The following is a 113,482-nucleotide window of genomic DNA, read 5'->3' as shown; positions in this document are numbered from 1 at the left end:
TCGGTGACGCCCAGTTCCCCCATGGCCGCGGCGAGCTCGCCGATGCGATGGGGGCCCAGGGTGTCGTCGCGGTCGGCCGCGAGATGGGCGAGGTCGGGCGGGATGACCTCGCCCTCCTCGCCCAGCGTGCAGGTCACCAACGCGACGTGGGCGCCCTCGGCCGCGTACTTGGCCATGGTGACGCCGTTGTTGATGGACTCGTCGTCCGGGTGCGCGTGCACGAGGAGCAGACGACGAGCGGGAAGACCGTTCATGGGGTCAGCCTACGAGCTGAGTCCTAGAACTTGAGGCCACTGATCATGCTGGCCACGTTGGACGTCAGCTGGCTGAGCGTCGGCGCGATGGTCGAACTCGCCAGATAGAAGCCGAGCAGCACACACACGACGGCGTGTCCCGCCTTCAGTCCCGACCTCCGAACCAGCAGGAAGACGACGATCGCCAGCAGCACCACGGCCGAGATCGAGAGTGCCACGGCGTTTCACCTCCACGTCGAGCGGACATCGGTACGCGCATTCGTGCTCGGCGGACTCATACCCACCGTGCGCTACGGATCATAACTATCCGTACCAGCGCATCGATCGAATTCCGGCAGCACAAGGGGCGCACGCCGTGCATGCGCAGGGTCACGGGGGAGGCCGGCCGGGGAGGTCGTACGCCTGCCCGGCCGGCTGTCGGCACCCGCACGGCCGCACCCTACCCAGGCTGCACGGTTCACATCTCGGGCCAGAAACGGTCAAGTTGCCACCAGGTAAACCGTGTTGACGTCACCCTGGGCCAGGCTCTCCGCATATTCGGGGGTGGCTGGAAATGATCGCCGGGTGTGAGCCCCCGTGCTGCCACCCGACCCGGTGGCTACTCCTTGGACGGCGGGTCCCCGCGCGGCGGACCGGCCGGCGGCGGCTCCGGGGGGCCGGCGGCCGGCGGGCCGGCAGGTGGCGGATCCGGCGGCGGCGGGAGCTCGCCCGGACCCGGGACCACCCGCTTCTCGGCCGCGAAGTGGCAGGCCGACGGGTGCGCCGCCGGGCCCGAGGGGAAGACCTGCGGGATCGCGAGCAGCGGCACCTCCGCCGCGCACCGCGCCTCGGCCTTCCAGCAGCGGGTGCGGAAGCGGCAGCCCGACGGCGGATCGGCCGGGGAGGGGACGTCCCCGGAGAGGATGATCCGGTCCCGGTGGGCGCGGGCGTCGGGGTCGGGAACGGGCACGGCCGAGAGGAGCGCCTGGGTGTAGGGGTGGGTGGGGTGGTCGTAGATCTGGGTGTCGCTGCCGATCTCGACGATCCGGCCCAGGTACATCACGCCCACCCGGTCGGAGATGTGCCGGACGATCGAGAGGTCGTGCGCGATGAACACGTAGGACAGCTCGAACTCGTCCTGGAGCCGGGCCAGCAGGTTGATCACCTGCGCCTGGACGGAGACGTCGAGCGCGGAGACCGGTTCGTCGGCGACGATGACCTCGGGACGCAGGGCCAGGCCGCGGGCGATGCCGATGCGTTGGCGCTGACCGCCGGAGAACTGGTGCGGGTAGCGGTTGATGTACTCGGGGTTGAGGCCGACGACGTCCAGCAGGTCCTGGACCTTGCGGCGCCGGTCCCCCTTGGGGGCCACCTCGGGGTGGATCTCGTACGGCTCCCCGATGATGTCGCCGACCGTCATGCGCGGGTTCAGCGAGGTGTACGGGTCCTGGAACACCATCTGGATGTTGCGCCGTACGGCCTTCAGGGCCCGTCCGGACAGCTTGGTGATGTCCTCGCCCTTGTACGAGATGGCCCCGGAGGTCGGGCGTTCCAGGTTGACCAGCATCTTCGCGACGGTGGACTTGCCGCAGCCGGACTCGCCGACGATGCCGAGCGTCTCGCCGGGGGCTAGGCCGAAGGAGACGCCGTCGACGGCCTTGACGGCGCCGATCCTCTTCTTGAAGAGGACGCCCCGGGTCAACGGGTAGTGCTTGACCAGGTCCCGCACTTCCAGGAGGGGTTCAGGCACCGATGCACTCCTTCCAGAAGAAGCACGCGCTGGTGCGGTCCGGGGCGACGGCGGCGAGCGGCGGGACCTCGGCCCGGCAGGCCGGCCGGGCCATCGGACAACGGGGGTTGAAGGCGCACCCGGGCGGGATGGCCAGCAGGTTGGGCGGCAGGCCCTTGATCGCGTAGAGCTCCTGGCCCTTCTGGTCCAGGCGCGGGATCGAGTCCAGCAGGCCTCGGGTGTACGGGTGCGCCGGGCGCTTGTAGATCTCGTGCACGGGGGCCGCCTCGACGATCCGGCCCGCGTACATGACGGCGATCTTGTCGGCGACGTCGGCGACCACGCCGAGGTCGTGGGTGATCAGGATGAGGCCCATGTTCAGCTCGCGCCGGAGTTCCGCGAGCAGGTCCATGACCTGGGCCTGGACGGTGACGTCGAGGGCGGTGGTGGGCTCGTCGGCGATGATCAGGGAGGGTTCGAGGGCCAGCGCCATGGCGATCATGATGCGCTGGCGCATGCCGCCGGAGAACTGGTGCGGGTAGTCCCCCACCCGCTGCCTGGCGGCGGGGATCCGCACCCGGTCCATCAGCTCGATCGCCCTGGCCTTGGCGTCCTTGCGGGACATCCCGCGGTGGACCTCGTACATCTCGCCGAGCTGCGCGCCCACGCTGAGGACGGGGTTCAGGGAGGACAGGGCGTCCTGGAAGATCATGGCCATCTCGGCGCCGCGGATCCTCCGGCGTTCCTCCTCCTTGGTCTTCAGGAGGTCCTTGCCCTTGAACAGGATCTCGCCGTGCGGGATCCTGCCCGGCGGCATGTCCAGGATGCCCATGACGGCCTGGGCGGTGACGGACTTGCCGGAGCCGGACTCGCCGAGCACGGCGAGGGTCTCGCCCTCGTCCACCGAGTAGTTGACTCCGTTGACGGCCTTGGCGACTCCGTCCCGCGTGTGGAACTCCACGTGGAGGTCGCGGACTTCGAGCAGCATGGTGCCCACTCCTCAGCGCAGCTTGGGGTCGAGGGCGTCGCGCACCGCGTCGCCGAGCATGATGAAGGCGAGCACGGTGATGCTCAGCGCGCCGGCCGGATAGAGCAGCATGTGCGGGGCGTTGCGGATCTGGGAGGCGGCGTTGGAGATGTCGATCCCCCAGGAGACCGTCGGCGGTCGCAGGCCCACGCCGAGGAACGACAGGGTGGCCTCCAGGGCGATGTAGGTGCCCAGGGCGATGGTGGCGACGACGATGACGGGCGCGACGGCGTTGGGCGCCACGTGTCGCAACATCATCCGGCCGTTGCCGGCGCCGAGGGCGCGGGCGGCCTGTACGTAGTCGTTCTGTTTGGCGGTGATCACCGAGCCGCGGGCGATGCGGGCGATCTGCGGCCAGCCGAGCAGCACGATGAAGCCGACCACGGGCCAGACGGTGGTGCTGGTGACCACGGACAGGAAGACCAGGCCGCCGAGGACGACCGGGATGCCGAAGAAGATGTCCGCGACCCGGGAGAGCAGCGAGTCGCCCCACCCGCCGAAGAATCCGGCGAGCCCGCCGAGCAGGGAGCCGAGCAGGGCGGCACCGAAGGTGGCGCAGATGCCGACCGTGATGGAGGCGCGGGCGCCGTAGACGGTGCGGGTGTAGACGTCGCAGCCCTGGGTGTCGTAGCCGAAGGGGTGGCCGGGCGAGGCTCCCTGTTGGGACTTCGACAGCTCGCAGTGCAGCGGGTCGCCGCTCGCGATGAGTTGCGGCCAGATGGAGATGATCACGAGGAACAGGATCAGCAGCGAGGAGACGATGAAGACGGGGTTGCGACGCAGCTGGTACCAGGCGTCGGACCACAGGGAGCGGGCCTTCTCCCCCGGGCCGGAGGGTGCGTCGCCGAGTGGCTTCTCCAGGCTCTCGGCCTCCTCCAGCGCGAGATCCATGGGTCCGCCCTGTCCGGTCGGGGCGATGGCCTCCCCCTCTCCGGGTTGCAGCGGGTCGTAGGCGGGATGCTCCGGCTCAGGCATAACGGATCCTCGGGTCCAGGACCGCGTAGAGCAGGTCGACGAGCAGGTTCGCCAGGAGGAAGACGATGACGAGGATGGTCACGAAGCCGACCACCGTCGGGGAGTTGTTGCGCAGGATGCCCTGGTAGAGCTGGTAGCCGACGCCGTGGATGTTGAAGATCCGCTCGGTGACGATGGCGCCGCCCATGAGGGCGCCGATGTCGGTGCCGATGAAGGTGACCACCGGGATCAGCGAGTTGCGCAGCAGGTGCCGGGTGATGACCCGGCGGCGCGGCAGTCCCTTGGCGACGGCGGTGCGGACGTAGTCGGCCTTGACGTTCTCCGCGATGGAGGTGCGCGAGAGCCGGGTGACGTACGCGAGGGAGACCAGCGCGAGCACGATGCCGGGCAGGATCAGCTCCCCGAAGGCGACCTCACCGGAGACGGTGGGTCGGACCCAGCCCCATTTGACCCCGAAGAGGAACTGGAGCAGGTACCCCGTCACGAAGGTGGGCACCGAGATCACGACCAGGGTGAGCACCAGCACGGTGGTGTCGATGGTCCTGCCCCGACGCAGGCCGCTGATCACGCCGAGGGTGATCCCGACGATGACCTCGATGACGATGGCGACCAGGGTCAGGCGCAGGGTCACGGGGAAGGCGGACGCCATCAGCTCGGTGACCGGTTGGCCGTTGAAGGCGGTGCCGAAGTCGCCCTGGAAGATCTGACCCATGTAGTGCAGGTACTGCTTCCACAGGGGCTGGTCGAGGTAGAGGTCCTTGCGGATGCGCGCGGCGGTGGCGGGGTCGGGCGCCTTGTCGCCGAAGAGGGCGGCGACCGGGTCGCCCAGCGCGTACACCATGAAGAAGATCAGGAACGTGCTGCCGATGAACACGGGGATCATCTGGAGCAGCCGCCGGATCACGTAGCGTCCCAAGGAGTGCTCCGGGGTGTCGGTGGGCCCTCCGGCAGCGCGTGGGTGCCGGAGGGCGCGGGATCCGTGTGGGGGTCAGCTGACCTTGATCGCGTTGTAGACCGGGACGCTGAACTGGTTGAGGGCCACGTCGGAGATCCGCTCGGAGTGGCCGGCGCTGCCGTTCTGGTACCAGAGCGGGATGGACGGCATCTGCTCGGCGAGGATCTTCTCGGCGTCCTGGAAGGTGGCCGTGGCCTTCGCCCTGTCGCTCTCCTGGTTCGCCTGGTCGACGAGCTTGTCGAACTCCGGGTTGGAGAACTTCCCGTAGTTGGAGGAGGCGCCGGTGTAGTACAGCGGCTGCAGGAAGTTCTGGATGAGCGGGTAGTCGGCCTGCCAGCCCGAGCGGAAGGGGCCGGTGAGCTTGAAGGCGCTCTGCTGGTTGCGGAAGTCCGCGAAGGTGCCGACCGGGTTGACGGTGCAGACCGGGCCCTCGCCCAAGGCGTTGTTGACGCTGTTGCAGACGGCGTCCATCCAGTCGCGGTGCGAGCCGGTGTCCACGTTGGAGGTGAGCGTCATCTTGCCGCCGGGCAGGCCGCCGGCCTCCTGGATGAGCTTCTTGGCCTCGGTGGGGTTGAAGACGCAGGCGTCGCCGCAGAGGGTGGCATTGAAGCCGCCGTCCTTGCCGAGGGCCGGGGAGGTCCAGTCCTTGGCGGGGGTGCGGGTGTCGCGGAAGATCTGCTTGGTGATCTCGTCGCGGTTGATCGCCATCGAGATGCCGCGGCGGACCTTCTCCATGCCCTCCTTGCCCCACTGCGGGTCGTACAGCGGGAAGGTGAGGGTCTGGATGATCAGGGCGGGCTGGTTGATGTACCGGTCGCCGAGGTCGTTGGCGACGTTCTTCAGCTGCTGCGCCGGGATGTCGTCGACCAGGTCGAGGTTTCCGGAGATCAGGTCCGTGTAGGCGGTGTTGTTGTCGGTGTAGACCTTGAGGTCCACGCCGCCGTTCTGCGCCTTGTCCTCACCGGTGTACCCGTCCCACTTGCGCAGGTTCATCGCGGTGCCCTTGGTGTACGAGTCCACCGTGTAGGGGCCGTTGCCGATCGGCTTGGAGAGCCAGCCGGCGTGGTCGGTGAAGAAGGCCTTGGGCAGCGGGGAGAACGCCTGGTAGCCCAGGGTCTCGGGCCAGGTGGAGAACTTCGACTTCAGGGCGACCGTGAAGGTCTTGGGGTCCTTGACGACGAGTCCGGACATCGTCTTGGCCTTGGGCTCGCCGGAGGCCGGGTGCAGGTTCTCGTAGCCGACGATGTCGGAGAAGAACGGCGAGTTGTTCTGCTTGTTGCGCACGTCCGCCCCGTAGTTCCAGGCGTCGACGAAGGACTGCGCGGTGACCGGCTCGTCGTTGCTGAACTTCCAGCCGTCCTTCAGTGTGACGGTGAAGTTCTGACTGTCCGTCGTGTCGATCTTCTCCGCGACCATGTCGACGGCCGCGCCGGTCTTCGGGTCGTACCGCTTGAGGCCCCGGAAGATCATGTCGAGGACCTTGCCGCCCTGCACCTCGTTGGTGTTGGCGGGTTCCAGCGGATTCTGCGGGTCACCCCACGAGGAGCTGACGATCCCCGACTCGCCTCCGCCACCGTCGCTTCCGCCGCCGCCGCAGGCCGTCGCCGCGAGGGCGACGGCCATCGCACATGCGGCCCACTTGGCGTGGGTGGCTCCGCGCATGGAGTGCCTCCTAGGGATCCCAAGTCTCACTTAGGGGCCAATGTCACCCTATGAGGGGTCCCATACACCTCCGGTTGGACCGATTGCACCCTCGCGTCACCCGCCTGTCACCCCTGCGAGTGCAAAGGCAGCTCCCATGTGTCCACGGCGTAGTGCAGGCCCATTCCGTGCGCCTCGTACAGCGCCAGTGCGCCGCTCTCGTTGTGGGTGTCCACGCCCAGTCCCACGGTGTCCCGGCCGCGTTCCGCGTAGGCGGCGAAGGCGTGGCGCAGCAGGAATCCGCCGATGCCCCGGCCGCGGACGTCCCCGCGCACGCCGATGTGACTGATCCAGCCCATGCTGATGCGGTCGTCCCGGGTGAGCAGGACGGCCACGTCGCCGCGCTCCGGCAGGGCGGCGATCCAGACCAGGGACCAGTCGAGTCGGCGGGCGTCGAGGTGGTCGAGCCAGGGTTCGTACGCGCGCTCCACGTGCCCGTAGTGCGCCGCGAAGGTCTCCTCGACCAGGGCGTGGGCCCGGCGGGGGTCGGCCGCGTCGGTGGCGCAGTGACGCAGGGTCAGCCCGTCGGGGGGTTGCGGCGACCGGGCGCGGGCGGTGTCGAGCCGGCGGGTCATCACCTGGTACCGGCGCACGGAGCGGTAGCCGCGGCGGGTCAGCAGGCCCGTGTCGAGGGTGGGGTTCACGTTGAGCTGGAGCCGCAGTGAGGCGGCGCGGGTCGCGCCGGCCATCCTGCGGGCCCGGACCTCCATCAGCTCCAGGAGCCGTACGGCGGCCTCGGGGTCGCCGGGCAGCACGTAGTGGTCGCCGTCGACCCGCCCGGGCCCGGCGTCGGCCCAGACCAGCGCGTAGGCGACGAGCCGGCCGGCCCGGAAGGCGAGCCAGGAGTCCCTGGCCAGGTCGACGCCGGGGTGGTGCAGGTCGGCCTTGACCGTGCCGAGGTCCGTTTCCGGTCTGCCGATCTCGATGACGTCGACGGCGTTGAGCAGAGCGCAGATGTCGGACGCGTCCCCGGGCCCGGCGGGTCGGACGGTCAGCATGTCGGTCATCGGCCCACTGTCGGTGGCGGCGGGCCCCGAAGGCAACCGGCCTCCGTGCCCGCCCACGCGTCAGGGCGCCCGGTACCGGAAGGATCCGGTACCGGGCGCCCTGAAAAGACGTGCGTCCCGCGGGAGATCAGACGGCCAGGACGGCCTTCTCCTCCGCGAAGTGGCACGCCGACTCGTGCGCGGCCAGGGTGTCCAGTCCCTTGAAGCGCTCCGGGATCGCCAGCAGCGGCTCCTCGACGGAGCACTTCTCCTGGGCCTTCCAGCAGCGGGTGCGGAAGCGGCAGCCCGACGGCGGGTTGGCCGGGGACGGGACGTCACCGGTGAGGATGATCCGCTCGCGACCCTCGCGGGCGTCCGGGTCGGGGACCGGGACGGCCGACAGCAGCGCCTGGGTGTAGGGGTGCGTCGGGTGCTCGTAGATCTGGCCGTCGCTGCCGATCTCGGCCATCTTGCCGAGGTACATGACGCCCACGCGGTCCGAGATGTGCCGGACGATCGACAGGTCGTGCGCGATGAAGAGGTAGGACAGGTTGAACTCGTCCTGGAGTCGCTCCATCAGGTTGATGACCTGCGCCTGCACCGACACGTCGAGCGCGGAGACCGGCTCGTCGCAGATGATGATCTCCGGGTTGAGCGCGAGGCCGCGGGCGATGCCGATGCGCTGGCGCTGACCGCCGGAGAACTGGTGCGGGTAGCGGTTGATGTACTCCGGGTTGAGGCCCACGACGTCCAGGAGTTCCTGGACCTTGCGGCGCCGGTCGCCCTTCGGGGCCACCTCGGGGTGGATGTCGAAGGGTTCCCCGATGATGTCGCCGACCGTCATGCGCGGGTTCAGCGAGGTGTACGGGTCCTGGAACACCATCTGGATGTTGCGTCGGACGGCCTTCAGGGCGCGCCCGGACAGCTTGCTGATGTCCTGGCCCTTGTAGAAGACCTCGCCCGCGGTGGCCTTCTCCAGGTTCATCAGGAGCTTGGCGACGGTGGACTTGCCACAGCCGGACTCGCCGACGATGCCGAGGGTCTCGCCGCGGTAGAGGTCGAAGGAGACCCCGTCCACGGCCTTGACCGCTCCGACCTGCTTCTTGAACAGGATTCCCTGGGTCAGCGGGAAGTGCTTGACCAGGTTGCGCACCTGGAGGATCGGCTCGCGCTCGGGGGCGTTCTTGGTGAGCTCAGCCATGGATCTGCTCCTTCCAGAAGTGGCACGCGCTGCCGCGGCCGGGCAGTGCGGCGCCGTCCTGCTCGGTCACCTGCTGGAGCACCGGTACTTCGGTGCGGCAGATGTCCTGCGCCTTGGGGCAGCGCGGGTTGAAGGCGCAGCCCGAGGGGATGTTCAGCAGGTTGGGCGGGAGGCCCTTGATCGCGTAGAGCTCCTGGCCCTTCTGGTCCAGGCGCGGGATCGAGTCCAGCAGGCCTCGGGTGTACGGGTGCGCCGGGCGCTTGTAGATCTCGTGGACCGGGGCGTTCTCGACGATCCGACCGCCGTACATGACGGCGATCTTGTCCGCGACGTCGGCGACCACGCCGAGGTCGTGGGTGATCAGGATGAGGCCCATGTTCATCTCGCGCTGGAGTTCCGCGAGCAGGTCCATGACCTGGGCCTGGACCGTCACGTCGAGAGCCGTGGTGGGCTCGTCGGCGATGATCAGGTCGGGCTCCAGGGCCATCGCCATGGCGATCATGATGCGCTGGCGCATGCCGCCGGAGAACTGGTGCGGGTAGTCCCCCACGCGCGCCTTGGCGGCGGGGATCTTGACCCGGTCCATGAGCTCGACGGCCTTGGCCGTGGCGTCCTTCTTGGACATCCCGCGGTGGACGCGGAACATCTCGCCGAGCTGGGCGCCGACGGTGTGCACCGGGTTCAGCGAGGACAGCGCGTCCTGGAAGATCATGGCGATCTTCTGGCCGCGGACCTTGCGGAACTCCTCGGCGGGCAGCTTCAGCAGGTCGGTGCCCTGGAACAGGATCTCGCCGTGCGGGATCTTGCCCGGGGGCATGTCCAGGATGCCCATGATGGCCTGCGCCGTCACGGACTTGCCGGAGCCGGACTCGCCGAGGACGGCGAGGGTCTCGCCCGCGTTCACGGAGTACGAGACACCGTTCACGGCCTTGGCGACACCGTCGCGGGTGTGGAACTCGACGTGCAGGTCGCGCACTTCGAGAAGGGGGGTGCCCTCCGGCGCCGATCGGGGCGCGGGGACGTTCGAGGTCTTGTCGATGATGGTCAACGTACGCCCTTCCTCAGCGCAGCTTCGGGTCGAGGGCGTCGCGCACCGCGTCGCCGACCATGATGAACGCGAGCACGGTGATGCTCAGCGCCACGGCCGGGAAGAGGAGCACGTGAGGTGCCTGCAGCCAGCGCACGGAAGCGTCACTGACCATCAGGCCCCAGGAAATGCCGGGCGGCTGGACGCCGATGCCGAGGTAGGACAGCGCGGACTCGGCACCGATGTACACACCGAGGCTGATCGCGCCGACCACGATGACGGGGGCGACGGCGTTCGGCAGGATGTGCCGCATCGTGATGCGCATCGTGCCGGCGCCCAGCGCGCGGGCGGCGACGACGTAGTCGTTGTTCTTGTTCTGGAGCACCGACGAACGCATGATGCGGAAGATCTGCGGCCAACCGAGGGTGGCCAGCACGATGGAGACCGTCCAGGCGTTGCCCTTGCCGAGACCCGACATGATCAGCATGCCGCCGAGGAGCAGCGGGATGGCGAAGAAGATCTCGGTGAACCGGGACAGGACGCTGTCCAGGAGACCGCCGACCCAGCCGGCGATCAGACCGAGCGCGCCGCCGACGACGAGCACCAGGGTGGTGGTGACCACACCGACGATGATCGAGTTGCGGGCGGCCCAGATGGTACGGGTGTAGACGTCACAGCCCTGGACGTCGAAGCCGAACCAGTTGGCGCTGCTGGGCTTCTTCAGCGAGTCCGAGAGGTTGCACGCGGCGGCGTCGAAGGGGCTGCCGGACGTGAACCACTGGGGCACGGCGGCGAGCACGAGCAGGACGAGGACCAGCGCGCCACCGACCAGGAAGATCGGGTTGCGGCGCAGGTCCGAGACGGCGTCCGACCAGAGGCTGGCCTCGCGCTCCTTCTTCGTCTTCCTGCGGTCGTTCTTGGTGACCGGGCCGCTCGCTGAGGGGGCTTCGGCGGTCTGGGTGTCGGTCAACTCATCACCCACCGTAGTTGTGTCACGCATAGCGGATCCTCGGGTCGAGCACTGCGTAGAGCAGGTCCACGATCAGGTTGGCGACGAGGTACACGATGATCAGGAGCGAGACGACGCCCACGATCACGGTGCCCTCCTTGCGGTACACCGATTCGGCCAGCAGGCCGCCGATCCCGTGGATGTTGAAGATCTTCTCGGTGATGACCGCTCCGCCCATCAGGGCTCCGAGGTCGGCGCCGAGGAAGGTGACGATCGGGATGAGCGCGTTGCGCAGCGCGTGGTTGCCGACGACGCGGCGGCGCGGCAGGCCCTTCGCGGTCGCGGTGCGCACGTAGTCGGCGCGCATCGTCTCCATCATCGACGTACGGGTCAGTCGGGCCACGTACGCGAGCGAGGTCGAGGCGAGTACCAGCGCCGGGAGGAGGTAGGCGCGGATGCCGTCGTTCTCGTTGAAGGAGACGGAGAAGAAGTCGATGCCCCAGCTCTTCTTGAGCTGGACGCCCAGAGTCAGCTGGAGGATGAACCCGCTCACGAAGACCGGGATCGAGATCACGAGCAGCGTCGAGAGCAGCACGAGCTGGTCGAGGAACTTGCCCCGGCGCAGCGCGGCCATGATGCCGGCGAGCACGCCGACGACGGCCTCGATGAGGAACGCGATGATCGCGAGGTTCATCGTGTAGGGGAAGGCTTCGGTGATCTTGTCCCAGACGGAGCGCCCGGTGAGCGTCTCGCCGAAGTTGCCCTGGAACAGGTTGGTTATGTAGTTCCAGTACTGGGACAGGAACGAGTCGTTGAGGTGGTACTTCTCGCGAAGCATCGCCGCGACGATCGGGTCGGCCTTCTTCTCTCCGGCCAGTGCCTGGATCGGGTCACCGGGGAGCTTGAAAGCCAGCCAATAGATGAGGAACGTGGCACCGAGCAGTACAGGGATCGCCTGTACGAGTCGGCGGATGAGGTAGCGGCCCATCAGACCTCCAACGGAAGAGCAGGGGGAAAGGGCGGGCGGGCGGAAACCTGATTCCGCCTGCCCGCCCCCGCGATCCCCTTGGTGAAGAGGGGTGTCAGTTGAGTTCGACGTTCGCCAGGTCCATGCGGCCCTGGGCGTCGACCTCGACGTTCTTCACGGACTTGGAGTAGGCCGAAGAAGACATGTAGGTGAAGACGGGGATGTACGGAAGGTCGCGGATGATCATGTCATCGGCCTTCTGGTACAGCTTCAGACCCTCCGCGGGGTCCTTCGCCTCGTCCGCCTGCTTCATGACGGCCTCGAACTCTTCGTTCTTGTAGTGGCCGTAGTTGGAGCCGTTCTCGATCGCGACCTTCGAGAAGATCGGACGGAGGTAGTTCTCGGCCGCCGGGTAGTCCATGGACCACGCCATGCGGAACGCGCCCTTGTACTTCGAGGCGCCCAGGTCGTCCAGCATGTCGCCGAACTTGGCGTACGGCTTGGCGGTGACCTCGATGCCGAGGTTCTGCTTCAGCTGGTTCGCGACGGCCTCGATCCACTCCTTGTGGCCGCCGTCGGCGTTGTAGCCGAGCTCCATCTTGTTGCCCGGGATGCCGCCGGCCTTCTCGAAGATCTCCTTCGCCTTGGCCGGGTTGTACGTGCCGAACTCGCCGAGCGCGCCCTTGCGGTAGCCGGGGACGATCGGGCTGATGAAGTCGTCGGCCGGCTTGCGGGTGCCGTTGAAGATGCTCTTGCCGATGGCGTCCCGGTCGATGGCCATCGAGATCGCCTGGCGGATCTCGAGCTTGCCGAAGGTCTCGGGGTTCTGCTCGAGCGGCAGGCCGAGGTAGCCGACGCCGGACTCGGGCTTGTAGATGTAGCGCTCGCCGAACTCCTGGGAGACGGTGGCCATCGCCGAGATGGGGAGCTTGTCCAGGATCTGGATGTTGTCGGCGCGCAGGTCGTTGTACGCCGTGTCCAGGTTGTCGTAGATCTTGAAGGTGACGCCGGACAGCTTGGCGCGACCCTCGGCCGGGTACTTGTCGTACCGCTTGACCTTGATCTGCTTGTTGTGGTCCCAGACGCCGTCCATCTGGAAGGCACCGTTGCCGATGGGGGCCTCGCCGAACTTCTTCGGGTCGGCCTCGAAGGCCTTCGGCAGCGGGTAGAAGGCGTTGTAGCCCAGCATCGTCTTGAACTGGGAGAAGGACTCCTTCAGCGTGACGGTGAAGGTGTTCTCGCTGACGACCTTGAGGCCCTTGAGCTCCTTGGCCGTGGGCTTCTTGTCCTTGCCCGGGGCCAGCTCGTCGGAACCGTCGATCTTCGCGAAGAACGGCAGGCCCTCGGCGGCGTTGTCCTGGTTGGCACCCCAGTTCCAGGCGCGGACGAACGACTGGGCGTCGACCTTCTCGCCGTTGTGGAAGGTGTAGCCGTCCTTGATCTTGATCGTCCAGGTCTTCGAGTCCGTGGTCTCGATGGACTCGGCGACCGCGAGCTTCGGCTCGTTGGTCTTGTTGTCGTAGTTGACCAGACCGGTGAAGAGCGCGTGGAGGACCTCGGCACCTTCGGACTCGGCGGTGTTCTGACCGACCAGGCCGTGCTGCGGCTCACCAAGCTGAACGGTGATGTTGCCGCCACCCTCGCCTGCGTTGTCCTTGCTGGTGCTGCAAGCCGTGGCAGCCATCGCCACGATGACGGCACCCGCGACCCACTTGGCGCTCGTTGCTCCGCGCATGGGTAATTGCCTCCTCAGGAGTCACTGTCGATTCGTGAAGGACCCGGCTCGCTGACACCCCTGACAGCGAAATCCGGTCCCATCGTGTGTGCTCGTGAGTCGACGCTCCCCACAGCGTGTGACCCATTGACCCGAGCTCAATGGAGCCATCCTCGGGGACTGCCAGACCGTAAACCACACTTAAGTGGTCTCGTTTTCACAACATCAGCGCATGGCGAAAACCCGAAATCCGGACAAACGGATAGGAGACAGACACGTGCGAAACGGACGGTTAGCTCATCATCCGGAGTGTCACGGTCGGTATCCGGACACCAGAACGAAACAATCCGGTTGACAAACGCGAACGGCCCCGCCCCTCACGATGATCCGTGAGGGGCGGGGCCGTGCCACAGGACGGGTTTCGGCCGGCCGCGGAGCGGCGGCCGACAAGCCCTGTGTCTACGTGCCTACTTGCCGGACTTGGCGCGCGAAGCGGTGCGCGAGCGGTCCTTCTGGTCGAGGACGACCTTGCGGATGCGGACGGCCTCCGGGGTCACCTCGACGCACTCGTCGTCGCGGCAGAACTCCAGGGACTGCTCCAGGGAGAGCCTGCGGGGCGGCACCACGTTCTCGGTGTTGTCCGCGGAAGCCGCACGCATGTTGGTGAGCTTCTTCTCCTTGGTGATGTTCACGTCCATGTCGTCGGAACGCGAGTTCTCACCGACGATCATGCCCTCGTACACCTCGGTGCCGGGCTCGGTGAACAGGACACCGCGCTCCTGGAGGTTGATCATCGCGAACGGCGTCACGGAGCCGGCGCGGTCGGCGACCAGGGAACCGTTGTTACGGGTCACCAGCTGGCCGAACCACGGCTCGTGGCCCTCGTGGATCGAGTGGGCGATGCCGGTGCCGCGCGTGCCGGTCAGGAACTCCGTACGGAAGCCGATGAGGCCGCGCGACGGAACGACGAACTCCATGCGGACCCAACCGGAGCCGTGGTTCGACATGTTGTCCATGCGGCCCTTGCGGACGCCCATGAGCTGCGTGACCGCGCCCATGTGCTCCTCGGGGACGTCGACCGTCATGCGCTCGACCGGCTCGTGCACCTTGCCGTCGATCTCCTGCGTGACCACCTGCGGCTTGCCGATGGTCAGCTCGAAGCCCTCGCGGCGCATCTGCTCGACCAGGATGGCCAGCGCCAGCTCACCGCGGCCCTGGACCTCCCAGGCGTCGGGGCGCTCGGTGTCGAGGACGCGGAGCGAGACGTTGCCGATGAGCTCGCGGTCGAGGCGGTCCTTGACCTGGCGGGCGGTGACCTTGCGGTCCTTGACCGCGGACTTGGCGTCCGCGCCCTTGCCGCTGCCGCCGCGGCCGACCATCGGGGAGGTGTTCGTACCGATGGTCATGGAGATCGCCGGCTCGTCGACCGAGATCAGCGGGAGCGCGATCGGGTTCTCCGGGTCGGCGAGGGTCTCGCCGATCATGATGTCGGGGAAACCGGCGACGGCGCAGATGTCACCGGGGCCCGCCACCTCGGCCGGCTTGCGGGTGAGCGCCTCGGTCATCATCAGCTCGGTGATGCGGACGTTGGAGATCGTGCCGTCGCGCTTGATCCAGGCGACGGTCTGACCCTTGCGCAGCTCGCCCTGCTCGACGCGCACCAGGGCGATGCGGCCGAGGAAGTTGTCGGCGTCCAGGTTGGTGACGTGGGCCTGGAGGGGGGCCTCCTCGTCGAACACCGGGGCGGGGACGTGCTCCAGGATGGTGGAGAAGAACGGCTCCAGGCTGTCGCTGTCCGCGGGGACGGTGCCGTCCTCCGGCTTGGTCAGCGACGCGACGCCGTCACGGCCACAGGCGTAGACGATCGGGAACTCGATCTGCTCCTCGTCGGCGTCCAGGTCGAGGAAGAGGTCGTACGTCTCGTTGACGACCTCGTCGATCCGGGAGTCCGGACGGTCCGTCTTGTTGATGCAGAGGATGACCGGCAGCTTCTGCTGCAGGGCCTTGCGCAGCACGAAGCGGGTCTGGGGCAGCGGGCCCTCCGACGCGTCCACCAGCAGGACGACCGCGTCCACCATCGACAGACCGCGCTCGACCTCACCACCGAAGTCGGCGTGGCCGGGGGTGTCGATGATGTTGATCGTGATGGGCGCCCCGCCGTCCTTGGGGTGGTACTTCACCGCCGTGTTCTTGGCGAGGATCGTGATGCCCTTCTCACGCTCCAGGTCGTTCGAGTCCATCATGCGGTCGTCGAGGTGCTGGTGGGCGGCGAAGGCACCGGCCTGCTTGAGCATGGCATCGACGATGGTCGTCTTGCCATGGTCGACGTGGGCGACGATGGCGACGTTACGGATGTCGTGGCGCGTGGGCACTTCGGCGCTTCTCCCGGGATCGTGGATGGCGGCGCGTACGGTCCGGCACGCGAGCCTCGACCGGGCGGAAAACCTGCCACGGCCTTACCCCATCGTACGTCGGATGGCGGGAACCGGCTGCCGGGGGGTCTGTCAAGAGGCCGGACGACTGAGCGGGACCGAGGATGAGGTGGGGTGTCTCGGTCGCGCCCGACGCCTGTGTCCACTGGGAATTCACGCAGGTCCACAAGGTGTTCTACAGGGTGTTCACGCGGGTCAACGGGTATCGACGACCTTGCCCGCCGGGTGTCCGGCGGGCAAGGGACTTGAGTCACTTCTGAGCTTGTGACCCGTGGGTCAACCTGCCGAACCCCCCTTTGTCACCACTTCTTCTCCCCGCGTCCTACTTCTTCTTCTCGTCGCCCTTGGCCGGGGCGGCCTTCTTCCAGCCGATGTCCTGGAAGCGGGGGGCGCCGAGGCCGAAGGCGCCCGCGTTCACCAGGTTCGGTTTGACGGCGACCAGCTCGGGGCGCTGGTAGAGCGGGACGGACCCGGCCGCGGCCCAGATCCGGGCGTCGGCCTTGCGCATCAGCTCGCGGGACTGGTCCTCGTCCAGTTCGCCGACCGCCTGGTCGAAGAGCTGGTCGATGTGGTCCGTGCCGACCCGGGTGTAGTTCTGTTCGACGAGGAGGGATCCGTCGGCGGCGGGTTCCGGCTTCGCGAAGATGGGCCGGGCGTCGGTGGCCGGGTAGGCCGTCGCCGGCCAGGAGTACAGGGCCAGGTCGTACTGGCCCGAGGCGATGTGGTCCTTGAAGAAGCTCTCGTCCGCCACCTTGGTCAGCTCGGTGTTCACGCCGAGCTTGCGCAGCATCTGCGAGATCCGCTCGCCGACCGCCCGCAGGGCCTCCGAGCCGGGGCCGGAGGGGAGGACGAAGCGCAGGGTGAGCGGCTTGCCGTCCTTGGCGAGCACGCTGCCCGAGGTGTGGGCCTGCTTGGCCGGGGCCGGGCTGGCCTTGCCGGGCTCCTTGTCGTCCTCGCTCTCCTCTCCGTCGAGGGTCGGGCCGCGCTTCCCGTCGTCCTGCGCCTGGTCCTCGGTACCGGCCTCCTCCTGGGCCCGTGCCTGGGCCTGCGCCTGATCGAGCAGGGTCTCCTCCTGCGCCGCCGCGAACGGGGCCGGGGCCAGCACCGGGGAGAGCCGGCCCGTACGGGCGTCGGGTGCGTCCGCGTCGACGACCCCGCCGTGCGGCAACCGGCCCTCGGGCAGGCCCTCCTCGTGTTCGCCGTCGGCGTCCTCGTGGTCGCCGGGCGCGCGCGCCGGCGCCTTGGCGTCGCCGGCCTTCCCGTCGTCCTGGCCGACGATGTAGAGGCCGTCGTTGCCGGTGCCCGGGCCCGAGGGGGTCTTGCCGTCGTCCTGCCCGGGGGTCGTCTTGTCGCTCTCGGGGCCGGCCTTGGTGCCCAGGGGCGCGGTGAGCTTGCCGTCCTGGCGCCATCCGGCGTCGGCGAGCAGGGCCTGGGCGGCCCGGGTGTCCTGGCCGCCGAGCGCGTCGCTGTTGTCGGCGTACGCGCGCTGCCCGGCGAGCGCCAGGTGGCTGCCCACCGGCTTCGCGGGCAGGCCGAGCGGCTTCAGTACGATCTCGGCCAGTGCCTTGCGGTCCAGGGCGCGGGCCACGGCCCGTCGGACCCGCTCGTCGGCGAGGGGGCCGGAGGAGCCGTTCATCGCGAGCTGCGTGTAGGCGGGCTCCAGCGACTTGCGGACGGTGAAGGTGCGCAGGGCCACCTGCTCGTCCGCGTACTTCCGCACCGCCTCCGCGTCCTTGCGGCGCGTCTCCTGTTCGGCGGCGGCCTTGCTCTCGTCCTGCCCGTACGCCACCGCCCAGGACTGGGTCGCCTGGGCGGCCGTCACGGAGGTGCCGGGGCCGTGCGCGCCCTTGGCGCCCGAGGCGCGGCCCCCGTCGCGCAGGGCGAGGGCGATCCGGTCGGCGCCGGCGCGGTCGATCTCCGCCATGTCGAGGCGGCCGGCGGCCAGGGCGGCCGGGCGTTCGGCGCGGGGCACGGCGGTGAGGACCAGCGTGTCCAGCTTGGCGGGGCGCCCCCACCAGCGGGCGTTGCGGGTGAGCGCCACCGTGCCGGCCTTCTTGTCGACGGCCCCGAGGTTGAAGGGTCCGGCGGTCACCTTGAGGGCGCCGCGGGCGCCTTCGTTGAAGGCCTCGGGGGTGCCCGTGACCTGCTTCGGGTAGAGCGGGCTGAAGAGGGAGCGCCAGTCGGCGTAGGGCTTGGCGAAGGTGACCTTGACCTCCAGGTCGGTCTTGCCCCGCTCGATCTTCTCGATGCGCTCGTAGCCGGCGTTGCGGGCGGTCCAGTACGCCGAGTCCTTGCCGTTCAGGGCCCTCCACTGGGCCACGAAGTCGGCGGCACCGATCTCGCGGCCGTCGCTCCACACCGCCTGCTGGTTCAGCTTGTACAGCACGACCTGCTTGGGCTCGCGCTCCGTGACCTCGGCCTTCTCCAGGTAGTCCGGGTTGACCACCGGTCGTCCCTTGGCGTCCATGACGAACAGCTGGGGCAGTACCGCCCCGGCGATCCGGCCGGTGGCTGCGTCGGCGTCGGCCTGGAAGGTGTTCAGGGTGTTCGGGAGGTTGTCCACGGCCCAGCGCAGGACACCACCGTCGACGACCCGGTCGCGGGTGGTCGTCGCGATGTCCTGGCCCGCGGCGGCCGGGCCGCCGTCGTCCTCACCCGCGCCGCAGCCCGCGAGCAGCGGCAGTGCGAGGACTCCCGAGGTCAGGAGCGCCAAGGACCTGCGCCTTCTCTGGGTCATGGGTGGTACCTCCGGGGCGGGGCGTGGGGGTGCGTGAGCAGGGGGGACTTGATCACGTTCGGCGGTATATGGAGCTGATCACACTGGGTGCCGAGGCCCACTGAAATCCACGGCCCCCCGGGTCTCCCGCACCACACCCCCGCCACGCCGCGAACCCCACCCGTGCGGACCAATCGCCCCGGCGCGACGGGCGCGCGTTCCCTCGGAGGGGGACGGGGCGGGGGTGCGGGGGCGCACGGATCAAGCCCTCGCGCCCGCAATCGGTGCACGTCCCTTCACAACCGGGGACGGGAGGGGCGACACTCTCAGGCGCCCGTGAGCACGGCCACCGCACCTGCGGAAGTGAGGGCAAGTCATGTCCCTGCACGATGATTTGACCGCCGTACGACGCGATCTCGACGAGCTCGTCCGCAAGGTCGAGCGGCTGGAGCGCACGGCGGGGCGTCCGGATCCGGGTCGCCGGCCCGCGGCCCCCGACCCGTCCCGGATGGTGACCATCCCGGACGCGCCGTACGACAGCACGCTGTGGACGGACACCGACGACGAGGGTCTCGGTGCCCGCGACCGCCGGGCCCCCTGACCGACCCGGTACCGCACCACCCCGGTGCTTTCCCCGCCGCACGCGCGTCCCGCACCACCCGCGTACCACCGGCGCACGCCGTGGCGACGATCATTCCCCCATCACTCCACCCGGAGTCCCCCTTGGCCACAGGCACGGAACCATCCCGACAGCGGACCGGCGGGGTCCACGGGCCCTCCAGGGCTTCGATCGCCGCCCGACATCTGCGGACCGACCGGTGGTGGCTGTCGCCCGCCGGCACCGCGGCGGGACTGCTCGCCTTCATCGTCTACTCGACCTGGCGGGCCTTCTCGAACGCCGACTACTACGCTGCCCCGTACGTCTCGCCCTTCTACTCCCCCTGTCTGGCGGAGAACTGCGCGACGATGCGCGGCGGCCCCAACGCGGACCTCTTCGGCAGTTGGTGGGGCCTGTCCCCCGCCCTGCTGATCCTGATCTTCCCGCTCGGCTTCCGGCTGACGTGTTACTACTACCGCAAGGCCTACTACCGGGGCTTCTGGGCCTCGCCGCCCGCCTGCGCCGTCGCCGAGCCGCACGCGACGTACACCGGTGAGACCCGCTTCCCGCTGATCTTCCAGAACGTGCACCGGTACTTCTTCTACGCGGCGGTGCCGGTCGCGGGGATCCTCACCTACGACACCGTGCTGACCTTCCGCGACGACCGTTACGAGTGGGGCCACATGGGCCTCGGGACGCTGTTGTTCCTGGTCAACATCGTGCTGATCTGGGCCTACACCCTGTCGTGCCACTCCTGCCGGCACATCATGGGCGGCCGTCTGAAGCACTTCTCCAAGCACCCGGTGCGCTACCGCCTCTGGGGGTGGGTGAGCCGGCTCAACACCCGTCACATGCAGCTCGCGTGGGCCTCGCTGATCAGCGTCGCCGCGTGCGATTTCTACGTCTACCTGGTCGCCGGCGGCGCCTTCACCGACCCGAGGATCTTCTGACATGGCTCAAGTCGACCGACAGCAGTGGGACGTGGTCGTGGTCGGTGCGGGCGGCGCCGGGCTGCGGGCCGCGATCGAGGCCCGCGAACGGGGCGCCCGTACGGCCGTGATCTGCAAGTCCCTCTTCGGCAAGGCCCACACGGTGATGGCGGAGGGCGGGATCGCCGCCTCGATGGGCAACGTGAACGAGGGCGACAACTGGCAGGTGCACTTCCGTGACACCCTGCGCGGCGGCAAGTTCCTCAACCAGTGGCGGATGGCCGAACTGCACGCGAAGGAAGCACCGGACCGGGTCTGGGAGTTGGAGACCTGGGGCGCGTTGTTCGACCGGACGCCCGACGGGAGGATCTCCCAGCGCAACTTCGGCGGTCACGAGTACCCGCGCCTCGCCCACGTCGGCGACCGTACCGGCCTGGAGTTGATCCGCACCCTCCAGCAGAAGATCGTCCAGCTCCAGCAGGAGGACTTCAAGGAGTTCGGCGACCACGAGGCCCGGCTCAAGGTCTTCCAGGAGTGCACGGTCACCCGCGTGTTGAAGGATCGCAGTGCGAAGGACGGCGGGAAGGTCTCGGGGACCTTCTGCTACGAGCGCGAGAGCGGACGCTTCTTCGTCCTGGAGGCGTCGGCCGTGGTGCTGGCCACGGGCGGGATCGGGAAGTCCTTCAAGACCACCTCGAACTCCTGGGAGTACACGGGCGACGGTCACGCGCTGGCCCTCCTCGCGGGCGCGCCGCTGCTGAACATGGAGTTCGTGCAGTTCCACCCGACCGGCATGGTCTGGCCGCCCTCGGTGAAGGGGATCCTCGTCACCGAGTCGGTGCGCGGCGACGGCGGGGTGCTGCGCAACAGCGAGGGCAAGCGGTTCATGTTCGACTACGTCCCGGACGTCTTCAAGGAGAAGTACGCGGAGTCCGCGGCGGAGGGCGACCGCTGGTACGAGGACCCGGACCACAACCGGCGCCCGCCGGAGCTGCTGCCGCGCGACGAGGTGGCACGGGCCATCAACTCCGAGGTCAAGGCGGGTCGCGGCTCCCCGCACGGCGGGGTGTTCCTGGACGTGTCCACGCGGATGCCCGCCGAGCGGATCAGGCGGCGGCTGCCGTCGATGTACCACCAGTTCAAGGAGCTGGCGGACGTGGACATCACGGCCGAGGCGATGGAGGTCGGCCCGACCTGTCACTACGTGATGGGCGGCATCGCGGTGGAGTCCGACACCGCGGCCACTCTGGGGGTGCCGGGGCTGTTCGCCGCCGGCGAGGTCGCGGGCGGCATGCACGGTTCGAACCGGCTGGGCGGCAACTCCCTGTCCGACCTGCTGGTCTTCGGCCGGCGGGCCGGGCTGCACGCGGCGGCGCACGCCGCGGCGACCGCCGACCGCCCGGCCGTCTCCCAGGCGGAGATCGACGCGGCGGCGCGGGAGGCGCTGGCCCCGTTCCACGCCGCAGAGGGCGCGGAGAACCCGTACACGCTCCACCAGGAGCTCCAGACGACCATGAACGACCTGGTCGGGATCATCCGCCGGGCCGGCGAGATGGCCGAGGCCCTGGAGCGGCTCGCGGGTCTGCGGGAGCGGGCGGCCCGTGCCGGGGTCGAGGGCCACCGGCAGTTCAACCCGGGCTGGCACCTGGCACTGGACCTGCGGAACATGCTGCTGGTCAGCGAGTGCGTGGCCCGGGCGGCCCTGGAGCGCACCGAGAGCCGCGGCGGGCACACCCGCGAGGACTGCCCGTCGATGGAGCGGGACTGGCGGCCGGTGAACCTGCTGTGCCGGCCGGTGGAGCCGGCTCCCGCCGATCCCGCTGCCGATCGGATCGAGCTGACGCGGGTCCGCACCGAACCCATCCGTCCCGACCTGCTCGCCCTGTTCGAGAAGGACGAGCTGGTCAAGTACCTCGCCGAAGAGGAGCTCTACGAGTGACTGACTACGACGCCCACTTCCGGATCTGGCGGGGCGACGCGGAGGGCGGGGAGCTGCGGGACTTCACCGTCGAGGTGCACGAGGGGGAGGTGGTCCTGGACATCGTGCACCGGCTCCAGGCCACGCAGGCGTCCGACCTCGCGGTCCGCTGGAACTGCAAGGCGGGCAAGTGCGGCTCGTGCAGCGCGGAGGTCAACGGCCGGCCGCGGCTGATGTGCATGACCCGCATGTCCGTCTTCGACCGCGAGGAGACGATCACGGTCACCCCGCTGCGGGCCTTCCCGGTGATCCGGGACCTGGTCACGGACGTGTCCTTCAACTACGAGAAGGCGCGCGAGGTGCCGGCCTTCGTGCCGCCGGAGGGGGTGCCCCCCGGCGCGTACCGGATGCGGCAGGTGGACGTGGAGCGCTCGCAGGAGTTCCGCAAGTGCATCGAGTGCTTCCTGTGCCAGGACACCTGTCACGTGGTGCGCGACCACGAGGAGAACAAGACCTCCTTCGCCGGTCCGCGCTTCCTCATGCGGGTGGCGGAGCTGGACATGCACCCGTTGGACGCCGCCGCCGAGGCGGGTCTGGACCGCAAGCGCACGGCCCAGGAGGAGCACGGGTTGGGCTACTGCAACATCACCAAGTGCTGTACGGAGGTCTGCCCCGAGGGCATCAAGATCACGGACAATGCCCTGATCCCGCTGAAGGAACGCGTGGTGGACCGCTCCTACGATCCGCTGGTCTGGCTCGGGAACAAGATCGGCCGGCGTTCGAGCCGGTAGCGGTCGCGTGCGTGCGACCCGGTGATCACTCCGGGTGCGGGGGCGGGAAACCGCCCATACGCTCCGAAATGTGACTCCGCCGAAGAGACGCACCCACGCCGGGCCGGCAGTACGGGCCGCACTCGCGCTCTGCGCCGCGCTGCTGGCGGTCGGCGGGTGGGGGGTGTCGTCGGCGCCGCCCGCCCGCGCCGACGATCCGGTGACCCTGTCCAGGCAGGGGCAGATCACCGACCGGGTCGGGGCGCTGGGCGATCGTGAGCCGGCCGTCGTGTCCGCGTTGGACGAGCTGTACGCCGACCGCAGGATCCAGCTCTTCGTCACGTACGTGCGCGACTTCTCCGGGCGTTCCCCGCAGAGCTGGGCGGACGCCACGGCGCAGAAGAACGGCCTCGGTCAGAACGACGTCCTGTTGGCCGTGGCGACCGGGGACCGGCAGTACGCCTACTCGGCCGACGTGGACTCCGGCTTCACCGAACAGCAGTTGGCCTCCGTCGCGCGGACCGCCATCGAGCCCGCCCTGCGGGAGAACGACTGGGCGGGCGCCGCGATCGGCGCGGCCAACGGGTACAACGCCGTCCTGGGCGGCCTGCCCGTGCCCGTGCCCACGCTCACCCCCGGCGAGGCCGATCCGGGTGGGTCCGCGAGCGGCGAGAACGGCGCCGGGGACTTCGTCCTGCCGGTGGTCGTCGTCGGCGCGGCGGGCGCGCTCGGCGCGTACGCGTACAGCCGTCGCAGGCGCGGCAAGGGCGCCGGCGCGGGGCGCGGGACGACGACCGGGCCGGGCTGGGGCGGTCAGGGCGGCGCGGCGGCTCCCCTCGCCCTGCCGGAACTCGACGCGCGGGCGAAGACGCTGCTCGTGGAGACCGACGACGCGGTGCGCACCAGCACCGAGGAACTCGGTTTCGCCTCGGCGCAGTTCGGCGAGGAGGCCGTGGGAGCCTTCACCGGGGCCGTCGAGTACGCCAAGGGCGAGCTGACGCACGCCTTCCGGCTGCGCCAGCAGTTGGACGACGCCTACCCGGAGGACGACGCGACCCGCCGCCGGATGCTGGACGAGATCGTGGCCCGCTGCACGGAGGCGAGCCGGCGGCTCGACGCCGAGACGGCCGACTTCGACCGGTTGCGGGACCTGGAGAAGAACGCCCCGCAGGCGTTGGAGACCGTCGAGGCGCACTTCCGCGCGCTGACCGGCCGCACGACCACGGCCGTGGCCACCCTGACGGCGCTGACGGGTCGGTACGCGGACTCCGCGGCCGCCCCGGTCGCCTCCAACCCGGAACAGGCCAAGGACCGGCTGCTGTTCGCGACGACCAGTCTCGGCGAGGCGCGGGCCGCGATCGACGCCGGCGACAACGGCAGGGCGGCCGTCCACGTCCGGGCCGCCGAGAGTGCCGTCGACCAGGCGGCGACCCTGGTGGACGCGGTGGAGCGGCGGGCGCGGGAGCTGGCGGAGGCGGCCGGGAAACTGCCCGTGGCGCTGGGCGAGACCGACACGGACCTCGCGGACGCCCGCGGTCTGCTGACCGGCACCGCGCAGGGGACCTCGACGGCGGACCTGCGCGGGCGGATCGGCCGCGCCGAGTCGGTCCTGGCGGACGTACGGCGGGAGCAGGCGGCCGGCCGGTACGACCCGATCGACGCGTTGCGCCGGGTCGAGGAGGCCGACGCGGCCCTCGACGAGGCCCTCGCGGGGGCCCGTGAACGGGAGAGCGGCCGGCAGCGTGCGGCGGGGCTGCTGGACCAGGCGCTGCTGTCGGCCCGCAGCGCGATCGGCGCGGCGGCGGACTACGTCACCACCAGTCGGGGCGCGGTCGGCAGCCAGGCCCGGACCAGGCTGGCGGAGGCGCAGCGCCACCTGGAGCGTTCCCTCGCGCTGACCGGCACGGATCCGGCGGGCGCGCTGGCGGAGGCCCAGCAGGCGGACTCGCTCGCGCGGCAGGCCCAGCAGCTGGCCGAACAGGACGTACGGGCCTACCAGGACCCGTACGGCGGGGCCGGTCGGCCGCGGCAGGGCGGCATGGGCGGCGCGGTGCTCGGCGGGATCATCCTCGGCGAGATCCTCGGCGGCGGCCGGAACCGGGGCGGAGGCTTCGGGGGTGGCTTCGGGGGCGGGGGCGGCGGGGGTTCCTTCGGCGGGGGCGGCGGCCGCGGGCCGGGCTCCTTCGGCGGCGGCGGCACCCGCGGCCGCATGGGCGGCGGCGGCCGCTTCTGACGTCATCCCACCTCTACCCGGGAGTACAGGCACATGAGCAAGCAGACCATCCTCGGCCGTGTCACCCAGCTCGCGAAGGCGAACATCAACGCGCTGCTGGACCAGGCGGAGGACCCGCAGAAGATGCTGGACCAGCTGATCCGGGACTACACGAACAACATCTCGGAGGCGGAGCAGGCCGTCGCCACGACGATCGGCAACCTGCGGATGCTGGAGGCGGACCACAAGGAGGACGTGGAGGCGGCCTCGGAGTGGGGCGGGAAGGCGCTCGCGGCGAGCCGGAAGGCGGACGAACTGCGTGCGGCCGGATCGGCGCAGGACGCGGACCGCTTCGACAACCTCGCCAAGGTGGCCCTCGGCCGGCAGCTGCAGTCGGAGAGGGAGGCGAAGACGGCGGAGCCGACGATCGCCGCCCAGACGGAGGTCGTCGGCAAGCTGAAGTCCGGGCTGGACTCGATGCGGAACAAGCTGACCGAGCTGACGTCGAAGCGCGACGAGCTGGTGGCCCGCGCCAAGACCGCGCAGGCGCAGAACACGATGATGGACGCGGTGAAGAACATCGACGTCATGGACCCCACCAGTGACCTGAACCGTTTCGAGGACAAGGTCAGGCGCGAGGAGGCCATGGCGCTGGGCAAGCAGGAACTGGCCGCGTCCTCGCTGGACGCCCAGTTCGAGTCCCTGGACGACCTCGGCAAGACCTCGGAGATCGAGGCCCGCCTGGCCGCGCTCAAGACCGGCGGGGGCGGCCGGGCCGCCTAGGTGTATTGCCCTGTGAGGTTGGGGACGGGGCGGGCCGGACCCGTTCCCGCGCCGGTGACCCGTTCCCGGGGCCGGCGCGGGATCAGCCGTGCGCGCGGGGTCAGCCGTACATGTCCAGCAGCTGTTCCGCGGACAGTTCCGCCGGCCCGCCGGTTCCGCCGCCCGGCAGGGGCAGCTCGAACCACACCGTCTTGCCGCGGTGGGTGCGGCGGGTGCCCCAGCCGGCCGACAGCAGGCCGACGAGTTGCAGACCGCGACCGCCCTCGTCGGTGTCCCGGGCGCGGCGGCGGCGCGGCTGGGCGAGGTTGGCGTCCCACACCTCGCAGACCAGGGTGCGGTCCAGCAGCAGGCGCAGCCGGATCTCCCCCTCCCCGTAGCGCAGGGCGTTCGTGACGAGTTCGCTCACAAGGAGTTCCGTGGTGTCCAGGAGCCCTTCCAGCCCCCAGGCGGGCAACTTCGCCCGCGCGAGTTCCCGTGCGCGGCCCACCGAGCGGGCCTCCCTCGGGAGCTGCCAGTCACCGACCGCGTCCACGGGCAGTCCCTGGACCCGGGCCATCAACAGGGCGATGTCGTCCTCCCCGTGCCGGGTGTGCAGCGTGTTCAGCACGTGGTCGCAGACCTCCTCCAGGGGGCGCGACGGGTCCGCGACGGCCTCCCGCAACCCCCTCAGGCCCTCCTCCAGCGGATGGTCCCGGGACTCGACGAGTCCGTCCGTGTAGAGGGCCAGCATGGCGCCCTCGGGGAGTTCGATCTCCACCTCCTCGAAGGGTTCGCCGCCGACGCCCAGGGGCATCCCCGGGGGGATCTCCAGCAGCAGCCCGGGGCGCGGCGGCGCGCCCTCCTCGGCCGGTTCCACCAGCACCGGCGGCATGTGGCCGGCGTTGGCGATGGTGCAGCGCCGCGTGACCGGGTCGTAGACGGCGTAGACGCAGGTGGCCAGGTAGACCTCCGAGCGGTCCGCGTCCCGCGAGTGCAGGGCGGCCCGGGAGGCCTGCTGGGATCCGCCGGGCGCCCCGAGTCCGCGCGCGACCTCGTCCAGGGCGCTGAGCACCTCGGCCGGTTCGAGGTCCAGGAGGGCCAGGGTCCTTACGGCGGTGCGCAGTTCGCCCATGGCCACGGCGGCCCGCAGCCCCCGGCCCATGACGTCGCCGACGACGAGCGCCGTGCGGTGGCCGGGCAGTTCTATGACGTCGAACCAGTCGCCGCCGACCTCGGTGGCCGCGTTGCCGGGCAGGTAGCGGCAGGCGATGTCCAGGCCGGCCGCCTCCGGGTCGCCGGGGGGCAGCAGGCTGCGTTGCAGCATCAGCGCCCGTTCGTGCTCGCGCCGGTACAGCCGCGCGTTGTCGATGCACACGGCGGCCCGCGCGGTCAGTTCCACGGCCACCGCCCGATCCCGTTCGCCGAACGGTTCGCTGCCCTTGGTGCGGGAGAACTGGGCCAGGCCGACCACCGTGTCGTGCGCGACCAGCGGCACGACCAGCGTGGACTGCACCAGGTCGTCGGAGCCGCCGCCCTCGATGAGGCGCGTGCGCGCCGTCCGCAGGGCCAGCGCCCCGGGCGAGGCCGCCGGATAGCGGTGGATCTCCCCCACGGCGACCGACGCGCCCGACCCCGACCCCAGGGCGTCGGACACGGCGGAGGCGAACGCCACCCGGCGCAGGGGTGCCGATGGCGCCCGTCCGGTCCCCTGCCCGGGCAGGGAGGGCACCCCCGGGCCCTGCGGCCGGGCGGGGCGGTCGTCGTCGCCGAGCAGCAGCCCCTGGTAGAGGTCGACGGAGGCCAGGTCACAGAAGCCGGGGACGGTGACGTCGAGGAGTTCCCGGGCGGTGGTCTCCAGGTCCAGGGAGTTCCCGATGCGGTGTCCGGCCTCGTTGAGCAGGGCCAGGTTGCGCCGTACGCCGGCGGCCTCGCGGGCGGCGAGGTGCCGACGGGTGACGTCGACGCCGATGCCGGCGACACCGATGGGGCGTCCGGTGCCGCCGTGGACGCGGTAGAGGTTGATGGCCCAGTGGCGGTTGTCCCGGCTGCGCGGGGTGGCTCCGGTGATCCGCAGGTCGGTGACGGATTCGCCGGTCTCCAGCACGCGGCGCAGGGCGTCGGACATCCGGTCCGCCTCGTGGGCCGGGAGGTAGTCGTGGACCGTCCGGCCCCGGTGTTCCTCGACGGCTCCGCCGAAGACGGTCGCGAAGCGGCGATTGGCGCGCTGCACGGTGAGGTCGGTGCCGAAGAGCAGGAAGCCGAAAGGAGATTGACCGAATATCGCCTGTGAGGCCGCCAGATCGGATTCGATGCGTCGCAGCGCGCGCACGTCGACGACGACGCACAGTGCGGCCCGCTCGGCGGTCTCGGTCCGTGTGGGCATCACGTAGATCTCGGCGACGCCGTGCGCGCCGTCGCCACCGGGGATGCGGAAGGGGATGAGGCCCGTCCATTCCTCGCCGTCGAGGATCTCCGCGACCTTGCGGTGTCCTCCGGCGCGCAGCTCGGGCGGCATGAAGGCGTCGACCGGGTCGCGGCCGACCGCCTGGGCGGGTGTCAGCCCGAACAGTTCCTCGGCGCGCAGGCTCCACTGATCGATGAGCCCGTCCGGGCCGATCGAGAAGGACGCGACCTTTATGTAGTCATATATCGAGCCAGGCGGGCTGCTGTGCCACAGGGCGTCGTGCCACGTCGCCCCGGACACTCGGGCCTGATGTGCCTGCGCAGGTATCTCGCTCACGCGACCGTCCCCTCCAGCTCACCGCAACCGGACCGGCCATGACCGAAGTATTCAGCACCACGGCCCCGGCCCGCATGGCGTTCACGATCACAAAAAGGTCCCGACTGTTTCGAGCCACCTCCGGTGATCGCCGGCCACCCTTCCCTTTGTTACTCACCAGGAAGTGCCAACTCGAACCACACAGTCTTGCCCGACTTCCCGTGCCGGGTCCCCCAACGCTGCGCCGAGACGGACACCAGGTGCAGCCCGCGCCCCCCTTCGTCCTCCGGCGTGGCGACGCGCTCCCGGGGCGGGTCCGGAAGCGGATCGGAAACCTCCACGAGAAGTGCCGGACTCGCGGGCGCGTCCTCGGCGGCCGAATCGCGTCGTTCGAGCCGGACCCCGATGGGGCCGGAGGCGTAGCGCAGGGAATTGGTGACGAGCTCGCTGACCAGCAGGACGGTCACGTCTCCGACGGAGTCCAGGCCCCAGGCCCGGAGCTTGCCGCGCACGGCGTGACGGGCGGTGCGCACGCTGCCGGGTTCGGCGGGGAAGGCCCACTCGGCGCATTCACCGTCTGTGTCGATCACGCCGATCACTTCCCGGGCCGGGACGACCCCAGTCGGATTCAGCAGGGACGATAGGGGGACGAGATGAAGATGAGATGTGATTAATAGCGACATACCCGATATTCAGGGCGTCGTACCACTCCTTTCCCCTGCGCCGGCCCGGCGTGGCGCATACGGCCTACAGCTCAAGCCTCACAGACCGAGGACCCGGTCGCCCGGCGAGCCGTCCGCGCGCCCGCCCGATCAGAGCGCGCGTGCGCCGGTCGGTCCGTCCGCCGGTCCGCGCGCCGGTCCGTCCGCCCGGTCGGGGGACGCGCGCAGTCGGCGTCCGATCTCCTCGACCGCCGGGCGGTCCTGGTCGAGCCAGTCCACGGAGTCCAGCTCGTCCGGCCGGAGCCAGCGCAGTTCGTCGTGGTCCTCCAGCGGGGCCGGCTCCCCGGACAGCAGTCCGGCGGTCCACACGTGCAGGACCAGGTCGGGGCGCAACGGCCACTCCCCCGGGAGGCGCTCCAGCGCCTCGGCCTCCACGCCCAGCTCCTCGCGCAGTTCGCGCACCAGGGCCTCGGGGACGGACTCGCCCGGTTCGGTCTTGCCGCCCGGGAGCTCCCACCGGCCGGCCAGCTCGGGCGGCGCGCTGCGGCGGGCGGCCAGCAGGCGCCCGTCACGACAAAGGGCCCCGCCCACGACCACTCGTACAGTCATGGACGGAGCCTATGCCAGTGCGTCGACGGCCCGACGCTCAGTTCCTCGTGGTGGCCTGGCTGCCCTGAGCCACCCGCTCGACCCAGTAGAGCTGCTTGTGCGCTCGGTCGTCGAGGCTGTCGATGACCTTCTGGGCCTCGGCCCGGGTGGGGTACCGGCCCACCCGGTAGCGGTTGCCGTTGTCGTCCTGACGTATGACCAGCCACGGGAGCAGGGCACCGCTGTCGTTCATCGCGTTTCACCCTCCGCCGATGTACCTGCCCGGGAAACCGCATTGCGCATATGCCCGAGCTTACGCCCGACCTTTACTGAGCGGATACGGTTTTTCACGAAGAGGTACCTCACAGGCGTACGCATCCGGCCATGCGTACGGGTGCGCCGTGCGACCCGGCTCAGATCCGGCGCACGACCGGCATCGGAAGCGCCACCGCACCCCCGGCCGCCCCCTCCTTCGCGCCCTTGCGGCAGACGTCCCCGCAGGTCGCGTCGAGGGAGCAGCAGAGCGAGCAGATCGGCCCGGATTGGACGGGACAATCGGCGATGTCGGGGAGTTCGTACGCCGTCTCGCAGACGGAACAGGTGTGCGTGGCGGTGATGTCCGGGACCTCGACGCCGGGGCCGTTCACCCCGTTCGGCCTGGCCAGGTAGTACTTGCCCCTGGTCGTCCAGGCGATCAACGGGCAGAGCACGAGGGACAGTCCGGCGGCGATGAAGGTCGAGAAGGCTTCGGGACCGGTCCCGAAGAGCCCGAAGAACGCAAGGATCGAGACGGTCGAGGCGATCACCATCGCGCCGAAACCCGCCGGGTTGACCGCGTACAGATAGGCGCGCTTGAACTCGATGCAGGGCGGGCTGAGTCCGAGTCGCTTGTTGATGACGAGGTCGGCCGCGACGGCGACGATCCAGGCGATGCCGACGTTGGAGTAGAAGCCCAGCAGCTTGCCGAGCATGGAGAACATGTCCAGCTCCATCAGCGTCAGCGCGATGCCGAGGTTGAGGAAGATGTACCAGACCCGGCCCGGGTGGCGGTGGGTGACGCGGGAGAAGAAGTTCGACCAGGACAGCGAACCGCTGTAGGCGTTGGTGACGTTGATCTTGATCTGGGAGACGATCACGAACAGCGCGGCGGCCGGCAGGGCGAATCCGCCGAGCCACGGTCGCAGGGCCTCGATCTGCGGGGCGATCGGCTCCAGGGCGTGGGTCGTGCCGACCGCTTCGAGCGCGACGAAGGCGAGGAACGCGCCGCCGAGCTGCTTGGCCGCGCCGATGATCACCCAGCCGGGACCGGCCGCGAGGACGGCCAGGTTCCACCGGCGGCTGTTGGCCGGGGTCTTGGCGGGCATGAACCGCAGGTAGTCGGCCTGTTCCCCGATCTGCGCGATGAGCGAGAGCGCGATGCCCGTCCCGAAGCCGAAGCCGATCCAGGAGAAGCCGGAGCCGGCGCCCTCGGTGCCGCCGAAGTCGGCGAACGCACCCCAGGAGCCGGGGGCGTGGAAGGCGAGCACGAGGAAGGGCAGCACGAGCCCGATCAACCAGACGGGCTGGGTCCAGGCCTGGACCTTGGCGAGGGCGCCCATGCCCTTGAAGACGATCGGGATCACGATGAGCGTGGTGATCAGGTACCCGACCTGGAGCGGCAGGCCGACGGCCTGGTGCATGGCCTGGGCCATGATCGAGCCTTCGAGGGCGAAGAAGATGAAGGTGAAGGAGGCGTAGATGAGCGAGGTGAGGGTGGATCCGAAGTACCCGAAGCCCGCGCCGCGCGTCACCAGGTCCATGTCCAGGCCGTACGTGGCGCAGGCGCGGGCGATCGGGATGCCGGTGAGGAAGATGACGGTGGCGGCGGCCAGGATCGCGGCGAGTCCGCTGGTGAATCCGTAGGCGAAGACGATGGAGGCGCCGATGGCGAAGTCGGCGAGGTACGCGATCCCGCCGAGCGCCGTGCCGGCGACGGTGCCGGGGCTCCAGCGGCGGAACGCGTGCGGGGCGTAGCGGAGGGAGTAGTCCTCGCGGCTCTCGTCGGCGGCGAGTCTGGCGTAGCTCCGACGGGGCGGCGACTGCGGGGGCGCGGCGGTCTCGGTCATACTGCCGGACGGTAGGGCCGACATGTGACCCCCCGTCACACGGCGGCGTTGCCCGGGGGTTACGCCCCGGGCTCTCAGGTCACCGCCCGGTTAACGGTCCGGTACCGGCTGTCCGCCTTCCGGTGCCGCCTCCGGGCCCCTCGACCGGCGGCCTCTGGCTCCGCCCCCGGCCCGGTCGCCGAACCTGCCGGTCACCGCACCGGCAGGTGGTAGGCCAGGCGGTAGCGGTCCGCCGGGACCACGACGTCGGCGGTCTCCACGGCCAGCCCGGAGGCGAAGTAGGTGCGGCTCACCACCAGCACCACGTGCCCGGGCACCCCGCCCAGGGAGAGGATCTCCTCCGCGAGACCGGGCCGCGCCCCGACCTCCTCCACCACGTTGTCCACGACGACGTCGATCGCGGCCATCCGGTCCACCACCCCGGACCCGCCCAACGGGCCCTCCTCCGGCAGCATCACGGGCGTCCGACCGGTGACGGCCAGCGGCTCCCAGGAGGTCGACAGCATCATCGCCTCCCCCGCGTCGCGGAAGACGTACCGGGTGCGCATGACCCGGTCCCCCGGCTCGATGCCCAGTCGCGCCGCGATGTCGGCCGAGGCCTCCGTCTGCTCGCTGCCGGACTCCCAGGTGCCGCGGGCGCCCGACTCCGCCTGCTCCTGCCGGAAGGGCGTGGAGGCGCCCCCCGTGCGGTAGCCGGAGCGGGCGACCCGCCGGGGCACGAGCTGTTCGCGAACGTACGTACCGGATCCGGACCGGCCCTCGACGAGCCCCTCCGCCATGAGGACCTTGCGCGCCTCCAGCGCCACGGTGTCGGAGACCCCGTACTCCTCGCGGATCCGGGCTTGCGAGGGGAGCCGGGCATGCGGGGGCAGGGACCCATCGACGATCTTTTGTCGCAGATCCCCGGCGACGCGCAGATAGGCCGGCTGCTCACCGAAAGTCACTGGCCACTCCCATCAGGTTGACAGACAGCTACACCCTGGCAACCGACGGTTGTGCACCGCAAGCAAGGGCCAGAGTTTCACTCGAAGTGATGAAGCCAGCTCACTCAAACCCGTTACCGCGCGTTACACGGAAGCCCTCAGGTCGACTCCCGCGACGGACCCCTCGAATCCTCGACCCCCGGGTCCGCCAACCAGTCCGGAACGCGCGTCGAAAGCCCGTACGCCCCGCGCAGTTCCTTCTCCGTGTCGACGTCGAGCGACCACACCGCCCGGTCCCACGCCTCGTCGAAGTCGGCTGGCTTCGTCGCCCTCGCCGCGCGCTGCCACTCCTTGCGCGCCGCCTCGACCTCCCCCAGTTGCGCGCCCGCCGCGGCGCCGACCCCGGGCCGCCCCGAGACGCGTCGCAACAGCGCGGCCTGCGCGGCGAGCGCCGTGTCGACCTCCCGGGCCCAGGCGCGGCACTCGGACAGCGCCTCTTCGGGACCGCCCTCCGGTTGGCGCGCGAAGGCCTTGTCGACCCCGTTCATCGCCCGCAGGAACTCCACCTGCTCCGGTGTCAGCATCCCGGCATCCTTGCGCAGGCTGCCCCGGTGTTCCTCACTCGACGTGCCGATGACGCACAGCAGACGCCGGTCACCCTCGCGCCACAGCGCGCGCGTCGGGACGAAGTAGTACATCTCGGCATAGGCGGGCACTGCCCACGTGTCCATCGCGTACGCGTCCTGCGCCTCCCAGCAGAGGTCCGTCGCGGTGGACTCCAGTTCCTCGTCGCCCGGGAAGGGGCCGTCGTCCAGGAGGGTCGAGGAGGTCACCTCGGCGTGGTGCGCCTCCGTGCAGTCGACCGCGCGGACGAAGGGGGACTGCTTCAGGAGATCGCCGCCCGGGACGTTGAAGCAGTCGCCCGGCGTCATGTCGTCGATGGCGGTCCGGGAGCCCTCCACGTCGTCGCGCGCGACCACCGAGGAGTCCGGGAACCGGGAGAAGGAGTCCGCGTACTGCTGCGTGACGAAGGCCGCGACCACGGTCATCACCACGGAGACGACCAGGCCCACGACGGCCAGCGCCCTGCCGCGCTCCCGCTTCCGCGCGATCTGCACCAGCGCCACGACGCCGAAGACGATGCCCAGCGGCGGCAGGCAGAGCAGGCCGACCAGCAGCGAGGCGAGGGCGAAGCCGTTCAGCGCCGGCGGCCCCTGGGGCGGGGGCGGGCCCCACAGGGCCTGCGAGGAGGGCGGGGCCCACGGATTGGCCGGACCGGTGGGAGGGGTCGGCGGGGGCGGGTAGGTCACGAGGCGTGGTGCTCCATCACAAGGGCGCGAACGAATGCGCGAATAGTACGCAGCGGGGGCGACCGCCCTGTGGTCGCCCCCGCGGTTCATCGCACGGCCGCACGGGTCTCCCCGCACGGCCCGCCCCTCCTCAGGGGCGCCCGGTCAGAACTGCAGCGCCCAGGAGTCGATCTTCCCCGTGTCCGCGCCCGCGAGGTCCGCGACGCGGAGCTTCCAGACGCCGTTGGCGACCTCGGAGGAGGCGTTCACGGTGAAGGTCTGGACGATGTCGTCCGCGCTGCCGCCGGTGCGGTTGCGCAGGTTGTAGACGGTGCCGTCGGGGGCGACGAGGTCGACCTTGAGGTCACCGACGTAGGTGTGCTTGATGTCCACCGGCACGCCGAGGGTGGCCGGGGCGTTGCCGGAGATCCCGCTGACGGTGATCGGCGACTCGACGGTGGAGTTGTCGTTGATCGCGTGGTCGGTCAGGTTCTCGAAGCGGGTGCCCGGGTTCGGCGGGGTGGTGGAGTTCCCCACGTTCAGCAGGCGGTTCGGGGAGCCGCTGCCGGCGCCGGTGACCACGTTCGGGGTGGCGGCGGCCACCAGGCCGGCCGAGACCTGCGCCGGGGTGCTCGCCGGGTTCTGCGACAGGTACAGGGCCGCGGCGCCCGCCACGTGCGGCGAGGCCATCGAGGTGCCGGAGATGGTGTTCGTGGCGGTGTCCCCGGTGCCCCACGAGGAGGTGATCGAGGAGCCCGGCGCGAAGAGGTCGAGGACGGAGCCGTGGTTGGAGTAGCTCGCCTTCGCGTCGGTGTTGGTGGTGGCGCCGACCGTGATCGCCTCGGCGACGCGCGCCGGGGACTTGGTGCTCGCGTCGGTGGACTCGTTGCCGGCCGCGACGGCGTAGGTGATGCCGGCCGCGATCGAGTTGCGGACGGCGGTGTCGAGGGCGGAGTCGGCGCCGCCGCCGAGCGACATGTTGGCCACGGCCGGCTTGACGGCGTTGCGGGTCACCCAGTCGATGCCGGCGACGACCTGCGCCGTGGTGCCCGAGCCCTGGTTGTTGAGGACGCGAACGCCGACGATCCTGGCCTTCTTGGCGACCCCGTACGCCGTGCCGCCGACGGTGCCGGCGACGTGGGTGCCGTGGCCGTGACCGTCCTGGGCGGTGTTGTCGTTGTCGATGGCGTCGTAGCCGTAGGAGGCGCGGCCACCGAAGTCGGTGTGCGAGATCCGGACGCCGGTGTCGATGACGTACGCCGTGACGCCCTCGCCGGCCTTGTCCGGGTACGTGTAGCTGTTGTCGAGCGGGAGCGCCCGCTGATCGATGCGGTCCAGCCCCCACGACGGCGGGTTGGGCTGGGTGGCGTCGACGGTGAAGGTGCGGTTCTGGACGACGGACTTGACCGCCGGGTCGGCGGCGAGCTTCCTGGCCTGCGCCTCGGAGACCTCGACGGAGTAGCCGTTGAGGGCGGCGCTGTAGGTCCGGTCGATCCTGGCCCCGTACCGCTCGGCGACGGCCTTCCCGCTGTCCGCGGTGGAGCGGGCGGCCGAGTCGTTCAAGGTCACGATGTAGCTGCCGGGGACGGCGCCCGCGGCGCCGGCGTTCTCGATGACGCCCCGGGGGCCGTCCGCCGCCGAGGCGGGTAACGCGGCGGCGGCGGCGAGCACGAGGGCCACGACGGCTGTGGCGCTGATGCCGGCGATCTTCCGGCGGGTGTGACGCATCACGGACATGTGAGGGGTCCTCCTCATAGGTGGTGCGCTGCGGGGGGTGCGGTGCGTGGGTGCGATGCGGTGTGGGTGTGGGTGTGGCGGTACGGGTGCAGGGGGCGTTACGGGTGTGGCGGGACACGCGTGGAACAGGGCCCGGAAAGGCATGGCCATGACAAGCCGCCGAGTCGAACGGACCGTCGCCTCCGAAAGGTTGACCCACCCTCTCGCCATCCCACAAGAGGGCAACGGACGCGTAACATCCGTGCCATACAACGGCCATGAAAGAGCAAAGGCGTACCGCACATGACGCACGCACTGCCTGGTTACGTCTGCCCCGACGACGGCACCCGTGCCGACGTCCGCACGGCGCCGTGGTGCTGCCCGGTGTGCGCCGGACCCTGGGACCTCGACTTCACACCCGATCCGGCCGGCCCGCTGGAACCGTCGGCCGGGCCCAACTCGCTGTGGCGCTACGGCGCCGCGCTCCCCCTGCCGGGGGCGTTCTCCGTCACCCTCGCGGAGGGCAACACTCCGCTCGTTCCGCTCGTGGAGCGGATTCACGCCAAACTCGACTTCCTGATGCCCACGCTGTCCTTCAAGGACCGGGGCGCGGTCATGCTCGTGGAACTGGCCCGGCGACTGGGGCCGGAGCGCGTCATCGCCGACAGCAGCGGCAACGCCGGAACGTCCGTCGCGGCCTACTGCGCCCGCGCCGGCCTGAGTTGTGAAGTTTTCGTGCCCGAGGGCACCTCGGAGAAGAAGACCGCGCAGATGCGGGCGCACGGGGCGACCGTCCGAGTGGTGTCGGGCGGCCGCGAGGCCACCGCCGAGGCCGCCCGGGCGGTGGCGGACGAGCCGGGGGTCTTCTACGCGAGCCACGTCTTCAACCCGTACTTCCTCCAGGGAACCAAGACGTACGCGTACGAGGTCTGGGAGGAGCTGGGCGGCCGGCTGCCGGAGGCCCTGGTGGTCCCCGTGGGCAACGGCACCCTGCTGCTCGGGGCCGCGCTGGCCGCGGAGGAGCTGGCCCGGCGCGGGGTACGGCCGCCCGCCCTCATCGCGGTGCAGGCACAGGAGGTGTCCCCGCTGGCGGCAGCCTTCCACGCGGGCGCCGAGGAAGCCGCCCCGGTGCCGCAACGGCCCACTCTGGCCGAGGGGATCGCCATCCCGGCGCCGCCGCGCGCCCGGCAGATCCTCGCGGCGGTCCGCAAGTCCGGCGGGACCTTCGTGACGGTGTCGGAGGAACGGCTGCGGGCGGCCCAGCGGGACCTGGCGGCGCGGGGCCTGTTCGTCGAGCCGACGGCGGCGGCCTGCTGGGCGGCCGTCGCGCCGGGCGCCCCCTCGGACCCGCTCCAGGGCCGTACGGCGGTCGTCCCCCTCTGCGGCGCGGGCGCCAAGACGGGCCTGGCCCCCTGACCGCCCGACCGTTACCCCGCCCGGCCGGGCCGCCACGCGGCCGTTACGCCGCCCGGCCGTGCCTGCCGGGCATCGTGGCGGAAATTCGCCGGCCGCCGACCGGCCCGGCTGCTGGACTGGCCCCATGAACGACACCCTCGATCCCGCCCGCCGGGCCGCCCAGGTCGCCCGTGCCACCGCCTTCGCCGGCCTGCACACCCCCGCCGCCCCCCTCGCCCTGGCCAACGCCTGGGACGTGGCCGGTGCCCGTCTCGTCGAGGCGGCCGGCGGGGCCGCCGTCGCCACCACCAGCGCCGGGGTCGCCTGGTCCCTCGGCGCGCCCGACGGGGACGCCCTGGCCCGGGACCGCGCCCTGGACCTCGTCGCCCGGGTCGCCGCCGCCGTGTCGGTGCCCGTCACCGCGGACATCGAGGGCGGCTTCGGCACCGACCCCGCCGGGGTGGCGGAGACCGTGGCCGGGGTACTGGCCGCCGGCGCGGTCGGGATCAACATCGAGGACGGACACCGGGCGCCCGCCGATCACGCGGAGCGGCTGGCCGCGGCCCGCGCCGCCGCCGAGACGGCGGGCGTCCCGCTCTACGTCAACGCCCGCGTGGACACGTACCTCTTCGGCCTCGGGGAACCGGGTGGCCGGCTCGACGAGACCCTGAGGCGCGCCGCCGCCTACCTGGAGGCCGGGGCCACCGGAATCTTCGTCCCCGGTGTCACCGATCCCGCCACCGTCGCCGAGCTCGCCAAGGGCATCGGCGCCCCGCTCAACGTCCTCGTCGGCCCGGGCGCCCCCTCGGTGGCGGAACTCGGCGCCCTCGGCGTCGCCCGGGTCTCCCTCGGGTCGTGGGTGGCCGAGGCGGCGTACGCCGTCGTCCGCCGCGCCGCGGAGGAGCTGCTCCGGGAGGGCACGTACACCTCCCTCGCCGGGTCCCTCCCCTACGGCGAGTTGAACGCCCTGCTCAAGGGCTGAGCGCCGGGCCGGGACCGGGGGCCGGACTCGGGACCGGGGCCGGGGGGCAGGGTTCGGGGCCGGGGGGCAGGTCAGCCGCGCGCGGCGCTCTCGTACAGCGCCTTGGCGCGCTCGTCGTACAGCGCCGCCGTGGAGTCCACGTCCGTGTCCCCGCCGCTCAGCACCCCGATCAACCGGCCCGGCTGCCCCGCCCCGCCCCGGTCGGCGATCCAGGGGCTGCCGCTCGTCCCCGTCCAGAAACCCGCGCAGGCGATGTACAGCATGTCGGGGTCGTCCTCGTCGTGCCGGGTCTGGGTGGTGCAGGAGACGGGCTGGTTCCGCGGGTTGTGCCCGGACTCCGGGTAGCCGACGACGGTGACGTCCCGTTCGTACCCGGAGGTCCAGTCGGCCTTCGGTGCCTCGCTGCGGCCGATCCGGTCCTGGAGGCTGCGCCCGTTCCCGTCCGGCTCGACGGTGAGGAAGGCGAAGTCGACGGTGTCGTCGCCCCACTTCCTCCAACGGTCGTCGACGTGGACCGAGCGGACCTTCCACACGCCGAGGGGCGGATGGCCGTCGCCCTCGCCGGAGAAGGCGGGGGCGAAGGCGAGCGCGCCGATGGCGAGGCCGTCGTGCGCGACCTGGCCGGGCACCCCGTCCTCGCCGGCGGGGACCACGCAGTGCGCGGCGGTGGCGACGACGTTCCCCTCGGGGCTGTCGACGACGCTCGCCGTGCACCAGTGTTCCCCGTTGGCCGTGAGCACCCCGACGGTGGGGAAGGGGTGCATCGGCCGCTCCTGGAACGGCTTGAGGAATCCGAGGGCGAACACGGCGGCGAACACCGCGGCGATCCCGGCGGCCGCTGCCGCGGACACGCCCTTCGCCCTCGTGCTCATCTCGCCTCGGGCGCGCCCACGCTGGTCGGGGTCGGCGCGGCCATCACCTTGCTGATCCACGCGAGGGAGCCCTCCTTCATGCCGCGTACGTACGACTTTCCGTTGTGCTCACCATCCTGGATCACCTGGAGGCGGGTGTGCACGGGGCCCTTCCCGTAGGCCTTCATGAACTTCTCGGCGAGAGCGCGACCGCTCTCCTTGGTGCCGATCTGGAAGTTGACGTAGACGTCCGGGCCACCCTCCTTGATCAGCTTCGCGGCCAGCTTCTCCGGGTTGTTCTCGTCCATGGCCTGCTTGTTCCCCTTCCAGAGCGGGGAATCGGGGACCATGTCCACTCCGCTGGCGATCACCGCCTTGAAGCGGTCGGGGAACTTCAGGACGTGCTTGAGCGCACCGAAGCCGCCGGAGGAGGAGCCCATGAAGGCCCAGCCGTCACGCGAGTCGAAGGTGCGGAAATTGGCCCGCGTGAAATCGGGGATGTCCTCGGCCATCCAGGTGCCCATCTTCGGCTGGCCGGGAATGTCCGAGCCGTCGAAGTGGTGCTTGGTGTCCGCGTTGATCACCGGCATGACGAGGATGAACGGCAGGCTGGTACCGGTCTTCACCCCGTCGCTCACGGCCTGCTGAAGACCGAGGCCGGGGCCCGTCCCCCAGTAGTTCTTGGGGTAGCCGCGACCGCCGGGGAGCGAGATCAGGACCGGGAAGGCGCTCTTGGCGTACCGAGGGTCGTCGTACTCCTTCGGCGCCCACACCCACACGTCGCCCTTGAATCCCGACTTCGCGCCGGTGAGGGTCGTCTGGGCGATCTGGGTGCCGTCCGGCAGCCGGGAACTGCGGACGAACGAGGCCCTCGGACCGGTGGGCATCCGCACGCCCGGCGTGACGTCCCCGGTGGCCGCGGCCGGCTCGTGGGACGCGCCGAAGGCCACCGGATCCCCTATGTCCGAGAAGACGCCGAACGCGTACGCCGCCGCGCCGCCCCCCGCGAGGGCCGCGGCGACGGCGCCGCCGATCAGGGCCAGGCGCCTCCCGGGGCGACGTCGTCCGTCGGTCGCGAGATGCCGTCCATCGGTCGAATGGTCGGCGTCACGTTGTTGTTCTTGCAGCACGGATTCTTTTCCCGTTCCTTCTCCTGCGCTCGCACCGAGCGCCGGTCGGACCGACAGGTCCCCCCTTGCACACCTGTCAGAGTTGTGAACGACGTGATGGGTTGCCTGGGAGCGGGGCGACGTGGCGCCCGCCACCCGGACCGGTGTGCGGACCCGACCGGTGTGCGGACCCCGACCGGTGTGCGGACCCCTCGGGCACGGGGGCCGGGGGCCGTCGGGGCCGGGGTGGGTCACCCGGCTTCCGGCTTCGGGCCCTTCATCACCTTGCTGATCCATTCCAGCGAGCCTTCCTTCATGCCGCGCACGTAGTGCCAGCCGTTGTGCTCGCCGTTCTGGATGTCCCGGATGGTGATCTTGACGGGCCCCTTGCCGTACTCCTGCTGGAACCGGAGCATCCGGTCCTTGCCCGTCTCCTTCGTCCCGACCTGGAAGTTGATGTAGACCTCCGGGCCGTTGGCATCGATCAGCTTCTGGGCGAGCCTCTCCGGATTGTTCGCGTCCATCTCCGCCTGGTGACCCTTCCAGAGCGGGGAGTCGGGAACGATCTCGCCACCACTGGCGATCACGGCTTTGAACCTGTCCGGGTGCTCGAGGACCTGCTTCATCCCGACGAAGGCGCCGGAGGAGGAGCCCATGAAGGCCCAGCCGTCGCGGGACTTGTACGTACGGAAGTTGGCGCGGGCGAAGTCCGGTACGTCCTCGGCGAGCCACGTGCCCATCTTGGGCCGGCCCGGTATGTCCGCACCATCGTAGTAGTACTTGTTGTCCGGGTTGAGTACGGGCATGACCAGGATGAACGGCAGGCTCGTGCCGGCCCGGACGCCCTCGCTGACGGCCTTCTGGAGACCCAGGCTGCGGTCGGCCCAGTAGTTCGCCGGGAAGCCGTTGCCCCCGGGGAGCGCGATGAGCACCGGGAAGGCGCTCTTCTCGTACTCCTTCTCGCCGTACTCCTTCGGCGTCCACACCCAGACGTCCCCGTCGAATCCGGACTTGGCGCCGGCGAGACGGGTCTTGGCGATGATCGTGCCGTCGTCGAGCTTGGCGGTCTGCTTGAAGTCGGACCTCGGCCCGGCGGGCAGCGACACGTCCGGATCACCGGTCGGCTGCACCGGGGCGATGGGGGAACCGCCGGGCTTCGGGTCGCCGGACCCGACCGCCGCCGGGGCGTCCTTGCCGAAGCTGACGCTCTCCCCGTTGCCGGAGAACCACTCGTTCTTCCAGGCGGCGAACCCGCCGGCGCCGAGGAGCACCACGAGGACCAGGGGCACGCCGACCCACAGGGCCCGCCGGGAACGCCGCGACCCGCGCGCCCGCTCGGGCTCGCGGCCGGGCTCCCCCCAAGGGGGCGGCGGGAACGAGGCCGACGGGTCCGGACCGTACGGCTGGTCATCAGACCGCGGGCGCTGCGGGTACTGGTGCACGGACTTCGCTCCGAACGATCATGGCTGCCCCGACGGGACAGAACGGCTGGGCATCCCTTCAGTCCTGATGTACGAGAACTGCCGGGAGTTCCGCCCCAGACGAAAACATGACCGGAATCACCGCACGCCGAACCCCCGGAACCGCGGAGCAAGCCGCCGGAGAGCGGGGGGGACGACCCTCCGGCGTGAGCCGCGGGCCGTGAGCCGCGGCATCCCGGCGGGCCTCAGGGTCGGTCGGGAGATGACTGTCCGCCTCGATGCCCGCAACCGCCCCGAGCCGGACCTCTTGCTGACGGACCTGCCCTACGACCCCGACCGCACCTGGTACGCCCCGGAGGACGTGAAGCTCGTCGTGGAGGCGGTCTCCCCCGAGTCCGCCCATCGCGATCGCACAGTGAAGCTCCGCAAGTACGCGGAGGCCGGCATCCCGCACTACTGGTGCATCGAGGACGAGGACGGGGCACCCGTCGTCCATGTCCACGAGCTCGACGAGCCCACCGGCACCTACGCTCCCGCAGGCATCTTCCGGGACACCCTCCGGCGCCCCGTGCCCTTCGAGGTCAGCCTCGATCTCGGCAAGCTCACGCCGCCCCGGAGCAGCTGAAAAGTCAGCACCAAGTCAGCACGGGCGGTCAGTAGTGGTACCGGGCTGCGAGGATGATGACTTCGCTTTTCGTCACCAGGTAGACGAGGCGGTGCTCGTCGTCGATCCGTCGCGACCACGCACCAGGCAGGTGGTACTTCAAAGGCTCAGGCTTGCCGATGCCCGAGAACGGGTCGCGCCTGACGTCTTCGATGAGCTTGTTGATCCGGGCGAGCATCTTGCGGTCGTTCTTGAGCCAGGACGTGTAGTCCTCCCAGCCCTGATCCTCGAAGACAAGCCTCACCCCGCACCCGCACCCACGTCCGCCGAGTCGGGATCGATCAGCTCGCGCTCCGACACGTCGATGTGAGCCAGAGCATTCCCGTACGCCTTGAGCAGCCGCCGGGCATTCACCGGGGAGCGCAGCAGGTACGAACCCTCGCGCAGCGCCGCGTAATCCTCGGCCGAGACGAGCACGGCATTGCCGTGCTTGGAGACGATCTCGATGGCCTCGTGATTCTCGTTGACCTTCTTGATCAGCGGAAAGAGTTCCTTGCGGGCTTCGCTCGCAGTTATGGACATGACCTGACCTCTCCTTCCAAGTGGTACCTAATAACGTACCACTCTCTACACCCTCCAGCCGGGTCGAACGCCTGATGGACGGTCAGAAATCCCAGCACCATCCCAGCACGGGAACAGCAAGGGGCCGGCTCCCGTCGGAGTCGACCCCTTCTGACCTGCATGTTTGCCACGTCACCGACGTGGTGTCATTTCATCCACTCACACGTTGAAGCGGAACTCCACCACGTCGCCGTCCTGCATGAGGTAGTCCTTGCCTTCCATGCGGGCCTTGCCCTTGGCGCGGGCCTCGGCCACCGAGCCGCAGTCGACCAGGTCGGCGAAGGAGATGATCTCCGCCTTGATGAAGCCGCGCTGGAAGTCGGTGTGGATGACGCCGGCGGCCTCGGGGGCGGTGGCGCCCTTCTTGATGGTCCAGGCGCGGGTTTCCTTGGGGCCGGCCGTCAGGTAGGTCTGGAGGCCCAGGGTGGTGAAGCCGACGCGGCCCAGCGTGGCCATGCCCGGCTCTTCCTGGCCGACCGACTGGAGGAGTTCGAGGGCTTCCTCGTCGTCGAGCTCGATCAGCTCGGCCTCCAGCTTGGCGTTCAGGAAGATCGCCTCGGCCGGGGCGACCAGGGCGCTCTGCTCGGCCTTGAAGGCGTCGTCCGTCAGCTCGTCCTCGTCGACGTTGAAGACGTAGAGGAAGGGCTTGACGGTGAGCAGGTGCAGTTCGTGGAGGAGGTCGCCCTGCTCCGTGCCCTTGCCGATGCCCTGCGAGAAGAGGGTGTGGCCCTCTTCGAGGATCTTCTGCGCCTTCTCGACCGCGGCCAGGACCGCGACCTTCTCCTTCTGGAGGCGGGACTCCTTCGTCAGGCGCGGCACCGCCTTCTCGATGGACTGGAGGTCGGCGAGGATCAGCTCGGTGTTGATGGTCTCGATGTCGTCCTTGGGCGAGACCTTGCCGTCGACGTGGACGACGTTCTCGTCCTTGAAGGCGCGGATGACCTGGCAGATCGCGTCCGACTCGCGGATGTTCGCGAGGAACTTGTTGCCCAGGCCCTCGCCCTCGGAGGCGCCGCGGACGATGCCCGCGATGTCGACGAAGTCGACGGTCGCCGGGAGGACCTTCTGCGATCCGAAGATGCCCGCGAGGACGGCCAGCCGCTGGTCCGGGACACCGACGACGCCGACGTTCGGCTCGATGGTGGCGAACGGGTAGTTGGCCGCCAGCACGTCGTTCTTGGTCAGGGCGTTGAACAGGGTCGACTTGCCGACATTCGGCAGGCCGACGATTCCGATCGTGAGCGACACGTTGGCGACTTCCCGTAGCTGGAGGGGGCGGCGGCCCGGGATGGGCCGTCGGACAGTTTACTTTCCGATGAGTGGCGCTCGTTGTACGCGTGTCCGGGCCCTCGGACGGGGGCCTCCCCGCCTAGTTTGGTGGGGTGGAGCACTACAGGGCGCGTTCAGTACGTCACCCGCGGGAGCAGATCCCGAGGCAGCAGACCCCGGGGGCGGCTCGCCCGACGAAGCCGACCCCTGCCCGGCGGCGGCTGCCCCGGCCGCGGCTGACCGGCCTCGGTGGCGGGCTCTTCGCGTGTGTGGCGATGGCGGTGGTCGCGGGGATCGTCTGGCTGCTGTTCGACGCGTCCCTTTTCGCGTACGGGTTGCTCTTCCTGCCCGTGGCCGCCACGACCGCGCTCTGGGTGCGCCCCGCCGACCTGATCACCGCCCCCATCAGCGCCCCGATCGCCTTCGCGGTCGGGGTCTGGCCCGTCTCCGGGGGTTCCGGCGGCTTCGGCGGGCAGCTGATGGGAATCGTCTCGGCGTTGTCCCTGCACGCCGGTTGGCTGTACGCGGGAACGGTCGTCGCGGCCCTGATCGCGCTGGTGCGCAAGGCCGTGCTGATCGGGAAGCGCCGCATGCCCCGCCGGGTGGTCTGAGCCCGCCCCGACCATTGGCCTGACGGCCGCCCCCGAGTCCGCCGCCGAGCCCGTGATCGCCCAGGTCGACGCCAGGTAGACGCCAGGTAGACGCTAGGTCGACGCGCCGCGGGCGGCCATCGCCGCTCCGACGATGCCCGCGTTGTTCTGGAGCTTCGCCGGCACGATCTCCGCGCGGATCCCCTCGATCAGGGGCAGGAACTTCTCCGGCTTGCGGCTGACGCCGCCCCCCAGGATGAAGAGTTCCGGGGAGAAGAGCATCTCCACGTGCTCCAGGTACTTCTGGAGCCGGTGCGCCCAGCGTTCCCAGGTGAGGTCGTGGTCCTCCTTGGCCTTGACCGACGCCCGCTTCTCCGCGTCGTGGCCGTGCAGCTCCAGGTGGCCCAGTTCGCTGTTGGGGACGAGTCGGCCGTCCGTGAAGAGGGCGCTGCCGATGCCGGTGCCCAGGGTGAGCAGGATGACGGTGCCGGAGACCCCCTTGCCGGCGCCGTACGTCATCTCCGCGACCCCGGCCGCGTCGGCGTCGTTCAGGACGGTCACCGCGAGGCCGTCCAGGCGCTCCGACAGCAGGGCCGCCGTGTCGACCCCGATCCAGGCCTTGTCCATGTTGGCGGCCGTACGGGTGACCCCGCCGGTGACGACGCCCGGGAAGGTGACTCCCACCGGGCCGTTCCAGTCGAAGTGGCGTACCACCTCGACGACACGGTCGGCCACCCCGTCGGGGGTGGCCGGCTGTGGTGTCAGTTCCTTGTGGCGCTCTTGCGCCAACTCGCCGCGGTCCAGGTCCACGGGAGCGCCCTTGATACCGGATCCGCCGATGTCCACGCCGAAGATCTGCATGGGACCACCGTAGAGAAAACGGCGGCGAAGGGCCTACTTCTCGGTCGCGCCGGTCGTCCCGGTCGCGCCCGTCGTTCCGGCCGCCCCCGTCGTCCCGGATCCGGCGACGAGTCCCGCCGCCTCGGCGCGCAGGTCGCGGCGGAGTTCCTTGGGCAGCGAGAAGACGATCGACTCCTCGGCCGTCTTGACGATCTCCACGTCCGCGTAGCCGCGCTGCGTCAGCCACTCCAGTACTTCCTCGACCAGGACCTCCGGCACCGAGGCGCCCGAGGTGAGGCCGACGGTGGTGACGCCCTCCAGCCAGGCCTCGTCGATCTCGCTCGCGAAGTCGACCAGGTGGGCGGCGCGCGCGCCGGCGTCCAGGGCCACCTCGACGAGGCGGATCGAGTTCGAGGAGTTCTTGGAGCCGACGACGATGACCAGGTCGGAGTCGGCGCCCATCACCTTGACCGCGGCCTGGCGGTTCGAGGTGGCGTAGCAGATGTCGTCGCTCGGCGGCGAGACCAGCAGCGGGAACTTGGTCTTCAGGGCGTCGACCGTCTCCATGGTCTCGTCGACGGAGAGGGTGGTCTGGGAGAGCCAGACGACCTTCGACTCGTCGCGGACCCGCACGTTGGCGACGTCGTCCGGGCCGTCCACGATGGTGATGTGGTCGGGGGCCTCGCCGGAGGTGCCGATGACCTCCTCGTGGCCCTCGTGGCCGATGAGGAGGATGTCGAAGTCGTCGTTGGCGTAGCGGATGGCTTCCTTGTGGACCTTGGTGACCAGCGGGCAGGTCGCGTCGATCGTCGCGAGCCTGCCGCGCGCCGCCTCCTCGTGGACGACGGGTGCCACGCCGTGCGCGGAGAACATCACGATGGAGCCCTCGGGGACCTCCTCCGTCCGCTCGACGAAGATGGCGCCCTTCTTCTCCAGCGTCTGGACGACGTACTTGTTGTGGACGATCTCGTGGCGCACGTAGACCGGCGCACCGTACTGCTCAAGGGCTTTCTCGACGGCGATCACGGCTCGGTCGACGCCCGCGCAGTATCCGCGCGGGGCGGCGAGCAGGACGCGGCGGGAAGCGGGAGCAGAGGAGGGAGCAGTCATGCGCTCCATCGTACGGGGGTCTCCAGCAGGCCGGTCGTCGCCCGTTCGGCACAGACTGGGTCGAACCTCTGTCCTGCTGCTCCTCCGGAGGAACGATGGCGTCCGTGACGGATTCCGGTTCGGTGTCCGAGGCTCCCGCGACGTTGCGGCGCAGCCTCGGCTTTCGCGATCTGGTGGTGTACGGGCTGCTGTTCATCGCCCCCATGGCCCCGGTCGGGATCTTCGGCACCCTCGATGCCAAGTCGCACGGCGCGGTGGCCCTCGTCTACCTCTGCGCGACGTTCGCGATGGCGTTCACGGCGTTCTCGTACGCGCAGATGGTCCGGGTGGCCCCGCAGGCCGGTTCGGTCTTCACGTACGCACGCAAGGGGCTCGGCGAGGGGCCGGGCCTGATCGCCGGGTGGATGGCGATGCTCGACTACCTGCTGATCCCCGCGGTGGCGTACCTGTTCTCGGGCATCGCGATGAACGCCTTGGTGCCGGAGGTGTCCCGGTGGGTGTGGACGGCGCTGGCGGTGGTGGTGACCACCCTGCTGAACCTGTGGGGCGTACGGGCGGCGGCGCGGGTGGGTTTCGCGGTGCTGGCCATGGAGATCGTGGTGCTGCTGGTGTTCCTGGTCGCGGCGGTGGTGGCGCTGGCGGAGGGCGGGGCGCGGCGCGGCTGGCTGTCGCCGTTGACGGGGGACGGTTCGCTGGGCTTCTCGTCGGCGGCCGTGCTGGGGGCGGTGTCGGTGGCCGTGCTGTCGTACCTGGGCTTCGACGCCATCGCGTCCTTCGCGGAGGAGGTGACGGGCGGCAGTGCGAAGGTGGCGCGTGCGGTGCTGTTCTGTCTGGCGCTGACGGGGGTGCTGTTCGTCGCGCAGACCTACCTGGCGGCGCTGCTGAGTCCGATGACGGCGGCGGAGCTGGCGGCCGATCCGGGTGCGCAGGGGCCCGCGTTCTACAACACGGTGGAGTCGGCGGTCGGGTCCTGGTTGCACGACCTGGTGGCGGTCAGCAAGGCGATCGGGGCGGCGTTCGCGGCGTTGGCCGGGCAGGCCGCGGCGGGTCGGCTGCTGTTCGCCATGGCCCGGGAGCGGCGGCTCCCGCACGTCCTGTCTCGGACCTGGGGCGGGACCCCGCGGGCGGCGCTGTTGGTGGCGGCGACGGTGACGCTGGTCGCGGCGGTGTGGGCGGCCCGGCGGGACGACGGGCTGGACCATCTGGTGTCGGTGGTGGACATCGGGGCGCTGGTGGCGTTCACGCTGCTGCACGCGTCGGTGGTGGGCTGGTTCGTGGTGCAGCGGCGCGAGGGGCCGCCGAACTGGTTCAAGCACCTGGTGATCCCGGTGCTGGGCGCGGCCGTGACCGTCGCGGTGATCGTCGAGGCCTCGCGGGCGGCGCAGCTGGTGGGTGCCGTGTGGCTGCTGGTGGGGTTGGGGGTGTGGGTGGTCCAGCGGGGCCGACGCGCCGGGGATCGGGTCGCCGGGCCCGGGGACGGTGTCGGTTCTGGCGGTTAGCCTGCGTGCATGGGTCTGAATACGTCGGCTGACGCGCCGCTGCCGGTCGGTCGGGTCTCCCGACTCATCGGGGGCTGGATCGACAAGCTCGGTCAGGTGTGGGTGGAGGGGCAGATCACCCAGTTGTCCCGGCGGCCGGGGGCGGGGGTGGTCTTCCTGACGCTGCGCGACCCGTCGCACGACATCTCGCTCGGCGTGACCTGTTACCGCCAGGTGTTCGACGAGGTCGCGGACGCGGTGACGGAGGGCGCGCGGGTCGTCGTCCTGGCCAAGCCGGAGTGGTACGCCCCGCGCGGGCAGTTGTCGCTGCGGGCCACGGAGATACGGCCCGTCGGCATCGGGGAGTTGCTGGCCCGCCTGGAGAGGCTCAAGCGGTCGCTGGCCTCCGAGGGCCTGTTCGCGGCGGACCGCAAGAAGTCGTTGCCGTTCCTGCCGCAGCTGATCGGGCTGGTGGTGGGCCGGGCCTCGGCGGCCGAGCGGGACGTGTTGGAGAACGCCCGGCGGCGCTGGCCGGCGGTCCGCTTCGAGGTGCGCAACGTGGCCGTGCAGGGGGTGCACGCGGTGCCCCAGGTGATCGAGGCGGTCAAGGAGCTCGACGCGCTGCCGGAGGTCGACGTGATCATCGTGGCGCGCGGCGGGGGCAGCGTGGAGGACCTGCTGCCCTTCTCCGACGAGGAGGTGGTGCGGACGGTCGCGGCCGCCCGTACCCCGGTGGTCTCGGCGATCGGGCACGAGCCGGACTCCCCGCTGCTGGACCTGGTCGCGGACCTGCGGGCGTCCACGCCGACGGACGCGGCGAAGAAGGTGGTCCCGGACGTCGGGGAGGAGCTGGAGCGCGTGAGCCAGCTCCAGGCGCGCGGGCTGCGCGCCGTGCGCGGGCTGCTGGACCGGGAGGAGCGGGGGCTCGCCCATGCCCTGGCCCGGCCGGTGTTCGTGCATCCGCAGCGGATGGTGGAGACCCGGGAGGCCGAGGTGGAGGCGATGCTGGCGCGCGGTCGGCGGACGCTGGGGCACCTGCTGGACCGGGCGGACTCCGAGCTGGCGCACACCCGGGCCCGGGTGGTGGCGCTGTCGCCGGCGGCGACCTTGGAGCGTGGGTACGCGGTGCTTCAGCGGGCCGACGGGCACGTGGTGCGTTCGCCGCGGGACGTCGCGCCGGACCAGGTGCTGCGCGCGCGGGTGGCGGCGGGCGAGTTCCCCGTACGGGTCGAGGCCGAGGCGGCCCCGGACGGCGCGCCGGAGGGCGACGACGACCCGGCCGGGGGCGTGGCCGGCGCCGGCTGACCCCGGGGGCGTCGACACGTTCCGGCAACAAAATCGTTGTACTACACATATAAGGTGGCGGGAATGGCAGGAACCGAGACGGCGCTGGGCTACGAGCAGGCCCGCGACGAGCTGATCGAGGTCGTCCGCAAGCTGGAGGCGGGCGGCACCTCCCTGGAGGACTCGCTGGCGCTCTGGGAGCGCGGCGAGGAGCTGGCGACGGTGTGCCGGCACTGGCTGGAGGGGGCCCGGGCCCGGCTGGACTCGGCCCTGGCCGCTCGGGACGGGGCGACCGAGGACGCCGAGGGTGCCGGCGGAGAGTGATCCCGGTCACCCCCGGAGGGATTTAGTTGAAAGTTCACATACCTCGGGTCTACGGTGATGACATCGCGCCACACCTCCGTAAAGAAGAAGGCTTTTCGATGTCTCTCGTTCTCGACGCCGCCGCTCAGGACCTGCTGTTCCGCGAGGCCCGCACCGCCAACTCGTTCGCCGACGAGCCGGTGACCGAGGAGCAGGTCCAGGCGATCTACGACCTCGTGAAGTACGGCCCCACCGCGTTCAACCAGACCCCGCTGCGCATCACCCTCGTCCGCTCCCCCGAGGCCCGCGAGCGCCTCGTGAAGCACATGGCCGAGGGCAACCAGGCCAAGACCGCCGCCGCCCCGCTGGTCGCGATCCTGTCGGCGGACAACGAGTTCCACGAGGAGCTCCCGCAGCTCTTCCCGCACTTCCCGCAGGCCAAGGACGCGTTCTTCTCCGAGCGCCCGGTCCGCGAGCAGTCCGCCCTGGTCAACGCCTCGCTGCAGGCCGGCTACTTCATCCTCGGCGTCCGCGCCGCCGGCCTGGCCGCGGGCCCGATGACCGGTCTCGACTTCGCCGGTGTCCAGAAGGAGTTCCTGGACGCCGACCACACCCCGCTGATGGTCGTCAACATCGGCAAGCCGGGCGAGCCCGCCGCCTTCGGTCGCTCCCCGCGCCTGGAGTTCGACCAGGTCGTCACCACCGTCTGAGTCGAGACCCGGGCGCCGCGACGCGCGCGCACCGAGCCGTGACACGACGAGAGGCCGCCCGCCCCGAATCCCGGGGCGGGCGGCCTCTCGTCGTGCGTCACGAGCCCGTGTGTCACGGTCCGGATCGAGCGCGAGCGCGTGCGTCACGACCCGGATCGGGCCCGAGCGCGTGCGTCACGACCCGGATCGGGCCCGAACCCGGCTCCGGCGGGCCCGGACCCGGACTCAGCTCCCCTGCTTGAACTCCAGCGCCGACACCATCGCGCCGAGCCCGTCGAAGGAGGCCGTCCCGGTCACCACCGTGACGTAGCCCTGCTCCTGGCGGACGAGGGCGTCGTACTTCTCGCCGTCCCACAGCTCCCAGGACCGGTCGCCGATCTGCCGGGTCTCCCCGGTGGCCTTCGCCTGCTGGGTCAGCTTGGCGAGGCGCTTGGCCGAGGCGTCGGTGCTCTGCTCCACGGACACGTACTGCTCCTGCGGGTCCAGGAAGCCCAGGTGCCAGGCGTTGTCGTCCTTCCGGTCGAAGGTGACCGAGGTCGCGCGCCACTTCTCGGGGAGCCCCGCGGGCGCGGCGACCGGGTACGGCGCCGCACGGCGGGCCGTGGCCGTCTCCACGCGGTAGTCGACGACCCGTGTCGGGTCGGCCTTGTCGTCGTGCGGGATGAACATGTATATCCCCGCGACGACGACACCGATCACCGCCAGCGATCGGACCATGTCCCAAACCGTCTGCTTGCCCTTCATACCTGCCACGGCTCCATGGTCCCCCATCGGCCGGGGCGATCACCCCCGGGGTGGGCGTCGCGACACCCGCCCGGCGGCCCCGCCGGCGCAAGGCGTCCGCTCAGGCCAAACGGCTGACCGATATTCCGCTCATTCGTGACCCGCTCTGCTCAATATGTCGACGTACCGATAGAGTTCCAGCACCCTCACATCCCGGCCGTCGCCGTACAGAAAGGTGCGCTCCGATGACCGAGCACAACCTGCCGCCCCAGCTCGAAGTCTCTCCCGAAGCCCCCGACCGCAACCTCGCCCTGGAGCTCGTCCGGGTGACCGAGGCCGCAGCCATGGCCGCGGGCCGGTGGGTCGGCCGCGGTGACAAGCTCGGCGCGGACGGCGCCGCGGTCAACGCGATGCGGACCCTCATCTCCACCGTGTCGATGAACGGCGTCGTCGTCATCGGCGAGGGGGAGAAGGACGAAGCCCCCATGCTCTTCAACGGCGAGCGGGTCGGCGACGGCACCGGCGCCGAGGTCGACATCGCCGTCGACCCGATCGACGGCACCACCCTGAACGCCAAGGGCATGCCGAACGCCATCGCCGTGCTGGCCGCCGCCGACCGCGGCACCATGTTCGACCCGTCGGCCGTCTTCTACATGGAGAAGCTGGTCACGGGCCCCGAGGCCGCCGACTTCGTCGACATCAACGCCCCCGCCTCGGTGAACATCCGTCGCGTCGCGAAGGCCAAGCAGATGGCCGTCGAGGACGTCACCGTGGTCATCCTCGACCGTCCCCGCCACGAGGGCATCGTCAAGGAGATCCGCGAGACCGGCGCGCGGATCAAGTTCATCTCGGACGGCGACGTCGCGGGCTCGGTCATGGCGGTGCGCGAGGGCACCGGCGTGGACCTGCTCCTCGGCATCGGCGGCACTCCCGAGGGCATCATCTCGGCGTGCGCCATCAAGTGCCTCGGCGGCACCATCCAGGGCAAGCTGTGGCCCAAGGACGAGGCGGAGCGCCAGAAGGCCATCGACGCGGGCCACGACCTGGACCGGGTCCTGCACACGGACGACCTGGTGTCCGGCGACAACGTCTTCTTCGTCGCCACCGGCATCACGGACGGCGAACTGCTGCGCGGTGTCCACTACCGCTCGGCGACCGCGACCACGTCCTCGCTGGTCATGCGGTCCAAGTCGGGGACGATCCGCCAGATCGACTCCACCCACCGGTTGTCGAAGCTGCGCGCGTACAGCGCGATCGACTTCGACCGCGCCCAGTAGGAGCGGTCGGGCCGGCGCAGCGGCGCGGCGAGAGGGGCGGTCCCGTGTGCGGCGGGCCCGCCCCTCTCGCGTACGTGCCGGTTCGCCCCGTACGAGCTCTCGCGCTCCGGGGGCTCAGCCGGCGGCGGCGATCGTGCCGGCGCCGCTGCCGGGGTGCAGTTCCGCGGCCCGCCGGCGCCGGCGGGCCAGCACGACGCGGCGCTCTGCGGCGGTGAGTCCGCCCCACACCCCGTACGGCTCGGGCTGGAGCAGCGCGTGCTCCCGGCAGGCGACCATCACGGGGCAGCGTGCACAGACCCGCTTGGCGGCCTCCTCGCGGGCCAGACGGGCCGCGGTGGGCTCCTTGGAGGGCGCGAAGAACAGGCCCGCCTCGTCCCTGCGGCACACCGCCTCCGCGTGCCATGGGCCGTCCTCTTCCCTTGCCGGCACCCGCGGCCTCGGCACGGCGGTCGGACGCGCCTGAAGACTCTTGACGGCGGCTACCTGCAGGGACTGATGCGGCGGATGCGGCACGGTCTACTCCTGACGACGTATACGCGAGCGAGAGACGATGCACCTGTCCCTACCCGCTGTACGCGCCCCTATGCACTGCGTGCCGCGCGTCGGCCGCTCCGGCGAAGTTCGACCGAAACGCGCCCCCCGCACCGCGCGCACGCCGGTCAAAGTCCGTTCGCGGTCCGGTCGGAGGCCGCCCGTGGTCCGACCGGGGCGCCGCCGCCGGCTGCCCCGTCAGCGGTCCAGGCGCTTGCGCATCCGGTCCGCGAGGTCGACGAGACGGGCGCCGAGCCTGGGCCTGGCCTCGATGTTGGCCAGCAGCGCGAAGCCCCGGACGATCACCACCGGGGCCTGCGGGTCGGTCTCGCCGCGACTGCGGCCGTGCACCTCGAAGTTGCCGAGGACCCCGCTGCCGTAGCCGCGGAGCGTGACGTTCTCCGGCACCAGGACCTCGACGTTGCCGAGCACGGCGGTGACGTTGATCTCGGTGACCTGCTGCTCGAAGACGGCCTCGGTGAGGTCGATGGTGATGTCCCCGAAGACCGAGACGGCGCGGGTGTGCGCGCCCGGGCGCCAACGGCCCCGGCGGGAGGAGCTGCTGAACACGGCGACGACCGTCTCGACCGGCCCGGACGCCGGCGCGGCGACGGGGGCGGCGCTCGCGGGGCCGGCGCCGGCCGCCGCGGGAAGGTCCCGCACGAGCACGTCCAGTTCCCCGACCGTCTTGACGGCGTAGAGGGTGTCCAGGCGGTCGGAGTGCTCCTCGGCGGTCAGTCGGCCCTCGGCCACGGCATCGGCGAGGATCTGCGCGATCCGGTCCCGGTCGGCGTCGGAGGCGCGCAGCTCGGCGGCCGGGGCGGCAGCGGATGCGGCGGGGGCGGCGGGGGCGGCGGTGTGCTTTTCCAGGTCCACGCGGACCAGCATAGCGAGACACGATAGATCGCGATACTCCCCGTCATCCGTCCAGTGAGCCCTACCTCACAAGCGCCGCCCGGGACGGAGGTCCTACGCTGGTAAGCCGCGCTGCCAATTGGTCGCCAGCGCCGTCTGCCGAGTGAGGAATGACTGCCGTCATGCCAGAGTTTGCGTACACCGACCTGTTGCCCCTGGGCGAGGACACCACCCCCTACCGGTTGGTGACGGCGGAGGGCGTCTCGACCTTCGAGGCCGACGGCCGTACGTTCCTCAAGGTCGAGCCGGAGGCGCTGCGCAAGCTCGCCGAAGAGGCGATCCACGACATCCAGCACTTCCTGCGTCCCGCGCACCTCGCGCAGCTGCGCCGGATCATCGACGACCCCGAGGCTTCCGCGAACGACAAGTTCGTGGCGCTGGACCTGCTGAAGAACGCGAACATCGCGGCGGCCGGCGTCCTGCCGATGTGCCAGGACACGGGCACGGCGATCGTCATGGGCAAGCGCGGTCAGAACGTCCTCACCGAGGGCGGTGACGAGGCGGCCCTGTCGCACGGCATCTACGACGCGTACACCCGCCTGAACCTGCGCTACTCGCAGATGGCGCCGCTCACCATGTGGGAGGAGAAGAACACCGGCTCGAACCTGCCCGCGCAGATCGAGCTGTACGCGACGGACGGCGGCGCGTACAAGTTCCTCTTCATGGCGAAGGGCGGCGGCAGCGCCAACAAGTCCTTCCTCTACCAGGAGACCAAGGCGGTCCTCAACGAGGCCTCCATGATGAAGTTCCTGGAGGAGAAGATCCGTTCGCTCGGCACGGCGGCCTGCCCGCCCTACCACCTGGCGATCGTGGTCGGCGGCACGTCGGCGGAGCACGCGCTCAAGACGGCGAAGTACGCGTCCGCGCACTACCTGGACGAGCTGCCGCGCGAGGGTTCCCCGCTGGGCCACGGCTTCCGCGACGAGGCCCTGGAGCAGCAGGTCTTCGAGCTGACCCAGAGGATCGGCATCGGCGCGCAGTTCGGCGGCAAGTACTTCTGCCACGACGTGCGCGTGGTGCGCCTCCCGCGCCACGGAGCCTCGCTGCCCGTGGCCATCGCCGTGTCCTGCTCGGCCGACCGCCAGGCCACCGCGAAGATCACCGCCGAGGGGGTCTTCCTGGAGCAGCTGGAGACCGACCCGGCGCGCTTCCTGCCCGAGACGACGGACGAGCACCTCGACGACGCGGCGGACGTGGTGTCGATCGACCTGAACCGGCCGATGGACGAGATCCTGGCGACGCTGACCCGGCACCCGGTCAAGACCCGCCTGTCCCTGACCGGACCGCTGGTCGTGGCGCGGGACATCGCCCACGCCAAGATCAAGGAACTGTTGGACTCCGGCGCGGAGATGCCGCAGTACCTCAAGGACCACCCGGTCTACTACGCCGGCCCCGCGAAGACCCCCGAGGGCTACGCCTCCGGGTCCTTCGGCCCGACCACGGCCGGCCGCATGGACTCCTACGTCGAGCAGTTCCAGGCGGCGGGCGGCTCCAAGGTCATGCTGGCCAAGGGCAACCGCTCCCAGCAGGTGACGGACGCCTGCGGCACGCACGGCGGCTTCTACCTGGGCTCGATCGGCGGCCCGGCGGCCCGGCTGGCCCAGGACTGCATCAAGAAGGTCGAGGTCCTGGAGTACGAGGAGCTGGGCATGGAGGCGGTCTGGCGGATCGAGGTCGAGGACTTCCCGGCGTTCATCGTCGTCGACGACAAGGGCAACGACTTCTTCCAGAACCCGGCTCCGGAGCCGACGTTCACCCACATCCCGGTCCGCGGCCCGGGTCTGTGACACGCCGCTCCGCCCCGTGACCCGCACCGGTACCGGTACCGGTACCGGGACGCGCGCCGGTTCGTGACGCCCCGGGAGGGCCCCTCCGCCGATCGGCGGAGGGGCCCTCCCGCGCGTCCCCCGATCGCCGATCGCCAGGGGAGCCCGGGGTGCCCGGGGCCCGCGCACGGCCCCCGCCCCCCTGCGTCGCGGCCGGGCGGGGCGGGTTCGACGTCACTCCCCCGCCGCTGCCGCCGATCAGGCCCTGAACGGGCGCGTCCGGTTAACGTCGGGGTGACAGGGGCGCACCGCTCCGTTCACCCCGGTTCGCAAGGATCTCCGCATGACCGCGACACCCTCGCCCCGCGCCGTACGCGTGATCGCCCACCGCGGGGCCTCCCACGAGCACCCCGAGCACACCCTGGCCGCCTACCGGCAGGCCGTCGAGGACGGCGCGGACGCCCTCGAATGCGATGTCCGGCTCACCGCCGACCACCGGCTGGTCTGTGTGCACGACCGGCGCGTGGAGCGGACCTCCGACGGGCGCGGGGTGGTCTCCGCGATGACGTACGAGGAGCTGCTGGCCCTCGACTTCGGGGCGTGGAAGGGGGCCGGGCACGCCGGCGCCCGGGTGCTGCTCTTCGAGGACCTGCTGAAGGAGGCCCTGGCGGCGCCTCGGCCGGTCGGGCTCGCGGTCGAGACGAAGCACCCGTCGCGCGCGGGCGGCCGGCTGGAGGCCGAGCTGGTGCGCGTGCTCCGGGAGTACGGGCAGGCCGACGGGTCCACGGGCCTCGTCGAGGTGATGAGCTTCTCCCGCACCGCGTTGACCCGGCTGCACCGGCTGGCCCCGGGGCTGTCCTCGGTGTACCTGATGGAACGCCGGCTGCGGCCGGTGCGCCCGCCGTACGCCACGCACGCGGGGCCGGGCATCGAGCTGGTGCGCCGGTCCCCTTGGCTGGTGGGGCGGTTGAAGGCGAAGGGGCTGTCGGTACGGGTGTGGACCGTGGACGAGCCGGAGGACGTGGAGCTGTGCGTGCGGCTCGGCGTGGACACGCTCATCACCAACCGGCCGCGGGACGTGCGCAAGCTGCTGCGGGACATGTGACACCCGGCCGGGGTGCGCCGGCCGGGTGTGGGGGGTGAGCGGGGCGGGTGGTGCGGGGGCGGTTACGCGAAGCGTTGGTTCGCCGAACCGTCGCAGGTCCGCAGGCGCAGCTGCTCGTGGGCGGCGGCCACGGTCAGGCACATCCCGGGCGCGGCGGCGGGGCGCAGGGTGGCGCCGTCGCGGACGAACTGCTGGTTGGCACCGCCGTGGCAGTTCCACAGGATCAGGCCGGTGCCGTTGCCGTAGGTGCCGCCCGGGGCGTCCACGCAGCGATCCTGGGTCAGCTCGACGTGGAGGGCCTTGCGGGCGGTGTCGTACCACCAGCCCTGGTTGCGGCCGCCGTGGCAGTCCCAGGCCACCACCTTGGTGTTGTTGGCGCTGGCGCCACCGTTGGAGTCCAGGCAGTTGCCGGTCGCCTCGTTCCTCAGCGGCTTGTACAGGTCGTCCCAGGCCCCGGCCTGGAGGACCGGGGTGCCGGTGCTCGCGGGGTCGGCGCAGGACGCCTCGCGCAGGCCCGAGGCGTAGAGCTGGGTCAGACAGGAGGCGAAGGCGCCGTGGCCGCGCTGGTTGGGGTGGAAGGACTGTCGGGCGGTGTTCTCGTCCCACGGGAAGTGGTCCCCGAGGTCGAGGTAGAGGCCGCGGGCCCAGGCGTCCTCCATGCACACCTCGTGGCCGTGGAAGAGGCGGGAGTTGTCCAGGTAGGTGGCGCCGGAGGCGAGGGCGGCGGCGCGCATGCCCTTCTCGAAGGCGGGCACGGCCTGGTTGCGGCCCCAGGTGGCGTCGGAGTCGTAGCCGGCGCAGCCGCCGGGGAGCTTGCCGGGGAAGTTCGGGTTGTCGTTGAAGTCGGGGCCGATCGGGCTGGGGTAGCCCATCACGACGAGCTTGTAGTCGGTGTCGGCGTAGCCCGCGTCGCGCATGACCGTCTTGAGGTCGGCGACGGTGGCTTCCACCTTGGGCTTCAGGCCGTCGACGCGCGCCTGCCAGCCGGGGGCGTACTTGGGTTCACAGGTGCCCTGGATCAGCACCCAGCGGGTGACGCAGTCGGTCATGACGGGGCCGAACTGGAGGTCGTCGTTGGCTCCCGCGACCAGCAGCACCATCTTGATCTTCGTGTTGCGGGCCTTGATGGCGAGGTTGTCGCTCTGCACGAGTTCGTCGGCGTACTGCTTGCTGCCGCCGATCCTGATGTTTCCCGTGTAGCCGCCGGAGCAGGCGACGTTGAAGGTCAGGTCGGCGGGGATGCCGGTGCGGTGGATCGCGGAGTCCGGCGAGCGGTGGCACTGGTTGTTCGGGGTGTTGGTCGCGGGGTCGTAGGTGCCGACGCCCTCGCCCGAGATCTCGCTGTCGCCGAGCGAGATCAGGCCGGTCTTGCGTTCCGCGAGCGGGCGGATGGCAGAGTCACCGTAGATCTTGGTCGCCTCGGCGGCCCGGATCGCCTCCAGTTCGGGCGAGAGGGGGGTGACGGCGGCGACGGGCGCCGCCTGGGCCAGGGGGGTGACGGCGCCGACGCCGCCGAGGACGGTCGCCATCGCCGCGAAGGCGACGACGGTAGATCTGAGCATGGGTCTGGTACGCGCACGTGCCATGAACGCCTCCCCGAGATCGGTGTTACCCCCGGTATTTACTGGCCGGTAGATGACTTGGGAACAGTTCGAACAAGACAATTGCTCAACTTTTTGAGGAGGCCATGGAAATGACCGAGGATCAGCAGGCCGCAGGAACATCCGACGCGTTCCGGATCGAGCACGACTCCATGGGCGAGGTACGGGTCCCCGCCCACGCGAAGTGGCGGGCCCAGACCCAGCGCGCGGTGGAGAACTTCCCGATCTCCGGGCAGCGCCTGGAGCACGCCCACATCGCCGCGCTGGCCCGGATCAAGGCCGCCGCCGCCGTGGTGAACGCCCGGCTCGGGGTCCTGGACGCGGACGTGGCCGAGGCCGTCCGGTCCGCCGCCGAGGAGGTCGCGGACGGGCGTTGGGACGAGCACTTCCCGGTGGACGTCTTCCAGACCGGCTCCGGCACCTCGTCGAACATGAACGCCAACGAGGTGATCGCCACCCTCGCCGGCGAACGCCTCGGCCGCCCGGTCCACCCGAACGACCACGTCAACGCCTCGCAAAGCTCCAACGACGTGTTCCCGTCCTCCATCCACATCGCCGCGACCGCCGCCGTCATCGGCGAGCTGATCCCTTCCCTGGAGCACCTCGCCGACGCGATGGAGCGCAAGTCCGCCGAGTTCGTCGCGGTGGTCAAGGCCGGCCGCACCCACCTGATGGACGCCACCCCGGTCACGCTCGGCCAGGAGTTCGGCGGGTACGCCGTCCAGATCCGCTACGGCGTCGACCGGTTGCGCGCCGCGCTGCCGCGACTGGCCGAACTCCCCCTGGGCGGAACGGCCGTGGGCACCGGCATCAACACGCCGCCCGGGTTCTCCGCCGCCGTGATCGCGGAGGTCGCCGAGGCGACCGGACTGCCGCTGACCGAGGCACGGGACCACTTCGAGGCCCAGGGCGCCCGGGACGCGCTGGTGGAGACGTCCGGAATGCTCCGCACGATCGCGGTCTCGCTCACCAAGATCTCCAACGATCTGCGCTGGATGGCCTCCGGACCGCGTACGGGATTGGCCGAAATCAATCTCCCGGATCTGCAACCGGGGTCCTCGATCATGCCCGGAAAGGTCAATCCGGTGATCCCGGAGGCCGTCCTCATGGTCGCCGCACAGGTGATGGGCAACGACACCGCGGTCGCCGTCGCGGGCGCCGCCGGCAACTTCGAGCTGAATGTGATGCTCCCGGTGATGGCCCGGAACCTGCTCGAATCGATCCGCCTGCTCGGCAACGCGAGCCGGCTGCTCGCCGACCGGACGGTGGACGGGATCACCGCGAACTCCGAGCGGGCCAGGGAGTACGCCGAATCCTCGCCCTCGGTGGTGACCCCCCTGAACCGCTACATCGGCTACGAGGAGGCGGCGAAGGTGGCGAAGCGGTCACTGGCGGAACGGAAGACGATCAGGGAGGTCGTGCTGGACGAGGGGTACGTCGAACGCGGCGCGCTGACCCTCGCCCAGTTGGACGAGGCGCTGGACGTCCTGCGGATGACCCGGCCCTGAAATCGCCCCCCGCCGGGGGCCGGATTCGGTCGTTTCCCGTCCCCGGGCACCTCCGTGACCTGCGTCGCGTCGCGCGTACGGACCTCAGCCCTAAGATCTGCGCATGACAGGTATCGGAGGCCGCCGGGGCGGCGTGGCGCGCGGCGGGACGCACGACGGGGCCCGGGGCTCGCACTGGGAGCCCGGCGAGCAGATCCTCTGGCGCTACCGCGACCACGCCCCGGGGCCTGCGGGTCGGGTCCACATCTGTCGACCCGTGACGGTGGTGCGGGACACCGACGAGTTGCTGGCCGTGTGGATGGCCCCGGGCACCGAGTGCGTGAAGCCGGTGCTGGCCGACGGCACCCCGGTCCACGCGGAGCCCCTCGCCACCCGGTACACCGCGCCGCGCACCACCGCCCGGTCGCACTGGTTCGGCACCGGGGTGCTGAAGTTGGCCCGCCCCGGGGACCCGTGGTCGGTGTGGTTGTTCTGGGAGCGGGGCTGGCGCTTCAAGAACTGGTACGTGAACCTGGAGGAACCGCGGACCCGCTGGGCCGGCGGGGTGGACTCCGTGGACCACTTCCTGGACATCGCCGTGGCCCCGGACCGCAGTTGGAAGTGGCTCGACGAGGACGAGTTCGCACAGGCGCGGCGCATCGGACTGCTGGCTCCCGAGCGGGCGCGCGAGGTGGAGGCGGCGGGCCTGGCGGCCGTGGAGGTCATCAAGGAATGGGGGGCGCCGTTCTCCTCCGGATGGGAGAAGTGGAGGCCGGATCCGGCCTGGAGGGTGCCGGTTCTGCCCGGGGACTGGGACCGCACCCCGGCGCATATGACCTCATGAGACCCTTGATGCGCCCCCGGGGTTCAACCGTAGGATCGTCCTCCGCCGGGTCGTCTGCGGCGTTGCCGCCAGGCTGTGCATCCGTAATTGACGTGCCGTACACGGGACTTGACCGGAGACCAACGCTGGGCGAGAGGTAACGAGCGGGACGCGGAACCGCGGGGCGGTGGTGCCCCTGCCGCTGAGCGGGTATACCGCGACTGACCGATTGAGTGCAGCGCACATCGAGCGCAAACGGACGGAATTCCACGCGTGACGGAGTACCCCACCTCCCAGGAGGGCCCGCAGCCCGTCGCCTCCGGCGGAGGTACGGACGATGCCGGCCACGGCAAGGCCGCCGTCGCGGCCACCGAGGCCGTACGCACGCATGCGCAAGGTCCGGGTTCGGAGCGCGGTGCCCCCGCGTCCGCCTCGGCCGGCGAGCTTCCCCGGCCGCGCACCGCGGCCGCCCCACCGGCGGACGTGCCGGCGGGCGGGGAACCGGGTCGGGGCGGCGCCCGGACCCGGGACGGCGAGGCCGCCCGCAACGCGGCCGCCCCGGCGCAGGACCGCGCGCCCGAACCGCCCCGCCCCCGGGTCGGGGAGGACCGGATCACGCACGGCGCCCGGCCGGGCAGCCGCCCCGACCCCACCGCACCGGCCGGCGACCTCGACGGCACACCGGCCGACGAGGTCCAGGTGGACGGTGTCGGCGGCGGCGCGGGCCGGCACGGCGGCGGCCCGATCTCCGGCGCGGAAACCGGCACGGCCCGCAGGGAGGGCGACCGGCTGCGCTTCGTCGGCGCGGCCACCCGCCGGATCGCCCGGGGCATCGACCTCGACGAGATCGTGCTGGGCCTGTGCCGGGCCACCGTGCCGACGTTCTCGGACGCGATCCTCGTCTATCTGCGCGACCCGCTGCCGGTGGGCGACGAGCGCCCCGTCGGACCGGTCGTTTTAAGGCTTCGGCGCACCGACCGGCTCCGGCCGCTCGACGATCTGACCGGGGGCGATCCCGCCGGGGCCGCGGGGGCCGCCGGCGAGCTCGACTTCAGCCAGATGACCCTGGTCGGCCCGCAGGGCGACCTGCCGGCCGCCGAGTTGTGCGAGATCCGGCCGGGCGGGGCGCTCGCCGAGGTGCTGCGCGGCGTACGGCCGGTCTTCGGATCGGCCGCAGGAGCCAAGGACGCCCTCCCGGAGCTGCTGGGGGCCGACCATCCCGTCCCGCGCGGCCAGCGGGCCATCCTGGCCCCGCTGCGGGGCCGCCGGCGCGTGATCGGCGCGGCGGTGTTCCTGCGTACCCCGGACCGGCCCGCCTTCGAGACGAACGACCTGCTGGTCGCCGCCCAGCTGGCGACCCACACCGCGCTCGGCATCGACAAGGCGGTGCTGTACGGCCGTGAGGCGTACATCGCCGACGAGCTCCAGCGCACCATGCTCCCGGACAGCCTCCCCCAGCCCACCGGGGTCCGGCTGGCCTCCCGCTACCTGCCCGCCGCCGAGACGGCCCGGGTCGGCGGCGACTGGTACGACGCCATACCGCTGCCCGGCAGCCGGGTCGCGCTGGTCGTCGGCGACGTCATGGGCCACTCCATGACCTCCGCCGCGATCATGGGCCAGCTGCGCACCACGGCGCAGACCCTGGCGCAACTCGACCTGCCGCCCGCCGAGGTCCTGCACCACCTGGACGAGCAGGCGCAGCGGCTCGGCTCCGACCGGATGGCGACCTGCCTGTACGCGGTCTACGACCCCGTCTCGCACCGGATCACCATCGCCAACGCCGGCCATCCGCCGCCCGTGCTGCTCCACCTGGGCGGTCGCGCCGAGGTGCTCCGGGTGCCGCCGGGCGCCCCGATCGGCGTGGGCGGCGTCGACTTCGAGGCCGTGGAGCTGGACGCCCCGGCCGGGGCCACCCTGCTGCTGTACACGGACGGGCTGGTCGAGTCCCGGTTGCGCGACGTGTGGACGGGCATCGAGCAGCTCCGCGAGCGGTTGGCGACGACGGCCCAGCTGACGGGCCTGGACCACCCGCCGCCGCTGGAGGCCCTGTGCGACGACGTCCTGGACATGCTCGGCCCGGGCGACCGGGACGACGACATCGCGCTGCTCGCGGCCCGCTTCGAGGGGATCGCGCCCAGTGACGTCGCGTACTGGTTCCTGGACCCGGAGGAGACCGCGCCGGGCCGGGCCCGCCGGTTCGCCCGCCGGGCGCTGACCCGGTGGGGTCTGGAGGAGCTGAGCGATTCGCTGGAGCTGCTGGTCAGCGAGGTGGTCACCAATGCCGTGCGGTACGCCGAGCGGCCGGTGACCCTGCGGCTGCTGCGTACGGACGTGCTGCGCTGCGAGGTCGGCGACGACTCCCCTCAGCTGCCGCGCCAGCGCCGGGCCCGGGACACCGACGAGGGCGGTCGGGGCCTGTTCCTGGTCAATCGGATGGCCCGTCGCTGGGGTGCGACGCGGCTGAGCAGTGGAAAGGTGGTGTGGTTCGAGCTCCCGTTGCCGGGGGCGCATGATCGGCGTTGACTGGGCAGGTGAATCCGTGCGACCCAACCGACCCCTACGGGAGGACGCTCGTGACCCAGGACGCGCAGAAGATTCCGTACACGACGAACAACGTCGGGATTCCGGTGGAGAGCGACGAGCACTCGCTCACCGTGAGTCCGGACGGCCCGATCCTGCTCCAGGACCACTATCTGATCGAGAAGATGGCCCAGTTCAATCGGGAACGGGTCCCCGAACGGGTGGTGCACGCCAAGGGCGCGGGCGCGTACGGCGTCTTCCAGGTGACCAACGACGTCAGCCAGTTCACCAAGGCCGACGTCTTCCAACCGGGCCGCAGGACCGAGATGCTGGCCCGCTTCTCGACCGTCGCGGGTGAGCAGGGCTCCCCCGACACCTGGCGGGACCCGCGCGGTTTCGCCCTGAAGTTCTACACCGAGCACGGCAACTACGACATGGTCGGGAACAACACCCCGGTGTTCTTCGTCCGTGACCCGAGCAAGTTCCAGGACTTCATCCGCTCGCAGAAACGCCGCCCGGACAACGGTCTGCGCGACCACGACATGCAGTGGGACTTCTGGACCCTGTCCCCGGAGTCGGCGCACCAGGTGGCCATCCTGATGGGTGACCGGGGCATCCCGAGGAACTACCGCACGATGGACGGCTTCAGCTCGCACACCTACCTGTGGGTGAACGCGGGCGGCGAGAAGTTCTGGGTGAAGTACCACTTCAAGACGGACCAGGGCAACGAGTTCCTGACGCAGGAGGAGGCGGACCGGCTGGCGGGCGAGGACCCCGACTACCACCGACGCGACCTCTTCGACGCCATCGCGGGCGGGGACGCGCCCACGTGGACGATGCACGTCCAGGTCATGCCCTTCGAGGACGCCCCCGGCTACCGGTTCAACCCGTTCGACCTGACCAAGGTGTGGCCGCACGGCGACTACCCGCTGATCGAGGTCGGCCGGATGACGCTGGACAAGAACCCGGACGACTACTTCATCCACATCGAGCAGGCCGCCTTCGAACCGTCGAACCTCGTTCCGGGCATCGGCCCGTCGCCCGACAAGATGCTGCTCGGCCGGCTGTTCTCGTACCCGGACACGCACCGCCACCGGATCGGGGCGAACTACACGCAGCTCCCGCCGAACCGGGCCCGGTCGCTGGTCTCCTCCTACTCCAAGGACGGCGCGATGCGCTTCGAGGCGTCGGCGGCGGCGCGCCCGTACGCCCCGAACTCCTACGGCGGCCCGGCCGCGGACACGGCCCGCTTCGGCGAGCCGGCGGGCTGGGCGACGTCCGGCGAGATGGTCCGCGAGGCGTACACGCTGCGCTCCGAGGACGACGACTGGGGCCAGCCGGGCACGATGGTCCGGGAGGTCTTCGACGACGCGGCGCGCGAGCGCCTCGTCTCGAACGTCGCCGGGCACCTGTCGGACGGGGTCAGCCCCCCGGTGCTGGAGCGGGCCCTGCAGTACTGGCGCAGCATCGACAAGGCGACCGGCGACCGGATCGCGGCGAAGGTCCGGGCCGGCGGCTGAGGCCCGCCGCCCGACCTGTACGACCTGTACGACACAGGACCGCCCCGCGGCGAGCTCGCCGCGGGGCGGTCCTGTGTCGTGGGCGCTGCCGGTCCCTACTCCTGCGGGTCGGGAGCCGGCGGGAAGAGCGGGGACCTGGTCGGGTCCGGGCTCTTGGTCGGGTTCGACTTCGTCGGATCGGGAGAGTCGGAGGGCTTCGTGGTGCTCTTCGTCGGATCCGGCTTGTGCGAGCTCGTCGACGGCTTCGGCGGGCTGGAGCTCTTGCTGGGGGTGGTGGTCGGGGAGCTGGACGACTGGCTCGGCGTGATGGACGGGGAGCTGGTGCGCGGCGGTGCCTCCACCGCTCCCATCTCGGCGTCCGGCAGGCTGAACTCGTCGGTGCTCTGACCCTTGAGCGCGGCCAGCGTGTAGGCGCGCCAGATCTCGGCCGGGAAGCTGGAGCCACCCGCGCGGCCCTTGCCGGCGGTGCCGGTCAGGGTGACCTGCTTGTGGCTGGTGGGCTCCTCGCCGAACATCGCGACGACCGTGACCAGCTCCGGGGTGTACCCGGTGAACCAGGCGGCGACGTTGGACTCGGTGGTGCCGGTCTTGCCCGCGGCGTCGTAGGCGGAGCTCTTGACCACTTCGCCGGAGCCGTCGTTGACCACGCCGGTGAGCACCTTGGTGACGGTGTCGGCGGTCTTGCGGGTGAGGACCTGGCTGCCGATCGCGCCGGTCGGCTTGAAGTCGGAGTCCTTGTGCTCGGCCGACTTCACGATGGTCGGGGTGATCTTCTTGCCGTGGTTGCCGAGGGTTGCGTAGACGCCGGCCATCTCGACGGTGTTGGCGCTCATGGTGCCGAGCGACATGGCGGGCTTGTCGGCGGGCCAGCCGTCGCGGTCGGCCATGCCGAGGGCCAGCGCCTGCTTCTTCACCTTCTCCGGCTTGGTGTCCACGATCATCTGGGCGTAGACCGAGTTGACGGAGGCGTTGGTGGCCTTCTGGACGGTGAGCATCGGGTCGCCGTAGTCGCGCTCGTCCTGGTTCTGCGGGGCGAACGGGATGTCGCTGCCGACGACCGGGCGCTTGCTGGTGCCGTCGTACAGGGCGTTCGGGGTGATCTCCTTGCCGTCCTGCGTCCGCGCGCCGGTCTCCAGGGCCGTCGCGAGCACGATCGGCTTGAAGGTCGAGCCCGGCTGGAAGTCGGTGCGCAGGGCGTTGCTCTCGTACTTCTCGGAGAGGCCCGTGCCGCCGTACATCGCCACGATCGCGCCGGTCTTGGCGTCCACCGAGGTGGCGCCGGCCTGGACGCTCTGGTCCTGGGGGCGGCCCTTGGTGTCCTTGCGGTCGAGCTTGGACTCCAGCTCGTCGGCGACCGCCTTCTCCATCGCGGCCTGCTTCTTCTTGTCGATGTTCAGCCGGATCGTCCAGCCGCCCGCCGCGATGGCCCCCTCGTCGACGCCCTGGCGGTCGAGTTCCTTCTTGGCCGCCTCGACGAAGTAGCCCTTCTGGCCGTCCATGCCCGGGGCGGGCTTGGGCTTGATGGGCTCCTGGAACTTCATGGTCTTGCGCTTGGCCGCGTCCAACTTGCCCATCTCGACCATGTTGTCGAGGACGGCGTTGAAGCGGATCATGACCAGCCGCTTGCCGTTGGGTCCGGCGGTCGCCCAGTCGTACTGGCTGGGGGCCTGGATGACGGCGGCGAGGTAGGCGCCCTGCTCCAGCGTCAGCTTGTCGGTGTCGACGCCGTAGTAGGCCTGTGCCGCGGCCTGGATGCCGTAGGCGTTGCGGCCGTAGAAGTTGGTGTTCAGGTAGCCGGCGAGGATCTCGTCCTTCTTCATGCGCTGGTCGACCTTCAGAGCGATGATCAGCTCTCGGGCCTTGCGCGTCGCCGACTGGTCCTGGGTGAGGTAGTAGTTCTTGACGTACTGCTGGGTGATCGTCGAACCGCCGGCCTTGCCCTTGCCGGTGACCGTGTTGAACAGGCCTCGGGCGACACCCATCACGTCGACGCCCTGGTCCTTGTAGAAGGACTTGTTCTCGATCGCGATGAAGGCGGTGCGCACCTGCTCGGGGATCTTGTCGATCCCGACGATCTCGCGGTTCGTCTTGCCCGTGCGGGTCATGATCGAGCCGTCGGAGTACTCGTAGGTGTTGCTCTGGAGTTCGGCCTGTTCGTTGGCCTTGTCCGGCGGTTCCACCATGAAGTAGAGGACGACGAGGCCGCCCATCATGAGCAGCATCATCCCGAAGAGGTACCCGAGGATCTTCTTCCAGGTGAAGAAGCGGCGTATGCCGGAGGGTTTGCCCGCCGGCTTTCGGCCCGACTTGCCCGCGCGCCCGTTGGAGCGCCCGCTCGGCGCTTTCCGCGCTCCGCGCTGCTGCTGCGCCCGTCGCGCTTCTGCTCGGCCCATCGCTCCCGCTCCGCTCGATTACCCCCCCGACGTCAGCTCAGAAAACTAACACCGCAGGCTGTGACAAAGGTCGACTATCCCTGATCAATACCGGTCAATTCGGACGTGACAATCAGCACCCACGCCAATGGAACCGACGCACATAAGACCGCAAGGGTTGCGGTGTACGCAAAAAGTGATATCACTTTGCTAGGCGTTCCGGTCGAACAGGCCCGGACACGGCATGACAAACGGGGGCATTACATGAGCAGCACATCGGCTTCTCCCGGCACCGGGAACACCACGGACACCACGCGTACGACGGTCGCATCGGCAAGCCCCACAAGGGAGTTCGCGGCGCGCAGCGTCGGGGGCGGAGCGGCCCTGCTGCTGGGTCTGGCCGGGGTGCTCGTCGGGGCCGGCCTCATCGCGGGCGGCGCGATCGTCACCGCGACGGCGGCCAAGGCCGTACTGATCACGCTCGGCGTGCTGCTGATCCCCGCCTCGATCATCGCCATGTGCGGGCTGAACACCGTGGCTCCGGGCGAGGCCCGGGTCGTCCAGCTCTTCGGCCGCTACCGGGGCACGATCCGGACCGACGGGCTGCGCTGGGTCAACCCGCTGACCTCCCGCAGGAAGATCTCCACCCGGGTCCGCAACCACGAGACGGCCGTCCTGAAGGTGAACGACGCGTACGGCAACCCGATCGAGCTGGCGGCGGTCGTGGTGTGGCGGGTGGAGGACACCGCGCGCGCGGTCTTCGAGGTCGAGGACTTCACGGAGTTCGTCGAGACGCAGACCGAGGCCGCGGTCCGGCACATCGCGATCGAGTACCCCTACGACTCGCACGACGAGGGCGGGCTGTCGCTGCGCGGCAACGCCGAGGAGATCACCGAGGAACTCGCGGTGGAACTGGCGACCCGGGTCGAGGCGGCGGGCGTGCACATCATCGAGTCCCGGTTCACGCATCTCGCGTACGCTCCGGAGATCGCCTCCGCGATGCTCCAGCGCCAGCAGGCGGGCGCCGTCGTGGCGGCCCGCAAGCAGATCGTCGAGGGCGCGGTGGGCATGGTGGAACTCGCCCTGACCCGCCTGGCCGAGGAGGACATCGTGGACCTGGACCCGGAACGCAAGGCCTCCATGGTCTCCAACCTGATGGTCGTCCTGTGCGGCGATCGCGCGGCCCAGCCCGTCATCAACACGGGCACCCTCTATCAGTGAGCCCCGCCCGCGGCACGCACCCCGACCCCGGCACCGGGCCCGGCGGGGAGCCCGGCCGCCGACCCGGCACCCGGCCCGCCGCGCAGCCCGGCGCATCGTCCGGCGCCGCCGCGCAGCCCGCCCCGCAGCCCGGCGGGGCGGCGGCCGGGGGCTCCGACAACAGGTCCGGCGGGGCGTCCGACGCCCCGCCGGCGCGGGGCACCGAGCGCACGGCGCGGGCCGCGCGCCAGGCCCGCAAGCAGGTCCTGCTGCGGCTGGACCCGCAGGTGTACGACGCGCTCGCGCGCTGGGCCGGCGAGGAGCTGCGCAGCGCCAACGCGCAGATCGAGTTCCTGCTCCGACGGGCCCTGGCCGACTCCGGCAGGCTGCCGGGCGGGGCGGCGCCGATCCCGCCGCGTGGTCGCCCTCGCACCTCCTCCGATTCCTGACACGGCTGGAGCCCTCCCCGCCACACCGCTCCTGAGCAGGCAGAACACTGACCCGGCGAGCTATGCACGGGAGGTATACACCGCGCGTATACCTCCCGTGTATAGTCGCCGTCATGTCCATCGGTCACACCCTTCTGGGTCTATTGGAAGCCGGCCCCCGGCACGGCTACGACCTCAAACGCGCCTTCGACGAGAAGTTCGGCCACGATCGCCCCCTCGCCTACGGGCAGGTCTACTCGACCATGTCCCGGCTCCTCAAGAACGGCCTCGTCGAGGTCGACGGGATAGAGGCGGGCGGCGGTCCCGACCGCAAGCGGTACGCCATCACCGACGCCGGGGTCACGGACGTCGAGACCTGGCTCGCACAGCCCGAGAAGCCCGAGCCCTACCTCCAGTCCACCCTGTACACCAAGGTCGTACTGGCCCTGCTCACCGGCCGCGGCGCGCAGGACCTGTTGGACGCCCAGCGCTCCGAGCACCTGCGGCTCATGCGCCTGCTGACCACCCGCAAGCGCAAGGGCGACCTCGCCGATCAACTCGTCTGCGACCACGCCCTCTTCCACCTCGAAGCGGACCTGCGGTGGCTCGAACTCACCGCCGCCCGGCTCGACCAGCTCGGTCAGGAGATACGCCGATGACCCCGGCCGGCACCCTGCTGTGCGCCACGGACCTGCGCAAGACCTACGGGTCCGCCAAGGCCCTCGACGGCGCGGAGTTCTCCATCCACCCCGGCGAGGTCGTCGCCGTCATGGGGCCCTCCGGCTCCGGCAAGTCGACGCTGCTGCACTGCCTCGCCGGCATCGTGGCGCCCGACTCCGGCACCGTCACCTACGCCGGCCGCGAGCTGTCCGCGATGAACGACTCCGAGCGCAGCGCCCTGCGCCGCGGCGAGTTCGGCTTCGTCTTCCAGTTCGGACAGCTCGTACCGGAACTCACCTGCGTGGAGAACGTCGCGCTCCCCCTGCGGCTGGCCGGCGTGAAGCGCAAGGAGGCCGAGCGGACCGCACTCGGGTGGATGGAGCGGCTCCAGGTCGACGACCTGGGGGCCAAACGGCCCGGCGAGATCTCCGGCGGCCAGGGGCAGCGCGTGGCCGTGGCCCGCGCCCTGGTCACCCGGCCCCGCGTCATCTTCGCCGACGAGCCGACCGGCGCCCTGGACTCCCTCAACGGCGAACTGGTCATGCAACTGCTCACCGAGGCCGCCCGCTCGGCCAACGCGGCCGTCGTCCTCGTCACGCACGAGACCCGGGTGGCCGCCTACTCCGACCGGGAGATCGTCGTCCGCGACGGCAGGTCCCGCGACATGGAGCGCATCGTATGAACACGCTGCGCACCTGGTACCGCGACCTGGCCATGGGCGTGCGGTTCGCCCTGGGTGGCGGCCGCGAGGGCTGGACCCGGACCCTGCTCACCGGTGTGGGCGTGGGCCTGGGCGTCGCGCTGCTGTTGATCAGCACCGCCGTCCCCGGCGCGCTCACCGCCCGCAACGAACGGGCCGACGCCCGGTCCACGACGGCCGCGCCGACGGCCGCCGCCCCCGGCCGCGACACCCTCCTGACCGCCGCCGCCCGGCAGACCTACCACGGGCAGGACATCGAAGGCAGCCTGCTGCGGGCCGAGGGCCCGGACGCGCCCGTCCCGCCGGGCCTGAAGCGGATCCCCGCCCCGGGCGAACTGGCCGTCTCCCCCGCCCTGGACAAGCTGCTGAAGTCCTCCGACGGCGCCCTCCTCAAGGAGCGCCTGGACGGCAGGATCGGCGAGGTCGTCGGCGACGCGGGCCTGACCGGGCCCGGAGAACTCCTCTTCTACCTGGGCAGCGACCAGCTCCGGACCGACGGCGAGCACGGCTACCGCGTCGAACGCGTCACCGGCTTCGCGAACGACGCGGACGCGCGCGAGCTCGACCCCGTGCTGATGCTCATGGTCGTGCTCACCTTCGTCGCCCTGCTGACACCGGTCGCCGTCCTCATCGCCGCCGCCGTCCGCTTCGGCGGCGAGCGGCGCGACCGTCGGCTCGCCGCGCTCCGCCTGGTCGGCGCCGACAGCCGCGCGGTGCGACGGATCGCCGCGGGCGAGGCCCTCGCCGGATCCGTGATCGGGCTGGGCTTCGGCGTCGGCTTCTTCCTGATCGGTCGCCGTCTGGTCGGTGATCTGACCCTCCAGCAGCGCAGTGTCTTCCCCGCCGACCTCGACCCGACGCCGTGGTTGGCCGGCCTCGTCGCCATCGCCGTGCCGGCGGCGGCCGTCGCGGTGACCCTGTTCGCCCTGCGCGGTGTGGTGATCGAACCGCTCGGTGTCGTCCGTACGGCCAAGCCGGCCAAGCGGCGCGTCTGGTGGCGCCTGCTGCTGCCGCTCGGCGGACTCGCCCTGCTCACCCCGCTGACGGGACGCGGCTCCGAGCACGGCCGGTTCAACCAGTGGCAGGTCAGCGGCGGTACGGTGCTGCTGCTCGTCGGGATCACCGCACTCCTGCCCTGGGTACTGGAACGCGTCGTCGGCGGAACGCCCGGCGGCCCGGTGTCCTGGCAACTCGCCGTGCGCCGGCTCCAGATCAGCAGCGGGACGGCCGCCCGCCTCGTCAACGGCATCGCCGTGGCGGTCGCCGGGGCCATCGCCCTGCAGATGCTCTTCTCGGGTGTCGAGGGCGAGTACCGCAACGAGACCGGCCAGGACCCGGCCCGGGCCGCCGTGTCGATCCTGCTGCCCAGCGGCGGCGAGCACCGGCTGGACGCCCTCGCCGCCCAGATCGACGGCACCGACGGCATCGCCCGCACCGTGCCGCTGGCCTCCTTCAACGCCGCGCACCAGGTCCCCGCGGACGACACCATCGCGGTGACCGTCGGCGGCTGCGAGGCGCTCAGGGAGGTCGCCGAACTCGGCGCGTGCAAGGACGGCGACGCCTTCGTGCTCGACGGCCCCGTCGCCGAGGGCACCGCCAAGGCCGGCGACCAGCTCCTCGCCGGCAACGTCATGGGCTTCAAGGGGGGCCCGTTCGAGCACAAGGAGGCCGTCAAGTGGCTCTTCCCGGCCGACGCGCGCACCGTCCTCTCCCGTGAGGACCCCAACGGGACCCGGCGTACCGGCCTGCTGGCGACTCCGTCGGCGGCGCCCCGGGACCTCGGCTTCGACCAGTCCGCGCAGATCTTCCTCCAGCTGGACGACTCGGTGCCGGACGGGTTGGAACGGGCCCGCACGGCCGCCTTCAAGGCCGACCCGTTCGCCACGGCCATGACCCTGAAGTCGACGACCACCGTGGCCGGTTACGCGTCGATCCGCACGGGACTGTTCTTCGGCGCGACCGGCGTCCTGATCCTGATCGGGGCGAGCATGCTGGTCTCCCAGCTGGAGCAGTTGCGCGAACGGAAGAAGCTGCTGTCCTCCCTCGTGGCCTTCGGCACCAAGCGCTCCACGCTGAGCCTGTCGGTGCTCTGGCAGACGGCCCTGCCCGTCGGGGTGGGCATGGCGCTGGCGATCGGGGTGGGCGTCGGGCTGGGCTCGGTACTGATCCGGATGGCCGGCCGGCCCGTCGGGATCGACTGGGGTCCGGTGCTGGCGATGGCGGGCGTGGGGGCGGGCGTGGTCGTGGTGGTGACCCTGCTCAGCCTGCCGCCGCTGCTGCGGATGATGCGCCCGGACGGACTGCGCACGGAGTGACGCGCGCCGGATGACCGGCCCGGGGCACCCGCCCCGGGCGACCCGCCCCACGGCCGTGCGCCCGCCCCCGTGACCGACCGGATCAGTCGGTCGGCCAGACCGGGAGCGGGCGTACGGCTTCGCGCAGGGCGGCGCCGATCGCCTTGAACTCCTCCTGTCGGGCGGTGCCGGTCCGCATGGCCAGCGCGATCCGCCGGGAGGGCGCCGGCTCGGCGAAGTACCCGGTGGCGAGGTACTCGTTGCGCGTGGTCTCCAGTCGCAGCGCGGTGCGCGGCAACAGCGTCACCCCCAGTCCCCCGGCGACCAGTTGTACGAGCGTGGACAGTCCGGCGGCGGTGGTGGTGACGTCCGCGCCCGCCGTGCGGCCCGCCTCCCGGCAGATGTCGAGGGCCTGGTCGCGCAGGCAGTGCCCTTCGTCGAGCAACAGCAGTTGCAGGCCGCGCAGTTCCTCGCGCGGGATGTCCCTGCGCCCGGCGAGCGGGTGCTCGCGGGGGGCGAGAAGTACGAAGTCCTCGTCGAAGAGCGGCAGTTCGCTGACGCCGGGCACCCCGAGCGGCACCGCGAGCAGCAGCAGGTCCAGCCGCCCGCCCGCCAGTCCCTCCAGCAGCGACGCCGTCTGCTCCTCGTGCACCTGGAGGTCCATCCGGGGGTAGCGCCGGTGGAAGAGCCCGAGCACGGTCGGCAGCAGGTACGGGGCCACCGTCGGGATCACCCCGAGCCGCAGGACGCCGGTGAACGGGGCCCGTACGGCCTCGGCCTCCTCCAGCAGCCCGCCCATGGCGTCGAGCACGCCCCGGGCCCGGACCGCGATCCGCTCCCCCGCCGGGGAGAGCAGCACCTTGCGGGTGGTGCGTTCCAGCAGCTGCACCCCGAGGGCCTCCTCCAGCGCGGAGACGGCTCCGGACAGGGCGGGCTGGCTCATGCCGATGGCGGCGGCCGCGTCCCGGAAGTGCAGATGCTCCGCCACGGCCACGAACGCGCGCAGCTGCGCGAGCGTCGCCTGCTTGAGTCCCCTATTACCGACAGCCACTGATAGGCACCTCCGATCACCAGCCACAAGAGTAGCTATTTCCGTAATCAATGCAGCTGTGCCAGCATGTGAGATCCGTCCAACCCCTTCGGAAAGCCCCCAAAAGGGTCACTTTCCCGTTTGCAAGGAGAGCACGTGCTCACTGTCGGTGACAAGTTCCCCAGCTACGATCTGACCGCTTGCGTCTCGCTCGAAGCCGGCAGCGAGTTCGCCCAGATCGACCACAAGTCCTACGAGGGCAAGTGGCGCGTGGTGTTCTTCTGGCCGAAGGACTTCACCTTCGTCTGCCCGACCGAGATCGCCGCCTTCGGCAAGCTGAACGAGGAGTTCGAGGACCGCGACGCGCAGGTCCTCGGCGTCTCCGGCGACTCCGAGTTCGTCCACCACGCCTGGCGCAAGGACCACGCCGACCTGCGTGACCTGCCCTTCCCGATGCTGGCCGACTCCAAGCACGAGCTCATGCAGGCCTGTGGCGTGCAGGGCGAGGACGGCTTCGCGCAGCGCGCCGTCTTCATCGTCGACCAGAACAACGAGATCCAGTTCACGATGGTGACCGCCGGTTCCGTGGGCCGTAACCCCAAGGAGGTCCTGCGGGTCCTCGACGCCCTGCAGACCGACGAGCTGTGCCCCTGCAACTGGAACAAGGGCGAGGGCACCCTGGACGCCCCGACGCTGCTGGCCGGTGAGTGACGGATGTCCCTCGACTCCCTGAAGTCCGCCATACCGGACTTCGCCAAGGACCTGAAGCTGAACCTCGGTTCGGTCATCGGCAACAGCGACCTCCCGCAGCAGCAGCTGTGGGGCACGGTCCTGTCCTGCGCCATCGCCGCCCGTTCCCCGCGCGTCCTGCGCGAGCTGGAGCCCGAGGCGAAGGCCGCCCTGTCGCCGGAGGCGTACACCGCCGCCAAGTCCGCCGCCGCGATCATGGCGATGAACAACGTCTTCTACCGCACCCGTCACCTGCTGTCGGACCCGGAGTACGGCACCCTGCGCGCCGGCCTGCGGATGAACGTCATCGGCAACCCGGGTGTGGAGAAGATCGACTTCGAGCTGTGGTCGCTCGCGGTCTCCGCGATCAACGGCTGTGGCCAGTGCCTCGACTCGCACGAGCAGGTGCTGCGCAAGGCCGGTGTCGACCGTGACACGATCCAGGAGGCCTTCAAGATCGCCTCGGTGATCCAGGCCGTCGCGGTCACCCTCGACGCCGAGGCGGCCCTCGCCGCCGAGTAGCGCCCCGCGTCCGCGCGGAACGGGCCCCCGCAGCCGTCACCGGCCGCGGGGGCCCCGTCGTTCACCCGCTCACTCGCGCAGCCGGGTCGTCAGCGCCCGCATGTCCTCGATCATCGCGGCGTGGATCGCGTCCTCGTCCACGAGGTCCCTGTCCACGTTCCACTCCACGCGGAGCGTGAAGACCACACCGCCGTCCAGCACGGCCAGTTGGGCGTCCGTGCCCGGCTGCCGCCTGAGCAGCGCCCGTTCGCCGAGGCCGGGCACCTCCTCGACGTCCGAGGAGCCCGTGCGGCGGGGGTCCAGTCCGGGACCGGCCTCGAACTCCGGCCGGGGATCGCTCTTCTTGTGCCGCTCGACCATGATCTCGACCCCGTACCAGGGCCGGCCCTCGGTGTACCCACCCGTCGCGCGGCAGTAGGACCAGTCGAGTGCGGGACTCGTCTCCTTGCCCGGCCACGTCATGTCGAAGGCCGTGCCGTTGATCGTGCCGAGCGCCTTCAGGGGCGCCTCCGAGCAGAGGTCGTCGACGTGCCGGTAGGCGATCCCCGGAGCCGGGACGGAACGATTCTGCGCGACCAAGGTCCCGCCCCAGACCGCCGAGGCCAGCACCGCGCCGCCCAGTGCCCACAGCCACCGCGCACGCGGTCCTCGTCCCGGCGCGCGCGCCGACCCGGGCTCCGCGGCGGGTTCCGCCGTCTGCGACACCCGGTCCGTGCGCCACTCGCCGTCCAGTTCCGGCTCGCCGATCATCCGTCGTCCCTCTCCCCGCCCCCGGCCGGCGCCGCGGCGCCGCCGTCAGACCCGCTGCTCGCCCGTGCCTGTCTCCCCCGGAGTGCGCGGCGACGCGTCCAGCGCGGTGGCCCCGTGCGGGGCGGGGCCCAACTCGACCATGCCGGGGTGGAGCTGCTCGCGCGAGTACGCCTTGAGGAAGCCGACCACCGTGTTGGTGACGGCGACCAGCGGTACGGCGACGACCGCTCCGCCGATGCCCGCGATCATCCCGCCGGCGGCCACCGACAGCACCACCGCGAGCGGGTGCACCCGTACCGCCCGGCCCAGGATGAAGGGCTGGAGCACGTGGCCCTCGATCTGCTGCACGGCGAGCACCACGGCCAGCACCATGAGCGCGATGAACGGCCCCTGGGTCACCAGGGCCACGACCACCGCGAGGGCGCCGGAGATGACGGCTCCGACGAGCGGGATGAAGGCGAACAGGAAGATGAACACGGCCAGCGGGACGGCCATCGTGACGTCGAGGAAGTACAGGCCGAGGCCGATGAACACGGCGTCGATGAGCGCCACGAGGACGGTGCCCCGTACGTACGCGGTCAGCGTGCGCCAGGCGCGCGGACCGGCGCCGGCCATCCCGGGACGGGCGGCGGCGGGCACCAGACCGAGCACCCAGGTCCAGATCCGCTTGCCGTCGTAGAGCAGGAAGAGCGTCGAGAACATCGCGAGCAGCATGCCCGTCAGCACCTCGACGAGCACCGTCACGCCCTGCAGCCCCGCGGAGGTGATCTCCTCGGTGTTGGTGCCGATGGTGTCGGTGAGGTTCTTCGCGATGTCGTTGATCTGCTTCTCGGTCACGTGGAACGGACTGTCCAGTGCCCAGACCTTGAGTTCGTTGATGCCGTCGCGGACCCGGTCGGAAAGGTCGTCGAGGTTCTCCATGACCTGCCAGACCACGAACCAGCCGACCAGCCCGATGACCACGAATCCGAGGATCGCCGTCACGGCCGTGGCGAGCCCCCGCGGCAGCCCGAGCCGGCGCAGCCGGACGACGAAGGGCTGGAGCAGTGCGGTGACGAGCAGGGCCGCGGCGAAGGCGAGGACGACGAGGCGGACCTCACTGATCACCTTCATCAGGACCCAGAGCATCCCGGCGAGCAGCAGCAGCCGCCAACTGGCCTCCGCGGCCACGCGCATGCCCCAGGGGATGACGGTCACCGGGTCGGGGCGCACCCGCCGGCCGGCCGTGCCGGGAAGGGGGCCGGTGCTTCCCGGGGGCGGGAGCGTCGTCGGGGCCTGGGCCACCGGTCGGTCGTCGGAGGTCTCCGCCTCGACCTCGGCCCGCCGTTCGTCGAGGCGAGCCTCCACCTGGCTGAGCTTTCTCCCGACCCGGCCGAGCCAGCCTGCCCTCTTCGACATGTCTTTCCTTTCCCCCCGCCCGTGAACACACCTCGAAGACCGTACACGCGAGGAGCCCCGCACCGTAGGACGGTGCGGGGCTCCCGGAGGTTGTGCGGTGGCGCGTGCCTAGTACCAGTCGTTGGCGTCGTGGAAGCTCAACGCCGCGCACGGGCTGCCGTAGCGCTCGTTCATGTAGCCCAGGCCCCACTTGATCTGCGTGGCGGGGTTGGTGCGCCAGTCGGCGCCGACCGAGGACATCTTCGAACCGGGCAGCGCCTGGACCAGACCGTAGGCGCCCGAGGACGAGTTGACGGCCTTGTAGTTCCAGGTGGATTCCCGGTTGACGATCTCCGAGAAGCACTGGAACTGGCCCGCCGGGACGATCTGCCGGGCGATCGACTTGATCTCGGAGATCGTGTAGGAGCCCTGGACGTCGAAGTCACCGGCGTCGCGGGCCGAGGAGCGGCTGGCGACCTCGCCGGCCTCCTCGCGCTCCTTCTTCAGCTTCGCGGCGGCCTCGGCCTCGGACTTCTTCTTGGCCTCCGCGTCCGCCGCTGCCTGGGCGTCGGACTTCTTCGCCTTGGCGGTCTCGGCGGCCTCGATGCGCGCGGCCTCCTCGGCCGAGCGCTTGGCGTCGGCGTCGGCGGCGTGGGCGATCGTGTCGGCCTGCTGCGTCAGGGAGCCGCTCTGGACCTGGGCCTGCTCGCCGACCGGGATTTCAGTGAGGAGAGTCGCACCCGACGCGGTGGTCTCGAGGTCGTTCGTGGTGGCGTCGCCGGTGGCAACGCCCACGACTGCGCCGACGGTGGTGACAGCGGTGGCCGAAGCCACTGCGAACCCTCGAACCGAGATCCGGCTCACACGGTGTCCTTCCAGCAGCGTCCGCAGTGACCGCGCGGGCGCAAAAGTGCCCCTGGACACTGGCCTCCATGAATCCGCGGTCACTGGAGGCTCGGGCCCGTGGGCAACTCCCCTGCGGGAGCTGCCGCGTGAAACTCGGGCGACATACGGCAGACGACTGTGGAGTTGTGGTGCTGCGCGTATCTCACGAGAGATACAGGTGTGCCGTATGTGGGGCCTGACGGAAATCAGACTCTGCCGGACCTCGACGCCACAGGGCAATTCCACGTTGCGTGGGAAAGGTCACACCTGCGAGGAGGCCGCTGTTTTCGCCAAAGGCCTGTGCAGCACAGCGCCGCCCGGCTAGGCTTCTGGGCCTTTGCCGGGCGGCGCCAACTCTACTTCCCGCTATGGGGGTTCTGTCCCCTTTGCGGTTACAGGGTCTCCAGCATCTCCGTGACGAGCGCGGCGATCGGCGAACGCTCGGAACGAGTCAACGTGATGTGCGCGAAGAGCGGGTGGCCCTTCAACTTCTCAACGACGGCGACCACTCCGTCGTACCGGCCCACCCTCAGGTTGTCCCGCTGGGCCACGTCGTGGGTCAGCACGACCCGCGAGTTGGCACCGATCCGGGACAGCACCGTCAGCAGCACGTTCCGTTCCAGCGACTGGGCCTCGTCCACGATCACGAAGGCGTCGTGGAGGGAACGACCGCGGATGTGGGTGAGCGGCAGGACTTCGAGCATCCCGCGGTTCAGCACCTCCTCGATGACCTCGCGTCCGGCGACCGCCGAGAGCGTGTCGAACACCGCCTGCGCCCACGGGCTCATCTTCTCGGAGGCGTCCCCGGGCAGGTAGCCGAGGTCCTGGCCGCCCACCGCGTACAGCGGCCGGAAGACCATCACCTTCTGATGCTGCCTCCGCTCCAGCACCGCCTCCAGGCCCGCGCACAGCGCGAGCGCCGACTTTCCGGTGCCGGCCCGGCCGCCCATCGACAGGATGCCGATCTCCGGGTCGAGCAGGAGGTCGAGGGCGATGCGCTGTTCGGCGCTGCGGCCGTGCAGCCCGAAGGCCTCGCGGTCGCCGCGCACGAGCTTCACGTTGCCGTCGGCCGTGACCCGGCCCAGCGCCTTGCCCCGCTCGGACTGGAGGACCAGTCCGGTGTGGACGGGCAGCTCGGCGGCCTCGGGCACGTGGAGCCGCTCCTCCGAGAAGAGCAGGTCCACCTGTTCGCCGGAGAGGGCCAGCTCGCTCATGCCGGTCCATCCGGCGTCGGTGATGGCGAGCTCCGCCCGGTACTCCTCCGCGAGCAGCCCCACGGAGGAGGCCTTGATGCGCAGCGGGAGGTCCTTCGAGACCACCGTGACGTCGTAGCCCTCGGCCTGGAGATTGCGTGCGACGGCGAGGATCCGCGAGTCGTTGTCCCCCAGCCTGAAGCCGGCGGGCAGGACGCCCGGGTCGGAGTGGTTGAGCTCGACACGCAGGGTGCCGCCCAGATCGCCCAGCGGGATGGGGGCGTCGAGACGTCCGTACCGGACCCGGAAGTCGTCGAGCAGGCGGAGGGCCTGGCGCGCGAAGTAGCCGAGTTCGGGATGGTGCCTCTTTGCCTCCAGCTCGGTGATCACCACGATCGGGAGCACGACCTCGTGCTCGTCGAAGCGGGAGATCGCGTTGGGGTCTGCCAGCAGGACGCTGGTGTCGAGGACGTAGGTCCGCCTGTCGGGCAGGCGGCGCTTTGTGCTGGTCACCACGGAAGGACGTACCCCCTCGGAAGAGGTCGGGCCATGAAGACCGGACCGGTCATCGGCACCCATGCGCGGGCCGAATACCGGCCCTCCACTCCGTCCGTGCGAACCGCACGTGCGTCCTGGTGCAAAGGGCCTCCCGGGCGGACGACCCCATGCCGTCCGCTGAGACTCGACACCCGTGGATCGGACGTCGACCTGCCAGGGTTATGCCCTCGAACGGGCAAGGCCATGCCATGGCATATGACGGACGCTCGGTGAACCCCTGGTGAAGGCTTGAGAGAGGGGTGACGGGGCCTGCGGGGACGTGCCGAACCGGAGGGGGCGGCGGTCACGGCGAACTCCCGTCGAGGAGCCCGCCGTCCGGGGATCAGCTGCCGTACCGCCGGTGGCGCGCGGCGTAGTCGCGCAGCGCCCGGAGGAAGTCGACCTTGCGGAAGGCCGGCCAGAAAACCTCGCAGAAGTAGTACTCCGAATGCGCGCTCTGCCAGAGCATGAACCCGGACAGCCGCTGCTCGCCGCTGGTGCGGATGACCAGGTCCGGGTCGGGCTGGCCCCGGGTGTAGAGGTGCTCCGCGATGTGGTCGATGTCGAGGACTTCGGCGAGCTCCTCGAAGGAGGTGCCCTTCTCGGCGTGCTCCAGCAGCAGCGAGCGGACCGCGTCGGCGATCTCCTGGCGGCCGCCGTAGCCGACCGCGACGTTGACCAGTATTCCGTCGACCTCGTGGGTGGCCTGCTCGGCCTCCTTCAGCACGGACTGGGTCCGCTCGGGCAGGATGTCGAGGTTGCCGACGTGGTGGACGCGCCAGCGGCCGTCCGCCGCGAGGCCCCGCACGGTGTTCTCGATGATGTTGAGCAACGGACGCAGCTCGACCTCGGGACGGTCCAGATTGTCCGTGGAGAGCATCCACAGGGTGACGACCTCGACGTCCGTCTCGGTGCACCAGCCCAGCATCTCGGAGATCTTGTCGGCTCCGGCCTGGTGGCCCTGCTCCGTGGTCCCTCCGGACGCCTTCGCCCAGCGCCGGTTCCCGTCCAGGATGACGCCGATGTGCTTGGGTGCCTCGTCATGGTCGAGGCGGCCTTCCACCCGGCGTGCGTAGAGCCTGTACACCAGGTCGCGCAGCTTCACGATCTTCCAGCCCCTCCGTGCAATGCCCCCGTGCGAATTGCGGTCCCCCGAGTCCGCCACATTACTGGGATGTGGGAAGGGGTACCCAACTCGGTCGATCACAAGTCCGTGATAGGGAGGACAACGTGACTGATACCAATCCCTATCGGGCAGAGCCCTCGCGCTACGACTCCATGGAGTACCGGCGCACCGGCCACAGCGGCCTCAAGCTCCCCGCCATCTCCCTCGGCCTCTGGCACAACTTCGGCGACGACACGTCCCTGGCGCCCCAGCGGGCGATCCTGCGCCGCGCCTTCGACCTCGGTGTCACCCACTTCGACCTGGCCAACAACTACGGACCGCCGCCCGGGTCCGCCGAGCTGAACTTCGGCAAGATCTTCGCGCAGGACTTCGCGTCCCACCGCGAGGAGCTGGTGCTCTCCACCAAGGCCGGCTACCTGATGCACGCCGGCCCGTACGGCGAGTGGGGCAGCCGCAAGTACCTGCTCGGCTCGCTGGACGCCTCGCTGAAGCGGATGGGCGTCGATTACGTCGACATCTTCTACTCGCACCGCTTCGACCCGGAGACCCCGCTGGAGGAGACCATGGGCGCCCTGGCGTCCGCGGTGCAGCAGGGCAAGGCCCTCTACGTGGGCGTGTCCTCGTACACGGCCGAGCAGACGGCCGAGGCCGCGCGGATCCTGCGCGACATGGGCGTGCGCCCGCTCATCCACCAGCCCTCGTACTCCATGATCAACCGCTGGACGGAGGAGGACGGGCTGCTGGACACCCTGGAGGAGGCCGGCATGGGCTGCATCTCCTTCGCGCCGCTCGCCCAGGGCCTCCTGACGGGCAAGTACCTGAAGGGCATCCCGGAGGGCTCGCGGGCCAGTCAGGGCAAGTCCCTCAACCCGGACCTGCTCTCGGACGACGTCCTGCGCCGGCTCAAGGGCCTGAACGAGATCGCGGGGCGGCGCGGGCAGTCGTTGGCGCAGTTGGCGCTCAACTGGGTGCTGCGGGACGAGCGCATGACGTCGGCTCTGATCGGCGCGTCGAGCGTGAAGCAGTTGGAGGAGAACGTGGCCGCGCAGGCCGGTGCCCCGCTCACGGAGGAGGAGTTGAAGGAGATCGACTCCCTCGCCGTCTCCACCCCCGGCACCAACATCTGGGCCCAGCGCGGCTGACCTGCGCTGATGTCGCGCCGTCGGAAACCGGCGCGGGAAAACAAAAAACGGGCCGGTCCGTGGGGGGGATACGGACCGGCCCGAGGGGGGGTTCCACCATAACCCTTCGTAAAGCGTGATGCGTGCATTGACGCGAAACGATTACGCTCCGAATCCGCCCAGCAGCACTCCGGTGAGCGCGCCGGCGGCCATGAAGGGGCCGAACGGGAAGGCCGTCCGGCGCCCCGCACGGCCGCGCAGCAGCAGGCCCAGGCCGTATACGGCCCCGTAGAGGAAGCCCAGGAACGCTCCCGCCACCCATACCCCCCGCCCGTACCACCCAAGAGCGACCCCGAGGGACAGCGCCAGCTTGACGTCCCCGAAGCCCATGCCCGCCGGGTGGACCAGGAACAGCACCAGGTACGAGCCCGCGAGCGCGGCCCCGCCGAGCAGCGCCGACCGCCACGACCCGGCGGCGCCCGGCAGGAGACCGGCGCACCCGAGCAATACGACCGCGGCCGCGGCGAGCGGCAGGGTCAGCGGGTCCGGCAGCCGGTGCACGGCGACGTCGACCAGGCCGAGGAGGACGAACGCGGGCGCGAGCCCCACGAACGCCACCGCCTCCGGCCGCGCCCCGACGGCCCACGCGAGCAGGGCGCAGACCCCGGCCACCAGGCACACGACCCCCGCGGGGCGGACCCCGTAGCGGTGGGGCGGCGCGCCGGAGCGCCCGCCGGCGGCCGGGGCACCGGGGACCGGCCCCGACGGCGGTGCGCCCGCCCCGGCGCCGGGGCGCCCGGGCGCGGGCTCCGCCGGGGACACGGCGGGCGCTCCGGGGAGGCGGCAGCGGGCGCGGCCCACCCAGCCCGGCAGGGGATGCCCTTCGGGGCACGCGTCCCGCCAGGGCTCCTCCGGCTCCACGGACAGCCGGTACGCCGCGCGCGGCAGCAGCAGGCCCGCGCCCGCTCCGTACGCGGCGGCGAGGATGATCACGACCAGACCCATCCGACGACCGTAGGCCCGGTCCCTCGCGGGGGCATGGGTCCGGGGGCCCATTGCCCCTACCCTGGCCACCCGGACGGGCGGTCCGCCGGGCCGGACTGGTCGGACGGGTCGGACGGGAAGGGGCGGGGGCACATGGGGCGTTGGCGTGACGGCGGAGCCGTCCTGCGCGTGGGCGGGGCGAACGGGGCGCCGGTGCCGCTGGAGATCGCCGCCTCCTACCGGGCCCGCACCCGCGGCCTGCTCGGGCGCGACGGGATCGCGGGGGCGCTGTTGTTGACGCCGGCGGGCAGCGTGCACACGTTCCGGATGCGGTTCGCGATCGACGTGGCGTACCTCGACCGGAACCTCGACGTGATCGCCCTGACCACGATGGTCCCCGGCCGGCTGGGTCTGCCCCGCCCGCGCTCCCGGCACGTCCTGGAGGCCGAGGCGGGAGCGATGGCCGGTTGGGGCCTGCGGGTCGGGACCCGTGTCGAGGTCGAACCGCGACCGGACGGAGCCGGGATCTGAGGTCCGTCTCACCTCGCGCTAGGCGGTGAACCGCCTCGGGGGTAGGTTGGGGCGGTTGAGCTGGGGTGTCAGGGGAGCGGCATGACGGAGAACGCGCGGATCAAGGCGCTGGAGCAGATCATGCCGGCGACGCACGGCGCCGACGAGGACATCGACTGGCGGACCGCCGAGGCGGTCTGGGGGACGAGGTTCCCGGCCGATTTCATCGCGTTCATGGGGCGCTTCGGCTCCGGGTCCATCAACGGCGAGGCCGGCATCCTGTTGCCCCTGCCCAAGCCCGGACTCCAGTGGGATCCGGCCGAGATGGCCGAGGAGACCGCCAACGCCCGCCAGGTCTGGAAGACCGAGGGCGGCCGGGCCGCCTTCGACGCGGACCCGGAGTCCATCCTCGCGTGGGGGGTCACGGGCGGCTCGGACATCCTGTGCTGGTTGACGACCGACCCCGACCCCGACCGCTGGCCGGTCCTGGTGGTCGGACGGCACACCGCCGAGTCCTTCGCGGTGTATCCGTACGGCATGGCCGAGTTCCTGCTCCGGCTCTGCTCGGACGAGTTCGACGTGAGCCCCGTCAGCATCACGTTCTGGGACGGCGGCCACCTGAGCTTCGTCCACTGGCGCAAGGCCCAGCGTCGTTGGCAGGAGGGCCGCAACCCGGAGACGGGCGAGCCGGACCCCTACGCGGGCGATTTCGCCGACTGACCGTCCCGAGGACCGACCACCGGCCGGCCTGATCGCCCGCCGCCCCTCCAGCCCGTTTCCCGACCGGAAACGGGCTTTTCGGCATGTCTACGCGCGTGGGAATCGTGGATCACATATCGGAAAACACCATGGGGAAAAGCCATTGTTGGAGCATTCACCACAACCGCCACCCCAATGGAATCAACCGCCCCACCCTCGGGAGAGAATTCCGGCCAACGGGCCACGGAGGGACACCCCGGCCTGGAGTGACTCATAAGTAACAACGGGACTCAAAAGAAAATCAGGGGACTCCACCCGTGCGACGAAGAATGTTCACCGCGACGACCGGGGCGGCCGTGCTCGGTCTCCTCATCCCGCTTGCCGGCTGCGGCAGTTCCGACGAGGCCGCCGGTGGCGACGGCACACTGCGGCTCGTCGCCGCCGAATACGGCGACGGTCCGGGCAACAGCTCCAAGGCCTTCTGGGACAAGGTGACGGCCGAATTCACCAAGGCCAACCCCGGCCTCGAAGTGAAGGTCCAACTCCTCCCGTGGGAGGACATCGACAGCGAGGTCACGCGCATGGTCCGGGACGGCAAGGCCCCGGACATGGCCCTGATGGGCTCCTACTCGGACTTCGCGGCGCAGGGGAAGCTGTATTCCGCGGACGAACTGCTCTCGGTCACCGCCGAGGCGAACTTCCTGCAACCGCTCGCGGAGGCCGGTTCGGTCGGCAGCACCCTGTACGGCCTGCCGTTCGTCGCGAGCAGCCGCCTGCTCTTCTACAACAAGACGCTGTTCGACAAGGCCGGCGTCACGAGCGAACCGAAGACGTGGAACGACCTGAAGACGGCCGCCAAGGCGCTCAAGGAGCAGGGGGTGAAGTTCCCCTACGCCATGCCGCTCGGGCCGGAGGAGGCCCACGCCGAGGCGCTGATCTGGGAGTTGAGCAACGGGGGCGGCTACTCCGACAACAGCGGAAACTACAGCCTGGCCTCCGACCAGAACATCCAGACCTTCAAGTGGATCAAGGAGTTCATGGTCGCTCCGGGCCTGACCGGTCCGGTCCCGCCGTCGCAGCTCAACCGCGCCGACGCGTTCGCCGCCTTCCTGCGCGGCGAGGTCGGGATGCTGAACGGCTACCCCTCGCTCGCCCACGAGGCGCGTACCAAGGGCATCTCCGTCCGTGCCGTCTCGATGCCGGTGTCGGACACCCTCGGCCCCGGAGAGACTCCGCCGACGGTCGGTGTCGCCGACTGGATGATGGCGTTCAACCAGAACGGCAGGCGCGAGGAGATCGGCAAGTTCCTGGACTTCGTCTACCAGGACAAGAACCTGTCCGACTTCGCCGGGCGCTACCACCTGCTGCCCTCGACGGTGTCCGCCTCCCGCACCCCGGCCGGCGGTGGCCTCGACCAGAACGACGTGCAGTTCCTGACCGCCTTGCGCGGCGCCCAGCTCTACCCGGTCAACGACCCCTCCTGGGTGACCGTCAGCGACACCATCAAGCGCAACATCGGTCGCGCCGTGGAACCGTCCGGCGACCCCAAGGGCGTCCTCGAGGGCATCGCGGCGAAGGCGACCGAGGCCGGCCGCGAGAACTGACCGGCGAGACGTACTACGGAAAGCCCCCTGGGAAAAGGGACTTTCGCCCCCTGCCGCATCCCACCCCGTGCGGCACCATGGCAGTCACGGCACTTGATCCAAGGCCGCGGCCCTGCCGCCCGACGAGCACCCACAAGGTGCGCGGGGCGGCCGGCCTCTCCCCCTGCGCACCTGTCGGGCCCGTCGGGCCGTCGCGGCTACCTCTGTCGGCCGTTGTCCTGCGAGAACGCCGTGCGGTACTGCTCGCAGTCGGAATCCCAGTTCAACGTCCCCGTGAGCGTGCCGTAGCCGGTCCGGGTGACCGACCACTCCACCGTGTAGGTGCCGGTGTCGCAGGCGATCCGCTTTCCGCCGGGAACCTTCGCGCGGCCCGTCGCCGGCCGGTCCGTCAGCTCCTGCCGCACCTCGCCCGCCTTGGCCCGCCTCGCGTCGCGCAGCACGGCGTGCACGACGATCGGGTGCCTGCCGTCCTTCGTGGTCACCGCCCGCTTGACGAGCTTGGAGTCGGACACCGCCCACGCGAACTCGTACGAGGGCAACCAGGCCAGTGTCTTGGGGTCGGCGACCTTCCGCTCGTACTCCGGGGCGCCGTCGGGGCCCGGCTTCGTGACCGTCTTGTACTGGACCCCCGGGTAGAAGCGGAACTGCGCCTCCACCTTGTGCATGTCGTCCTTGGTCCACATCGACTTCATCGCCTTCTCCTCGCCGCCCGGGTCCTGGAGGTACGCCGCGCCCTGCGCGGCGGTGGCGGCGGACTGGCCGAGGGCGGGGGCGAGGGCGGCCACGGCGGCGAGGGCGAGAGCGGCGGTGCGGGTGCGCTTCATGCCCGACCCAACGGGGGCTTCCGGCGGGCCGGAACGACGCGGGGCGCGCGTTCACCCGTACGGGAAAGGGCGGCGGACCCGAAGGTGACGGCTCCCGCGCACGGCCGGGCACACGAGCCGATGAACGCCAGTTGCGGCGACGGAACGCCGGGAGACGGCCTCCGCGACAGGTACGGGGGCTCGGCGAACGTCACGGTGGAGGGTGGCGGCGGGCGTGGCGGGGGCGGCCGGTGACGGCCCGGGGGCGGGGCGGGGCGGCTTCCCCGGCCCGGGGCGGGGCCGGGTCAGGGCCGGGTCAGGCGCGGCTCAGGTCCGGTCTCGGGTAGGGCCTGGGGTCGCGCCTCGGGTCATGCCTCGGGTCATGCCTCGGGTCAGACGTGGCTCAGGTCCGGCCTCGGATCATGCCTGACCGGTTTCGAAGCGGCCGACGCGGCCGTCGGCGGTGACGTCGAACCGCCAGGCCGTGCGCATCTCGCCCCAGGTGTCGTTGCGGTAGTCGACGACGAGGGCGCGACCGTCCTCGGACTGCGAGGCGACGGCCATGTGACCGCCCGAGGAGAAGACCTCCTTCTCGGTCCACTCGCCGAGGTCCCGGTCGGAGCCGTCGTCCGACATGGTCGCGCCCGGGGCGAGCGCGGCGTTGAACGCCGTCCGGTCGCCCGCGTTCACGGCCGTGACGAAGGCGCGGACGGCGGGGTCGGTGAGTTGCTCGGGTGCGATCACGGGTCGGTCCTCCGGTGGGTCGTGCGCGGGGTTCGGTCCGCGCGGGGTCTGGTGCGCGGCGATGCGTACGCGGGGTCTGGTGCGCGGCGATGCGTACGCGGGATCTTGCACGCGGTGATGCGTACGCGGCCTCGTGCGGCTGGGTAAGGCCGCGCGTGCGACCAGGGAACACCGGGGGCGGGGCCGGCGGGGCGACCCTCACCCGTTCGCCGCCGGACGGCGTGTCAGGGGGTCGTGCGGACCGGGAAACCGGTGGGGCGGCCCTGGTCTTCGAGCCAGGACAGGACCTTGTCGAGAGCCTCGACGGTCTGTTCGCGGTTGCCGCCGCCGTCGTGGAAGAGCACGGTCGGACCGTTCTTCAGCTCGCCCTTGACGGTCTTGACGATCGCCGCGACGCCCGGCTTGCCGAAGTCCTTGCTGTCCACGTTCCAACCGAGCGGACGCATGCCTGCCGCTGCGGCGATGCGCCGGCTGTCGGGGGTGAAAGCGCCGCCCGGCGCCCGGTAGTACTCCACCTTGGCGCCGCCGCCCGCGGCTTGCTCTATCTGCCGTTGCGCGTCGAGTATCTGGGCCTTCTGGTAGGCGACGGGCTTCTTGTCCATCGCCGTGTCGTGGGACATGGTGTGGTCGCAGAGCCGGTGCCCGCCCGCGACGACCTGCTTGACCAGGTCCGGGTGGGCCGCGGCCTGGGGGCCGACCATGCAGAAGGTCGCCTTCACGTCGTGCTCCGCGAGGACGGCGAGGATCCGCGGCGTCCACCGGGGGTCGGGTCCGTCGTCGATGGTGACGTTGACCGTGTCCGCGCCGCCCTCCGAGGCGTGGGCTATCTCCTCGGGCATGTGCTGCCGGGGCGCGTTCGGGGACCCGGGCGATCCCGCGGAGTCGGCGCCTGCGGGGTCGCCCGTCCGACCGGCCGCGGTCTCCTGCCCGACGTGGTGGTCCGGTCCGACGATCGCCGTCGCTCCCCATACGGTCGCGGCGACGGCCACGGCGGCCGCCACGACGGTCAACCGGGACTGTGCGGCCTGCTTGCGCGTGCGTGCCAAGAACCCCATGAGTCTGTCCACTCCCCTTCACCTCGTGGGCGCCTCCGACCGCCGTCGGTGGTGCCCCCTCGTCTTCCAGACGCCGGGTGACGAGGAGGGGTTCCAGTGAATTCCCCCGCAAATTCCAAATAATGGGACATTCGTCCCCGATCGTCCTTATTTTCGGCCCTGTTGAAACCGGGCCGAATCGTCCCAACCTGCTACCCCTCACCTCGCGGCTCAATCTCCCCTCCGGTGGACGGGATTCACTCGGCCTCGCGCGAGGCGACCGCGGACCCGGGCGTCACTGCGGGCGCGGGCACGGCAGGGGTGCGGCAGGGGTGGGCGGGGGTACGGCAGGGGTGGGGCGCAGGCGACGGGCACAGGAACGGGAAGAGCCCGGCACCGGTGGATTGGTTCATCCACCGGTGCCGGGCTCTTTCGATTCCCACGTCGCCGCGTGCGTCACACGCGGCGTGTCATGGCGTACGTCACACGCTGCGGGCGCCCGTCGCTCAGTGGGCGAGGGACTCCTGGGGAGCCATGGCGGTCTTGCCCTCGTCGCCCTCGCCACCACCGGGCTGGGCGGGACCCGCGCCCCGGAGCGGGACCTCCTTGACGAACCAGGCCGCCGCGAAGCCCAGTACGGCGATGGCCGCGCCGAGCAGGAACGCGGAGTGGGTACCGGCCGCGACCGCGTGCTGGTAGGCATCGCGGATCGCTTCGGGCAGCTTGGCCAGGCTCGCGGCGTCCAGTTGGGCCGATCCCGCCTTCGCGGCGGCCTCGGGGCCCAGTCGCTCGGTCATGGTGTCGGTCACCTGCGAGGTGAACAACGAACCCATCAGGGCGACACCGAAGGAACCGCCGAGGGTGCGGAACAGGGTGGCGGAGGAGGACGCGACGCCCATGTCCTTCATGTCGACGCTGTTCTGCGCGACGAGCATGGTGATCTGCATCAGGAAGCCGAGGCCCGCGCCGAGGACCGCCATGTAGACGCCGGACATCAGACGGGTGGTGTCGGTGTCCATGGTCGCGAGCAGGAAGAGCCCGATGACCATGAGCGCGCCGCCGACGATCGGGAACACCTTGTACTTGCCGCTGCTGGTGGTGATGCGGCCCGCGATCAGCGAGACGACCATCATCGAGAGCAGCATCGGCAGGAGCAGCAGACCGGAGTTGGTGGCGGAGGCGCCCTGTACCGACTGCTGGAACAGCGGGAGGTAGAGCACGCCGCCGAACATCGCGAAGCCGACGAGGAACCCGATCACCGACATGAGCGTGAAGTTGCGGCTGCGGAAGATGTGCAGCGGCATGACCGGCTCGGCGGCCTTGGTCTCGACGTAGATGAACGCGGCGATGGACACGATGCCGACGATGATCAGGCCGATGACCTCACCGGAACCCCAGGCGTACTCGGTGCCACCCCAGGTGGTGACGAGCACGGTGGAGGTGATGGCGATGGTCAACAGGGCCGCGCCGAGGTAGTCGATCTTCCCCTGGGCCTTCTTCTTGGGAAGGTGCAGGACCGCGGTGACCATCGCGAGCGCGACGGCGCCGAGCGGAAGGTTGATGTAGAAGGACCAGCGCCAGCCCATGTGGTCGGTGATGGTGCCGCCGACCAGCGGACCGCCGATCATGGCGAGGGCCATCACGCCGGCCATCATGCCCTGGTACTTGCCGCGCTCACGGGGCGGGATGAGGTCGCCGATGATCGCCATGACGCCGACCATCAGACCACCGGCACCGAGGCCCTGGATCGCACGGAACCCGATCAACTGACCCATGTCCTGGGCCATGCCGCTGAGCGCGGAACCGATCAGGAAGATCACGATCGAGGTGAGGAAGGAGCCCTTCCGGCCGTACATGTCGCCGATCTTCCCCCAGATGGGAGTGGAGGCGGCCGTGGCCAGGGTGTACGCGGTGACGACCCAGGAGAGGTGCTCCAGGCCACCGAGTTCACCGACGATCGTCGGCATCGCCGTGCCGATGATCATGTTGTCGAGCATGGCCAGCAGCATCGCGATCATGAGCGCCATCAGCACGACGCGGACGCTGCGCGGCTTCACCTCCTCCGAGGCTTCGGCCGTTTTCGTCATTTCCGCCATCTCTTCCACTCCCCTGACCCCCGGGGCTTACTTGCCGCCCGGCTAGTTCACTACACTGGGGAAGGTAGACCCGTAACTAGCCGGGCGTCAAGTAAGTAATTTTGGGGAGCGCCATGACCAGCAGCAGTCCGCAGCAGCGCCGTGGCAACACGCGTCAGCGCATCCAGGACGTGGCTGTGGAGCTCTTCGCCGAGCAGGGGTACGAGAAGACGTCGCTGCGCGAGATCGCAGAGCGGCTGGACGTCACGAAGGCGGCGCTGTACTACCACTTCAAGACCAAGGAAGACATCATCATCAGCCTCTTCGAGGACGTGACGCGTCCGATCGACGAGCTGATCGCGTGGGCCGAGGAGCAGCCGCGCACGCTGGAGACCAAGCGGGAAGTGCTCAGGCGCTACAGCGAGGCGATGGCGGCCGGGGCCACCCTGTACCGGTTCATGCAGGAGAACCAGGCGACCATGCGGGAGCTGAGCATCGGGGAGACCGTCAAGAAGCGCCTCTTCACCCTGGTCGAACTGCTGCGGACGGACGACGGACCGCTGACGGACCAGGTGCGCTGCGTGAGCGCCCTGTTCACGCTGCACGCCGGGATGATGTTCCTCCAGCACGTGGAGGGGAACCCGGAGGAGACGCGCCAGGCGGCGCTGGAGGTCGCCACGGACCTCATCACGCAGGCGCACGGGCACTAGGTCGTGTCTTCAAAAGATCTTGAGTGGTGGATCATGGTTGGGTGATACGTCGCCATGAACTGTCTGATGAGGAGTGGGAGTTCGTCCGGCCGCTGCTGCCTGAGTCCTTGCTCGGGCGGAAGCGGTTGGACGACCGGACCGTGCTGAACGGGATCGTGTGGAAGTTCCGGACGGGCACGGCCTGGCGGGATGTGCCTGAGCGGTATGGCCCGTGGGCCACGCTGCATACCCGGTTTCGCCGGTGGGCTCTGGACGGCACCTTCGAGCGGATGCTCCGGGCCGCGCAGGCCCGGGCGGATGCGGCCGGCGACATCGACTGGCTGGTGTCGGTCGACTCGACCGTCGTGCGAGCCCACCAGCATGCCGCCGGGGCCCGAAAAGGGGGCTCCGCAGTCCCGGCCTCGGACGCTCCCGAGGTGGTCTGACCAGCAAGATTCACCTGGCCTGCGATGCCTACGGTCGTCCGCTCGCCTCCGTGGTCACGGGCGGCAACATCAACGACTGCACCCAGTTCACCACCGTGATGGAGGCGATCCGGGTGCCCCGCATCGGCCCGGGCCGCCCCCGAGTGCGGCCCGTCCACGTGCTGGGCGACAAGGGCTACAGCTCCCGGGCCATCCGCACCTGGCTGCGGCGCCGCGGCATCGGCCACACGATTCCCGAGCGAGCCGACCAGGTCCGCAACCGGCTCCGGCGCGGCAGCCGGGGCGGGCGCCCGCCGACGTTCGACAAACAGCTCTACAAGCGGCGCAACGTCGTAGAACGGTGCTTCAACCGCCTCAAGCAGTGGCGCGGCATCGCGACCCGCTACGACAAGACCGCCGAGTCCTACCAGGCAGCCGTCACCCTCGCCTCGCTCCTGATGTGGGCGTGACATTTGAAGACAACTCCTAGCGCACAGGCAGTGACGCACGGGCGGCAATGCATGGGCGGTAACGCACGGGCGGTGACGCACGGGCGGTGACGGGGGAAGCCGCCCTCCGGCCGGGAGCCTCAGGCGTCGTGGCGCGCCCGGACCAGTCGGCGGTCCCCCTCGGCGATGGGGACGTCGTTGATGCTCGCCTCCCGGCGACGCATCAGGCCGTCGTCGTCGAACTCCCACTGCTCGTTGCCGTGACTGCGCCACCACTGGCCGGCGGCGTCGTGCCACTCGTACTCGAAGCGGACGGAGATCCGGTTCCCGGTGTACGCCCAGAGTTCCTTGCGGAGCCGGTACTCCAGCTCGCGCTCCCACTTGTCGGCGAGGAACTCCCGGATCTCGGTACGGCCGGTCAGGAAGCGGTCCCGGTTGCGCCAGACCGAATCCCGCGTGTAGGCCTGCGCCACGCGGTCGGGGTCGCGACTGTTCCACGCGTCCTCGGCAGCCTGCACCTTGGCGCGGGCGCTCTCCTCGGTGAAGGGCGGCAGGGGCGGACGGGGTGCGGGGGAAGCGGTGGCGGCGGTTGCGGCGGTTGCGGCGGTGGAAGTGGTGGCGGCGGTTGCGGTCATTGATCCAGCCCTCTCGACAGGTGTAGAACGATCGTTCTCCCTCCGGCTCGCCACCTTAGAGAACGATCGTTCTCCAGGCAAGCGTCCCTGGGCTACGCTGCCCTCATGGACGACGAAGAGGCCCGGACCCGACTGCTCGACGCGGCGGAGACCCTGTTCTACGCCGAGGGAATCCAGGCCGTCGGCATGGACCGCATCCGCGCCGCATCCGGCGTCCCCCTCAAGCGGCTCTACCGCGTGTTCCCCGCCAAGGAATCCCTGGTCGCGGCCTACCTGGAACGCCGCGACCGCCGCTGGACGGCAAGCCTGCGCGCGGCGGTGAGCGAAGCACCGGACCCGATCCTCGGCGTCTTCGACTGGCTGGCGGACTGGTTCCGCGAACCGGACTTCCGGGGCTGCGCGTTCCTCAACGCCTACGGCGAACTCGGTGCCGGCCCCGAGGCCGTGGTGGACGTCATCCGCCGCCACAAGGCGGAACTGCGCAACCTCCTGGCCGACCTCGCCGGCCCCGACCGCGAAACGCTCGCGGACCAACTCCTGCTCCTGGTCGAAGGCGCCACGGTCGTGGCCGCCCTCGACCCCGGCCCCGCCCCGGCCCACCGGGCCCGCGAGGCGGCGGCCGCCCTGATGCGGTGAGGGCCGCTCGAACGCCTACTGACCGCTTCCGCGCGGGAACGTGATCTCCACGCGCCGGTTCTTCTTCCGGCCTTCCTCCGTGTTGTTGTCGGCGATCGGGTAGTCCTCGCTGTAACCGCGGACGTCGAAGATGACGCCGGGGTTCGTCACGGACTTGCCCAACTCCGCCTGCACGGCGTCGGCGCGCTGCTTGGACAGCTCCTTGCCGTGCTCATAGGTGCCCTGGTCATCGGTGAAGCCGAACACGCGGACGCGGGTGGCCTTCTGCTGGTTGATCTCGTTGGCGATGGCCTGTATCCGCGCCGCCGCCTGCGCGTTGAACACCGCACTGTTCTCGGGAAACAACACCTCGGACTGCAGCGCCATCATGACGGTCTGATTGGTCTCCTGCCGCCGCTCCTCACCGCCGAGGTCCTCGACGACCTCGGCGATGTCCAGCACCTTGACGGGCGCGAGGGTCCCGCCCTGCGGGATCTTGAGACCGGGCGCGTTCGAGTCGATGGCCACGGGAGCCGAAGCCGAAGGCTCGGTACCGGGCGGCACCGACGGCTTGACGTCGTCGGCGTGGGCACTGGTGGCCCCGATGAAGTGGGCGCCGGCGATGACGAGCCCGACGACGGCGGTGGACGCGGAGACACGGTGTCGTGTGGTCATGGGGTCACCCGGAGATCTTCAAAGTTGCCGACGAGAAAGTCGGGAAGTTGAACTCGACCTCGCTCGTGCTCGCGGGGGGCGCAGGGAACTGGGCAAAGAAGGGAACCGACTGGCCCGCTTCGATGATGACCACGCCCGTCGTACACAGGCATCTGCCCTCCGTGTCACGCAGCACGTAATACCTCTTCTTGCCTGCCTTGTCGACCAGCGTGACTCCCGCTACCGAAACTCCGCTGGCCTTGAGCTCATTGCCACGCCATGCCGCTGTATTACCGAAGGGCTTGTCACTGGTGTTCTTGATCTGACCGCTCACCGTGACAAATCCGGAGGCGTCCCGAGCCGCAGAATGGATGTCCAGGACGACACCGGCCTCACCGGTCATCGTCGCCATCACCTGCCGTGGCTGGGAAGGCTGACTGCTGCTCGCCGAAGGCTGGGGTTTGGCGTCACTACCTGCGCTCTTACTGGCACTCGACGTCTTCTGAGGCGCCTTCCCCTGACCGTCACCCCCGCATCCGGCCAAGGCGAGGGCCAATGCCGCCACGAAAACGGCAGCCACTCCCCTGTGAACCTTCACCGTGTACCGAATGCTCATTTGAGCTGCTTCCTTGTCTCTCGTTCTTCGTCAGCCGACCAGTCGCACATCAAATAGGCTTCGCGCCAGCGCGCTCCAAAGATCCGGCTTTCGGGGGTCGAATTTGATGATCTTCCCGCCCTTGCAATTGATGACGGTGGGAGTCGCCGACGGAGGATCGGTCGGCGCCGGACCCGGCGTAGCGGCAGGGGTCGGAGCGTCGCCCAAGTCACACTTGGGCACGACCTCCGCGACCGCTTTGGCCGCGCCGTGCATGTCCTGGGTACCCGACACCACCGAGGCCCCGACGGTGCCCTCGGTCGTCACCTCGACGGTGAAACGGCGCATCGACGATGAGCAGGTTGCCGACGCGTCGTTCCGCCGCGCAAAGTCCTCGGCCGCGCCACAAGCCCCCGCCGTGTCGAAGGACTTACCCGTAAGAATGTCTTGCCATTCGTCAGGCTTGAGCGTGGCAAGATCGAGGCCCGGAAGCAGGTTGTCCCGCGCTTGCCGAGCCGCTGCGAGAGCCCCCGCGTCCGCTGCCCCTTGGGCATCGCTGCGAACGAGTGCGGCCTGACCGAAGACGAAAAACGCCAGCGCGGCGAAGAGCAGCCCGACCACGATCATTGCGTACAGCGGAAAGACCTGACCCCGGTCGCTGGAATGACCTGCAATCACGAGCCGGCGGTGAGACTCGCGATGGCAGTCGTGATGCGGCCCACGATCGCCGTGCCGATACCGGTACCGACCATCGCTCCGATGATGACCACGACGACCAGGATGATGCCCAGGTACTCGAAGGCCGTCTGGCCGCGGTCCGTGGTCGTGTAGCGCTTGCGGATGCTCGTCATCGCCGTGTCCGTCCATCCGCGCAGGCGGATGGACGTCTGCACGGTGGCCTTCAGCAGCGCGTTGTGTGACATGAGGGTTTCCTCCCGGGCCGGTGCCGCTGTCGATTTGCGGACCGTACGGGGAGTCACCGGTGATAACCAAGGGTCCCGGGGCCCAATTACGGACCCACTGCGCAGACTGTCTACCCATGGCCGGCCACCCCCGGGCGGGCGGTTCCCAGCCAGCGGGCTATGGCTTCGCTGCGGGTGGCCGTGTGGAGCTTCGCGAAGATGCGGTTGATGTGGTTCTTGACCGTCTTCTCGCTGATGAAGCACGCACTCGCGATCTGCTGGTTGTTCATCCCGGACGCGATCAGATCCATGATCTCCACCTCCCGAGAACTCAGCCTGTACGTCACCGAGTTGTGCATGCGGTCTGTCGAGGATGCCACAGAACGTTGCGGTTGCGAAGAGGTACGGAGGTCTTCGAGGAGGGCGGTCGCCGCCGAGGTGGTCAGGTGGGCGCGGCCCGCGCGGACGTCGCGGACCGCGCGGGTCAGGTCGTCCGCCGTGAACTCGCCGTGGACCAGGTAGCCTCCCGCGCCCAGGAGCAGGGCTTCTCGTACCGTGCTCGGTTCGCGGTTGTACGTCAGCATCAGGACCGAGGCCAGGGTGACCAGGTGCGGGAGGGCGGAGATGCCGTCGACGCCCGGCATGCGGACGTCCAGCAGGATGACGTCCGGGGTGTGCAGGCGGGTCAGGCTCAGGGCCTCGCGGCCGTCGCGGGCCTCCGCGACGACCCGGAGGTCCTCGGTGGCGGCGAGCAGGGAGGCCAGGCCGGCGCGGATGACGGGGTTGTCGTCGGCGATCAGTACGCGGGTGGTCGTCATGACTCAGCCGCCTCCGAACATCGCGCCGAAGTCGATGTTCGCCCCGTACACGAATCCGCAGACGAGCAGGATCAGCGTGCCCGGCAGCATGAACATGGTGACGGAGAAGGTGGCTTTGGGGACGGCGCGGGCGGCGCGGCGGCGGGCGTTCTGGGCGTCCGTGCGGCGCATGTCCTCGGCGATGGCGATCAGGGTCTCGACGATCGGGGAGCCGAGTTCCTCGCCCTGTTGGAGGGCGGTCACGAACTGGGCGACCTGCTCGGAGTCGTTGCGTCGGCGCAGTTCGTCGAAGGCCTGGCGGCGGCTGACGCCCATGTCCATCTGCTGGAGGGTGATGCGGATCTCGTCGGACCACGGGCCCTCGTACTTGTCCGCCACCCGTTCCAGGGCCTGCCGGAAGCCGAGCCCGGCGCTCACCACGACGGCGAGGACGTCCAGGAAGTCGGGCAGGGTGCGTTCGATGTGGTCGCGTCGCACGCGGATCGCGGACCACAGGCCGACCTCGATCCAGAACAGGCCGAACGCGACCATCAGCAGCGCCGGTACGAGTTGGCCGTTGATCAGCAGGGAGAAGGCGCCGAGCCCGCCCAGGAGGGCGTACACGGCCCGGCGGGCCGCGTAGCGGTCGATGGTCAGGCCGGCCGGGTTGCCGGCCATGTCGATCTGACGGCGCTTGCGGGCGACGCGGTCTTGGCCCATCAGGCGCAGGACGAGCGGGGCCCAGCGGATGCCGAGGCGGTCGACGAGCGAGCCGACGGCGGTGGTGCGGGTGGCGCCGACCTCCAGGGCCAGGGCGAGGTCGCTGGGGAGTTTGACGTCGGCGCGGTAGAGGCGCAGCCCGTACAGGGCGCCGAAGACGGACAGGCCGAGGGCCAGGGCGAGAAGGAGTGCGGTCATCGGTCGGTGCCCCTCACACGTCGATCTTCGACAGGCGCCGGATGAGGACGAAGCCGAGGGCGAAGAGGCCCAGCGCGACGAGGACGGCGGTCTGCCCGATGAACGCCCCCGTCATCCGGTCCAGCGCGCCCGGCATCATCATGTCCACGAGCAGCAGGGAGCCCAGCCCGATGGCCGGCACCAGGTACGCGGTCACGGTCACCTGCGACAGCTGGGTGCGGATCTCGCGCCGTGTCTCCTTGCGTTGTTCCAGCGTCACCGTGAGGTTGCGCAGGCTGCCGACGATGGCGCCGCCGGCGCGGGCGGACAGGACCAGGGTGGAGACGAGGACGACCAGTTCCCGCGAGGGCAGGCGTTCGGTGAGTTCGCCCAGGGACTCCTCGATGGAGTGCCCGATGGCGAGCCGGTCGGCGACCCGGGCGAGTTCCTCTCCGGCCGGGGCTTCCAGTTCCTCGGCGGCCATGCCGATGGCGGTACGCAGGGCCAGGCCGGCCTGGGTGGCGTTGGCGAGGATGCGGGCCAGGTCGGGGAGTTGGTTGATGAACCGCTCCGTGCGGCGTGCCCGCTGCCAGTTGAGGAAGGCGTTGGCGGACCAGAGCGCGATCAGTGCGGCCACCGGTCCGAAGAACGGGGCGAGGAACGACGCGAAGACCAGCCAGACCCCGGCCACCGACAGCAACATGTAGACGAAGAACTCGCCCGGGGTGAGGTCCAGGCCGGTGGTCGCCAGTTTGATCTCGATGCGGCGGCCCGGTCGGGTGCGGCGCAGCCGGCGGTCGATCTCCCGGAAGCGGCGTCCGCGCCCCTGGGGCTCGGGGGCGCCGCTCGCGGCGAGGCGTTCGATCAGGGCGGCGCGTTGGGCGCGGCCGGCGGAGTAGGCGTGTACGCCCCAGACCACGAGGAGGCCGGCCAGCAGGGTGGCGCCGAGGGTGAGGGAGACGGTTGTGTTCACAGGATGGTCCGAGTGGTGCGTGCGGTCGGGGTGGCCGGCCGGTCGTCCGACATGGCGACCCCGAAGGCCTGGGGAATCGGCTGGTTGTTCATGTAGAGGCGGTCGGCGATCCGGCGTGGCAGCGGGTAGTACTCGAAGCGGCCGTGGACGCGGCCGTCCGCGCCCATCGGCTGCGCCGCGAACCGGCACACGGGGGTGATGCGGAACGGTTCGCGGCCGTGCGAGTCGAGGATGGAGATCTCCGTGATGCGGCGCGAGCCGTCGCCGAAGCGGGTCAGTTGCACGACGACGTTGACGGCGCTGTTGATCTGGTCCTGGAGCGCCTCGAAGGGGATCTCCACCTCCGACATGGACGCCAGGGTCTGGAGGCGCATCAGGGCGTCCTCGGAGCTGTTGGCGTGCACGGTGGCGAGGGAGCCGTCGTGGCCGGTGGACATGGCTTGCAGCATGTCGAGGGTCTCGCCGCCGCGGACCTCGCCGACGATGATGCGGTCGGGCCGCATGCGCAGGGAGTTGCGCACCAGGTCGCGGATGGTGATCCGGCCGCTGCCCTCGACGTTCGGGGGGCGGGATTCGAGGCGGATCACGTGGGCCTGTTGGAGTTGGAGTTCGGCCGAGTCCTCGATGGTGATGATGCGTTCGCCCTCCGGGATCAGGCCGGAGAGGGCGTTGAGGAGGGTGGTCTTGCCGGTGCCGGTGGCGCCGGAGACGATCACGTTCATCTTGGCCTGGATCAGGCCCGACAGGAGCATGAGCATCTGTTCGTCCAGCGAGCCGAGGCTGATCATCTCGTGCAGGGTGAACGCGCGTGGGAAGCGGCGGATGGTGAGGGTGGCGCCGGTGAGGGACAGCGGCGGGATGACGACGTTGACGCGCTCCCCGCTGGGCAGGCGGGCGTCGACCATCGGATTGGCCTCGTCCACGCGCCGGTTGACGGTGGAGACGATGCGCTCGATGGTCTGCATGAGTTGTTCGTGCGAGGCGAAGCGCAGCGGCAGTTGCTCGACCCGGCCGGCACGTTCGACGAAGATCTGGTCGGGTCCGTTGACCATGATCTCGGAGATCGAGGGGTCTTCGAGGAGCGGTTCGAGGACGCCGAGGCCGAGGGCCTCGTCGACGACGCGGCGGATCAGTTGGGCGCGTTCGACGGTGGAGAGGACGGGCCCCTCGCGGCTGATGATGTGGCCGAGTACGCGTTCCAGGCGGGCCCGGCGCTCGGTGGGTGCGAGCGCGGACATCTCGGCGAGGTCGATCTCCTCCAGCAGCTTGGTGCGGTACGAGGAGACCAGTCGGCCGTCGTCGCCGTGGCTGTGGCGGTCGTCGGGGGTGTTGACCCGGGAACGCAGGCTCATGGTCCGGTCACCTTCGGGTCGTCGTTGGGCATGGTGGCGGTGGCGATGGCGTCGGAGGGGTCGAGTCCGGGAACGATGGATTTGATCTTGATGGTCGCGGTCGCGGTCACGGCGTCGGAGGTCGTGGACACGGCCACCTGGGCACCGAGGCTCGCTTTCACCGCCGCCCTGCCCGCGGCCGACCCGGCGCCCGGTTTGCGGGCCTCGACGCGTGCGGCGGTGCGGGCGGCGGTCTCCGCCTGCTGGTGGACGTAGGCGACCCAGCCCAGCTGGATGCCGCACAGGGCGACGAAGAGCAGGATCGGGATGAACCCGATGTACTCCAGGGCCACTTGACCCCGGTCACGGCCAGGGATGCGGCCACGGATGCGGTCGCGGCGCGGATCAGAGTGCGGATCAGAGTGCGGATCACTGTGCCGGTTCACGTCAGTCCTCCTTCTCCAGCGCGGAGCCGCCCTCGCCCGTGATGGGGACGCCGATGTCGAGGCCGGGGAAGAACACGGGGAGCTTGAGGCTGACGGTGGCCTTGTAGATGTCACCGGACTCGCGGCATTGCGCGGTCATGTTCCACGCGCCCCCGATGTACTTGCCGGCCGCCGTCTCGCATGCCGCGCCCCCGTGCACCGCCCCGACCCGGGCCGCCTCGTCCGCCGCGTTGCCGGCCAGCGAGAACGCGTACCCGATCAGCACGCACTCCCACACCGCCGCCACGAGCAGCAGGATCAACGGGACCATCCCGACGAACTCGACGGCGACCTGGCCCCGGTCCCGGCGGCTCTCCCCCGCGCGTCCCCGCACCGGTCCGCACGCCCCTCCCCGTCTCCGCGCGGGCACCGGTCAGCCCTCCCGGCCGCGCCGCAGCCGGGCCAGGGGCCCGGACGGCCGGACCGCCAGTTCGGCCGAGCGCGGCGGCGGGACGGCGCCGTCGGCCGAGGCCGCGGTGGTGGGGGCGGTGAGCAGGCCGAGTTCGCCGGCCAGGGTCCACAGGGCCTGTTTCACGGTGGAGCGGTTGTCGAGGTCCTGGACGCGGCCCGCGTCGACGACGGCCTGGAGTTCCTTGAAGCCGGCCGGGACGGGGGTGCGGGTGGGGCGGGTCTTGGTGATCTTCTCGATGAGGGCGGGTTGGATCTCGGTGTGCTTGCTCCAGCGGTTGACGACCATGGTGGTGTCCTCGGCCTTGCGGACCTGGAGGCGTTCCCACATGCGGACCAGTCGCTTCGCCGCGCGGACGGAGACCACGTCCGGAGTGGTGACGAGTACGGCGATGTCGGCCATTTCCACGGCCGCCGCGTTGGCGCCGGTCACCTGGGTGCCGCAGTCGATGACGACGAGTTCGTAGCGGCTCCGCAGGGCGGTCACGACGTGGCGGGCGGCGCGTTCGTCGACCTCCTCGCCGCGTTCGCCGTCGGCGGGGGCCAGCAGCAGCGCGAGTCCGGTCCGGTCGTCGTACACCGCGTCCTGGAGGACCCGGGGCGAGATGTCCTGGATCCCGGCGAGGTCGGCGATGGAACGGCGGAACTGCACGTCGAGGTACGAGCCCACGTCCCCGCCCTGGAGGTCCATGTCCACCAGGGCGGTACGTCGTCCGGAGGCGGCCGCGGCGAGGGCGAACTGGACGGCCGTGAAGGTGGTTCCGACGCCGCCCTTGGCGCCGGCGACGGTGACCACCCGGCCGCCGGGTCCGGCGGGCAGGTCCGGGCCGCGGCCCAGGTGGCGGCGTACGCCGACGGCCCACTGGGCGGCGGCCTGGACGCGCGAGGCGAGTTCCTCGTAGGCGAGGGGGAGCACGATCAGGCCGCGGGCGCCGGAGTCCATGGCGGCGGCGAAGAACCCGGGTGCGGCGTCGGAGGACACCAGGACCACGCCCACGGCGGGGAAGCGGAGGGCGACTTCGCGGATGAGTTCCAGCGCGGGCAGCGGGCCGATCCGCTCGTGGACCAGGACCACCTCGGGCAGGTCGTCGAGGGATCGGGAGGCCAGCCCGGCGAGGGTGTCGAGCAGCGCGGTGGAATCGGGGACCGGGGCGGCCGGCTCGGCGTCCGGGAGCCGGCCGAGGAGGGTGGTGATGGCGCGGGCGGCGTCCGGGTCGCCGGACGCGGGGAGGATTCGGGTGGTCATCCGGGCCTCACTTGTCCCCGTCGAGGGTGTACGTGCGGTCGCTGGGGCTGGGCGCCGAATCGGTGCCGGGGGCCACCAGGGCCAGCCGGACGTGTTCCGCGAAGGATTCGGCGTACGCGACGCGCTGGGTGTCCTTGGTGTTCAGGGCGAAGGTGATCGGGACGGCCTCGGCGGGGCCCTTGCGGTCGCTGTCCTTGTCGAGGGCGGTGAGCTTGCCGACGCCCAGGACGCGGGCGTTGGCGACGATGATCACGGAGCGCGAGGGGTCGGTTTCCTTGACGCCCTTGAAGGTGGCGATGATGTTGACCTTGGCGCCGGAGGTGATCTTGCCGGCCACGCCGGTGGCGGCGTCGATCATGATGGCGATCTCCTGCTCACCGGGCTGGAGCTGCGGTTTGTCGACGTACATGTCGGTCTGGAGCAGCGAGCCCTTCTTGAGCGTGGTGAGCGCGATCTTGTCCCTGAGTCCGTCGAGGTCGGTGACGGCCGTCTCGGACAGCCACCGTTGGGGGACCGTGACCTGCTCGAACTGGCCGGCCGTGAGCGCGCTGTACGGCGCGATGTCGCCCTTCACGCGGTAGGCGACGACCTCGGCCCCGACCTTGGAGTTGACGTCGCCGATCACCACGAGCACCCCGGCGAACGCCGCGAGGGCGCACAGGATCGACAGGAGGAGCAGGATGACGCCGCGGCGCTGGCGTGAGTTCATGGGCCGTACTACCTCGCCGTTCTTCGTTCGTTCGGGCCGGTGGTCAGGGTCTGGATCGGGATGTCGCGGCCGCGGGCGGTGGGGCCGTCAGCGGGGCGGAGCAGAAGCCGCAGCGGTCGCCGATGAGTTCGAAGCCGCACCATCGGCATTGCTCCCGGCGCACCGAGGCGACCAGCTGGTAGAGGACGGACACGTCCGGGATGGCCGCGGCGAACTCGACGAGCTTCGACGTGGCCCACCAGACGGGCGAGTCGGCCGGCAGCGGGTTCTCCATGACGCCCTGCACCTGCCAGGCGGGGGCCAGTTCGGCGCTCACCCAGTCGGAGGCGAGTTGGCCGCGGGCGAAGGTGAGGTGGGTCGCGAAGCCGGGGCCGGCGGGGAGTCCCGCGGCGGCGCCGCCCGCGCTGTGGGCGCCCGAGGATCCGGAGGTGCCGAGTCTGGTCAGGTGCGGGGTGGGGTGGGCGAGTACGGCGAACTGGGCGCTCGGTGACCAGGACCTGGCGTGCGCCTTGAGGCCGACCGGCACCCGGTCCAGTTTGGCGACGCTGCCGAGCAGGGCGCCCGCGTAGATGTAGTGCGGCAGCAGGCGGGCCGCGGAGGCCAGGACCCCGGGGCTGAAGTCGCAGACGCTGAGCTGGCGGAGCTGACGCACCAGCAGGGCCGTGCCCAGGGGCGGCAGATCGATGTCGAGGAGCGCGATCCGGTCGGTTTCCAGAATGGCCCGTACGGTGTGCAGCCGGCGGATGGTGGCGAGCGGCAGCCAGGGCGGTACGACGACCACGAGGTGGCCGTGTCGTTCCAGGAGGGCGGCGGTCTCGGCGAGGGCTCCGTCGAGGTCGACCTGGTCGGGCGGCCGCAGGACGGCGGCGGTCGGGGTGTGGCGGTCGGGGGCCGGCAGCACCAGATCGGCACTGGTGACAGCAATGGCGGTCGGCACGCGAATCCCCCCGTTCACCCTGTGCGCCACGGGCGTTCCCACCCCCGTCACGCGGTCCCCACGTACCCGCACGACTGCGCGACCGCAAACGATCCGCGCAGCTCCCCCTTGCCTCAGCACCATATCCGCGTCCCCCCTGGCAGGGCAGGGCCTTGCGGATTCCCGTGCCCGGGAGCAGAGGGCGCAGGTGGCGAGAAATCCGGACATCGGGGATCGACACACGGGCGACGCAGAGGTCACTTCAAGCCACATTGCCAAGACCCTTGACACGGGGATTGGTCTGGACCAACTTGGCTGCGGGGTCCCCCACTTGCCCCTGTCATGCCTTTCACATCCCCTTCTCCCCCCACCGGAGCCTTCGTGAACCGCATACGCTCCCTCGCCCTGTTGGGCGCCGCCACCCTCGCCGCCGGAGGTCTGACCGCCCTCGGCGCCGGTACGGCGCAAGCCGCCGACGTCAACGTCGCCCGGAACGGAGGCTTCGAGTCCGGCCTGTCCGACTGGTCCTGCACCGGCGGCAGCGGCGCCGTCGTGTCCTCCCCCGTCTTCGCCGGGGCCGGCGCCCTGAAGGCCACCCCGGCGGGCTCGGACAACGCCCGCTGCAGCCAGACCGTCACGGTCAAGCCGAATTCCACGTACACGCTGAGCACGCAGGTGCAGGGCTCGTACGTGTACCTCGGCGCGACCGGGACCGGCACCCAGGACGTGTCCACCTGGACCCCCGGCACGGGCGGCGGCTGGCAGAAGCTGTCGACCACCTTCTCCACCGGCCCCAACACCACCCGGGTGACCGTCTACACGCACGGCTGGTACGGCCAGCCGGGCTTCGTCGTCGACGAGTTCAGCGTCTTCGGCCCGGACGGGGGCGGCGGCACCGACCCCGGCCCGAGCGTCCCGGGCGCCCCCGCCGGAGCCGCCGTTTCCGGCCAGAGCGCGAACGCCCTCACTCTTTCGTGGAACGCGGTGGGCAGCGCCACCGGCTACCACGTCTACCAGGACGGCGTCCGCGTCCAGACGGTGTCCTCGGCCTCCGCGCAGATCTCGGGCCTGACCGCCTCGACCTCGTACTCCTTCCAGGTGAGCGCGTACAACGCGGCCGGCGAGGGGCCCCGGTCCGCCGCGGTGACGGGCACCACCACGGGCGGCGGCGGCAACCCGAATCCGGGCGTCCCCAAGCACGCCCTGACCGGCTACTGGCAGAACTTCAACAACGGGGCGACCGTCCAGAAGCTCTCGGACGTCTCGGCGCAGTACGACATCGTCGCCGTCTCCTTCGCCGACGCCACGACCACGCCCGGCGGCATCTCCTTCAACCTCGACTCGGCGGGCCTCGGCGGCTACACGGTGCCGCAGTTCAAGGCCGACATCGCCGCGAAGAAGGCGGCCGGCAAGTCGGTCATCCTGTCCGTCGGCGGCGAGAAGGGCACCATCTCGGTCAACGACTCCGCGTCCGCCAACAACCTCGCCAACTCGGCCTGGGCGCTGATGCAGGAGTACGGCTTCAGCGGGATCGACATCGACCTGGAGAACGGCCTCAACCCGACCTACATGACGCAGGCGCTGCGCGCGCTGTCGGCGAAGGCGGGCCCCTCGCTCGTCATCACGATGGCCCCGCAGACGATCGACATGCAGTCCACGCAGGGCGGCTATTTCAAGACGGCGCTGAGCATCAAGGACATCCTGACCGTCGTCAACATGCAGTACTACAACAGCGGCGCGATGAACGGCTGTGACGGCAAGGTCTACTCCCAGGGCTCGGTGGACTTCCTGACCGCGCTGGCCTGCATCCAGCTCGAAGGCGGCCTCGACCCCTCCCAGGTGGGCATCGGCGTGCCGGCCTCCCCGAGCGGCGCGGGCAGCGGCTACGTCTCCCCGACCATCGTGAACAACGCCCTGGACTGCCTGGCCCGGGGCACGAACTGCGGTGCGTTCAAGCCGTCGAAGACCTATCCGGGGCTGCGCGGCGCGATGACCTGGTCGACCAACTGGGACGCCAAGGCGGGTGGCACCTGGTCGAACGCGGTGGGTCCGAAGGTCCACAGCCTGCCGTAGGCGGTAGGGGTGGGGGTGGCCGTGGACCGCGGTCACATTGGCCGGTTTCGAATTCTTGACCCGAACATGCCATGAGAGCACGCTGTGCGCGTCCGCACGGCACCCCCACCTCCCACCCAGGAGAACGCATGCGGCTCCACACCCGCCGAAGGGCCGCCGTCACGGCGGCCCTGCTGGCGCTCGCCCTCGGCGCACCCGCCTACGGCCTGAGCGCGACGGCGTCCACCCCGCCCACCCCGTCGACCGCGACCCAGGACGAGGCGATCGTCCAGTACGAGATCCAGGGGCCGTCCACGGCCGTCGAGCGCACCGCCCTGCTCCGCACGGGCGCCTCCATCGACGAGGTGGACGCCCGCTCGGTGGTCGTCAGCGCCGACCCCCAGCAGGCCAAGAGCCTGCGCGCGCTCGGGTACAGGCTCACCGCGCTGCCGGGTCCGCCCGACCGCTCCGAGCGCGGCGTCGCGGCGAACCCGATGGACTTCCCGTCCGCCGACTCGAAGTACCACAACTACGCCGAGGCGAACGCGGAGATCGACCAGCGCATCGCCCAGTACCCGGCGATCATGAGCAAGAAGGTCATCGGGAAGTCGTACCAGGGCCGGGACCTGATCGCGATCAAGATCAGTGACAACGTCGCGACCGACGAGGCCGAACCCGAGGTCCTCTTCACCCACCACCAGCACGCCCGTGAGCACCTGACGGTCGAGATGGCCCTCTACCTGCTCAAGGAGTTCGGCTCCAAGTACGGCACCGACTCCCGCGTCACCAACGCCGTCAACGGCCGCGAGATCTGGATCATCCCCGACCTCAACCCGGACGGCGGCGAGTACGACATCGCCACCGGTTCCTACCGCTCCTGGCGCAAGAACCGGCAACCGAACTCCGGCTCCTCGTACGTGGGCACCGACCTGAACCGCAACTGGGACTACAAGTGGGGCTGCTGCGGCGGCTCCAGCGGCAGCAAGAGCTCCGAGACCTACCGCGGGGCCGCGGCGTCCTCCGCGCCCGAGGTCAAGGTGGTCTCCGACTTCGTCCGCAGCCGGATCGTGGGCGGCAAGCAGCAGATCAAGGCCGCCATCGACTTCCACACCTACAGCGAGCTGGTGCTGTGGCCGTTCGGGTGGACGTACAACGACACCGCGCCCGGTCTGAGCGCCGACGACCTGGCGGTGTACAAGAAGATCGGCACGAGCATGGCCAACAGCAACGGCTACACGCCGGAGCAGTCGAGCGACCTGTACATCACCGACGGGACGATCGACGACTGGCTGTGGGGCAACCAGCGGATCTTCTCCTACACCTTCGAGATGTACCCGTCCGAGTCCGGGGGCGGCGGCGGCTTCTACCCGCCCGACGAGGTGATCGACCGCGAGACGGCGCGCAACAAGGACGCCGTGCTCCAGCTCCTGGAGAACGCGGACTGCATGTACCGCTCGATCGGCAAGGAAGCGCAGTACTGCACGCAGTGACGTGACCGCCGGTCCACCCCGACGGGGGCGCCCCACCGCCAGGGGGGCGCCCCTCCCGCGCGTCGGCCGCGCGTGGGCCGCGCGCGGGCCCTGCGGCGGCCCGCGTCAGCCGAGGGCGGCCAGCGCGTCGATCTCGATCAGCAGCCCGGCGGGCAGGCCCACGTACACGGTGGTGCGGGCGGCCGGGGCCTGCTTCAGGCCCTGCTCCTCGAAGTAGGCGTTGTAGAGCGCGTTCATCTCGCCGAAGTGGTCCGTGTCGGTCAGGTAGACGCGGATCATCATCACGTCGTCCCAGCTCGCGCCGCCGGCCTCCAGCACGGAGCGGACGTTCTCCAGCGTCTGGAGGGTCTGGGCGCGCAGGGTGGGCCCGGCGGGGGTCGGCGGCTGCCCCTCGACGTGCGGGAGGAAGCCGACCTGGCCGGCGACCTGGAGCAGGTTCCCCTTGCGCACGCCGTGCGAGAACCTCGCGGGCGGGGTGGTGTGGGTGTCGGGGGTGATGGCGATCTTGTCGGTCACGGCGTGTCCTCCTGTGCGGGTTCCTGTACGGGTTCCTGGTCGGCGTCCTGGTCCGGGTCCCGGGCGGAGCCCGAGTACTCGCGGCTGATCGCGTCGGCGCTGCGGCGCACCAGGGGCAGCAGTTCGAGCAGCGCGTCGGCGTCGACCACCACGGTGGGCGCGGAGACCGACATGGCGGCGACGACCCGCCCGTCCGGCCCGCGCACGGGCGCGCCGACGCAGTTGACGGACTCCTCGTGGCCGCCGAAGTCGGTGGCCCAGCCCTGTTCCCGCACGAGGTCCAGCTCGCGCAGGAAGGCCTGCGCGTCGGGGGTGGAGCGGGCGGTGTAGGCCGGGTACTCGATCCGGTCGGCCAGCGCCCGGCGTTCGGCCTCGGGCAGGTCGGCGAGGAGGAGTTTGGCGACGGCGGCGACGGTGAGCGGGACGGGCCTGCCGATGCGGGAGTACATGCGCACCGGGTAGCGGCTGTCGACCTTGTCGACGTACACGACCTCGTCGTCCTGGTGGAGGGCGAGGTGCACGGTGTGGCCGGTGAGCCGGTTCAGCTCGACCAGGTGCGGGTGGGCGATCCCGCGGATGTCGAGGTTCTCGATGGCCTCGGCGGCGAGCGCGAAGATGCGGGCGCCGAGCCGGTAGCGGCCGTCCTGCTGTCGGTACACGAAGCCCTGTTCGTGCAGGGTCCGCAGCAGACGCAGGGCGGTGCTCTTGTGCACGCCGAGGTCCTCGGCGACCTCGCCGAGCCCGGCGGGGCCCCGGGCCAGCGCGGGGAGGATCCGCAGGGCCCGCTCCACCGATTGGCTCACGCCGTGTCCTCTCGCAGCGGGCCGCCGTCGCGGGCTCCCGCGGCGGGGAACGGAAGGAGAACGGAACCGACACCGTTGACCCGTCGTCATCCGGGATGTTAGACAGCCACAGGCACCACCCGCAACGCACGTTGCGTCACACGCAACGCGAGAGGATTCCGCATGGGCAGCGAAGCAGTCCGACGTCTGGCCGACGAGCCGGTCGACCACCGGTTCAAGGGTCTCCCCCCGGACGCCGAACGCGCCTCCCTCACCGTCGGGCAGCTCGCGGCCGAGCGCCGGAACCTGCACACCGGCGGATTCACCACCCCCGTCCTCACCCTCGACGCGGACGCCCTCGCCCACAACCTGGCGGCGCTGGAGACCTACGCCGAACGCCACCACCTGTCCTTCGCCCCGCACGGCAAGACCTGCATGGCCCCCCAGTTGTTCCAGCGCCAGTTGGACCACGGGGCCTGGGGCATCACCGCCGCCGTACCGCACCAGGCCCGCGTCTACCGCGCCTTCGGCATCGGGCGCATCTTCCTCGCCAACGAACTCGTCGACCCCGCGGCCCTGGCCTGGGTGGCCGACGAACTCGCCGCCGACCCCGACTTCCGGTTCGTCTGTTACGTCGACTCCGTACGCGGCGTCCAGCTGATGGACCGCGCCCTGCGCGGCCGGCCGGCCGTCGTCGACGTGGTCGTGGAACTCGGCGCCGGCGAGGGGGCCCGTACCGGAGCCCGCACCGACGAGGACTGCCACGCCGTCGCGGACGCCGTCGCGCAGACCGACACGCTGCGCCTCGTCGGCGTCGCCGGCTACGAGGCGGAGGTCCCCGACGCCGACCCCGAGCGCGTCCACGCCTACCTGCGCCGACTCACCGACCTCGCGGTCGCGTTCGACAAGGCGGGCCGGTTCGCCCCGGACGTCGAGGAGATCGTCGTCAGCGCCGGCGGCTCCGCCTGGTTCGACGCCGTCGCGGACGTCTTCGCCGCGATCCCGGAGCTGTCGCGGCCCGTCCTGAAGCTGCTGCGCTCCGGCGCGTACGTCTCGCACGACCACGGCTGGTACACCCGCCTGACCCCCTTCAACCGGATCCCGCAGGAGGGCGGACTGCGGCCCGCGTTCCGCCTGTGGGCCCAGGTCGTCTCCCGGCCCTCCCCCACCCAGGCCTTCGTCAACGCGGGCAAGCGCGACGTCGCCTACGACCTCGGGCTGCCCGAGGCGGAGCTGGTGCGCGACGCCCTCGACGGGACCGAGCGTCCGGCCACCGGTGTCCGCGTCGTCAAACTGTCCGACCAGCACGCCTGGCTGGAGACGGACTCCGCCGAGGACGTCCGGGTCGGCGACTGGGTGGCGCTCGGCATGTCGCACCCCTGCACCATCTTCGAGAAGTGGCCGTTGATCCCGGTCGTGGAGGCCGACGGCACCGTCACCGACTACGTGCGCACCTACTTCTGACCGTGGACCTCGTCATCCGGGGGGCCCGCGTCGTCGACGGCACGGGCGGGCCCTCGTACCTCGCGGACGTCGGCGTGCACGAGGGCCGCGTCGCCGCGATCGGGAGGCTCGGCGCCGGCCGCGAGACCCTCGACGCGCACGGCCTGGCCCTGGCCCCGGGATTCGTCGACATGCACGCCCACAGCGACCTCGCGCTGCTCCGCGACCCGGACCACGGCGCGAAGGTCGCCCAGGGCGTGACCCTGGAGGTGCTCGGCCAGGACGGCCTGTCCTACGCGCCCGTCGACGACCGCACCCGCGCCGAGGTGCGGGCGGCCATCGCCGGGTGGAACGGCCCGGGCGACGACGTCGACTTCGACTGGCACGACGTCGGCGGCTACCTCGACCGCCTCGACCGGGGCGTCGCGGTCAACGCCGCCTACCTCGTGCCCCAGGGCACCGTGCGCGCGACGGTGCTCGGCTGGGACGACCGTCCCGCGACCCCCGCCGAACGCGACCGGATGCGCGCGCTCGTCGCCGACGGCCTCGCGCAGGGCGCCGTCGGCATGTCCTCCGGGCTGACCTACACCCCCGGCATGTACGCGTCCGGTGCCGAACTGGCGGAGCTGTGCGCGGTGGTGGCCTCGTACGGCGGCTACTACTGCCCGCACCACCGCTCGTACGGGAGCGGGGCGCTCGCCGCGTACGCCGAGATGGTCGAGCTGGCCCGCGGGGCCGGCTGCGCCCTGCACCTCGCGCACGCCACCATGAACTTCGACGAGAACGAGGGCCGGGCCGGGGAGCTGCTGGACCTCCTCGACGCGGCGCTGGCCGACGGCTGCGACATCACCCTCGACAGTTATCCGTACACCGCCGGATGCACGACCCTCGTCGCCCTGCTCCCGAGTCGGGCCAACGCGGGCGGCCCCGAGGCGGTCCTCGCCCGGCTCGCGGACGACGCCGAGGCCGAGCGGATCCGGTACGCGCTGGAGGTGGAGGGCGCGGACGGCTGCCACGGGGTTCCCGTGGACTGGTCGACGATCGAGATCTCGGGCGTCGGCGATCCCGCCTTCGACGCGTACGTCGGCACCCGCCTCACCGGTTGGGACGCGGCCCGGCGGCTGTTGCTGGGGGACCGGCTGCGGCCGACGATCCTCCAGCACGTGGGGCACGAGGAGAACGTCCGCGCGATCATGCGGCATCCGGCCCACACCGGCGGCTCGGACGGCATCCTGCGCGGCGCGAAGCCGCACCCGCGGGCGTTCGGCACCTTCCCCCACTACCTGGGGCGCTACGTGCGCGAGCTGGGGGTGCTCACCCTGGAGGAGTGCGTGGCGCACCTCGCGGGCCGGCCGGCGGCCCGGCTGCGGCTGCCCGACCGGGGTCTGGTGCGGGTCGGGTACCGGGCGGACCTCGTCCTCTTCGATCCGGACACGGTGGCGGCCGGGTCCACGTACGCGCGTCCGCGGGTGCTGCCGACCGGTGTCCCGTACGTCCTGATCGACGGGCGTTTCGTGATGCGGGACGGTCGCAGGACCGACGTCGTGGCCGGGCGTTCGGTACGACGGACGCCGTATTCCGGCCGCTGACGGTTCAATTGAGCCGCTTACGATGTGCGGCATGCTCGCCTTCGCCCCCGCAGCCCTCCTGTTTGTCTTCTTCTGTGCGAGTGTGCGGGAGGACCGGCGGCGCTTTCGCAACGCGGTCCTCCTGGGTCTCACCTTCATCAGCCTGGCGATGGCCCTGCTCTTCCAACTCACGCACCTCCCCGACACGCTCGCCAAGGTCGTCGCGGTCGCGGTGTTCCTGCTGCCCGCCGTCGGGGTCGTCGCCCTCGCCTGCTTCCTCGTCGCCAACGGGGTGACCATGGTCCGCAAGGAGGGCCGCAGCCCGGGCAACCTGCTGTCCCTGCTGGCCGGCCTGGCGATCTTCGCGGTGCTCGCGCTGGCGGTCGTCGCGATGGCGAGCGGCTCGACCAGGGTGGCCGGGATGACCGCCATGGTGATCATGATCGCGGTCTACGTCTCGTTCCTCTTCGTCTGCTTCCTCGCCTACGCCTACCTCTACGGCCGGATCCGGGTGCGCGGCGACGTCGACTACGTGGTGATGCTCGGCTCCGGCCTCGTCTGCGGGGACCGGGTCCCCCCGCTGCTGGCCTCCCGGTTGCGCAAGGGCATGCGGATCTACGTGGCCCAGTGCGCACGGGGCGGCACGGCCCCGCTGCTGCTCCCCTCGGGGGGCAAGGGATCGAACGAGAAGGTCGCGGAGGCCCGGGCGATGGCCGACTGGCTGATCGCGGAGGGCGTGCCGGCGGACCACGTCGTGCTGGAGGACCGCTCCCGCACGACGGAGGAGAACCTCACCTTCAGCAGGACCATCATGGAAGAGGGGAAGGCGGACTACCGCTGTGTGGTGGTCACCAACAACTTCCACGCCTTCCGCGCGGCCATGATGGCCCGCAAGGTCGGCGTCAACGGCCAGGTGCTGGGATCGCCGACGGCCGCCTACTTCTGGCCGAGCGCCACGATCCGCGAGTTCGTCGCGGTGTTCGTGGAGCACAAGGGGGTCAACCTGACCGTCTGCGGCACGCTGTTCGCCTTCGGGGTCCTGCTGACGCTGCTGGCCGGCTAGCAGGAGGCCGCCGCGGCCGTTTTCGGGGCAGCGACCGGGCCGACGTGCGTTCATGGGGATGTCGCCGCACGATGGGGGCCAGGGGGGCATCGGAGGAGGTACGCGATGGACAGTGAATCGGACCAGCGGCCCAGCCGCCCGGCCCACCTCTACACCGGGGCGGAGCGCCCGTTCGACCCTGAGGACCTTGTGATGGCGCGCGGCCAGGAGCCGACTCCGGAGCGGCTCGAAAAGGCGCGTCAGATGATCGAAAAGGAGGGTCCGGCGGCGCTGGAGCGTTACCTTCCGTAGCGCGCGCCTCCCGACCGGGCGCCGCCACCCGTCCCGACCCGCTCGCGACGCGTCGGGCGGCGCCCGCGTCTTCCGCACCGCCGTCACCATCGGCGTCAGCCTGGACGGGTTCATCGCCCGCCGGACGGCGGCATCGAGTGGCTCACCGGCCGCGGCGAGGAGGCCGGGGGACGACCTGCCTGCCGCCCCGCCCGTCCCCCGAGGTGACGAGCGCAACACGATCGTCACCGCCCTGCGCACACACCCGTTCCGCAGGGCGGGACGGGCGCCGGACCCGCGTTTCCAAGGACGGACCGCGCCACCACCCACGCATCGTGCGTAATGGGGCAAATCCTCCCCCTGTTCGTGGTGCGCAATTCGAAGCGGGTCCGCGGCGGGCCCCGTAAGCTCCCGTCATGCAGGTGATCCAGTCAACGAAACTCGCCAATGTCTGCTACGAGATCCGCGGGCCCGTGCTCGAAGAGGCCATGCGGCTCGAAGCGGCAGGTCATCGCATCCTCAAGCTCAACACCGGCAACCCCGCGGCCTTCGGCTTCGACTGCCCGCCGGAGATCCTTGAGGACATGCTCCGCAACCTGGGCAACGCCCACGGATACGGGGACGCGAAGGGGCTGCTCTCCGCGCGGCGCGCGGTCGTGCAGCACTACCAGACCAAGGGCATCGAGCTGGACGTCGAGGACGTCTACCTCGGCAACGGCGTCTCCGAGCTGATCCAGATGTCGATGCAGGCGTTGCTCGACGACGGCGACGAGGTGCTGGTCCCCGCACCGGACTACCCGCTCTGGACCGCCTCGGTCAGCCTGGCCGGCGGCACCGCCGTCCACTACCGCTGCGACGAGCAGGCCGACTGGATGCCCGACCTCGCGGACATCGAGCGGAAGATCACCGACCGCACCCGCGCACTCGTGATCATCAACCCGAACAACCCCACCGGCGCCGTCTACGACGACGAGATGCTGCGCGGGCTCACGGACATCGCGCGCCGCCACAACCTCGTCGTCTGCTCGGACGAGATCTACGACCGGATCCTGTACGACGGCGCCACGCACACGAACACCGCCGCCATCGCGCCGGACCTGCTGACCCTGACCTTCAACGGGCTCTCCAAGAACTACCGCGTCGCCGGCTTCCGGGCCGGCTGGATGGCGGTCTGCGGCCCCAAGCAGCACGCCTCGTCGTACATCGAGGGCCTGACGATCCTGGCGAACATGCGGCTGTGCGCCAACATGCCCTCGCAGCACGCCGTCGCCACCGCCCTCGGCGGCCGGCAGTCGATCGTCGACCTGGTCCTGCCCGGCGGACGGCTGCTGGAGCAGCGCGACACCGCGTACGACCTGCTGACGCGGATCCCCGGCATCAGTTGCGTGAAGCCGAAGGGCGCCCTGTACCTCTTCCCGCGGTTGGACCCGTCGGTCTACAAGATCAAGGACGACCGGCAGATGGTCCTCGACCTGCTGCGATCCGAGAAGATCATGGTGGTGCACGGTACGGGCTTCAACTGGCCGGAGCCCGACCACTTCCGCATCGTGACGCTGC

General features: G+C 70.6%; 102 protein-coding genes and 3 pseudogenes (2 of these 105 only partly in view). 42 read left to right on the top strand and 63 right to left on the bottom strand.

Annotated elements, in window-relative coordinates; translation table 11 throughout:
* The 15 genes from mshB to ACQEVM_RS06105 form a co-directional block, all read right to left on the bottom strand.
* Positions 1 to 254, bottom strand: the 5' end (the start) of a protein-coding gene (gene mshB / locus ACQEVM_RS06175; RefSeq protein ID WP_433075866.1) for an N-acetyl-1-D-myo-inositol-2-amino-2-deoxy-alpha-D-glucopyranoside deacetylase. Its footprint begins 652 nt before the window's first position; 254 of the gene's 906 nt are visible here — the first part of the coding sequence; it begins with the start codon at positions 252 to 254; the stop codon falls past the left edge of the window.
* Positions 255 to 277: 23 nt separating this feature from the next.
* On the bottom strand, positions 278 to 472 hold the full coding sequence (locus ACQEVM_RS06170; RefSeq protein WP_053677094.1) for a hypothetical protein: 195 nt from the start codon (positions 470 to 472) through the stop codon (positions 278 to 280).
* Between the two features lie 380 nt (positions 473 to 852).
* Positions 853 to 1,983 (bottom strand): ABC transporter ATP-binding protein, encoded by a 1,131-nt coding sequence (locus tag ACQEVM_RS06165; protein WP_433075864.1) that lies wholly within the window; start codon positions 1,981 to 1,983, stop codon positions 853 to 855.
* Positions 1,976 to 2,950 (bottom strand): ABC transporter ATP-binding protein, encoded by a 975-nt coding sequence (locus ACQEVM_RS06160; RefSeq protein WP_433075862.1) that lies wholly within the window; start codon positions 2,948 to 2,950, stop codon positions 1,976 to 1,978. The genes ACQEVM_RS06165 and ACQEVM_RS06160 overlap by 8 nt, the downstream gene beginning before the upstream one ends.
* A gap of 12 nt (positions 2,951 to 2,962) precedes the next feature.
* Positions 2,963 to 3,964 (bottom strand): ABC transporter permease, encoded by a 1,002-nt coding sequence (locus tag ACQEVM_RS06155; RefSeq protein WP_433075860.1) that lies wholly within the window; start codon positions 3,962 to 3,964, stop codon positions 2,963 to 2,965.
* The gene (locus ACQEVM_RS06150) at positions 3,957 to 4,880 is read right to left on the bottom strand and encodes an ABC transporter permease (RefSeq protein ID WP_433075858.1); all 924 of its coding nucleotides are present in this window, start codon (positions 4,878 to 4,880) and stop codon (positions 3,957 to 3,959) included. The genes ACQEVM_RS06155 and ACQEVM_RS06150 overlap by 8 nt, the downstream gene beginning before the upstream one ends.
* A 72-nt stretch (positions 4,881 to 4,952) precedes the next feature.
* Positions 4,953 to 6,581, bottom strand: coding sequence for a peptide ABC transporter substrate-binding protein (locus tag ACQEVM_RS06145; protein ID WP_433075856.1), 1,629 nt, complete (start codon positions 6,579 to 6,581; stop codon positions 4,953 to 4,955).
* Between the two features lie 107 nt (positions 6,582 to 6,688).
* On the bottom strand, positions 6,689 to 7,627 hold the full coding sequence (locus ACQEVM_RS06140) for a GNAT family N-acetyltransferase (protein WP_433075854.1): 939 nt from the start codon (positions 7,625 to 7,627) through the stop codon (positions 6,689 to 6,691).
* A 127-nt stretch (positions 7,628 to 7,754) separates the two neighbouring features.
* Complete coding sequence (locus ACQEVM_RS06135; protein ID WP_433075852.1) at positions 7,755 to 8,807, bottom strand: ABC transporter ATP-binding protein; 1,053 nt, start codon at positions 8,805 to 8,807, stop codon at positions 7,755 to 7,757.
* The gene (locus ACQEVM_RS06130) at positions 8,800 to 9,855 is read right to left on the bottom strand and encodes an ABC transporter ATP-binding protein (protein ID WP_433075850.1); all 1,056 of its coding nucleotides are present in this window, start codon (positions 9,853 to 9,855) and stop codon (positions 8,800 to 8,802) included. Before ACQEVM_RS06130 ends, ACQEVM_RS06135 begins: the two co-directional genes overlap by 8 nt.
* 13 nt (positions 9,856 to 9,868) lie before the next feature.
* Complete coding sequence (locus tag ACQEVM_RS06125; RefSeq protein ID WP_433075848.1) at positions 9,869 to 10,834, bottom strand: ABC transporter permease; 966 nt, start codon at positions 10,832 to 10,834, stop codon at positions 9,869 to 9,871.
* On the bottom strand, positions 10,827 to 11,771 hold the full coding sequence (locus ACQEVM_RS06120; protein ID WP_266949638.1) for an ABC transporter permease: 945 nt from the start codon (positions 11,769 to 11,771) through the stop codon (positions 10,827 to 10,829). Before ACQEVM_RS06120 ends, ACQEVM_RS06125 begins: the two co-directional genes overlap by 8 nt.
* Before the next feature lie 94 nt (positions 11,772 to 11,865).
* On the bottom strand, positions 11,866 to 13,485 hold the full coding sequence (locus ACQEVM_RS06115; RefSeq protein WP_433075845.1) for a peptide ABC transporter substrate-binding protein: 1,620 nt from the start codon (positions 13,483 to 13,485) through the stop codon (positions 11,866 to 11,868).
* Between the two features lie 446 nt (positions 13,486 to 13,931).
* A complete protein-coding gene (gene typA / locus ACQEVM_RS06110; protein WP_433075843.1) occupies positions 13,932 to 15,836 on the bottom strand; it encodes a translational GTPase TypA in 1,905 nt (634 codons plus the stop codon).
* 382 nt (positions 15,837 to 16,218) lie between these two features.
* On the bottom strand, positions 16,219 to 18,633 hold the full coding sequence (locus ACQEVM_RS06105; protein ID WP_433075841.1) for an ABC transporter family substrate-binding protein: 2,415 nt from the start codon (positions 18,631 to 18,633) through the stop codon (positions 16,219 to 16,221).
* Positions 18,634 to 18,988: 355 nt separating this feature from the next.
* Between ACQEVM_RS06105 and ACQEVM_RS06100 the strand changes: the two genes are divergently transcribed.
* The 6 genes from ACQEVM_RS06100 (at position 18,989) to ACQEVM_RS06075 (ending at position 25,822) form a co-directional block, all read left to right on the top strand.
* Positions 18,989 to 19,213, top strand: a complete 225-nt coding sequence (locus tag ACQEVM_RS06100) for a hypothetical protein (protein ID WP_433075839.1) — start codon at positions 18,989 to 18,991, stop codon at positions 19,211 to 19,213.
* Between the two features lie 122 nt (positions 19,214 to 19,335).
* Complete coding sequence (locus ACQEVM_RS06095) at positions 19,336 to 20,160, top strand: hypothetical protein (protein WP_389386083.1); 825 nt, start codon at positions 19,336 to 19,338, stop codon at positions 20,158 to 20,160.
* A gap of 1 nt (position 20,161) precedes the next feature.
* Positions 20,162 to 22,078, top strand: a complete 1,917-nt coding sequence (locus ACQEVM_RS06090; RefSeq protein ID WP_433075837.1) for a fumarate reductase/succinate dehydrogenase flavoprotein subunit — start codon at positions 20,162 to 20,164, stop codon at positions 22,076 to 22,078.
* On the top strand, positions 22,075 to 22,848 hold the full coding sequence (locus ACQEVM_RS06085) for a succinate dehydrogenase/fumarate reductase iron-sulfur subunit (RefSeq protein ID WP_433075835.1): 774 nt from the start codon (positions 22,075 to 22,077) through the stop codon (positions 22,846 to 22,848). The genes ACQEVM_RS06090 and ACQEVM_RS06085 overlap by 4 nt, the downstream gene beginning before the upstream one ends.
* Positions 22,849 to 22,918: 70 nt before the next feature.
* Positions 22,919 to 25,060, top strand: coding sequence for a TPM domain-containing protein (locus ACQEVM_RS06080; RefSeq protein ID WP_433075833.1), 2,142 nt, complete (start codon positions 22,919 to 22,921; stop codon positions 25,058 to 25,060).
* A 33-nt stretch (positions 25,061 to 25,093) separates the two neighbouring features.
* Positions 25,094 to 25,822 (top strand): PspA/IM30 family protein, encoded by a 729-nt coding sequence (locus ACQEVM_RS06075; RefSeq protein WP_433075831.1) that lies wholly within the window; start codon positions 25,094 to 25,096, stop codon positions 25,820 to 25,822.
* A 100-nt stretch (positions 25,823 to 25,922) separates the two neighbouring features.
* Here the strand turns inward: ACQEVM_RS06075 and ACQEVM_RS06070 are convergent, their stop codons facing one another.
* The 8 genes from ACQEVM_RS06070 to ACQEVM_RS06035 all read right to left on the bottom strand — a co-directional run bounded on the left by ACQEVM_RS06070 (position 25,923) and on the right by ACQEVM_RS06035 (position 35,824).
* Positions 25,923 to 28,541, bottom strand: a complete 2,619-nt coding sequence (locus tag ACQEVM_RS06070; protein ID WP_433075829.1) for a SpoIIE family protein phosphatase — start codon at positions 28,539 to 28,541, stop codon at positions 25,923 to 25,925.
* A gap of 149 nt (positions 28,542 to 28,690) precedes the next feature.
* Positions 28,691 to 29,119, bottom strand: coding sequence for an ATP-binding protein (locus tag ACQEVM_RS06065; RefSeq protein ID WP_433075827.1), 429 nt, complete (start codon positions 29,117 to 29,119; stop codon positions 28,691 to 28,693).
* A gap of 213 nt (positions 29,120 to 29,332) precedes the next feature.
* Positions 29,333 to 29,791 carry a (deoxy)nucleoside triphosphate pyrophosphohydrolase gene (locus ACQEVM_RS06060; RefSeq protein ID WP_433075825.1) on the bottom strand — a complete coding sequence of 153 codons (459 nt, stop codon included), beginning with the start codon at positions 29,789 to 29,791 and terminating at the stop codon, positions 29,333 to 29,335.
* Positions 29,792 to 29,828: 37 nt separating this feature from the next.
* Positions 29,829 to 30,023, bottom strand: coding sequence for an SPOR domain-containing protein (locus ACQEVM_RS06055; RefSeq protein ID WP_433075823.1), 195 nt, complete (start codon positions 30,021 to 30,023; stop codon positions 29,829 to 29,831).
* A 160-nt stretch (positions 30,024 to 30,183) separates the two neighbouring features.
* Positions 30,184 to 31,875: a purine-cytosine permease family protein gene (locus tag ACQEVM_RS06050; protein ID WP_433075821.1), complete on the bottom strand. Its 1,692-nt coding sequence runs from the start codon at positions 31,873 to 31,875 to the stop codon at positions 30,184 to 30,186.
* 191 nt (positions 31,876 to 32,066) lie between these two features.
* Positions 32,067 to 32,819 (bottom strand): GntR family transcriptional regulator, encoded by a 753-nt coding sequence (locus ACQEVM_RS06045; RefSeq protein ID WP_433075819.1) that lies wholly within the window; start codon positions 32,817 to 32,819, stop codon positions 32,067 to 32,069.
* A gap of 137 nt (positions 32,820 to 32,956) precedes the next feature.
* Positions 32,957 to 34,108, bottom strand: a complete 1,152-nt coding sequence (locus ACQEVM_RS06040; protein WP_433075817.1) for a DUF4190 domain-containing protein — start codon at positions 34,106 to 34,108, stop codon at positions 32,957 to 32,959.
* A gap of 144 nt (positions 34,109 to 34,252) precedes the next feature.
* On the bottom strand, positions 34,253 to 35,824 hold the full coding sequence (locus ACQEVM_RS06035) for a S8 family peptidase (protein ID WP_433075815.1): 1,572 nt from the start codon (positions 35,822 to 35,824) through the stop codon (positions 34,253 to 34,255).
* 282 nt (positions 35,825 to 36,106) lie between these two features.
* Between ACQEVM_RS06035 and ACQEVM_RS06030 the strand changes: the two genes are divergently transcribed.
* A complete protein-coding gene (locus ACQEVM_RS06030) occupies positions 36,107 to 37,219 on the top strand; it encodes a pyridoxal-phosphate dependent enzyme (protein WP_433075813.1) in 1,113 nt (370 codons plus the stop codon).
* A gap of 124 nt (positions 37,220 to 37,343) precedes the next feature.
* Positions 37,344 to 38,180, top strand: a complete 837-nt coding sequence (locus ACQEVM_RS06025; protein ID WP_433075811.1) for an isocitrate lyase/PEP mutase family protein — start codon at positions 37,344 to 37,346, stop codon at positions 38,178 to 38,180.
* A gap of 71 nt (positions 38,181 to 38,251) precedes the next feature.
* Here the strand turns inward: ACQEVM_RS06025 and ACQEVM_RS06020 are convergent, their stop codons facing one another.
* From ACQEVM_RS06020 to ACQEVM_RS06010, 3 genes are all read right to left on the bottom strand, one after another.
* On the bottom strand, positions 38,252 to 39,052 hold the full coding sequence (locus ACQEVM_RS06020; protein WP_433075809.1) for a trypsin-like serine peptidase: 801 nt from the start codon (positions 39,050 to 39,052) through the stop codon (positions 38,252 to 38,254).
* Positions 39,049 to 40,158, bottom strand: a complete 1,110-nt coding sequence (locus ACQEVM_RS06015) for an alpha/beta hydrolase (RefSeq protein WP_433079833.1) — start codon at positions 40,156 to 40,158, stop codon at positions 39,049 to 39,051. The genes ACQEVM_RS06020 and ACQEVM_RS06015 overlap by 4 nt, the downstream gene beginning before the upstream one ends.
* 233 nt (positions 40,159 to 40,391) lie before the next feature.
* A complete protein-coding gene (locus ACQEVM_RS06010; protein ID WP_433075807.1) occupies positions 40,392 to 41,582 on the bottom strand; it encodes an alpha/beta hydrolase in 1,191 nt (396 codons plus the stop codon).
* Between the two features lie 214 nt (positions 41,583 to 41,796).
* On the opposite strand from ACQEVM_RS06010, the pseudogene ACQEVM_RS06005 reads away from it, so the two are divergent.
* Positions 41,797 to 42,186 (top strand): annotated as a pseudogene (locus ACQEVM_RS06005) (Uma2 family endonuclease); the annotation flags it as partial.
* A 28-nt stretch (positions 42,187 to 42,214) separates the two neighbouring features.
* Here the strand turns inward: ACQEVM_RS06005 and ACQEVM_RS06000 are convergent.
* The 3 genes from ACQEVM_RS06000 to ychF all read right to left on the bottom strand — a co-directional run bounded on the left by ACQEVM_RS06000 (position 42,215) and on the right by ychF (position 44,034).
* Entirely contained in the window at positions 42,215 to 42,469 is a 255-nt protein-coding gene (locus ACQEVM_RS06000; protein WP_433075805.1) for a Txe/YoeB family addiction module toxin, read from the bottom strand.
* A complete protein-coding gene (locus ACQEVM_RS05995) occupies positions 42,466 to 42,747 on the bottom strand; it encodes a type II toxin-antitoxin system Phd/YefM family antitoxin (protein ID WP_433075803.1) in 282 nt (93 codons plus the stop codon). The genes ACQEVM_RS06000 and ACQEVM_RS05995 overlap by 4 nt, the downstream gene beginning before the upstream one ends.
* A gap of 198 nt (positions 42,748 to 42,945) precedes the next feature.
* Positions 42,946 to 44,034 (bottom strand): redox-regulated ATPase YchF, encoded by a 1,089-nt coding sequence (gene ychF, locus ACQEVM_RS05990; RefSeq protein ID WP_433075801.1) that lies wholly within the window; start codon positions 44,032 to 44,034, stop codon positions 42,946 to 42,948.
* Between the two features lie 134 nt (positions 44,035 to 44,168).
* On the opposite strand from ychF, the gene ACQEVM_RS05985 reads away from it, so the two are divergent.
* A complete protein-coding gene (locus tag ACQEVM_RS05985) occupies positions 44,169 to 44,666 on the top strand; it encodes a DUF6542 domain-containing protein (protein WP_433075799.1) in 498 nt (165 codons plus the stop codon).
* Positions 44,667 to 44,759: 93 nt separating this feature from the next.
* Here ACQEVM_RS05985 and ppgK read toward each other — a convergent pair whose 3' ends face one another.
* Positions 44,760 to 45,506 carry a polyphosphate--glucose phosphotransferase gene (gene ppgK, locus ACQEVM_RS05980; RefSeq protein ID WP_433075797.1) on the bottom strand — a complete coding sequence of 249 codons (747 nt, stop codon included), beginning with the start codon at positions 45,504 to 45,506 and terminating at the stop codon, positions 44,760 to 44,762.
* Positions 45,507 to 45,539: 33 nt separating this feature from the next.
* On the bottom strand, positions 45,540 to 46,604 hold the full coding sequence (locus ACQEVM_RS05975) for a 4-hydroxy-3-methylbut-2-enyl diphosphate reductase (protein ID WP_433075795.1): 1,065 nt from the start codon (positions 46,602 to 46,604) through the stop codon (positions 45,540 to 45,542).
* An 86-nt stretch (positions 46,605 to 46,690) separates the two neighbouring features.
* Here ACQEVM_RS05975 and ACQEVM_RS05970 point away from each other — a divergent pair, with 86 nt between their 5' ends.
* The 4 genes from ACQEVM_RS05970 (at position 46,691) to ACQEVM_RS05955 (ending at position 50,370) form a co-directional block, all read left to right on the top strand.
* Complete coding sequence (locus tag ACQEVM_RS05970) at positions 46,691 to 48,094, top strand: APC family permease (protein WP_433075793.1); 1,404 nt, start codon at positions 46,691 to 46,693, stop codon at positions 48,092 to 48,094.
* 9 nt (positions 48,095 to 48,103) lie between these two features.
* Positions 48,104 to 49,378 carry an exodeoxyribonuclease VII large subunit gene (xseA, locus tag ACQEVM_RS05965; protein ID WP_433075791.1) on the top strand — a complete coding sequence of 425 codons (1,275 nt, stop codon included), beginning with the start codon at positions 48,104 to 48,106 and terminating at the stop codon, positions 49,376 to 49,378.
* A 63-nt stretch (positions 49,379 to 49,441) separates the two neighbouring features.
* Positions 49,442 to 49,681 (top strand): exodeoxyribonuclease VII small subunit, encoded by a 240-nt coding sequence (locus tag ACQEVM_RS05960; RefSeq protein WP_433075789.1) that lies wholly within the window; start codon positions 49,442 to 49,444, stop codon positions 49,679 to 49,681.
* A gap of 98 nt (positions 49,682 to 49,779) precedes the next feature.
* A complete protein-coding gene (locus tag ACQEVM_RS05955) occupies positions 49,780 to 50,370 on the top strand; it encodes a malonic semialdehyde reductase (protein WP_053677055.1) in 591 nt (196 codons plus the stop codon).
* 225 nt (positions 50,371 to 50,595) lie between these two features.
* Here ACQEVM_RS05955 and ACQEVM_RS05950 read toward each other — a convergent pair whose 3' ends face one another.
* Positions 50,596 to 51,114 (bottom strand): DUF4245 domain-containing protein, encoded by a 519-nt coding sequence (locus tag ACQEVM_RS05950; RefSeq protein WP_433079831.1) that lies wholly within the window; start codon positions 51,112 to 51,114, stop codon positions 50,596 to 50,598.
* Positions 51,115 to 51,338: 224 nt separating this feature from the next.
* Between ACQEVM_RS05950 and glpX the strand changes: the two genes are divergently transcribed.
* Positions 51,339 to 52,370, top strand: coding sequence for a class II fructose-bisphosphatase (gene glpX, locus ACQEVM_RS05945; protein WP_433075786.1), 1,032 nt, complete (start codon positions 51,339 to 51,341; stop codon positions 52,368 to 52,370).
* Between the two features lie 114 nt (positions 52,371 to 52,484).
* Here the strand turns inward: glpX and ACQEVM_RS05940 are convergent, their stop codons facing one another.
* Together ACQEVM_RS05940 and ACQEVM_RS05935 are read right to left on the bottom strand one after the other, a co-directional pair.
* Positions 52,485 to 52,883: a WhiB family transcriptional regulator gene (locus tag ACQEVM_RS05940; protein ID WP_433075784.1), complete on the bottom strand. Its 399-nt coding sequence runs from the start codon at positions 52,881 to 52,883 to the stop codon at positions 52,485 to 52,487.
* Between the two features lie 216 nt (positions 52,884 to 53,099).
* Positions 53,100 to 53,777: a DUF1707 SHOCT-like domain-containing protein gene (locus ACQEVM_RS05935; RefSeq protein ID WP_433075782.1), complete on the bottom strand. Its 678-nt coding sequence runs from the start codon at positions 53,775 to 53,777 to the stop codon at positions 53,100 to 53,102.
* A gap of 161 nt (positions 53,778 to 53,938) precedes the next feature.
* On the opposite strand from ACQEVM_RS05935, the gene ACQEVM_RS05930 reads away from it, so the two are divergent.
* Positions 53,939 to 55,603, top strand: a complete 1,665-nt coding sequence (locus ACQEVM_RS05930) for a fumarate hydratase (RefSeq protein WP_433075780.1) — start codon at positions 53,939 to 53,941, stop codon at positions 55,601 to 55,603.
* Between the two features lie 322 nt (positions 55,604 to 55,925).
* Positions 55,926 to 56,687, top strand: a complete 762-nt coding sequence (locus ACQEVM_RS05925; protein WP_433075778.1) for a glycerophosphodiester phosphodiesterase — start codon at positions 55,926 to 55,928, stop codon at positions 56,685 to 56,687.
* 62 nt (positions 56,688 to 56,749) lie between these two features.
* Here the strand turns inward: ACQEVM_RS05925 and ACQEVM_RS05920 are convergent, their stop codons facing one another.
* The gene (locus tag ACQEVM_RS05920) at positions 56,750 to 58,273 is read right to left on the bottom strand and encodes a ricin-type beta-trefoil lectin domain protein (protein ID WP_433075776.1); all 1,524 of its coding nucleotides are present in this window, start codon (positions 58,271 to 58,273) and stop codon (positions 56,750 to 56,752) included.
* Positions 58,274 to 58,380: 107 nt separating this feature from the next.
* On the opposite strand from ACQEVM_RS05920, the gene ACQEVM_RS05915 reads away from it, so the two are divergent.
* The 4 genes from ACQEVM_RS05915 to ACQEVM_RS05900 all read left to right on the top strand — a co-directional run bounded on the left by ACQEVM_RS05915 (position 58,381) and on the right by ACQEVM_RS05900 (position 64,638).
* Positions 58,381 to 59,796 carry a class II fumarate hydratase gene (locus tag ACQEVM_RS05915; protein WP_433075774.1) on the top strand — a complete coding sequence of 472 codons (1,416 nt, stop codon included), beginning with the start codon at positions 58,381 to 58,383 and terminating at the stop codon, positions 59,794 to 59,796.
* 103 nt (positions 59,797 to 59,899) lie between these two features.
* Positions 59,900 to 60,619, top strand: coding sequence for a cytidylyl-2-hydroxypropylphosphonate hydrolase (gene fomD, locus ACQEVM_RS05910; protein WP_433075772.1), 720 nt, complete (start codon positions 59,900 to 59,902; stop codon positions 60,617 to 60,619).
* 252 nt (positions 60,620 to 60,871) lie between these two features.
* A complete protein-coding gene (locus ACQEVM_RS05905) occupies positions 60,872 to 63,121 on the top strand; it encodes a SpoIIE family protein phosphatase (RefSeq protein WP_433075770.1) in 2,250 nt (749 codons plus the stop codon).
* A gap of 50 nt (positions 63,122 to 63,171) precedes the next feature.
* Positions 63,172 to 64,638, top strand: a complete 1,467-nt coding sequence (locus ACQEVM_RS05900; RefSeq protein WP_433075768.1) for a catalase — start codon at positions 63,172 to 63,174, stop codon at positions 64,636 to 64,638.
* A 95-nt stretch (positions 64,639 to 64,733) separates the two neighbouring features.
* Here the strand turns inward: ACQEVM_RS05900 and ACQEVM_RS05895 are convergent, their stop codons facing one another.
* Positions 64,734 to 67,031 (bottom strand): transglycosylase domain-containing protein, encoded by a 2,298-nt coding sequence (locus ACQEVM_RS05895; protein ID WP_433075766.1) that lies wholly within the window; start codon positions 67,029 to 67,031, stop codon positions 64,734 to 64,736.
* A gap of 243 nt (positions 67,032 to 67,274) precedes the next feature.
* Here ACQEVM_RS05895 and ACQEVM_RS05890 point away from each other — a divergent pair, with 243 nt between their 5' ends.
* The 5 genes and pseudogenes from ACQEVM_RS05890 (at position 67,275) to ACQEVM_RS05870 (ending at position 72,313) form a co-directional block, all read left to right on the top strand.
* Positions 67,275 to 68,231, top strand: coding sequence for an SPFH domain-containing protein (locus ACQEVM_RS05890; RefSeq protein ID WP_433075764.1), 957 nt, complete (start codon positions 67,275 to 67,277; stop codon positions 68,229 to 68,231).
* A 224-nt stretch (positions 68,232 to 68,455) separates the two neighbouring features.
* Positions 68,456 to 68,659 (top strand): annotated as a pseudogene (locus ACQEVM_RS05885) (AT hook motif protein); the annotation flags it as partial.
* A gap of 113 nt (positions 68,660 to 68,772) precedes the next feature.
* A complete protein-coding gene (locus ACQEVM_RS05880; RefSeq protein WP_433075762.1) occupies positions 68,773 to 69,297 on the top strand; it encodes a PadR family transcriptional regulator in 525 nt (174 codons plus the stop codon).
* Positions 69,294 to 69,980, top strand: a complete 687-nt coding sequence (locus tag ACQEVM_RS05875) for an ABC transporter ATP-binding protein (RefSeq protein ID WP_267799606.1) — start codon at positions 69,294 to 69,296, stop codon at positions 69,978 to 69,980. Before ACQEVM_RS05880 ends, ACQEVM_RS05875 begins: the two co-directional genes overlap by 4 nt.
* On the top strand, positions 69,977 to 72,313 hold the full coding sequence (locus tag ACQEVM_RS05870; protein ID WP_433075759.1) for an ABC transporter permease: 2,337 nt from the start codon (positions 69,977 to 69,979) through the stop codon (positions 72,311 to 72,313). The genes ACQEVM_RS05875 and ACQEVM_RS05870 overlap by 4 nt, the downstream gene beginning before the upstream one ends.
* A gap of 82 nt (positions 72,314 to 72,395) precedes the next feature.
* Here the strand turns inward: ACQEVM_RS05870 and ACQEVM_RS05865 are convergent, their stop codons facing one another.
* The gene (locus ACQEVM_RS05865) at positions 72,396 to 73,343 is read right to left on the bottom strand and encodes a hydrogen peroxide-inducible genes activator (RefSeq protein WP_433075757.1); all 948 of its coding nucleotides are present in this window, start codon (positions 73,341 to 73,343) and stop codon (positions 72,396 to 72,398) included.
* 135 nt (positions 73,344 to 73,478) lie between these two features.
* On the opposite strand from ACQEVM_RS05865, the gene ACQEVM_RS05860 reads away from it, so the two are divergent.
* Positions 73,479 to 74,033 (top strand): peroxiredoxin, encoded by a 555-nt coding sequence (locus ACQEVM_RS05860; protein ID WP_433075755.1) that lies wholly within the window; start codon positions 73,479 to 73,481, stop codon positions 74,031 to 74,033.
* 3 nt (positions 74,034 to 74,036) lie between these two features.
* Positions 74,037 to 74,573 carry an alkyl hydroperoxide reductase gene (locus ACQEVM_RS05855; protein WP_433075753.1) on the top strand — a complete coding sequence of 179 codons (537 nt, stop codon included), beginning with the start codon at positions 74,037 to 74,039 and terminating at the stop codon, positions 74,571 to 74,573.
* Positions 74,574 to 74,642: 69 nt separating this feature from the next.
* Here the strand turns inward: ACQEVM_RS05855 and ACQEVM_RS05850 are convergent, their stop codons facing one another.
* The 5 genes from ACQEVM_RS05850 to ACQEVM_RS05830 form a co-directional block, all read right to left on the bottom strand.
* Complete coding sequence (locus tag ACQEVM_RS05850) at positions 74,643 to 75,323, bottom strand: hypothetical protein (RefSeq protein ID WP_433075751.1); 681 nt, start codon at positions 75,321 to 75,323, stop codon at positions 74,643 to 74,645.
* Positions 75,324 to 75,368: 45 nt separating this feature from the next.
* Positions 75,369 to 76,721: an AI-2E family transporter gene (locus tag ACQEVM_RS05845; RefSeq protein WP_433075749.1), complete on the bottom strand. Its 1,353-nt coding sequence runs from the start codon at positions 76,719 to 76,721 to the stop codon at positions 75,369 to 75,371.
* A 108-nt stretch (positions 76,722 to 76,829) separates the two neighbouring features.
* Positions 76,830 to 77,582, bottom strand: coding sequence for a transglycosylase SLT domain-containing protein (locus ACQEVM_RS05840; protein WP_420713611.1), 753 nt, complete (start codon positions 77,580 to 77,582; stop codon positions 76,830 to 76,832).
* A gap of 395 nt (positions 77,583 to 77,977) precedes the next feature.
* Positions 77,978 to 79,294, bottom strand: coding sequence for a PhoH family protein (locus ACQEVM_RS05835; RefSeq protein WP_351384104.1), 1,317 nt, complete (start codon positions 79,292 to 79,294; stop codon positions 77,978 to 77,980).
* Between the two features lie 364 nt (positions 79,295 to 79,658).
* Positions 79,659 to 80,420, bottom strand: coding sequence for an isoprenyl transferase (locus ACQEVM_RS05830; protein ID WP_433075746.1), 762 nt, complete (start codon positions 80,418 to 80,420; stop codon positions 79,659 to 79,661).
* A gap of 125 nt (positions 80,421 to 80,545) precedes the next feature.
* On the opposite strand from ACQEVM_RS05830, the gene mgrA reads away from it, so the two are divergent.
* The gene (gene mgrA, locus ACQEVM_RS05825) at positions 80,546 to 81,583 is read left to right on the top strand and encodes an L-glyceraldehyde 3-phosphate reductase (protein ID WP_433075744.1); all 1,038 of its coding nucleotides are present in this window, start codon (positions 80,546 to 80,548) and stop codon (positions 81,581 to 81,583) included.
* Between the two features lie 141 nt (positions 81,584 to 81,724).
* Here the strand turns inward: mgrA and ACQEVM_RS05820 are convergent, their stop codons facing one another.
* The gene (locus tag ACQEVM_RS05820) at positions 81,725 to 82,567 is read right to left on the bottom strand and encodes a prepilin peptidase (protein WP_433075742.1); all 843 of its coding nucleotides are present in this window, start codon (positions 82,565 to 82,567) and stop codon (positions 81,725 to 81,727) included.
* Positions 82,568 to 82,699: 132 nt separating this feature from the next.
* Here ACQEVM_RS05820 and ACQEVM_RS05815 point away from each other — a divergent pair, with 132 nt between their 5' ends.
* The 3 genes from ACQEVM_RS05815 (at position 82,700) to ACQEVM_RS05805 (ending at position 85,359) form a co-directional block, all read left to right on the top strand.
* Positions 82,700 to 83,077, top strand: a complete 378-nt coding sequence (locus ACQEVM_RS05815; protein WP_433075740.1) for a DUF192 domain-containing protein — start codon at positions 82,700 to 82,702, stop codon at positions 83,075 to 83,077.
* Between the two features lie 81 nt (positions 83,078 to 83,158).
* Entirely contained in the window at positions 83,159 to 83,776 is a 618-nt protein-coding gene (locus ACQEVM_RS05810; protein WP_433075738.1) for an SMI1/KNR4 family protein, read from the top strand.
* Between the two features lie 308 nt (positions 83,777 to 84,084).
* Entirely contained in the window at positions 84,085 to 85,359 is a 1,275-nt protein-coding gene (locus ACQEVM_RS05805) for an extracellular solute-binding protein (protein WP_433079828.1), read from the top strand.
* Between the two features lie 197 nt (positions 85,360 to 85,556).
* Here the strand turns inward: ACQEVM_RS05805 and ACQEVM_RS05800 are convergent, their stop codons facing one another.
* The 4 genes from ACQEVM_RS05800 to ACQEVM_RS05785 all read right to left on the bottom strand — a co-directional run bounded on the left by ACQEVM_RS05800 (position 85,557) and on the right by ACQEVM_RS05785 (position 90,036).
* Entirely contained in the window at positions 85,557 to 86,183 is a 627-nt protein-coding gene (locus ACQEVM_RS05800) for a hypothetical protein (protein WP_433075736.1), read from the bottom strand.
* Positions 86,184 to 86,582: 399 nt separating this feature from the next.
* On the bottom strand, positions 86,583 to 86,906 hold the full coding sequence (locus ACQEVM_RS05795; protein WP_433075734.1) for a nuclear transport factor 2 family protein: 324 nt from the start codon (positions 86,904 to 86,906) through the stop codon (positions 86,583 to 86,585).
* 224 nt (positions 86,907 to 87,130) lie between these two features.
* Positions 87,131 to 87,961, bottom strand: a complete 831-nt coding sequence (locus tag ACQEVM_RS05790) for a polysaccharide deacetylase family protein (RefSeq protein ID WP_433075732.1) — start codon at positions 87,959 to 87,961, stop codon at positions 87,131 to 87,133.
* A gap of 485 nt (positions 87,962 to 88,446) precedes the next feature.
* Positions 88,447 to 90,036 (bottom strand): MDR family MFS transporter, encoded by a 1,590-nt coding sequence (locus ACQEVM_RS05785; protein WP_433075730.1) that lies wholly within the window; start codon positions 90,034 to 90,036, stop codon positions 88,447 to 88,449.
* A gap of 113 nt (positions 90,037 to 90,149) precedes the next feature.
* Between ACQEVM_RS05785 and ACQEVM_RS05780 the strand changes: the two genes are divergently transcribed.
* Complete coding sequence (locus ACQEVM_RS05780) at positions 90,150 to 90,725, top strand: TetR/AcrR family transcriptional regulator (RefSeq protein ID WP_433075729.1); 576 nt, start codon at positions 90,150 to 90,152, stop codon at positions 90,723 to 90,725.
* Positions 90,726 to 90,769: 44 nt separating this feature from the next.
* Positions 90,770 to 91,599 (top strand): annotated as a pseudogene (locus ACQEVM_RS05775) (IS5 family transposase).
* Positions 91,600 to 91,718: 119 nt separating this feature from the next.
* Here the strand turns inward: ACQEVM_RS05775 and ACQEVM_RS05770 are convergent.
* Positions 91,719 to 92,213 carry a nuclear transport factor 2 family protein gene (locus tag ACQEVM_RS05770; protein ID WP_433075727.1) on the bottom strand — a complete coding sequence of 165 codons (495 nt, stop codon included), beginning with the start codon at positions 92,211 to 92,213 and terminating at the stop codon, positions 91,719 to 91,721.
* A 105-nt stretch (positions 92,214 to 92,318) separates the two neighbouring features.
* Here ACQEVM_RS05770 and ACQEVM_RS05765 point away from each other — a divergent pair, with 105 nt between their 5' ends.
* On the top strand, positions 92,319 to 92,849 hold the full coding sequence (locus ACQEVM_RS05765) for a TetR/AcrR family transcriptional regulator (protein WP_433075725.1): 531 nt from the start codon (positions 92,319 to 92,321) through the stop codon (positions 92,847 to 92,849).
* A gap of 15 nt (positions 92,850 to 92,864) precedes the next feature.
* Here ACQEVM_RS05765 and ACQEVM_RS05760 read toward each other — a convergent pair whose 3' ends face one another.
* The 13 genes from ACQEVM_RS05760 to ACQEVM_RS05700 all read right to left on the bottom strand — a co-directional run bounded on the left by ACQEVM_RS05760 (position 92,865) and on the right by ACQEVM_RS05700 (position 102,762).
* Positions 92,865 to 93,503 (bottom strand): OmpA family protein, encoded by a 639-nt coding sequence (locus ACQEVM_RS05760; RefSeq protein ID WP_433075723.1) that lies wholly within the window; start codon positions 93,501 to 93,503, stop codon positions 92,865 to 92,867.
* A 4-nt stretch (positions 93,504 to 93,507) separates the two neighbouring features.
* Positions 93,508 to 94,098 carry a hypothetical protein gene (locus ACQEVM_RS05755; RefSeq protein ID WP_433075721.1) on the bottom strand — a complete coding sequence of 197 codons (591 nt, stop codon included), beginning with the start codon at positions 94,096 to 94,098 and terminating at the stop codon, positions 93,508 to 93,510.
* A 30-nt stretch (positions 94,099 to 94,128) separates the two neighbouring features.
* Entirely contained in the window at positions 94,129 to 94,755 is a 627-nt protein-coding gene (locus ACQEVM_RS05750; RefSeq protein WP_433075719.1) for a pilus assembly protein TadG-related protein, read from the bottom strand.
* Positions 94,752 to 95,000 carry a hypothetical protein gene (locus tag ACQEVM_RS05745; RefSeq protein WP_433075717.1) on the bottom strand — a complete coding sequence of 83 codons (249 nt, stop codon included), beginning with the start codon at positions 94,998 to 95,000 and terminating at the stop codon, positions 94,752 to 94,754. The genes ACQEVM_RS05750 and ACQEVM_RS05745 overlap by 4 nt, the downstream gene beginning before the upstream one ends.
* A gap of 110 nt (positions 95,001 to 95,110) precedes the next feature.
* Positions 95,111 to 95,797 carry a response regulator gene (locus tag ACQEVM_RS05740; RefSeq protein WP_433075715.1) on the bottom strand — a complete coding sequence of 229 codons (687 nt, stop codon included), beginning with the start codon at positions 95,795 to 95,797 and terminating at the stop codon, positions 95,111 to 95,113.
* Positions 95,798 to 95,800: 3 nt separating this feature from the next.
* Entirely contained in the window at positions 95,801 to 96,694 is an 894-nt protein-coding gene (locus tag ACQEVM_RS05735) for a DUF5936 domain-containing protein (protein ID WP_433075713.1), read from the bottom strand.
* A 13-nt stretch (positions 96,695 to 96,707) separates the two neighbouring features.
* On the bottom strand, positions 96,708 to 97,646 hold the full coding sequence (locus ACQEVM_RS05730) for a type II secretion system F family protein (protein ID WP_433075711.1): 939 nt from the start codon (positions 97,644 to 97,646) through the stop codon (positions 96,708 to 96,710).
* The gene (locus tag ACQEVM_RS05725; RefSeq protein WP_433075709.1) at positions 97,643 to 98,998 is read right to left on the bottom strand and encodes a CpaF family protein; all 1,356 of its coding nucleotides are present in this window, start codon (positions 98,996 to 98,998) and stop codon (positions 97,643 to 97,645) included. Before ACQEVM_RS05725 ends, ACQEVM_RS05730 begins: the two co-directional genes overlap by 4 nt.
* On the bottom strand, positions 98,995 to 99,330 hold the full coding sequence (locus ACQEVM_RS05720; RefSeq protein ID WP_433075707.1) for a TadE/TadG family type IV pilus assembly protein: 336 nt from the start codon (positions 99,328 to 99,330) through the stop codon (positions 98,995 to 98,997). The genes ACQEVM_RS05725 and ACQEVM_RS05720 overlap by 4 nt, the downstream gene beginning before the upstream one ends.
* 94 nt (positions 99,331 to 99,424) lie before the next feature.
* Positions 99,425 to 99,796: a TadE/TadG family type IV pilus assembly protein gene (locus ACQEVM_RS05715; RefSeq protein WP_433075705.1), complete on the bottom strand. Its 372-nt coding sequence runs from the start codon at positions 99,794 to 99,796 to the stop codon at positions 99,425 to 99,427.
* Between the two features lie 39 nt (positions 99,797 to 99,835).
* A complete protein-coding gene (locus ACQEVM_RS05710) occupies positions 99,836 to 101,116 on the bottom strand; it encodes an AAA family ATPase (RefSeq protein ID WP_433075703.1) in 1,281 nt (426 codons plus the stop codon).
* 7 nt (positions 101,117 to 101,123) lie between these two features.
* On the bottom strand, positions 101,124 to 101,825 hold the full coding sequence (cpaB, locus tag ACQEVM_RS05705; protein WP_433075701.1) for a Flp pilus assembly protein CpaB: 702 nt from the start codon (positions 101,823 to 101,825) through the stop codon (positions 101,124 to 101,126).
* Between the two features lie 43 nt (positions 101,826 to 101,868).
* Positions 101,869 to 102,762, bottom strand: a complete 894-nt coding sequence (locus ACQEVM_RS05700; RefSeq protein WP_433075699.1) for a hypothetical protein — start codon at positions 102,760 to 102,762, stop codon at positions 101,869 to 101,871.
* A 321-nt stretch (positions 102,763 to 103,083) separates the two neighbouring features.
* Between ACQEVM_RS05700 and ACQEVM_RS05695 the strand changes: the two genes are divergently transcribed.
* Together ACQEVM_RS05695 and ACQEVM_RS05690 are read left to right on the top strand one after the other, a co-directional pair.
* Complete coding sequence (locus ACQEVM_RS05695) at positions 103,084 to 104,814, top strand: chitinase (protein WP_433075697.1); 1,731 nt, start codon at positions 103,084 to 103,086, stop codon at positions 104,812 to 104,814.
* Between the two features lie 128 nt (positions 104,815 to 104,942).
* Positions 104,943 to 106,283 (top strand): M14 family metallopeptidase, encoded by a 1,341-nt coding sequence (locus ACQEVM_RS05690; RefSeq protein ID WP_433075695.1) that lies wholly within the window; start codon positions 104,943 to 104,945, stop codon positions 106,281 to 106,283.
* Between the two features lie 105 nt (positions 106,284 to 106,388).
* Here the strand turns inward: ACQEVM_RS05690 and ACQEVM_RS05685 are convergent, their stop codons facing one another.
* Positions 106,389 to 106,799: a RidA family protein gene (locus ACQEVM_RS05685; RefSeq protein WP_385639279.1), complete on the bottom strand. Its 411-nt coding sequence runs from the start codon at positions 106,797 to 106,799 to the stop codon at positions 106,389 to 106,391.
* Positions 106,796 to 107,602: an IclR family transcriptional regulator gene (locus ACQEVM_RS05680; RefSeq protein WP_433075692.1), complete on the bottom strand. Its 807-nt coding sequence runs from the start codon at positions 107,600 to 107,602 to the stop codon at positions 106,796 to 106,798. Before ACQEVM_RS05680 ends, ACQEVM_RS05685 begins: the two co-directional genes overlap by 4 nt.
* Positions 107,603 to 107,764: 162 nt before the next feature.
* On the opposite strand from ACQEVM_RS05680, the gene ACQEVM_RS05675 reads away from it, so the two are divergent.
* From ACQEVM_RS05675 to ACQEVM_RS05655, 5 genes are all read left to right on the top strand, one after another.
* Entirely contained in the window at positions 107,765 to 109,045 is a 1,281-nt protein-coding gene (locus ACQEVM_RS05675; RefSeq protein ID WP_433075690.1) for an amino acid deaminase, read from the top strand.
* Positions 109,046 to 109,047: 2 nt separating this feature from the next.
* On the top strand, positions 109,048 to 110,613 hold the full coding sequence (locus ACQEVM_RS05670; protein WP_433075688.1) for an N-acyl-D-amino-acid deacylase family protein: 1,566 nt from the start codon (positions 109,048 to 109,050) through the stop codon (positions 110,611 to 110,613).
* 31 nt (positions 110,614 to 110,644) lie between these two features.
* Positions 110,645 to 111,655 carry a YdcF family protein gene (locus ACQEVM_RS05665; protein WP_433075686.1) on the top strand — a complete coding sequence of 337 codons (1,011 nt, stop codon included), beginning with the start codon at positions 110,645 to 110,647 and terminating at the stop codon, positions 111,653 to 111,655.
* A gap of 105 nt (positions 111,656 to 111,760) precedes the next feature.
* Positions 111,761 to 111,946: a hypothetical protein gene (locus ACQEVM_RS05660; RefSeq protein WP_053682191.1), complete on the top strand. Its 186-nt coding sequence runs from the start codon at positions 111,761 to 111,763 to the stop codon at positions 111,944 to 111,946.
* A gap of 395 nt (positions 111,947 to 112,341) precedes the next feature.
* Positions 112,342 to 113,482: the 5' portion of a pyridoxal phosphate-dependent aminotransferase gene (locus tag ACQEVM_RS05655; protein WP_433075684.1), read on the top strand. It continues 71 nt past the right edge of the window; only the first 1,141 of its 1,212 coding nucleotides appear in the window; it begins with the start codon at positions 112,342 to 112,344; its stop codon lies beyond the right edge, outside the window.

Origin of the sequence: Streptomyces sp. CA-243310 (assembly GCF_050936775.1) — a bacterium.
GTDB lineage: Bacteria > Actinomycetota > Actinomycetes > Streptomycetales > Streptomycetaceae > Streptomyces.
The sequence above is the reverse complement of the archived record's forward strand: the minus strand, read 5'-3'. Positions and strand labels throughout refer to the sequence as shown.

Excerpts from the sequence above, each read along its gene's own strand:
- ACQEVM_RS06160 (WP_433075862.1), bottom strand. The coding sequence starts at position 2,950 with ATGCTGCTCGAAGTCCGCGACCTCCACGTGGAGTTCCACACGCGGGAC.
- ACQEVM_RS06155 (WP_433075860.1), bottom strand. The coding sequence starts at position 3,964 with ATGCCTGAGCCGGAGCATCCCGCCTACGACCCGCTGCAACCCGGAGAG.
- ACQEVM_RS06145 (WP_433075856.1), bottom strand. The coding sequence starts at position 6,581 with ATGCGCGGAGCCACCCACGCCAAGTGGGCCGCATGTGCGATGGCCGTC.
- ACQEVM_RS06140 (WP_433075854.1), bottom strand. The coding sequence starts at position 7,627 with ATGACCGACATGCTGACCGTCCGACCCGCCGGGCCCGGGGACGCGTCC.
- ACQEVM_RS06135 (WP_433075852.1), bottom strand. The coding sequence starts at position 8,807 with ATGGCTGAGCTCACCAAGAACGCCCCCGAGCGCGAGCCGATCCTCCAG.
- ACQEVM_RS06125 (WP_433075848.1), bottom strand. The coding sequence starts at position 10,834 with ATGCGTGACACAACTACGGTGGGTGATGAGTTGACCGACACCCAGACC.
- ACQEVM_RS06120 (WP_266949638.1), bottom strand. The coding sequence starts at position 11,771 with ATGGGCCGCTACCTCATCCGCCGACTCGTACAGGCGATCCCTGTACTG.
- ACQEVM_RS06115 (WP_433075845.1), bottom strand. The coding sequence starts at position 13,485 with ATGCGCGGAGCAACGAGCGCCAAGTGGGTCGCGGGTGCCGTCATCGTG.
- ACQEVM_RS06105 (WP_433075841.1), bottom strand. The coding sequence starts at position 18,633 with ATGACCCAGAGAAGGCGCAGGTCCTTGGCGCTCCTGACCTCGGGAGTC.
- ACQEVM_RS06100 (WP_433075839.1), top strand. The coding sequence starts at position 18,989 with ATGTCCCTGCACGATGATTTGACCGCCGTACGACGCGATCTCGACGAG.
- ACQEVM_RS06090 (WP_433075837.1), top strand. The coding sequence starts at position 20,162 with ATGGCTCAAGTCGACCGACAGCAGTGGGACGTGGTCGTGGTCGGTGCG.
- ACQEVM_RS06075 (WP_433075831.1), top strand. The coding sequence starts at position 25,094 with ATGAGCAAGCAGACCATCCTCGGCCGTGTCACCCAGCTCGCGAAGGCG.
- ACQEVM_RS06060 (WP_433075825.1), bottom strand. The coding sequence starts at position 29,791 with ATGACTGTACGAGTGGTCGTGGGCGGGGCCCTTTGTCGTGACGGGCGC.
- ACQEVM_RS06055 (WP_433075823.1), bottom strand. The coding sequence starts at position 30,023 with ATGAACGACAGCGGTGCCCTGCTCCCGTGGCTGGTCATACGTCAGGAC.
- ACQEVM_RS06050 (WP_433075821.1), bottom strand. The coding sequence starts at position 31,875 with ATGACCGAGACCGCCGCGCCCCCGCAGTCGCCGCCCCGTCGGAGCTAC.
- ACQEVM_RS06035 (WP_433075815.1), bottom strand. The coding sequence starts at position 35,824 with ATGTCCGTGATGCGTCACACCCGCCGGAAGATCGCCGGCATCAGCGCC.
- ACQEVM_RS06030 (WP_433075813.1), top strand. The coding sequence starts at position 36,107 with ATGACGCACGCACTGCCTGGTTACGTCTGCCCCGACGACGGCACCCGT.
- ACQEVM_RS06025 (WP_433075811.1), top strand. The coding sequence starts at position 37,344 with ATGAACGACACCCTCGATCCCGCCCGCCGGGCCGCCCAGGTCGCCCGT.
- ACQEVM_RS06020 (WP_433075809.1), bottom strand. The coding sequence starts at position 39,052 with ATGAGCACGAGGGCGAAGGGCGTGTCCGCGGCAGCGGCCGCCGGGATC.
- ACQEVM_RS05995 (WP_433075803.1), bottom strand. The coding sequence starts at position 42,747 with ATGTCCATAACTGCGAGCGAAGCCCGCAAGGAACTCTTTCCGCTGATC.
- ppgK (WP_433075797.1), bottom strand. The coding sequence starts at position 45,506 with ATGCAGATCTTCGGCGTGGACATCGGCGGATCCGGTATCAAGGGCGCT.
- ACQEVM_RS05975 (WP_433075795.1), bottom strand. The coding sequence starts at position 46,604 with ATGGAGCGCATGACTGCTCCCTCCTCTGCTCCCGCTTCCCGCCGCGTC.
- ACQEVM_RS05970 (WP_433075793.1), top strand. The coding sequence starts at position 46,691 with ATGGCGTCCGTGACGGATTCCGGTTCGGTGTCCGAGGCTCCCGCGACG.
- xseA (WP_433075791.1), top strand. The coding sequence starts at position 48,104 with ATGGGTCTGAATACGTCGGCTGACGCGCCGCTGCCGGTCGGTCGGGTC.
- ACQEVM_RS05960 (WP_433075789.1), top strand. The coding sequence starts at position 49,442 with ATGGCAGGAACCGAGACGGCGCTGGGCTACGAGCAGGCCCGCGACGAG.
- ACQEVM_RS05955 (WP_053677055.1), top strand. The coding sequence starts at position 49,780 with ATGTCTCTCGTTCTCGACGCCGCCGCTCAGGACCTGCTGTTCCGCGAG.
- ACQEVM_RS05950 (WP_433079831.1), bottom strand. The coding sequence starts at position 51,114 with ATGAAGGGCAAGCAGACGGTTTGGGACATGGTCCGATCGCTGGCGGTG.
- glpX (WP_433075786.1), top strand. The coding sequence starts at position 51,339 with ATGACCGAGCACAACCTGCCGCCCCAGCTCGAAGTCTCTCCCGAAGCC.
- ACQEVM_RS05930 (WP_433075780.1), top strand. The coding sequence starts at position 53,939 with ATGCCAGAGTTTGCGTACACCGACCTGTTGCCCCTGGGCGAGGACACC.
- ACQEVM_RS05925 (WP_433075778.1), top strand. The coding sequence starts at position 55,926 with ATGACCGCGACACCCTCGCCCCGCGCCGTACGCGTGATCGCCCACCGC.
- ACQEVM_RS05920 (WP_433075776.1), bottom strand. The coding sequence starts at position 58,273 with ATGGCACGTGCGCGTACCAGACCCATGCTCAGATCTACCGTCGTCGCC.
- ACQEVM_RS05915 (WP_433075774.1), top strand. The coding sequence starts at position 58,381 with ATGACCGAGGATCAGCAGGCCGCAGGAACATCCGACGCGTTCCGGATC.
- fomD (WP_433075772.1), top strand. The coding sequence starts at position 59,900 with ATGACAGGTATCGGAGGCCGCCGGGGCGGCGTGGCGCGCGGCGGGACG.
- ACQEVM_RS05895 (WP_433075766.1), bottom strand. The coding sequence starts at position 67,031 with ATGGGCCGAGCAGAAGCGCGACGGGCGCAGCAGCAGCGCGGAGCGCGG.
- ACQEVM_RS05890 (WP_433075764.1), top strand. The coding sequence starts at position 67,275 with ATGAGCAGCACATCGGCTTCTCCCGGCACCGGGAACACCACGGACACC.
- ACQEVM_RS05880 (WP_433075762.1), top strand. The coding sequence starts at position 68,773 with ATGTCCATCGGTCACACCCTTCTGGGTCTATTGGAAGCCGGCCCCCGG.
- ACQEVM_RS05875 (WP_267799606.1), top strand. The coding sequence starts at position 69,294 with ATGACCCCGGCCGGCACCCTGCTGTGCGCCACGGACCTGCGCAAGACC.
- ACQEVM_RS05870 (WP_433075759.1), top strand. The coding sequence starts at position 69,977 with ATGAACACGCTGCGCACCTGGTACCGCGACCTGGCCATGGGCGTGCGG.
- ACQEVM_RS05855 (WP_433075753.1), top strand. The coding sequence starts at position 74,037 with ATGTCCCTCGACTCCCTGAAGTCCGCCATACCGGACTTCGCCAAGGAC.
- ACQEVM_RS05850 (WP_433075751.1), bottom strand. The coding sequence starts at position 75,323 with ATGATCGGCGAGCCGGAACTGGACGGCGAGTGGCGCACGGACCGGGTG.
- ACQEVM_RS05845 (WP_433075749.1), bottom strand. The coding sequence starts at position 76,721 with ATGTCGAAGAGGGCAGGCTGGCTCGGCCGGGTCGGGAGAAAGCTCAGC.
- ACQEVM_RS05820 (WP_433075742.1), bottom strand. The coding sequence starts at position 82,567 with ATGGGTCTGGTCGTGATCATCCTCGCCGCCGCGTACGGAGCGGGCGCG.
- ACQEVM_RS05815 (WP_433075740.1), top strand. The coding sequence starts at position 82,700 with ATGGGGCGTTGGCGTGACGGCGGAGCCGTCCTGCGCGTGGGCGGGGCG.
- ACQEVM_RS05810 (WP_433075738.1), top strand. The coding sequence starts at position 83,159 with ATGACGGAGAACGCGCGGATCAAGGCGCTGGAGCAGATCATGCCGGCG.
- ACQEVM_RS05805 (WP_433079828.1), top strand. The coding sequence starts at position 84,085 with ATGTTCACCGCGACGACCGGGGCGGCCGTGCTCGGTCTCCTCATCCCG.
- ACQEVM_RS05800 (WP_433075736.1), bottom strand. The coding sequence starts at position 86,183 with ATGAAGCGCACCCGCACCGCCGCTCTCGCCCTCGCCGCCGTGGCCGCC.
- ACQEVM_RS05790 (WP_433075732.1), bottom strand. The coding sequence starts at position 87,961 with ATGGGGTTCTTGGCACGCACGCGCAAGCAGGCCGCACAGTCCCGGTTG.
- ACQEVM_RS05785 (WP_433075730.1), bottom strand. The coding sequence starts at position 90,036 with ATGGCGGAAATGACGAAAACGGCCGAAGCCTCGGAGGAGGTGAAGCCG.
- ACQEVM_RS05780 (WP_433075729.1), top strand. The coding sequence starts at position 90,150 with ATGACCAGCAGCAGTCCGCAGCAGCGCCGTGGCAACACGCGTCAGCGC.
- ACQEVM_RS05770 (WP_433075727.1), bottom strand. The coding sequence starts at position 92,213 with ATGACCGCAACCGCCGCCACCACTTCCACCGCCGCAACCGCCGCAACC.
- ACQEVM_RS05765 (WP_433075725.1), top strand. The coding sequence starts at position 92,319 with ATGGACGACGAAGAGGCCCGGACCCGACTGCTCGACGCGGCGGAGACC.
- ACQEVM_RS05760 (WP_433075723.1), bottom strand. The coding sequence starts at position 93,503 with ATGACCACACGACACCGTGTCTCCGCGTCCACCGCCGTCGTCGGGCTC.
- ACQEVM_RS05755 (WP_433075721.1), bottom strand. The coding sequence starts at position 94,098 with ATGAGCATTCGGTACACGGTGAAGGTTCACAGGGGAGTGGCTGCCGTT.
- ACQEVM_RS05745 (WP_433075717.1), bottom strand. The coding sequence starts at position 95,000 with ATGTCACACAACGCGCTGCTGAAGGCCACCGTGCAGACGTCCATCCGC.
- ACQEVM_RS05740 (WP_433075715.1), bottom strand. The coding sequence starts at position 95,797 with ATGACGACCACCCGCGTACTGATCGCCGACGACAACCCCGTCATCCGC.
- ACQEVM_RS05735 (WP_433075713.1), bottom strand. The coding sequence starts at position 96,694 with ATGACCGCACTCCTTCTCGCCCTGGCCCTCGGCCTGTCCGTCTTCGGC.
- ACQEVM_RS05725 (WP_433075709.1), bottom strand. The coding sequence starts at position 98,998 with ATGAGCCTGCGTTCCCGGGTCAACACCCCCGACGACCGCCACAGCCAC.
- ACQEVM_RS05710 (WP_433075703.1), bottom strand. The coding sequence starts at position 101,116 with ATGACCACCCGAATCCTCCCCGCGTCCGGCGACCCGGACGCCGCCCGC.
- cpaB (WP_433075701.1), bottom strand. The coding sequence starts at position 101,825 with ATGAACTCACGCCAGCGCCGCGGCGTCATCCTGCTCCTCCTGTCGATC.
- ACQEVM_RS05695 (WP_433075697.1), top strand. The coding sequence starts at position 103,084 with ATGCCTTTCACATCCCCTTCTCCCCCCACCGGAGCCTTCGTGAACCGC.
- ACQEVM_RS05690 (WP_433075695.1), top strand. The coding sequence starts at position 104,943 with ATGCGGCTCCACACCCGCCGAAGGGCCGCCGTCACGGCGGCCCTGCTG.
- ACQEVM_RS05675 (WP_433075690.1), top strand. The coding sequence starts at position 107,765 with ATGGGCAGCGAAGCAGTCCGACGTCTGGCCGACGAGCCGGTCGACCAC.
- ACQEVM_RS05665 (WP_433075686.1), top strand. The coding sequence starts at position 110,645 with ATGCTCGCCTTCGCCCCCGCAGCCCTCCTGTTTGTCTTCTTCTGTGCG.
- ACQEVM_RS05660 (WP_053682191.1), top strand. The coding sequence starts at position 111,761 with ATGGACAGTGAATCGGACCAGCGGCCCAGCCGCCCGGCCCACCTCTAC.